At 51.3% G+C, this 115,343-nt stretch carries 96 protein-coding genes, 3 tRNA genes and 9 pseudogenes (2 of these 108 running past the window's edge); 50 read left to right on the plus strand and 58 right to left on the minus strand.

Annotated elements, in window-relative coordinates; all coding sequences use genetic code 11:
- Positions 1-239 carry the 5' end (the start) of a class I mannose-6-phosphate isomerase gene (locus IPJ88_09520; GenBank protein ID QQR91905.1) on the minus strand. The gene continues 835 nt to the left of window position 1, outside the view, so 239 of the gene's 1,074 nt are visible here — the first part of the coding sequence; it begins with the start codon at positions 237-239; the stop codon falls past the left edge of the window.
- A gap of 33 nt (positions 240-272) precedes the next feature.
- Here IPJ88_09520 and IPJ88_09525 point away from each other — a divergent pair, with 33 nt between their 5' ends.
- The 4 genes from IPJ88_09525 to IPJ88_09540 all read left to right on the plus strand — a co-directional run bounded on the left by IPJ88_09525 (position 273) and on the right by IPJ88_09540 (position 2,120).
- A complete protein-coding gene (locus IPJ88_09525; protein ID QQR91906.1) occupies positions 273-635 on the plus strand; it encodes a hypothetical protein in 363 nt (120 codons plus the stop codon).
- A gap of 269 nt (positions 636-904) precedes the next feature.
- The gene (locus tag IPJ88_09530) at positions 905-1,312 is read left to right on the plus strand and encodes a (deoxy)nucleoside triphosphate pyrophosphohydrolase (protein QQR91907.1); all 408 of its coding nucleotides are present in this window, start codon (positions 905-907) and stop codon (positions 1,310-1,312) included.
- Between the two features lie 38 nt (positions 1,313-1,350).
- Complete coding sequence (locus IPJ88_09535) at positions 1,351-1,668, plus strand: YbjQ family protein (GenBank protein ID QQR92012.1); 318 nt, start codon at positions 1,351-1,353, stop codon at positions 1,666-1,668.
- The gene (locus IPJ88_09540; protein ID QQR91908.1) at positions 1,665-2,120 is read left to right on the plus strand and encodes a heavy metal-binding domain-containing protein; all 456 of its coding nucleotides are present in this window, start codon (positions 1,665-1,667) and stop codon (positions 2,118-2,120) included. Before IPJ88_09535 ends, IPJ88_09540 begins: the two co-directional genes overlap by 4 nt.
- On the opposite strand, the gene IPJ88_09545 is transcribed toward IPJ88_09540, so the two are convergent.
- From IPJ88_09545 to IPJ88_09555, 3 genes and pseudogenes are all read right to left on the minus strand, one after another.
- Positions 2,101-3,024 carry a PilZ domain-containing protein gene (locus IPJ88_09545; GenBank protein ID QQR91909.1) on the minus strand — a complete coding sequence of 308 codons (924 nt, stop codon included), beginning with the start codon at positions 3,022-3,024 and terminating at the stop codon, positions 2,101-2,103. The genes IPJ88_09540 and IPJ88_09545 overlap by 20 nt on opposite strands.
- Positions 3,025-3,118: 94 nt before the next feature.
- Positions 3,119-3,555: pseudogene (locus IPJ88_09550) on the minus strand (GNAT family N-acetyltransferase).
- Between the two features lie 2 nt (positions 3,556-3,557).
- Positions 3,558-3,821 carry a DUF3467 domain-containing protein gene (locus IPJ88_09555; GenBank protein ID QQR91910.1) on the minus strand — a complete coding sequence of 88 codons (264 nt, stop codon included), beginning with the start codon at positions 3,819-3,821 and terminating at the stop codon, positions 3,558-3,560.
- A gap of 47 nt (positions 3,822-3,868) precedes the next feature.
- Here IPJ88_09555 and IPJ88_09560 point away from each other — a divergent pair, with 47 nt between their 5' ends.
- The 9 genes from IPJ88_09560 to IPJ88_09600 all read left to right on the plus strand — a co-directional run bounded on the left by IPJ88_09560 (position 3,869) and on the right by IPJ88_09600 (position 14,934).
- Complete coding sequence (locus IPJ88_09560; protein QQR91911.1) at positions 3,869-4,477, plus strand: hypothetical protein; 609 nt, start codon at positions 3,869-3,871, stop codon at positions 4,475-4,477.
- Between the two features lie 203 nt (positions 4,478-4,680).
- Positions 4,681-6,132 (plus strand): hypothetical protein, encoded by a 1,452-nt coding sequence (locus tag IPJ88_09565; protein QQR91912.1) that lies wholly within the window; start codon positions 4,681-4,683, stop codon positions 6,130-6,132.
- A gap of 3 nt (positions 6,133-6,135) precedes the next feature.
- Positions 6,136-7,455 (plus strand): hypothetical protein, encoded by a 1,320-nt coding sequence (locus IPJ88_09570; GenBank protein QQR91913.1) that lies wholly within the window; start codon positions 6,136-6,138, stop codon positions 7,453-7,455.
- 260 nt (positions 7,456-7,715) lie between these two features.
- Positions 7,716-8,348, plus strand: a complete 633-nt coding sequence (locus IPJ88_09575; GenBank protein ID QQR91914.1) for an SET domain-containing protein-lysine N-methyltransferase — start codon at positions 7,716-7,718, stop codon at positions 8,346-8,348.
- 322 nt (positions 8,349-8,670) lie between these two features.
- The gene (locus IPJ88_09580) at positions 8,671-10,311 is read left to right on the plus strand and encodes a beta-propeller domain-containing protein (protein QQR91915.1); all 1,641 of its coding nucleotides are present in this window, start codon (positions 8,671-8,673) and stop codon (positions 10,309-10,311) included.
- The gene (locus tag IPJ88_09585; protein QQR88520.1) at positions 10,308-10,898 is read left to right on the plus strand and encodes a beta-propeller domain-containing protein; all 591 of its coding nucleotides are present in this window, start codon (positions 10,308-10,310) and stop codon (positions 10,896-10,898) included. Before IPJ88_09580 ends, IPJ88_09585 begins: the two co-directional genes overlap by 4 nt.
- A 247-nt stretch (positions 10,899-11,145) precedes the next feature.
- Positions 11,146-12,120, plus strand: coding sequence for a hypothetical protein (locus IPJ88_09590; GenBank protein ID QQR88521.1), 975 nt, complete (start codon positions 11,146-11,148; stop codon positions 12,118-12,120).
- A 454-nt stretch (positions 12,121-12,574) separates the two neighbouring features.
- A complete protein-coding gene (locus IPJ88_09595; protein QQR88522.1) occupies positions 12,575-13,618 on the plus strand; it encodes a hypothetical protein in 1,044 nt (347 codons plus the stop codon).
- Positions 13,619-13,656: 38 nt separating this feature from the next.
- Positions 13,657-14,934: a cation:proton antiporter gene (locus tag IPJ88_09600; protein QQR92013.1), complete on the plus strand. Its 1,278-nt coding sequence runs from the start codon at positions 13,657-13,659 to the stop codon at positions 14,932-14,934.
- Here the strand turns inward: IPJ88_09600 and IPJ88_09605 are convergent.
- Positions 14,927-15,781, minus strand: a complete 855-nt coding sequence (locus IPJ88_09605) for an ABC transporter ATP-binding protein (protein ID QQR88523.1) — start codon at positions 15,779-15,781, stop codon at positions 14,927-14,929. The two genes, IPJ88_09600 and IPJ88_09605, sit on opposite strands and share 8 nt — an antisense overlap.
- Before the next feature lie 137 nt (positions 15,782-15,918).
- Between IPJ88_09605 and IPJ88_09610 the strand changes: the two genes are divergently transcribed.
- Positions 15,919-17,292: a thioredoxin family protein gene (locus tag IPJ88_09610; protein QQR88524.1), complete on the plus strand. Its 1,374-nt coding sequence runs from the start codon at positions 15,919-15,921 to the stop codon at positions 17,290-17,292.
- Between the two features lie 178 nt (positions 17,293-17,470).
- Here IPJ88_09610 and IPJ88_09615 read toward each other — a convergent pair.
- The 14 genes and pseudogenes from IPJ88_09615 to IPJ88_09680 all read right to left on the minus strand — a co-directional run bounded on the left by IPJ88_09615 (position 17,471) and on the right by IPJ88_09680 (position 27,025).
- Positions 17,471-17,547, minus strand: a tRNA-Arg gene (locus IPJ88_09615).
- 39 nt (positions 17,548-17,586) lie between these two features.
- Positions 17,587-18,096 (minus strand): adenine phosphoribosyltransferase, encoded by a 510-nt coding sequence (locus IPJ88_09620; GenBank protein QQR92014.1) that lies wholly within the window; start codon positions 18,094-18,096, stop codon positions 17,587-17,589.
- Between the two features lie 23 nt (positions 18,097-18,119).
- On the minus strand, positions 18,120-18,893 hold the full coding sequence (surE, locus tag IPJ88_09625; protein QQR88525.1) for a 5'/3'-nucleotidase SurE: 774 nt from the start codon (positions 18,891-18,893) through the stop codon (positions 18,120-18,122).
- Positions 18,894-18,916: 23 nt separating this feature from the next.
- A tRNA-Pro gene (locus tag IPJ88_09630) sits at positions 18,917-18,991 on the minus strand.
- Between the two features lie 92 nt (positions 18,992-19,083).
- Positions 19,084-19,557: a MerR family transcriptional regulator gene (locus tag IPJ88_09635; protein ID QQR88526.1), complete on the minus strand. Its 474-nt coding sequence runs from the start codon at positions 19,555-19,557 to the stop codon at positions 19,084-19,086.
- 47 nt (positions 19,558-19,604) lie between these two features.
- A complete protein-coding gene (locus IPJ88_09640; GenBank protein ID QQR92015.1) occupies positions 19,605-19,949 on the minus strand; it encodes an integration host factor subunit alpha in 345 nt (114 codons plus the stop codon).
- Positions 19,950-20,101: 152 nt separating this feature from the next.
- On the minus strand, positions 20,102-20,905 hold the full coding sequence (locus tag IPJ88_09645; GenBank protein QQR88527.1) for a hypothetical protein: 804 nt from the start codon (positions 20,903-20,905) through the stop codon (positions 20,102-20,104).
- Positions 20,899-22,509 carry a phenylalanine--tRNA ligase subunit beta gene (pheT, locus tag IPJ88_09650; GenBank protein QQR88528.1) on the minus strand — a complete coding sequence of 537 codons (1,611 nt, stop codon included), beginning with the start codon at positions 22,507-22,509 and terminating at the stop codon, positions 20,899-20,901. Before pheT ends, IPJ88_09645 begins: the two co-directional genes overlap by 7 nt.
- A gap of 3 nt (positions 22,510-22,512) precedes the next feature.
- Entirely contained in the window at positions 22,513-23,565 is a 1,053-nt protein-coding gene (gene pheS, locus IPJ88_09655; protein QQR88529.1) for a phenylalanine--tRNA ligase subunit alpha, read from the minus strand.
- Positions 23,562-23,926 (minus strand): annotated as a pseudogene (gene rplT / locus IPJ88_09660) (50S ribosomal protein L20). The gene pheS and the pseudogene rplT overlap by 4 nt, the downstream one beginning before the upstream one ends.
- A 9-nt stretch (positions 23,927-23,935) precedes the next feature.
- Positions 23,936-24,139 (minus strand): 50S ribosomal protein L35, encoded by a 204-nt coding sequence (gene rpmI / locus IPJ88_09665; protein ID QQR88530.1) that lies wholly within the window; start codon positions 24,137-24,139, stop codon positions 23,936-23,938.
- A gap of 141 nt (positions 24,140-24,280) precedes the next feature.
- Positions 24,281-24,894: pseudogene (locus IPJ88_09670) on the minus strand (translation initiation factor IF-3).
- A gap of 108 nt (positions 24,895-25,002) precedes the next feature.
- The gene (gene thrS, locus IPJ88_09675; GenBank protein ID QQR88531.1) at positions 25,003-26,934 is read right to left on the minus strand and encodes a threonine--tRNA ligase; all 1,932 of its coding nucleotides are present in this window, start codon (positions 26,932-26,934) and stop codon (positions 25,003-25,005) included.
- Positions 26,935-26,953: 19 nt separating this feature from the next.
- Positions 26,954-27,025 (minus strand) — tRNA-Val (locus IPJ88_09680).
- 403 nt (positions 27,026-27,428) lie between these two features.
- Here IPJ88_09680 and IPJ88_09685 point away from each other — a divergent pair.
- The 8 genes from IPJ88_09685 to IPJ88_09720 all read left to right on the plus strand — a co-directional run bounded on the left by IPJ88_09685 (position 27,429) and on the right by IPJ88_09720 (position 37,405).
- Positions 27,429-28,418, plus strand: coding sequence for a threonine dehydratase (locus tag IPJ88_09685; protein ID QQR88532.1), 990 nt, complete (start codon positions 27,429-27,431; stop codon positions 28,416-28,418).
- Between the two features lie 119 nt (positions 28,419-28,537).
- A complete protein-coding gene (locus IPJ88_09690; GenBank protein ID QQR88533.1) occupies positions 28,538-30,022 on the plus strand; it encodes a peptidoglycan DD-metalloendopeptidase family protein in 1,485 nt (494 codons plus the stop codon).
- 90 nt (positions 30,023-30,112) lie between these two features.
- On the plus strand, positions 30,113-32,125 hold the full coding sequence (locus IPJ88_09695; GenBank protein QQR88534.1) for a hypothetical protein: 2,013 nt from the start codon (positions 30,113-30,115) through the stop codon (positions 32,123-32,125).
- 62 nt (positions 32,126-32,187) lie between these two features.
- Entirely contained in the window at positions 32,188-32,466 is a 279-nt protein-coding gene (locus tag IPJ88_09700; GenBank protein QQR88535.1) for a hypothetical protein, read from the plus strand.
- Positions 32,467-32,617: 151 nt separating this feature from the next.
- Positions 32,618-34,312, plus strand: coding sequence for a DUF1592 domain-containing protein (locus IPJ88_09705; protein QQR88536.1), 1,695 nt, complete (start codon positions 32,618-32,620; stop codon positions 34,310-34,312).
- A 6-nt stretch (positions 34,313-34,318) separates the two neighbouring features.
- Positions 34,319-35,749 carry a DUF1552 domain-containing protein gene (locus IPJ88_09710; GenBank protein ID QQR88537.1) on the plus strand — a complete coding sequence of 477 codons (1,431 nt, stop codon included), beginning with the start codon at positions 34,319-34,321 and terminating at the stop codon, positions 35,747-35,749.
- An 89-nt stretch (positions 35,750-35,838) separates the two neighbouring features.
- Positions 35,839-36,225: a PilZ domain-containing protein gene (locus IPJ88_09715; protein ID QQR88538.1), complete on the plus strand. Its 387-nt coding sequence runs from the start codon at positions 35,839-35,841 to the stop codon at positions 36,223-36,225.
- Between the two features lie 10 nt (positions 36,226-36,235).
- Entirely contained in the window at positions 36,236-37,405 is a 1,170-nt protein-coding gene (locus tag IPJ88_09720; protein QQR88539.1) for a glycerate kinase, read from the plus strand.
- A 164-nt stretch (positions 37,406-37,569) separates the two neighbouring features.
- Here IPJ88_09720 and IPJ88_09725 read toward each other — a convergent pair whose 3' ends face one another.
- The 3 genes from IPJ88_09725 to IPJ88_09735 all read right to left on the minus strand — a co-directional run bounded on the left by IPJ88_09725 (position 37,570) and on the right by IPJ88_09735 (position 40,293).
- Positions 37,570-38,550: a hypothetical protein gene (locus IPJ88_09725; GenBank protein QQR88540.1), complete on the minus strand. Its 981-nt coding sequence runs from the start codon at positions 38,548-38,550 to the stop codon at positions 37,570-37,572.
- Between the two features lie 136 nt (positions 38,551-38,686).
- Positions 38,687-39,583, minus strand: coding sequence for a metallophosphoesterase (locus tag IPJ88_09730; protein QQR88541.1), 897 nt, complete (start codon positions 39,581-39,583; stop codon positions 38,687-38,689).
- On the minus strand, positions 39,580-40,293 hold the full coding sequence (locus IPJ88_09735; GenBank protein QQR88542.1) for a hypothetical protein: 714 nt from the start codon (positions 40,291-40,293) through the stop codon (positions 39,580-39,582). The genes IPJ88_09730 and IPJ88_09735 overlap by 4 nt, the downstream gene beginning before the upstream one ends.
- A gap of 135 nt (positions 40,294-40,428) precedes the next feature.
- On the opposite strand from IPJ88_09735, the gene IPJ88_09740 reads away from it, so the two are divergent.
- Complete coding sequence (locus IPJ88_09740) at positions 40,429-41,298, plus strand: mechanosensitive ion channel family protein (GenBank protein ID QQR88543.1); 870 nt, start codon at positions 40,429-40,431, stop codon at positions 41,296-41,298.
- Here the strand turns inward: IPJ88_09740 and IPJ88_09745 are convergent.
- Genes IPJ88_09745 through rplM form a run of 3 tightly spaced genes read right to left on the minus strand, consistent with a single transcriptional unit; the run spans position 41,285 to position 43,201 of the window.
- Complete coding sequence (locus tag IPJ88_09745; GenBank protein QQR88544.1) at positions 41,285-42,343, minus strand: N-acetyl-gamma-glutamyl-phosphate reductase; 1,059 nt, start codon at positions 42,341-42,343, stop codon at positions 41,285-41,287. The two genes, IPJ88_09740 and IPJ88_09745, sit on opposite strands and share 14 nt — an antisense overlap.
- Before the next feature lie 21 nt (positions 42,344-42,364).
- Positions 42,365-42,763 carry a 30S ribosomal protein S9 gene (rpsI, locus tag IPJ88_09750; protein ID QQR88545.1) on the minus strand — a complete coding sequence of 133 codons (399 nt, stop codon included), beginning with the start codon at positions 42,761-42,763 and terminating at the stop codon, positions 42,365-42,367.
- Positions 42,764-42,766: 3 nt separating this feature from the next.
- Positions 42,767-43,201, minus strand: coding sequence for a 50S ribosomal protein L13 (gene rplM, locus IPJ88_09755; GenBank protein ID QQR88546.1), 435 nt, complete (start codon positions 43,199-43,201; stop codon positions 42,767-42,769).
- Positions 43,202-43,439: 238 nt separating this feature from the next.
- Between rplM and IPJ88_09760 the strand changes: the two genes are divergently transcribed.
- Positions 43,440-43,979: a hypothetical protein gene (locus IPJ88_09760; GenBank protein QQR88547.1), complete on the plus strand. Its 540-nt coding sequence runs from the start codon at positions 43,440-43,442 to the stop codon at positions 43,977-43,979.
- A 299-nt stretch (positions 43,980-44,278) separates the two neighbouring features.
- On the plus strand, positions 44,279-46,771 hold the full coding sequence (locus IPJ88_09765) for a 1-acyl-sn-glycerol-3-phosphate acyltransferase (protein QQR88548.1): 2,493 nt from the start codon (positions 44,279-44,281) through the stop codon (positions 46,769-46,771).
- 474 nt (positions 46,772-47,245) lie between these two features.
- On the opposite strand, the gene IPJ88_09770 is transcribed toward IPJ88_09765, so the two are convergent.
- Together IPJ88_09770 and rplC are read right to left on the minus strand one after the other, a co-directional pair.
- Entirely contained in the window at positions 47,246-47,857 is a 612-nt protein-coding gene (locus tag IPJ88_09770; GenBank protein QQR88549.1) for an RlmE family RNA methyltransferase, read from the minus strand.
- Between the two features lie 6 nt (positions 47,858-47,863).
- A pseudogene (gene rplC, locus IPJ88_09775) lies at positions 47,864-48,531 on the minus strand (50S ribosomal protein L3).
- Between rplC and IPJ88_09780 the strand changes: the two are divergent.
- Positions 48,522-48,749, plus strand: coding sequence for a hypothetical protein (locus IPJ88_09780; protein ID QQR88550.1), 228 nt, complete (start codon positions 48,522-48,524; stop codon positions 48,747-48,749). The pseudogene rplC and the gene IPJ88_09780 overlap by 10 nt on opposite strands.
- A 257-nt stretch (positions 48,750-49,006) precedes the next feature.
- On the opposite strand, the gene IPJ88_09785 is transcribed toward IPJ88_09780, so the two are convergent.
- From IPJ88_09785 to IPJ88_09800, 4 genes are all read right to left on the minus strand, one after another.
- A complete protein-coding gene (locus IPJ88_09785; protein QQR88551.1) occupies positions 49,007-49,816 on the minus strand; it encodes a TatD family hydrolase in 810 nt (269 codons plus the stop codon).
- A 1-nt stretch (position 49,817) separates the two neighbouring features.
- Entirely contained in the window at positions 49,818-51,818 is a 2,001-nt protein-coding gene (metG, locus tag IPJ88_09790; protein ID QQR88552.1) for a methionine--tRNA ligase, read from the minus strand.
- A 12-nt stretch (positions 51,819-51,830) separates the two neighbouring features.
- Positions 51,831-52,895: a hypothetical protein gene (locus IPJ88_09795; protein QQR88553.1), complete on the minus strand. Its 1,065-nt coding sequence runs from the start codon at positions 52,893-52,895 to the stop codon at positions 51,831-51,833.
- A gap of 111 nt (positions 52,896-53,006) precedes the next feature.
- The gene (locus tag IPJ88_09800) at positions 53,007-53,486 is read right to left on the minus strand and encodes a TetR/AcrR family transcriptional regulator (GenBank protein ID QQR88554.1); all 480 of its coding nucleotides are present in this window, start codon (positions 53,484-53,486) and stop codon (positions 53,007-53,009) included.
- Between the two features lie 121 nt (positions 53,487-53,607).
- On the opposite strand from IPJ88_09800, the gene mazG reads away from it, so the two are divergent.
- Entirely contained in the window at positions 53,608-54,405 is a 798-nt protein-coding gene (mazG, locus tag IPJ88_09805) for a nucleoside triphosphate pyrophosphohydrolase (protein QQR88555.1), read from the plus strand.
- Positions 54,406-54,419: 14 nt separating this feature from the next.
- On the opposite strand, the gene IPJ88_09810 is transcribed toward mazG, so the two are convergent.
- Both IPJ88_09810 and IPJ88_09815 read right to left on the minus strand, forming a co-directional pair.
- The gene (locus IPJ88_09810) at positions 54,420-55,160 is read right to left on the minus strand and encodes a hypothetical protein (GenBank protein ID QQR92086.1); all 741 of its coding nucleotides are present in this window, start codon (positions 55,158-55,160) and stop codon (positions 54,420-54,422) included.
- Positions 55,161-55,175: 15 nt separating this feature from the next.
- Positions 55,176-56,354, minus strand: a complete 1,179-nt coding sequence (locus IPJ88_09815; protein ID QQR88556.1) for a hypothetical protein — start codon at positions 56,352-56,354, stop codon at positions 55,176-55,178.
- 342 nt (positions 56,355-56,696) lie between these two features.
- Between IPJ88_09815 and IPJ88_09820 the strand changes: the two genes are divergently transcribed.
- Positions 56,697-56,924: a hypothetical protein gene (locus tag IPJ88_09820; protein QQR88557.1), complete on the plus strand. Its 228-nt coding sequence runs from the start codon at positions 56,697-56,699 to the stop codon at positions 56,922-56,924.
- An 18-nt stretch (positions 56,925-56,942) separates the two neighbouring features.
- A complete protein-coding gene (locus IPJ88_09825) occupies positions 56,943-57,617 on the plus strand; it encodes a spermidine synthase (GenBank protein QQR88558.1) in 675 nt (224 codons plus the stop codon).
- On the opposite strand, the gene IPJ88_09830 is transcribed toward IPJ88_09825, so the two are convergent.
- From IPJ88_09830 to IPJ88_09845, 4 genes are read right to left on the minus strand one after another with little or no spacing between them, the layout of a single operon-like run.
- Positions 57,614-58,027 carry a hypothetical protein gene (locus IPJ88_09830; GenBank protein ID QQR88559.1) on the minus strand — a complete coding sequence of 138 codons (414 nt, stop codon included), beginning with the start codon at positions 58,025-58,027 and terminating at the stop codon, positions 57,614-57,616. The genes IPJ88_09825 and IPJ88_09830 overlap by 4 nt on opposite strands.
- 30 nt (positions 58,028-58,057) lie before the next feature.
- Positions 58,058-59,020 carry an EF-P lysine aminoacylase GenX gene (genX, locus tag IPJ88_09835; protein ID QQR88560.1) on the minus strand — a complete coding sequence of 321 codons (963 nt, stop codon included), beginning with the start codon at positions 59,018-59,020 and terminating at the stop codon, positions 58,058-58,060.
- Positions 59,007-59,570: an elongation factor P gene (gene efp / locus IPJ88_09840; GenBank protein QQR88561.1), complete on the minus strand. Its 564-nt coding sequence runs from the start codon at positions 59,568-59,570 to the stop codon at positions 59,007-59,009. The genes genX and efp overlap by 14 nt, the downstream gene beginning before the upstream one ends.
- A gap of 14 nt (positions 59,571-59,584) precedes the next feature.
- A complete protein-coding gene (locus IPJ88_09845; protein ID QQR88562.1) occupies positions 59,585-60,010 on the minus strand; it encodes a hypothetical protein in 426 nt (141 codons plus the stop codon).
- 74 nt (positions 60,011-60,084) lie between these two features.
- Between IPJ88_09845 and deoC the strand changes: the two are divergent.
- Positions 60,085-60,737: pseudogene (gene deoC, locus IPJ88_09850) on the plus strand (deoxyribose-phosphate aldolase).
- 138 nt (positions 60,738-60,875) lie between these two features.
- On the opposite strand, the gene IPJ88_09855 reads toward deoC, so the two are convergent.
- The 3 genes from IPJ88_09855 to trxA are packed head-to-tail and all read right to left on the minus strand — an operon-like array spanning position 60,876 to position 64,129.
- Positions 60,876-62,495: an MMPL family transporter gene (locus IPJ88_09855; GenBank protein QQR88563.1), complete on the minus strand. Its 1,620-nt coding sequence runs from the start codon at positions 62,493-62,495 to the stop codon at positions 60,876-60,878.
- Positions 62,464-63,441, minus strand: coding sequence for a hypothetical protein (locus IPJ88_09860; protein QQR88564.1), 978 nt, complete (start codon positions 63,439-63,441; stop codon positions 62,464-62,466). Before IPJ88_09860 ends, IPJ88_09855 begins: the two co-directional genes overlap by 32 nt.
- 46 nt (positions 63,442-63,487) lie before the next feature.
- A complete protein-coding gene (gene trxA, locus IPJ88_09865) occupies positions 63,488-64,129 on the minus strand; it encodes a thioredoxin (GenBank protein ID QQR88565.1) in 642 nt (213 codons plus the stop codon).
- 118 nt (positions 64,130-64,247) lie between these two features.
- Here trxA and IPJ88_09870 point away from each other — a divergent pair, with 118 nt between their 5' ends.
- From IPJ88_09870 to IPJ88_09910, 9 genes are all read left to right on the plus strand, one after another.
- On the plus strand, positions 64,248-65,033 hold the full coding sequence (locus tag IPJ88_09870; protein QQR88566.1) for a hypothetical protein: 786 nt from the start codon (positions 64,248-64,250) through the stop codon (positions 65,031-65,033).
- Between the two features lie 9 nt (positions 65,034-65,042).
- Complete coding sequence (locus tag IPJ88_09875) at positions 65,043-67,322, plus strand: protein kinase (GenBank protein QQR88567.1); 2,280 nt, start codon at positions 65,043-65,045, stop codon at positions 67,320-67,322.
- A 270-nt stretch (positions 67,323-67,592) separates the two neighbouring features.
- Entirely contained in the window at positions 67,593-68,387 is a 795-nt protein-coding gene (locus tag IPJ88_09880) for a hypothetical protein (protein QQR88568.1), read from the plus strand.
- Positions 68,388-68,495: 108 nt separating this feature from the next.
- Positions 68,496-69,272 (plus strand): TonB family protein, encoded by a 777-nt coding sequence (locus IPJ88_09885; protein ID QQR88569.1) that lies wholly within the window; start codon positions 68,496-68,498, stop codon positions 69,270-69,272.
- A 29-nt stretch (positions 69,273-69,301) separates the two neighbouring features.
- Positions 69,302-70,765, plus strand: a complete 1,464-nt coding sequence (locus IPJ88_09890) for a DUF4856 domain-containing protein (GenBank protein ID QQR88570.1) — start codon at positions 69,302-69,304, stop codon at positions 70,763-70,765.
- A gap of 74 nt (positions 70,766-70,839) precedes the next feature.
- Positions 70,840-72,000 (plus strand): imelysin family protein, encoded by a 1,161-nt coding sequence (locus tag IPJ88_09895; GenBank protein ID QQR88571.1) that lies wholly within the window; start codon positions 70,840-70,842, stop codon positions 71,998-72,000.
- Positions 72,001-72,061: 61 nt separating this feature from the next.
- Positions 72,062-73,432, plus strand: coding sequence for an HTTM domain-containing protein (locus IPJ88_09900; GenBank protein QQR92016.1), 1,371 nt, complete (start codon positions 72,062-72,064; stop codon positions 73,430-73,432).
- Positions 73,429-75,669, plus strand: coding sequence for a TonB-dependent receptor (locus IPJ88_09905; GenBank protein QQR88572.1), 2,241 nt, complete (start codon positions 73,429-73,431; stop codon positions 75,667-75,669). Before IPJ88_09900 ends, IPJ88_09905 begins: the two co-directional genes overlap by 4 nt.
- A 341-nt stretch (positions 75,670-76,010) precedes the next feature.
- Positions 76,011-76,457 (plus strand): hypothetical protein, encoded by a 447-nt coding sequence (locus IPJ88_09910; protein QQR92087.1) that lies wholly within the window; start codon positions 76,011-76,013, stop codon positions 76,455-76,457.
- Between the two features lie 1,410 nt (positions 76,458-77,867).
- Here IPJ88_09910 and IPJ88_09915 read toward each other — a convergent pair.
- From IPJ88_09915 to IPJ88_09930, 4 genes are all read right to left on the minus strand, one after another.
- Positions 77,868-79,544 (minus strand): DUF1552 domain-containing protein, encoded by a 1,677-nt coding sequence (locus IPJ88_09915; GenBank protein QQR88573.1) that lies wholly within the window; start codon positions 79,542-79,544, stop codon positions 77,868-77,870.
- A 1-nt stretch (position 79,545) separates the two neighbouring features.
- Positions 79,546-80,928 carry a DUF1592 domain-containing protein gene (locus tag IPJ88_09920; GenBank protein QQR88574.1) on the minus strand — a complete coding sequence of 461 codons (1,383 nt, stop codon included), beginning with the start codon at positions 80,926-80,928 and terminating at the stop codon, positions 79,546-79,548.
- Between the two features lie 16 nt (positions 80,929-80,944).
- On the minus strand, positions 80,945-81,250 hold the full coding sequence (locus IPJ88_09925; GenBank protein QQR88575.1) for a hypothetical protein: 306 nt from the start codon (positions 81,248-81,250) through the stop codon (positions 80,945-80,947).
- Positions 81,251-81,334: 84 nt separating this feature from the next.
- Complete coding sequence (locus IPJ88_09930; GenBank protein ID QQR88576.1) at positions 81,335-83,710, minus strand: hypothetical protein; 2,376 nt, start codon at positions 83,708-83,710, stop codon at positions 81,335-81,337.
- A 490-nt stretch (positions 83,711-84,200) separates the two neighbouring features.
- On the opposite strand from IPJ88_09930, the gene IPJ88_09935 reads away from it, so the two are divergent.
- Positions 84,201-84,977 carry a hypothetical protein gene (locus tag IPJ88_09935; protein QQR88577.1) on the plus strand — a complete coding sequence of 259 codons (777 nt, stop codon included), beginning with the start codon at positions 84,201-84,203 and terminating at the stop codon, positions 84,975-84,977.
- A gap of 10 nt (positions 84,978-84,987) precedes the next feature.
- On the opposite strand, the gene IPJ88_09940 is transcribed toward IPJ88_09935, so the two are convergent.
- Entirely contained in the window at positions 84,988-86,712 is a 1,725-nt protein-coding gene (locus tag IPJ88_09940) for an OPT/YSL family transporter (protein ID QQR88578.1), read from the minus strand.
- A gap of 198 nt (positions 86,713-86,910) precedes the next feature.
- On the opposite strand from IPJ88_09940, the gene IPJ88_09945 reads away from it, so the two are divergent.
- Positions 86,911-87,303 carry a methylglyoxal synthase gene (locus tag IPJ88_09945; GenBank protein QQR88579.1) on the plus strand — a complete coding sequence of 131 codons (393 nt, stop codon included), beginning with the start codon at positions 86,911-86,913 and terminating at the stop codon, positions 87,301-87,303.
- Between the two features lie 30 nt (positions 87,304-87,333).
- On the opposite strand, the gene IPJ88_09950 is transcribed toward IPJ88_09945, so the two are convergent.
- From IPJ88_09950 to ilvB, 9 genes and pseudogenes are all read right to left on the minus strand, one after another.
- Positions 87,334-87,981, minus strand: a complete 648-nt coding sequence (locus IPJ88_09950) for an HAD-IA family hydrolase (GenBank protein QQR88580.1) — start codon at positions 87,979-87,981, stop codon at positions 87,334-87,336.
- A gap of 123 nt (positions 87,982-88,104) precedes the next feature.
- A pseudogene (leuB, locus tag IPJ88_09955) lies at positions 88,105-89,175 on the minus strand (3-isopropylmalate dehydrogenase).
- Between the two features lie 33 nt (positions 89,176-89,208).
- Complete coding sequence (locus IPJ88_09960) at positions 89,209-90,777, minus strand: citramalate synthase (GenBank protein QQR88581.1); 1,569 nt, start codon at positions 90,775-90,777, stop codon at positions 89,209-89,211.
- Between the two features lie 4 nt (positions 90,778-90,781).
- Positions 90,782-91,361 (minus strand): annotated as a pseudogene (gene leuD, locus IPJ88_09965) (3-isopropylmalate dehydratase small subunit).
- A gap of 26 nt (positions 91,362-91,387) precedes the next feature.
- Complete coding sequence (gene leuC / locus IPJ88_09970) at positions 91,388-92,788, minus strand: 3-isopropylmalate dehydratase large subunit (protein ID QQR88582.1); 1,401 nt, start codon at positions 92,786-92,788, stop codon at positions 91,388-91,390.
- 65 nt (positions 92,789-92,853) lie between these two features.
- Positions 92,854-94,500 carry a 2-isopropylmalate synthase gene (locus IPJ88_09975; protein QQR88583.1) on the minus strand — a complete coding sequence of 549 codons (1,647 nt, stop codon included), beginning with the start codon at positions 94,498-94,500 and terminating at the stop codon, positions 92,854-92,856.
- Positions 94,501-94,502: 2 nt separating this feature from the next.
- Positions 94,503-95,514 (minus strand): annotated as a pseudogene (gene ilvC, locus IPJ88_09980) (ketol-acid reductoisomerase).
- Positions 95,515-95,540: 26 nt separating this feature from the next.
- Positions 95,541-96,074 carry an acetolactate synthase small subunit gene (gene ilvN / locus IPJ88_09985; protein QQR88584.1) on the minus strand — a complete coding sequence of 178 codons (534 nt, stop codon included), beginning with the start codon at positions 96,072-96,074 and terminating at the stop codon, positions 95,541-95,543.
- Positions 96,071-97,909: a biosynthetic-type acetolactate synthase large subunit gene (gene ilvB / locus IPJ88_09990; protein QQR88585.1), complete on the minus strand. Its 1,839-nt coding sequence runs from the start codon at positions 97,907-97,909 to the stop codon at positions 96,071-96,073. Before ilvB ends, ilvN begins: the two co-directional genes overlap by 4 nt.
- Positions 97,910-98,347: 438 nt before the next feature.
- Here ilvB and IPJ88_09995 point away from each other — a divergent pair, with 438 nt between their 5' ends.
- The 3 genes from IPJ88_09995 to IPJ88_10005 all read left to right on the plus strand — a co-directional run bounded on the left by IPJ88_09995 (position 98,348) and on the right by IPJ88_10005 (position 103,119).
- Positions 98,348-99,088, plus strand: coding sequence for a hypothetical protein (locus IPJ88_09995; GenBank protein QQR88586.1), 741 nt, complete (start codon positions 98,348-98,350; stop codon positions 99,086-99,088).
- A gap of 163 nt (positions 99,089-99,251) precedes the next feature.
- Positions 99,252-99,827 carry a glutathione S-transferase family protein gene (locus IPJ88_10000; protein ID QQR88587.1) on the plus strand — a complete coding sequence of 192 codons (576 nt, stop codon included), beginning with the start codon at positions 99,252-99,254 and terminating at the stop codon, positions 99,825-99,827.
- A 685-nt stretch (positions 99,828-100,512) separates the two neighbouring features.
- A complete protein-coding gene (locus tag IPJ88_10005) occupies positions 100,513-103,119 on the plus strand; it encodes a hypothetical protein (GenBank protein QQR88588.1) in 2,607 nt (868 codons plus the stop codon).
- 148 nt (positions 103,120-103,267) lie between these two features.
- Here the strand turns inward: IPJ88_10005 and meaB are convergent, their stop codons facing one another.
- Genes meaB through IPJ88_10020 form a run of 3 tightly spaced genes read right to left on the minus strand, consistent with a single transcriptional unit; the run spans position 103,268 to position 108,479 of the window.
- Positions 103,268-104,254 carry a methylmalonyl Co-A mutase-associated GTPase MeaB gene (meaB, locus tag IPJ88_10010; protein ID QQR88589.1) on the minus strand — a complete coding sequence of 329 codons (987 nt, stop codon included), beginning with the start codon at positions 104,252-104,254 and terminating at the stop codon, positions 103,268-103,270.
- The gene (gene scpA, locus IPJ88_10015; protein QQR88590.1) at positions 104,251-106,410 is read right to left on the minus strand and encodes a methylmalonyl-CoA mutase; all 2,160 of its coding nucleotides are present in this window, start codon (positions 106,408-106,410) and stop codon (positions 104,251-104,253) included. The genes meaB and scpA overlap by 4 nt, the downstream gene beginning before the upstream one ends.
- Positions 106,407-108,479, minus strand: coding sequence for a hypothetical protein (locus IPJ88_10020; GenBank protein ID QQR88591.1), 2,073 nt, complete (start codon positions 108,477-108,479; stop codon positions 106,407-106,409). The genes scpA and IPJ88_10020 overlap by 4 nt, the downstream gene beginning before the upstream one ends.
- Positions 108,480-108,919: 440 nt before the next feature.
- Here IPJ88_10020 and mce point away from each other — a divergent pair, with 440 nt between their 5' ends.
- The 6 genes and pseudogenes from mce (at position 108,920) to IPJ88_10050 (ending at position 114,556) form a co-directional block, all read left to right on the plus strand.
- The gene (gene mce / locus IPJ88_10025) at positions 108,920-109,345 is read left to right on the plus strand and encodes a methylmalonyl-CoA epimerase (protein QQR88592.1); all 426 of its coding nucleotides are present in this window, start codon (positions 108,920-108,922) and stop codon (positions 109,343-109,345) included.
- Between the two features lie 55 nt (positions 109,346-109,400).
- The gene (locus IPJ88_10030) at positions 109,401-110,882 is read left to right on the plus strand and encodes a succinate CoA transferase (GenBank protein ID QQR88593.1); all 1,482 of its coding nucleotides are present in this window, start codon (positions 109,401-109,403) and stop codon (positions 110,880-110,882) included.
- A gap of 69 nt (positions 110,883-110,951) precedes the next feature.
- The gene (locus tag IPJ88_10035) at positions 110,952-112,505 is read left to right on the plus strand and encodes an acyl-CoA carboxylase subunit beta (protein QQR88594.1); all 1,554 of its coding nucleotides are present in this window, start codon (positions 110,952-110,954) and stop codon (positions 112,503-112,505) included.
- A complete protein-coding gene (locus IPJ88_10040) occupies positions 112,502-112,987 on the plus strand; it encodes an OadG family protein (protein QQR88595.1) in 486 nt (161 codons plus the stop codon). The genes IPJ88_10035 and IPJ88_10040 overlap by 4 nt, the downstream gene beginning before the upstream one ends.
- A gap of 9 nt (positions 112,988-112,996) precedes the next feature.
- Positions 112,997-113,419: a biotin/lipoyl-binding protein gene (locus IPJ88_10045; GenBank protein ID QQR88596.1), complete on the plus strand. Its 423-nt coding sequence runs from the start codon at positions 112,997-112,999 to the stop codon at positions 113,417-113,419.
- A pseudogene (locus IPJ88_10050) lies at positions 113,361-114,556 on the plus strand (sodium ion-translocating decarboxylase subunit beta). The gene IPJ88_10045 and the pseudogene IPJ88_10050 overlap by 59 nt, the downstream one beginning before the upstream one ends.
- A 70-nt stretch (positions 114,557-114,626) precedes the next feature.
- Here IPJ88_10050 and IPJ88_10055 read toward each other — a convergent pair.
- A protein-coding gene (locus IPJ88_10055) for a hypothetical protein (GenBank protein QQR88597.1) crosses the window boundary here: on the minus strand, positions 114,627-115,343 show its 3' portion. The gene runs 216 nt beyond the window's last position; only the last 717 of its 933 coding nucleotides appear in the window; its start codon lies off the right edge, out of view — the gene reads right to left on this strand; the stop codon is at positions 114,627-114,629.

A 115,343-nucleotide genomic window follows, 5' to 3' on the forward strand; every position in this document is an offset into this window, starting at 1 on the left:
TATTCCTTGCCCAGATAAGCCTCGGGCTCCGAAGCCAAAATCTCTGCCAGGCTTTGATTGCTTTGCATGGCGTAGGACGGAAAGTCCGGCTCGACCGATAGCTCCCAACTTTCACCTATCTGAGCGCTCGAAAAGTCGAGACCAAGTTCGTTTTTGAATTGCTTTGCAATTCGAGTGCCCGCCCATGGTGTGCGCTTTAAGGGTGTAAAATTGTTGGCTTTTAGGAGAATAGTTTTCACGGTAGAACTGTTTTGCATTTGAAAAAAAAAGTGTTGAAAGTTGACAGAAGCGCTTCGATACAGCAAATCTACACAGCAATGCCAATGTACCATGAAAGCGATCGTCGCGTGCATCGAGTTTACGTGACACGAAACACCGAGTATCACATCCGTCGTGACACTTGCGTTGGGGTTCGCGATATTAGCACCGGTCGCTGGCTTGGGGCGCATATGGCGCTTAACCGTAAGCTGTGCGGCGGATTGCGTTTTGGAGAAAAAGGCGTCGAGCCGAACTCGGGGGAACCGGATGTGGGTGAGTCTCTGTACTTTCAAAGCTCTGGACAGGATCTGGTCACGAGCATCGTGACGGAAGTGCAGCGTCCCCCCAAAGAGGTCGTGGCTACCTATACTTTGTGAAGGTTTGCTGTAATTTTTCCTTTTACTAGAGCGTGTCCCGAACGTCCGGACCGAGGGAAAAATCCCAAACTTCGAGCAGCTCGGAGAAGTGTGGGCGAGGCATATTGAACGCCATGGTGAGGAGCGATGGCATAAAAATGCGATGAATCGTAGCATTTTTCCCTGCGGGAGCGACGATCCGGACACGGTCTTGTGCCGTATTGCAGTTCTCGGGGATTTTAGCGGTCAGGTAACTTACTTGCGAGGCGAGTGTGGTATAATATCTGCTGGTGCCGGAAAGCGAAAACAAAGTCATTCGGGTAGTAGCAGCAGTGATCGAACGAGAGGGTCGATACCTCATCACCCAACGCAGAGCGACTGCTGTCCTTCCTCTGCTATGGGAATTTCCAGGGGGACGACGCGAAGAAGGTGAAAACGACACCGAAGCGCTTCAGCGTGAGATTGCTGAACGTCTTGATGCAAAGGTAGAAGTGGGACAACTCATCTCTTATGTGAGCCATCCTTATGCCCACTACACCGTCGATCTTTTTTTGTACGAGTGTCGCTTGTTGAGCGAAGCTCTTACGCCCAAAGCTGTGCTGAGCTACCGGTGGGTGCATTCCAAAGAGTTTGATGACTACGAGTTTACCCCAGCGGATGAAGCCTCGATGAACAAGCTTCTTGGGGTCGGTGGGTGAGTGTCGAGCGCGCGCCGGCGCGACACGAGCACTCCATTGTGTTGCTCAGCAATATGGAAAGCATTCCCGGCAAAGAGATTCTAGAATGCCTTGGCTTGGTGTCTGGCAGTACGGTTCGAGCCAAGCACCTTGGTCGAGATATGGTAGCAAGTTTAAAAAACATGGTCGGTGGTGAGCTCAAAGGTTATACCGAACTTTTGCAAGAAGCTCGTGAGGAAGCACTTCGACGTATGCAGAAAGAGGCTGAGCTGCGCGGGGCGAACGCTGTGCTCAATGTGCGATTCTCAACGAGTAGTGTAGCCCAGGGCGCCGCTGAGCTTTTTGCGTACGGCACTGCCGTGCGAGTCTCAGCGTGATTCAAGCAGCTTTTGTCCTCGCCATTGTAGCAACCATTATGGTGAGCTCTCGATTGCTGGAGCGCTATCATTTTAGACAGATCCGGTTGAGGGAAGAAACGTTTAGCCACATTCCGATTTCAACTAACTGCCCCTCCGGTCATGAAGTGGATGATTCGGAAGTTGCTTTGGTTACGGGGAGTATAGTGATCGCAGCCGATCGAGTTTCTCAGTTTCAGTTTTTATTACGTGCTTTGTTCGGTGGGCACATTACGCGCTACGATGCTCTTTTTGAACGTGCTCGCCGTGAAGCGTTGCTGAGACTCAAAGAGCAAGCGCTAGAGCTTAACTTCGAGCGAATCGTAAACGTGCGTCTGCAAACTGCGTTGCTAGGAGATAGCCATCGTTCCGAACAACGAAAAGTGAGAGTGGAAGTCTTGGCCTACGGTACGGCTACTCGTCGTAAAAAATAGGCGGACGCTTCTGGATGAAGCGTAAAAGCAACTGACGGTGCTCTTGGCTCAGCGATTCAAAGGCACCACCAATGCCGGGCTCGGAGTCCGAGGAAAAATCCATTGGGTCACGTACAAAACGTACTACTCCAAAAAGATTCATCTCGAAGCCACCAGGCAAAGTAAGGAGCAGGTGCACTGGGGTGCCTTTCGCCAAAACATTGTAGGTAGCTACGAATACGCCGCCTTCCGAGATTTCGCCGCTAAAGCCGACGAAAAGGTTGGTTTCAGTGTTTGCGCCAATATTGGCTTCGAGTTCCTGGCGCTCTGCGCTGATTGGTACAGAGACTGCTCTGTTTTCAGTGGCAGGGGCCCCGGATACTGCGGGCTGTGCTGAAGGCGAAGCCGATGCTGGATGCGGGGTGTGCGATGGGCTTTGCGGTGCGTGTGAAACTGGCGGAACCGAAGCTGCTTTGTCGGGTTGGATAGAGGGAGTATTCGCTACTGGTTTTGGCATTTGTGATGCCGTTTGGAATTGCGTTTTTGCGTAAGCAAATTTTTCCGCATCCGGCTGAGCATCGTGTGCCGGTGGGAAGCGCGTTTGCGCTGTGGAAAGAGGATAGAGGGTGGACATCGCTTCGGCGATTGTTTTTGTCGCAAGCTCGATGCCTTGGTTTTCAGCGCGAACATCTTGCAGTAGGGCGAGTGTTTGACTCAAGATGGCAATAGCCCTTTTAACGCAGCTTTTACCATCGACTTCCGAACTTGCATGTTCGGCTTCAAACAAAGCGCCTACTGCCCCAGCGATATTGGACGCTACTTCCATAACATCGCCGGGTATGTTTGTGTCTGCTTGCAAAGCTTCAAGAGCGGCACCGAGAGACGTTCGGGCAGTACTTGATTTTTCGACTCCAGAATAACTCATAGTGTTTGTCGGCCTCCGGGCACTGTTTTCAATAGTAACGTGAGTTGCACTGCTTTTTCAACAGATCGGCTAGCGTTTTATGAGTCAGCCATCCTTAAAGTTCCTTGGTAAATATCTGCCTGCCACGGTTTGGTCCGGCGTAGTGCCGGTCTTCATGAACCTGGAAACCAAGTGCGGTGTGAAAGCGCGCAGAGTCGCCATTTCCAAGAGGCGCGATAGCCTTCACTCCTTTTGCTCCCGCTTTAACGCAGCCTTTGATGAAGGTGTCGTACAGAGATCGTCCTACACCTTTGAGACGGTATTCTGGTTTGATGCCAACAAAATGAACGTATGCGATTGGAGGATCAGCGGGCGCCAGAAAGCCAAGCAGAAAGCCAACGACCTCCCCGTTGTTTTCTGCGACAATCGCGTGCTTCCCGAGCTCGTAGAAAAAACTGGATGCGCACGGTCGCGTGACAGTCCGCCGAACCAACTGTCGAGAACAGAAACAATATAGTCGAAATCTTTCTTTTTAATGCTTCGCGTGATCATGGCTATTGCAAGTTCGGGGCTGGTTCGATTGCTCCGAAGCGCTCTTCGTGTCGTGCGAGAGTCTCGCCCAGAGCAGAGTGAAAACGTTTGGCATGCGAAGGTGACATAAGCAGTCTAGACAGTAACCATCCTGCGCCACCTTGTACAAATGCAAAGTCCAATACGAAGGAATCGTGAGCGCTGCCGACTTGAGCCAAGTTGGCAAAGCGGCCCTTGGCAACCTCATCATCGGCTTTGATTTGAATTCCAACTGTACTTTGGTTCATGACTCCTCCTTAGTCCGGTGGTATAGCAGTCAATAGAGATCAGGTCGATGCATCAGCCTTCAAACAACGTTATCGCTATTGGTTTTTGTCCATTTTGCAGGGAAAGTTTTGAGAATTTAGCACTTTGTCCCGAGCATGAATTGCCGCTGGTCGAATGGCATGAATTGCCGCCCGATCCTTTTTCACAGAACATTCTCGAGAGCGAGACTGAAGTTCTTTCCTTTGGGTTTTCCTATGGACGGGCTTGGCTTTGCGCTGGGGCTTTGTGCTTGTTAGTGGGTTTTTTCTTGGATGCTTTTTCTGTAACGCTCAGCCGTGTGGCGTCGCCTTCTGCTTTTGAACTGGCGAATACAAAAGCGTTTAATCTTTGGACTATTCCGCTTTGCTCTTTTGTTGTCTTTGCGATCTGTTACCGCCGCCGAACACTCGTACGAATGCAATCGGCGCGAGCCGCTTTGCTGTTGGTGGCGTTGATGCCAATGGTCTCGCTCATTTTTACTTTTCTTGGCGTGCGCCGTTGGTTAGGCTCGCAACGAGACTTCTCGTTGCTTGAACCGCGCGGTGGTCTGTTTCTTTTGGGTTTAGGAATTATTTCGATGGTGGTTGGCGCACTACGTTTCGGGGTTCCTAGGCGCTCCAGACACATTCATGAATAAAGTATGTGTGATGCTGTGTGTGGGAATGCCCCTTTGTTTTTATTTCACTGCGACGCGCCGCAAATTATGCGGTAAGGCGCAGCTAATGTTCCAGCCCTGTCAGGTAAAGATGAACTATTTCAATAGATTCCCGTTGGTATAGTTGTTGCTTCAATTAGACCTTGGTTCTCAACAGTGGTGTTGGGACCAATCGTGGGGGTTGGATGAAATCGTTTTGCGTCGTCGTGTACGCGTTTGCGTCTTGTGTTTTACTCGCTTGTACAGGAACCGTTGACGGTGTCGGAGCCGGGAGTAGTTCTGGCGCCGGAAACAACATAACCAGCAATGGCAATGGAAGCGGAACCAGTAGTCAACCAAGTCCTGACTCTTATCGTCCTGATCAATTGCCGCCACGTCCGGAGCCCGGTTCTTGCGCGATTGCGGATGGTGCATTTTGTGAGACTTTCGAGAACCCACAGGCTGGAGGCCGCGGCGGGGATATGAATGAGCAGCTATGGGCTGTATCACGTTGGGGGCATGATGTTGGTTCGTGGTTTACCCGTAGACTTGCAAGTACCGAAGGCGGTTATGATTTTCCGGCCACCTTTTGCGGACAGAGTTTTTCGGACGTCGCGGTCGGAGAGGACTTTGGCATATGTGATGGCGAAGACAGCGCCGGTGTTTTGTCACAGCAACTGAACGAAGTCCTTCACGATACCGGCGACTTTGGTATCAACTCGATGATGATTCGGCAGCCCTTTGATTTTGCGGACCGGACAGGTGTTATTTCGTTTGATGTGGATGCAAAGTTGAATCCTAACAACGATGGTCACGGTTGGTGGGTAGAAATGTGGATTACTGAAGATCCCGAACCTGTCCCGTACCATGGTGCGCCTTCTGTCTATTCCTTTCCCCGAAATGGCGTCGGTTTTGCTTTTGAGGGGACGAACTGCAACAAAAGCAACTGGGAAAACAGCCTGACGCGTGTCTTTGTCTCACGTGACGGTGATATCCTGCACGAATACGGTCAATACGACTTTGATTCGACCGAGTGCTTTCTAACGCACGATAGTGTGCTCAATCATATGGAGGTCCATATTAATCAAGACAGTGCAGAGGTGTGGGCTTCGGACTACGATGATCCTTCAAGCTTTAGGCGTATTGCTGTGGTGAACAACCTTGACTTGAATTTCACTCGAGGTTTTGTGGCTTTTCAACACAGTCACTATAACGCGGCAAAAGCACAAGGTACGCCAAGCCAAGTTTTCCGTTGGGACAATATTGGTTTCGACGGACCTTCACTGCCATTGGTGCGTGCGTATGATGTTGCAGATAACATCCAAGCCAGCGGAAACACCGTGAAATGGGGGCGTAGCCTGAGTTCAAGCCAAGCCGTCTCGGTGAGTCTGCAAAATGTAGATCTTGATTCTGTCACATCGGCACTCTTTGATTTTACTTGGATGAATCCGTCCACGGGCATGGACTATCGAATCAACGGGGGGAGTTGGCACCGCTATGATGACAGCAATCCATCGGGCGGCTATGAAATCCGTGCCTTTTCTGTACCCTTGGACCTGGCGGAGTTACAATCGGGGAGCAATACGATTGAAATTAAGTCGCTTAATGAAAACGGGGGACCGCAGATTGCCAACATGGATCTTACGCTGCGTTATTGAGTTATGAAACTTCGATATTATCTATCGTGTAGTTTGCTTCTAAGTGCTTGCACGCAAGCGGATGGTGGAAACGAGTTTGGGGAGTACGAAGCTGTTTTCCAATCGCTTAGCCCAGAGGAGCTTCCCGCGGCACCTGAAGATATCAGCAATGCGTATGCGGATGATTCTGCTGCTGCGGCACTTGGGCAAAAATTTTTTGATACACGGTTTTCTGGGCCTTTGTTGGAAAGCGACAACAATGGTCTATCCGGTACAGTCGGCAATGCAGGCGAAACTGGAAAACTTGCTTGCGCGAGTTGCCACGTTCCTGAGGATAGTTTTGTCGATACTCGAAGTACCCGATATCAAGTATCGCTCGGTGCCGGATGGACAACCCGCCGTGCTCCTTCTTTGCTTGATGTTGGACAGGCCAAGTTGCTCATGTGGGATGGGCGCCACGATGCGGCTTACAACCAGGTCTTTGCTCCGATAGAAAAAGCCATGGAGCTTAACAGTTCGCGTCTGTTTGTGGCTCAGCAGATCCAGCGTTATTATCTGGGCGAATATGAAAGCGTTTTTGGGCCTTTTCCAGACATCAGCGCTTTTGCGGCATTGGATGCAAGCGAAGCAGGCTGCACCGAGATGCCACATCAGACGGATAGCCCCGAGCTCGTTGACCGCAATGCAAGCTGCGAGAAGCCCTACGACGACAACGTGACCCGGGTGGCCGTCAATTTCGGTAAAGCGCTCAGCGCTTACCTGCGGCAGCTTAGCTGTGGTCAGAGCCGGTTTGATAACTGGGTGCATGGCGATAGCAGCGCACTGAATGATGGAGAAAAGCGGGGGGCGCTGCTTTTTGTTGGCAAAGCTGGTTGCGTTTCTTGCCATTCTGGTCCGTTTTTCAGCGATCAACGGTTTTACAATGTTGGTTTACCGAGCGCGACTGTGGCGAACTTTATGCAGGTGGGTAACGATCCTGGAGCGAGTGAAGGTCTCGCTGCGATGTTGGAGGATCCCCTAAACGTACGCGGCATTTTTAGCGATGGCGATGATGGCCGACTCGATGCTTACGAAAGCATCGACTTCGAGTCTCTGCTAGGGGCCTTCCGTACCCCGGGTCTGCGCTGCGTGGCTCAGCGTCCGACCTACAGCCATACGGGTCAGTTAAGAAGCCTGGAAGACGTTGTGGCCTTCTTTAGTAAGGGGGGTGCCAGTGGTGGGTTTTTGGGTACCGACGTTCTAAGTCCACTTGATTTGACAGATGCCGAAGAAACTGACCTTGTCGCCTTCTTAAAAACACTGGATGGACCCGGACCCGATCCAGCATTGCTCACCGCGCCATAGAGGTGGGCCTGTCCCGGAACGGCGAGGAAAGTGGCTCAGCGTTCAATGATCAGGGCTGACCGAGAGCGAGTTGGCTGGTAGAGCCAGCGTAGTTGTGTGGCCATCAATCCTTTGGAGGTTTGGCTGGCTCCTTGCCAAGTCGTCCTGACTCAAAAAAGCTGTTGCCGCTTCATTCTGTCACTTTTCCTCTGGGAGAGGTCGTCGGCTCATGGTAAGTCAGTACGATTGAACGCCCTAAGGGGCGTAGAAGGAGTACGTAGATGCTTCATCCAGATACTGAATTGTGTTTCATCAGCCCTGAGATAGGTTATGGGGTTGTTGCAACACGCGATATTCCGCGTGGGACAATCACGTGGGTACTTGATCCTTTAGACCAAATCTTAAGTCCACGCAGACTTGACCTTCTAGATAGAACACATGCGGAGATTCTAGAAACCTATACTTGGCGTGATGCCAAGGGACGACGCATCATGTGTTGGGATTTTGGCAGATATATGAACCATCATTGTGATGCCAACACTTTTGCCATTGGCGGGGTGGAGTTCGAGATTGCGGTTCAGGACATTCCTGCAGGGGTACAAATTAGTAGTGATTATGGTGCGCTTAATCTTGAAAGGCCTTTTGCCTGCCGATGCGGTTCGGAGCAATGCAGGGGAACGATTTACCCTGAGGACTTTGAGCGGCTTGCTTCACGATGGGATGCGAAGATTCAGGAGGCAGTCGTGGATATAGACCGGACCGTGCAACCTCTCTTTTCTCACCTATCTGAGGAAGATAAACGTTTTTGTCAAAGTGAGCATTTGCCCGGAAATACGCCATCGATTCTTGCTCATCGCTATAGGGCTAAAGTGCAAAGAGTTAACGGCAAAGTAAACAACGCATTGACGCCCTAAACTGCGGAGGGAATCGGTAGTGTTTGTCTTTCTATCTTTGAGCGGTGCTGCTTCTTGCAGCACCGCTTTTTTAATGTTTGTGAGCTTCGAATCTTTTCGGCGCCATTTTGAATTAGAGCGTTTGACTGAGTCGGCCTGAAACACGCGATAGCGGTACGCTTTTCTGCAATGTGTCAGTCTGTGCCAAGCATGTGACTGGTAGGAAGTAGCGATACACAGATGAGCTCGAATTTCAGCGAGAAGATAGGCACTGGTAAATGGCACAGTCTTTGCAATGCCTTCAAGCAACGAAGTCCTACGACAATTTTCAAAAGGTTGATCCATGAAAAAACGAGATGTCTTGCAAAGCCCAAACTCGCGACACGGAGTCCCGTGCTATTTAAACCAGTGCCTCTTTATGGTTTTGGCTTTTCTGCTTTTAGCGCTTTGTGCGTGTTCACATTCCTATGAGGACAACTATAGCTTTGCGAAGGGTAGTTTGCGTAGCATTGAAGATTGCGATGCACTTGGGGCTGCTGTTAAAGCTAGACTTTGGGAAAAGATCAAAGAAAGTATTAATGACAATGAAAAAGCGTTGCTTGATGCAATCGATTCAGGCTTTAAATATTATGGACTTTGCTATACAGGACCGAACTACGAGGATGGCTACGGTTCTGCTGACGCGGGTGTGGCGAGCACAGCCGCGCAAGACACCGCTCCTAGGCCCCTAAGCGCTGATGAATACAGTAGTACAAATAATCAAGTCGCCGGAGTTGATGAAGCTGATTTTATAAAAAACGATGGCACTTTTATTTACGTGCTTGCTGGAAATATCTTGCAAATCCTTCAAGGCTGGCCGGCCACAGACTTCAATGTTGTCTCGGAAACCACTATCGAGGCAATGCCCCAAAAGCTTTTTGTAACCGATACTAGGGCTGTGGTTTTAGCTTCACCCGAGCCGAGCTGCGATGGACAAAACATTGACTATAACAATTATGGCGCGCCTTCGGACTATAATCCCTATTATTCATCCTCTGGCTTTGAGCTTTTTGTTTACGACATTGAGAATCGCAAGGCACCTAAGCTCCTAGAGCGTATCGAGCATAGTGGAAACTTTGTGGATTCACGACGGATTGCGAATGATATTCATGTTGTGCTTAGCGATGCGTCGTCAATGCTTTCCGATATTGATTACTATCCCGCCAGTCTGGCTGAAGCATATTGCGATGATGCAGATCAGGTTTCTCGTGAAGATGTTCAAGTCGCTTTCGAGCGGCTGCGCCGAAGAATGCATGCGCGAGTTTACAGCCTCGTGCTTGATGAGCATATCCCCCATGGCACCGTTTATCGCTACGACGGGGGACAGCAAGATGAGGGGCAGCCTTTGAACGCAAGCTGTCAGGGCTTTTATGAAGCGCCCGTAGACAGCGGCAATGATTACCTTTCGGTGTTATCGCTTGCTCTTGATAAAGAAAATGCGGTGGCATCGACGACAATCGTGGGCGGGGAGGGCGAAGTTTACTCGTCAAGTGAGAGTCTGTACGTTGCAAGTGTTTACTATGAACAAAGTGACTCTGTGGCTCTGGCAGGGACGGTTCAAAGTCCTGGCTACTATCCTGGATTTTCTGGCAGCGAATCTACCCTTGTGCATAAACTAGCGTTGTCCTCCGGAGCAAAACCAGCGGAGTATCGAGGATCTGGAAATGTTCCAGGGCGTGTGCTCAACCAGTTTTCGATGGATGAGCACAATGGCTTTTTACGCATTGCAACAACTCAAGGCTATGTTGGCTCGGGGGGTGATAGCAGCAACGGTCTGTATGTTCTTGAGGAGGGTGCTGACGCTACGGGTAAAGTTGCTTTGAACGTGACAGGCTCAATTGATGGTTTAGCGAAAACGGAAGACATTCGTTCGGTGCGCTTTGACGGCGACCGTGGTTTTGTGGTCACTTTCAAAAAACCGATCCTTTGTATACCTTTGATTTGAGTAATCCACGTGCACCCAAGGTAACGGGCGAGCTAAAGATTCCGGGTTTCTCTACCTACATGCATTTTATGGATGAAACTCATCTGCTCACCATCGGTTTTGATGCAAGTGATCAAGGCGATTTTGCCTGGTTCACTGGCATCATGCTGCAGATCTTTGATGTGCAAGGGGATACTGCGACTCTGCTACACAAAGAAATCATTGGAAGCCGTGGGACGACCTCGGATGCAACGGATGATCATCTCGCCTTTAACTACTTCCCTTCAGATGCTTCGGGTAGGGCTGGTAAGTTAGCAATCCCCATGGGTATCTGTGAAGGTGGCAATCAAGATGGAGGCTATGGCTCCGAGCTTACCTTTAATGGCTTGCTGGTTTTTGATGTGAGCGTTGAGCAAGGTTTTTCTTTGACGGGTATGCTCGATCACCAGATGCCGCACAAGAGCAGAGTTCGCCGTACTATTGGGGCGGCAGCGATTGCTACAACTGGTGGCAATCACCGAACTCCGCGGTCAAGCGCAGCATTTTCATGCGGGGAAATGGCGATGAAATCGTCTATTCGGTTGCGCCGGATCGAATTCGGATGGTGAATACTCAAAACTTCGCCGAGCTCCTGGTCGACCACGCCCTGCCCGAAGAGCCTGCATGGTGTGAATAAGTATTCCGAGACGCTACTTTGTTTATTTGAACAAGGTAGCGTCTCGGGTCTTCACCGACAGCACTCACCCTACAGGTATAAGCCCATAGATGTCTAGGATGCCTCTAGATCGCTCGTGGCTCAGTAGCGTTTGTCCCGGTTTGTGTTAATCTAAAGCGATAGTGGGTAGGCCTACCAATATGCCAAATCTGGTTTGGAGCGTGCTGTTAACCGCAGTCATTTTTCTATTGTATGGTTTTGAATACGACACACTACCGGACGATAATCTGATAAAGAACCCGTGGTTTCATGGTGAAAACCCTAGTGATAGCGACTATTGCCAGGATACTCAGAAGTTTTGGGAAAAGAATACGGTATCTGGGGGCGGTAGTTGGGGTGGTAGCGAAAAGACACAAGATCCAACCGATATAAACTGCGTTGTCGGTGGTAAAACATGGACGGGCCACGCCATTCGTTGGGCCGATCAGGGTAGTGATACCTTTTATCCCAACCAAGACGCCAAGTTTTGGCAAGTGGTTGGACCGGTATCCGACAGTGAAAAACAACTTAATTTTCATTTTCTCATGGTCTTCCATCGCATGAGCCATTTCAGAGCGCAGATCTCTGGTTCCAGCAGCGGCTCCGGTCCATGGAACGTGGTTTGGACGCCTATTGATACGGCTTGGACTCAAACGTGTGGGGCCAATGGCTGCAACGACTGCGACGGCAATGGCAATCGCGATTGTCTGTGGGATGATGTTACCAATCGAGAGCTGGGTCCTTTCGCATTGAGTACGACCATTGCTACGGGCTACGCTTATTACAAGGTGGAGTTCCTCGGAAATTATCCCAATCCGGATAACTCTGCTACGGGCGATGTGGGAGGAAAAATTGCACGCGTTTACTTTAGCGTGGGTGATCCACCACCGGGATCTGTAGGGGGCGAAGGCCCTGGTGGCAATGGTGGCGTCGATGGCAATACCGATGGTGGAATAAGCGGGGGTTCGGATTCGGGTACGAGTAGCGAGGATGCCGGAACTGACGGAATCTTGCCAGCTCCGAGCACCGACGGCGGGTGTGCTTGTTATGTGGCGGATTCCAACGATCAGAGCACCATGCAACTTTTAGGGTGGTTTTTTATGGCGGTGCTTCTGAGGCGCTGCTCTCGTTCCTAGACAGCTTTTTATCTACGAACTCAGCTAACAAAGGCCATTGGCCGCTAGCGAAGTTTGAGTTAAAGTAGGTTTTTCAAGCGAGCTTTTTTGATCCGTTCTTTGGTTGCAAAACGATGTCATCGCGGTCCTAGCTTCCAAGTGACTATCTTGGCGATAGCAAGTGCTTGTCTTTCAAACAGTTTATGGGTGTCCAAAGTCTGGGCGCAACATGCTGCTGCTTCGGAGCAAAGCAAAGTTGAGCGTAGCGAGCTAGCTATAGCGGCGATTCTTTCCTTCGTGCTTTTGATTTCCCTTGCTTATCTTGGAGCCCATCCACGCGTTCAGAAATGGGAACGGCGCTTAGGTATCTCGCAAATGGTGACTTCGGGTTTTCCCTTTTTAGCCTTAGGTTTGCTCAGCCAGCTTCCTAGCTTAAGGGATTTTACTCAACCCCCTCTTAAAGCAACTCACCCCTTTGCTTCATCTAGGCTTAGGTTGGCTAGGCTTACTGACCGGTTTTCATTTTCAGCTTCGCTCTTTGGATGCCTTGCCACGTGGAACTTTTCGGATTGTGTCACTTAGTACCGCACTGCCTGCTGCGCTGGTCATGTTGTGCTCTTTTTGTTTTATGTACCTTGCGCAAGGGAATGCTTCGGTACTTATCGTGTGGCGGGATGCAGCAGCGCTTGGGGTGGCGGGAGCAATGGGTGCGCCCATGGCAAGGCACATATTGAAGGCCAATCGAATTCCTTCCAAGCAAATTAATTTTCTTCAAGATATCTATCGGCTCGATGACGTTGCTTGCATTGTTGGTTTAGCTTTTCTTGGTGCTTATTTTAGACCTCGTTTGGTTAAAGTTGCTTGGCAGCTTCCCGGAACGGCCTGGCTCCTCATCACCTTGGGACTCGGTATGACGGTAGGGGTGGTGATCTATGTCATGCTTCGTCGCAAACTTAGCCACGCTGAACTAACAACGGTGATCCTTGGCTGTGTGGCGTTTTCTTCCGGCATGGCAGCGTATCTTGCGCTTTCGCCTCTTGTGCTCAGTTTCATCGTGGGCGTTCTTTTAACGAATCTTCCGGGTGCATATAAAGCGCGGGTGGTTACAACGCTAAGTAGTTTGGAGCGACCTATTTATCTTTTGTTTTTGTTCGTCGTAGGAGCGCATTGGAACAGCGCCGAAGCGTATGGATGGTGGCTTTTACCGATTTTTGTGGTGGCACGCGTCGTTGCTCGTTTTTTGAGCACGCGCCTATCGCTTCGAACTGAACTTGGGCATCTCATTCGAGGAAACGAGTTGGGTTTCGTTGCAGCGCCGATGGGAGCTTTGGCTGTGGCTACCATTGTGAGCGTGCAGATTTTCTACCATAGCGAGCATATTACCTGGATGGTGACTGCCGTGGTCGGTGGTGCGGTAATCAGTGAGCTTTCTGCGCAAGGGCTTCTCAGGTACGGCATTCGCTTCGTGCGTCGTAAGCATGAAACATCGGCCAAGCTGAGCAAGGAGAGTTCAGCATGATACGACGCATCTTCGTGATTGGTACAATAGCAGCGTTCATGCAGGCTGCGCGCTCCTTTGTGCCTCAAGGAGCCGTTACTGTGGCGGGTGCCGATACCATTTTGGCGGCCGGGTTTGTGTTGCTGATTGCATTTTATTCAGGACGCCTTTTTGCCGGCTTGGGGTTGCCGAAACTCACTGGCTACATTGCTGCCGGCGTTGTTTTTGGACCCAGTGCCATCGAACTGCTGAGTGAGCAGATGTTGACGGATTTGCGGTTGGTTAATGGCGTGGCTGTATGTCTTATCGCGCTGAGTGCTGGGATTGAAACCGACTTGCGTGCTTTACGTTCTTTGCTCAAGGCCATTGCATGGATAAGCGCCTTGGCAGTGCTTGGCACCATTGCCTTGCTTACGCTGACTCTATTCCTGCTTAAGGATTATCTTTCATTTTTTCACGGCCTTGATGTCTTGCAAGCGGTGTCGGTAGCTGGCGTCTTGGCAGTAACCATTGCAGCTCAGTCGCCCGCCGTAGTGGTCGCGCTTCGTGAGGAGCTCCGAGCGGACGGCCCGTTGATCCGAACCATCCTTGGTGTCGTTGTGATTGCTGATTTATTGGTGATTGTTTGCTTTGCCTTGATGTCATCGGTGGCGCAAATGTCGCTAGGCGGCGGTCCGGGGGTGCAGGCCACGGTGCAAAAAATGCTGTGGGAAATCTTTGGATCGATTGGGGCTGGGCTGGTCGTTGCTTTGGCTTTTTTCACCTACTTGCGCAAAGTAAGACAAAACGAGGCGATGTTTTTGCTTGCGGTATGCATTGTAGTAGCCGAAATAGGGCAGCGTATTGAGCTTGATCCTTTGATTGTGGCACTGACTGCCGGGGTGACATTAAAGAACACGACCGGTCTTGGCGAGCGCTTGGTGAGTAGTATCGAAGTGACCACAACGCCGGTGTTTGTGTTGTTTTTCGCGGTGGCGGGTGCCACGATTCACCTCGATGTTTTAGCGTCGGTCGGTCCAATCGCGTTGCTTTTAGTCGTAGTGCGTGCAGCGGGATTTTTTGGCGGCAATGCTGTGGCCAGCCGTATCGCCAACGCTCCATCTGTGGTGGTCAAGTATGCCGCATTTGGTCTTTTGCCTCAGGCGGGGCTAGCGCTAGCGCTGGCTCTGCTTTTTTCTCAGACCTTTCCTAGTCTGGGGCAAAGCGCAGCGGGCCTTGTTTTAGGCGTTGTGGCAATCAATGAACTTATCGCGCCCGTATTGTTGCGGACCGTGCTGCTACGGTCCGGGGAAGGCAAGAACATCACCGAAACTGTTCCACAAAGTGCGGCTAGCTAAGATGTCCGGCTTCTTTCAGTGTGTTCATAAAGGCTTGTTCAAGAGTGTGTTTCAATGGCGCAAGATGGCGTACTTGAAAATCCTGTTCGGTGGCTACACGGATGAGCTCTGTTGCGGAAATGTTTTGCGGTACAGTGATCTGTAAAGTGTCGCCCTTGATAGTCGCTGTGTAAGATGCTTGCTCCATCGTTGTTTCGAGCTTTTTTAGATCTCCTTTGCCCCGCAACTCAAAGCAACGTTGTTTTTGAGAGAGTAGGGGCGCAAGTTCGCCGTTGTAAAGCACGGTGCCGGAAGAGAGCACAATGATTTGCTCACAGGTGCGTTCCACATCAGGAAGAATATGGGTGGATAAAATCACGCTAGCCCCGCTTCGTGCTGGAATATCCGCGATGAGATTGAGCATCTCTTCGCGACCACGTGGGTCGAGACCACTGGTGGGTTCATCAAGCAGTAAAAGTTTTGGATTGCCCACCAACGCTTGAGCAAGGCGAGCACGTTGCCTCATTCCTGTTGAAAAGCCACCAAGCTTGCGGTAGCGCGCTTCGCCAAGACCCACGTAGTGCAGCACTTGGTGAGCGCGTGCAACGGCTTCGGAATGAGGCAAGCCACAAAGCTCAGCCGCCAAGGTCGTGTATTGGTGGGCGCTTAGATCCGGGATGACGGTATCGCCCTCAGGCATGTAGCCAATTTGGGCTCGTAACGTGGTCGCATTGGCCTTAACGTCTAAGCCGAGCACGTTCATACTTCCGGCCGATGGATGCACGATCCCTAGAATCAGTTTAAGTAAAGTGCTTTTGCCTGCTCCATTGGGGCCAAGCAGTCCGATGGTTCCTTTGGGGCTTTGCACGGTGATATCCGCAAGGGCCTCTAAATCACCATAGCGTTTGGAAAGGTTTTTAGATCGAGCAGCAACATGACTTTCTTATAGATCGAAGCAGGATTTTGCGATAGTTGGGCGATAAAATCGCCTGAGGTACTCCGTGTTTGCTTCAGTTTTGTGCTAACTTCTTCAAACAATATGCGTATTTTATCGCGACGAGTTTTGTTTATAGCGGTGGTCCTGGGGATTCTTGCCGCGTTGGTGTTTTTCGCTGGGGATCGCAAAGTGGGCTACTTGACGGTTTTGAGCAGCCTTTCAAAGATGCGCTTGCGCGAGGTGACTATTCGGTAGCTATGTTGCTGCTATTTGCTGCGGGCCTTGCCACGAGTTTAACGCCTTGTGTTTACCCGATGATCACCATCACCGTAGGCGTGTTTGGTGCAAAGCAAGCAGAGTCGCGTTTGCAAGGTGCACTTCTGTCAACAAGTTTCGTGTTTGGCATAGTTGCACTTTTTACGCCCCTTGGTTTGGTGGCTGCCCTAAGTGGTGGTGTCTTTGGAGAGCTGTTGGCAAGCCAAGTGGTGCTCTATGCCTTAGCGGCAGTTTTTGCGCTTTTGGCTGCGTCGATGTTTGGCGCGTTTGACTTGGCACTTCCGCCGGCCTTACAAACCAAACTTGCTCAAGTGGGAGGCGTGGGCTATCGCGGCGCCTTTGCGCTTGGCTTGGTGAGCGCAGTGATCGCCGCGCCTTGTACCGGTCCTGTGCTTGGCTTTTTGCTGCCTTGGATAGGCAGCAGTGGCAATCTAGCCTTTGGAGCCTTTGGTCTGAGCGCTTATGCGCTTGGTTTGGGTATGCTCTTTTGGTTTGTCGGCACCTTTGCGGTGTCCTTGCCCAAATCCGGTGAATGGTTGGAGTGGGTAAAGAGCTTGTTTGGGATTGTCATGTTGGTAGCGGCTGTCTACTACGTGCGGGATCTGGTGCCGCTCATCTCCGGAATCGCGGTGCGTACCCAGTTTTTGCTTGGCACATCGGTGGGCTTGTTGATCCTTGGTCTTGCACTAGGCGCTGTGGATTTAAGTTTTCATACGCCGCTGGTTCGGATACGAATCCAGAAAGCTCTGGCGGTGTTTTGTGCGATGGCGGGACTTGTGGGCCTTTTGCTCTACGCGGAAGCCTTGCCCCCAGGCGCGAAAATTTCCTGGCAAGACGATTTAGTAGCCGCCCGTGAGCAAGCCAAACAACAAGGCAAACCTATGCTTGTTGATTTCGGAGCATCCTGGTGCGTGGCTTGCGGTGAACTCGATCGTCATACTTTTTCAGATCCGCGTATTGTGCGTGAACTCAAGCGGTTTGTTACCGTGCGTGTCGATCTAAGCCCCGGTAGCATCAACGATCAAAAACGGAGTTGGCTTGGCAGTTACAAACAAAATGGCCTACCACTCGTGGTGGTGCACGCAGTTAACGGCGCCGAAGTTGGCCGCATAACTAACTTCGTTCAACCCGAGGCGATGCTCGAAGCCCTGCAAAAAGTAGATTAACTCATACTTTCGTATCGCGTCATCTTGTGTGCAAAAGCTATGAAGGTCTTGTCCCACTGCGTTACTATGAAATAGCAGCGCGACATTGTGTTTGAGCATAGAATGCTTAGCAGCGGTTAGCCCCGAGGAAGGGTACCCCTGAGGGGCTTCCAGTTTAACGATCGATCGTAAACGAGGTTGGCGCTCCCGGGAAGATTCGAACTTCCGACCCACCGCTTAGGAAGCGGTTGCTCTATCCATCTGAGCTACGGGAGCCTTTGATTTTCATGCAGTGCTTGCTTATCAAAAACGCGCTTAATAAGTCAAAAGTGAAAATTGGGGGGTGCCTTGAAGGTTTTTTGCACCATTCAGGCTTTCGAGTTCAATGAGAAAAAAAGCCGCACAGACTGAAGCTTTTTGTTTTTCAATGAGCTCAATACTGGCTTTCGCTGTTCCGCCGGTAGCTAGCACATCGTCGATCAGCAGGACCGAGTCTTTGAGGCCGACGGCATCCTTGTGGATCTCGACGGCATCGCTTCCGTACTCAAGGTTGTATGCCACACGGTCGGTCTCGGCAGGTAGTTTGCCAGGCTTACGAATCGGAACAAAAGCTTTGTGAAGGCGAGCGGCGAGGGCGGCTCCGAAAATAAAGCCGCGTGACTCGATGCCAGCGACGACATCGACTTTGTAGTTTGCTGCGGCGACTTCGAACAGCGAGAGACTCAAGTTGAAGGCTTGAGGGTTGGCAAGAAGCGGCGTGATATCCCGAAACAAAATGCCTTCTTTGGGAAAGTTGGGCACTTCTCGGATGTGTTTTTGCAGCATTTCGGTTTGGACAAGTTGAATGCTCATGACGTCTCTTTGGCGAATGTGTTTTGGACAAGTGAAGAGGCAAAGTCAAAGTGTTTGTCTTGCGTAGCTTCGAGGCTCAATGGTGTTAGGGAGGCAAATCCAGCATCGACTGCGTCGGTATCGGTGCCTTCGGAGGGTTGGTGAAGTGCTCCTGGACCGCCCACCCAATAGTACTTGGTGCCGCGAGGATCTTTGCGTACGGTGACTTCGTCTTTATAAAGCCGCTCACCTAAACGGCTAAGGCGAAGACCTTTGGCTCGAGTGGCCGGAAAATTAACGTTGATGAGGACAGCATGTCCACCCGGCTTTGCCTGCTGCAGTGTCTGAGCAACAATGTCGCGAGCGGTCCGGCTGGCCTCTTCAAGATAAGCGAGATTCAAGGAGGAAAAAGCAAGGGAAGGTATGCCGCGCAATGCTCCTTCACGCGCTGCGGCGACGGTTCCGGAATAAAAAATATCAGTGCCAAGGTTTGCGCCGTGGTTAATGCCAGAGACCACAAGGTCGGGTCGTCTTGGCAGTAAGTCTTTGCTATGAAGTGCTACGTACACACAGTCAACAGGTGTGCCGTCGGTAGCAAAAACGCATTCGCTTACTTTGCGAACACGCAGCGGGTGTCGCAGCGTAATGGCATGACTTCGCCCGCTGTGCTCACGTTCCGGTGCGACCACATAGACCTGAGCAATGGGTTCAAGTGCCTGATGAAGTGCGCGCAGGCCATGTGCAGAAACGCCGTCATCGTTGGCCAATAAAATCAATGGGCGATCACTCATAACCTAACATCCGAAAAAATCAGTCGGGGCGACTGGATTCGAACCAGCGACCCCAAGACCCCCAGTCTTGTGCGCTAACCAGACTGCGCTACGCCCCGAACCCCAAAAGGGGCCTCACCATACACTTTGTAGATTCCCTGGCAAGAGCAAAGCGCAGCAAAAGATGGCAAAAGCGTTGGGCTTTCCGTTCTTAGCGGTGCTCGGAGCGGCTACGGGTGCCCGCGCGTACCAAAGCCCGGCGCAACTGTTGTTCGGTCGGAGCGCTAGGCGCGCGATCGGGGTGTTCCTGCACCTCATCGATGTGCCGTAAGAGCAGGCTAAGTTGTTCGCGAATCGCAAGCAGGTCGGCCCGCAGGTTGGTCTCTCGGACCGCTTCCTGCCTTTCCTGGACTTCAGGTTGGCCTTCTTTTTGGCGGACGATTTCCCGAAGGCGTTTGCGTGCACCCGGTACGGTAAAACCGTCTTCGTGTAGAAGCTTGCGAATCATGACAGCGAGCTCGACGTCGCGCCGCCGATACACGCGATGCGAGCCGCGTGTCTTCATAGGCTTTAGAACTGCGAACTCTTCTTCCCAGTAACGAAGCACGTGAGCCTTTACGCCCACGATGTTAGCTACTTCGCCTATCCGGAAAAAAAGTTTATCTGGTAGAGATGCAGCAGACAAAGTTCACCTTCAAAAAACTTCATCTGTTGTACACCAAGATTTCTTGTTTAGAAAGAGGAAGATGAATTTGAGTGATTGCCGTCGTTTCCAGGCTTGCGATTGTTGTTGTAGCGCTCTGGGTTTAAAATATTTTTCAGTACTTGACTTGGCTTAAAAGTTAGAACTCGCCTTGCGCTAATCGGTTGTGGTTCGCCCGTGCGGGGATTTCGACCGATACGTTCTTTTTTATCGCGTACAACGAAATTGCCGAAGCCAGAAAGTTTAATCTTTTCACCTTCAGCGAGTACATCTTTCATCGTATCGAAAATGGATTCGACGAGCTCAGCTGCTTCTTTTTTTGAAAAACCGCCAACCTCTTCGTAAACGCGATCGATGAGTTCAGCTTTTGTCATCGTGTGGTCTTTATTCACGTTTTGCCTCTCTTGTTACTCTACTATGCAAACACGGCTTGTCGACAAAAACAAGCTGAAGGCCTCTTCAATACAGGCGGTGACATGTGGGTAAGCTACCAGAATTACTGAAAAAAAGCAGGTTTTCGCGTTTCTTAGCGCAGGCTGCCGTCCAGGCGCTTGGCCAGGGCCTGGGTTACTTGGCCGTGGAGTTTGTCAATTGCCTTGTCGGTGAGCGTGTTTTCCGGGTCTCGGTAGTAGATGCGTAGGGCTAGACTTTTGTGCTGTTCAGGGAGCTGATTCCCACGGTACAGGTCAAAGAGTTCTACTTTTTCGATCAATTTCTGATTTTGTTCATCAAAATTCTGCATCACCGTCTCAAGGGTGATCTCTTCTTTAACGAGTAGAGCGATGTCTCGCGTGCTGTGCGGGAATTTCGGCAAGCTTTTTGCTTGTGGGAGCCTAAGTTTTTTCTCGACAAGAATAAGCGCGTCTAAAGCGATTGAAGCATAGACGATCTGCCCGCGCAGCTCGAAAGCTTCAGCGACATCGGGATGAAGTACTCCGACGTGCCCGATATCGAGTTCGGCGAGTTTGATGATCGCGCTTTTCTTTGGATGCAAAAAAGCTAGTTCGTTTTCAAGCTCTTCGTTTCGATAGACAATCGGATCGACGGCATACTGGCGCCGAAGGAGGTTGATAATCAACCCTTTGCCATCGAAGAAATCCATTTCTTCGTTTTCGGTGATCCATTCCTTTTTGGGGCCGCACAGCACGAAGTCGAAGCTATAGCGTTCCGAAGGTAATTCAGCGTTTGGCAGTGGAAAATACGAGCGTGCGAGTTCGAATAGGCAGAGACGATCTTCTTGGTAGCGTTGGGCATGCTGCAGGTTGTTTAGCAGACCAGGTAGCAGCGAGGTGCGCATCACCGATCGTTCTTCTGAAAGGGGGTTCAGCAACGGTAGAGCGTCAGTATTTTGTTTCGCTTTTTCAGATCGTTGGTTGAACAAAACGCGTAGTTGATAGTCTCACGAAGACCAAGGGAGGCAGCATTTTGCCGGAGGCTTCGTTTGAGGCGCTCGGCAGCATCGTGTTCGCTTGAGCTTGCTTGGATATAGGGGATCTCTGTTGGAATCTTATCGTAGCCCCATACGCGACCTATTTCTTCGATGAGATCGATTTCGCGAGTGATGTCTGGACGAAAGCTCGGTACAGTGACTTCCCAGTCCTGTGCTTTGTTTTTGAGTTGGCAGCCTAGATGCTCAAGAATCTGTTGCGCTGTCGGTTTTTCAACAGCAGTGCCGAGGACCTGCTCGATGCGTGCGTGTCTCAAATGGATTTTGAATGCTTCCTGAGGTCTGGGGTATACATCGCTTGCCTTTGGCTCGATGCGCGCTCCGGCAAGTTTGGCCATCAGGGCCGAAGCCTGGGCCACGACGTACCGTGCATCATTCGGATCGACGCCACGTTCAAAACGATGACTTGCTTCGGTGTGCATGCTGTGTCGGCGTGCTCCACGTCGTACAACAGTGGGCGAAAAATAGGCGCACTCTATCAAAAGTTTGCTACTTGAGCTCTGGACGCTGCTTTTCTCTCCGCCCATGATTCCGGCTAGAGCGATTGGCTCGCTGCCGTCAGCTATGATGAGATCTTCTTTGCTAAGCTTACGATCCATGCCATCGAGCGTTTCAATTGTTTCGCTCTGTTTTGCAAAGCGTACGCGAATCTGATTGCCTTTTAATCGATCAAGATCAAAGGCATGAATCGGATGTCCGGTGAGCAAAAGTATATAGTTGGTGACGTCGACGACGTTGTTGATGGCGCGCTCACCGAGGGTATGGAGCAAGTAGCGTAGCCAGAAAGGCGAGGGGGCTATCTTGGCGCCTGTAAGGAGGCTAGCTGCATAGCGAGGGCAAGCCTCGGGCGCTTCGATGGTGATGGGGGTGCTGGGTAGTCCAGAGCTAAAATCAAGTTTGGCTTCGATGTATGGGAGCTTGAAGGTTTTGCCGAATAGCGTGCAAAGCTCACGCGCTAAGCCCAGATGGCCCAAACAATCGGGGCGATTTGGCGTAAGGCCCAAATGCAAAATGCTGTCTTGCAGTTCAAGGGCTTTGTCGAGTTGTGTTCCTGCTTCGATGCTCTTTTGTTTATCGAGGACTAGAATGCCACTTTCGTCGCTTCCGATGTCTAGTTCGCTCTCGGCGCACAGCATGCCCTGCGAGAGTTCGCCGGCTACCCGACGCTCAGCTATCTCAAGGCCATTGGGAAGTTTGGCACCGAGCTCGGCCAATGCAACAAGACCGCCTCGCTCCGGTACGTTGGCTGCGCCGCACACCACCTGTCGTTCAGATCGGCCGTTCCATACTTGAACAAGCGTGAGTTTGTCGGAATTGGGGTGCGCTTTTTTTTCGCGCACTTCGCCAACAACGATATTGGCGTTGCTGAGATAAGGCGTTGTAATTTCTTCGACTTCGATTCCTGCGAAAGTAAGTCGATGGGCGAGGGTCTCTGGGCTTTCATCGATACCCGTAAGTTGTCGTAGCCATTGTGTTGAAGCGCGCATAGTCTAAAAGAAACGCAAAAAGCGTTCATCGTTTTCGTATAATAATCGGATGTTATCAATACCGTGCCGCAGCATGGCAATGCGGTCGATGCCCATACCGAAAGCAAAGCCTGTGTAAAGCTCTGGATCGTAGCCGACGTGTTCAAAAACGACGGGGTGCACCATGCCGCAGCCGAGTACTTCAAGCCAGCCGGTGTTTTTGCAGACGCGGCAGTTTACATTGCTTTTGCCATGGCAAAGCACACAGCCGATATCCATTTCAGCGCCAGGCTCGACAAAAGGATAGTAGCTCGGGCGAAAGCGTACGGGGATATCAGGGCCAAACATAGCATCGACAAAGCGCCGGAGCGTGCCCTTGAGGTGGGCGAAGGTGATGTTTTTATCCACCAATAGTCCCTCGATTTGAAAGAACATAGGTGAGTGGGTCGCGTCATCATCGCGACGATAGACCGCTCCAGGTGCAACCACAGCAAGCGGTGGTTTGTGTTTGAGCATTTCACGAACTTGGATGGTGGACGTATGGGTGCGCAAAAGCCCTCCGCCGGAGACAAAAAAGCTGTCCTGCATATCGGTTGCAGGGTGATCGGGCGGAAAACCCAGCATTTCGAAGTTGTATTTCTCAAGCTCGATTTCTGGGCCGTCGGCAACGTTGAAACCCATCGCCACGAAGACATCAACTAAGGCGTTTCGAGTTCGTGTGATTGGATGTTCGCTGCCGGGGCGTACATGTTTGCCCGGAAGACTTACGTCCAGTGCAGGACCTTGAAGATCGGCTTGCTTGCTTGCTTCAGCGATACTTTGAAGCTGCGCTGAAAAAGCAGCTTCGATTTGTTGCTTGAGCTGGTTGATTTTCTGACCGTACTCGCGTCGCTTTTCCGTAGGTAGTTTAGGGATGAGCTTAAGCAAGGATGTAAGCTCGCCCTTGCTACCAGCGTAGCGCGCGTTAATACGTCGCAGTTCTTGTTCGGTTTGAGCTGCTCGTAAATCGTTTTCAAAACTCGACGAAAGTGCCTGCAGGCTAGAATCGCACTGCGTTACAGCTTCGTTTGGGTTCATCCTTGAGCGCGGGAAGCAGATTGCCCAACTTTGGCCACAGCCTGGAATCCGGCTGGGTCGCGAACAGCGATGTCGGCAAGAACCTTGCGATCAAGGCGTACATCCGAACGCTTTAGACTGCCCATCAAACGACTGTAGCTAAGACCGAGGCCTCTTGCTGCTGCGTTGATGCGAGCAATCCATAGGCGACGAAAATCACGTTTTTGGCTTTGCGATGTGCAAAAGCATACACCCAAGCACGGTGCACGTTTTCAACTGCAATTGAAAATTGCCTCGAACGAGCGCCGTAAAATCCTTTGGCGTGTTTCAAAACTCGGTTTCTTCGTCGTCTGGCTTTAAATCCTCGGCGTGCGCGGGGCATCACTTCCTCCTAGTTGGCGTAAGGTAGCAGGCGCATAATGCGCTTTTCATCAGCCTTATCCACCATGTCGTTCTTGCGAAGTCGACGTAGCTGGTTTGAGGCCTTGCCATGGGTCATCATGTGGCTTTTGCCAGCTTTACCGCGGCGAATTCGTCCGGAACCGCTTATTTTGAAGCGTTTGGCAGCAGCACTGTTGGTTTTCATTTTAGGCATAGCTATCCTTGTTTGCGACTTTACTGGCCTTCAAACCTGCTCGATACGCAAGGCGCGTTTTTTAGGGCTGTTAGGCTAAGAAGTCAAGCTGTCGTGTGAGATTGTGCGTTCGAATTTCCTACTAAGCTCAAATTTGTCGAATCATTCTGCTTTTTCCGCGGTTTGGGAGGTTGAAGAAGAGATCCGATGGCTGACCACGGGGCCTGCTGCTTTCTTTGGCACGACTGTGCCCCGAGGCGCCAAGAGCAAGGTCATGGTGCGGCCTTCCATGCGTCCGGCTTGCTCGACGATACCGATGTCGGTGGTGGCTTCAGCAATAATGGTGAGCTGAGAGCGTGCCGTTTCTGGGTGGGTGATTTCACGGCCTCGGAAGCGGCAAGTGATTTTCACTTTGTTTCCTTCTTCCAAGAAGCGCCGAATGTGCCTGACTTTGACCTGCATGTCGTGATCGTCGGTCTTGGGTCTGAGCTTGATTTCCTTGATCGAGACCACGGTTTGTCTTTTCGAGCTTCTTTTTGTTTCTTAGCTTCCTCGTACTTGAACTTTCCAAAGTCCATGACTTTGCATACAGGAGGACTTGCTTTGGGGTTGACCTCGACAAGGTCTAGCTCGTTTTCTCTAGCTAAGCGTAAGGCTTTGTGCGTATCCATGACGCCAAGCATGCCGCCGTCGGGTCCGATGACTCGAATTTCGGGGACGCGAATTCGTTCGTTAGTGCGGGGTCCGTGAAATACACGACGTCTATTGTTATCCATAGGTTTTGAGATGATTCATTCTTTCTTCGAGCAGGGCATCTTGCTCTGCTGGGTTGTTGTTGTCTCGCCGTGGCGACACCTGAAATAGTTCCATGCTGGATGCATCGCTTAAGAAGCTCGGTACGATGGCGGGCAGTTTTCGACCGTCATCTTTTGGATAAATTCGGAGGTAGAGACAAAGCCCAAGTCTTTGTTCTCGTCGCGAGAGCGAAGCGCTACACCGTTTTCGCTGACTTCTTTTTCTCCAATAATGGCTAGGAAAGGAATTCGCATCAGACGTGCGTTTCGAATTTTTGCGCCGAGTTTGTCACTTGATCCATCAATTTGTGCTCTAATATTGGCAGATCTACACTGGCTAAGCAAGCCTTCTGCAAAGTCATTGAATTTTTCGCTGACAGTCAGAAATCGTACTTGTTCGGGGGCGAGCCAGGTAGGGAAAGCGCCACCAACGTGTTCGATCAGAACACCCATGAATCTTTCGATCGATCCGAGGAGTGCTCGATGAAGGACAATTGGGCGATGGTTCTGATTGTCTTCGCCCACGAAGGTTAAATCAAAACGTTCTGGCATATTAAAATCGACTTGGATGGTGCCAAGCTGCCAAGAACGACCAATGGCGTCATTGAGATGAAACTCTATTTTGGGTCCGTAGAACACGCCTTCGCCTTCGGCGATTTGATAGCTAAGGCCTTTGTTCTTTACGGCTGTTTCGAGTGCCTCTTCAGCGCTGTCCCATTGCGCATCGCTGCCGAGTCGTTCGATGGGCCGTGTTGCGATCATCACGTTTAAGTCGGAAAAACCAAAATCTTGATAGACCTCAAAGACTAAATCAATAAAACGAGAGATTTCGTCTTGTATGTCGTCGGGTTTGCAGAAGATATGAGCGTCGTCTTGGGCGAAGGTGCGCACGCGAGTCAGACCTTGGGTTACCCCGCTTCGTTCGTAGCGGTGAAGACGTCCAAAGTCGGCGAAGCGTAAGGGGAGCTCACGGTAACTGCGTTTGCTCATGCCGTACATCAAGGCGTGCCCCGGACAGTTCATGGGTTTGATGCAGAAACGATGCTCGTCGTCGTTTTTTGATTCTTCGGTTACCGCGAAATACATGTTCGGGGTGTAAGCAGGCAGATGTCCTGAGGTGTGAAAGAGTTTGGCATCAAAAATCTGCGGTGTGACTACTTCGTCGTATCCGTGGCGTGTGTAGGCGGCCCGGATGTATTCAACAAGGCGATTGTAGATGAGCGCTCCCTTTGGCAAAAAGAAAGGCGAGGCGGGAGCCCAGGGGTGGAAACCAAAGAGTTCAAGCTCTTTGCCGAGTTTGCGATGGTCGCGCTTTTTTGCTTCTTCAAGTTGGTTCAGATGGGCGCGTAAGGCTTTGGCAGAGGGAAAGGCCGTGCCATAAATGCGTTGCAGCATTTTGTTGCGCTCGTCGCCGCGCCAATAGGCCCCTGCAACGCCGGTAAGCTTAATGGCCTTTAGAAAAGACGTCCTCGGAACGTGAGGGCCTTTGCAGAGGTCGAACCAGCTGCCGTGTCGGTAGAGCGTAATCGGCTCTTCAAGTCCTTCGAGGATTTCAAGTTTGTAGATCTCGCCCATCTCTTTGAACAGCTTGGCTGCTTCGTTGCGGCTGACTTCTTCGCGAGAGAAAGGATGATCGGCTTCGATGATCTCGAGCATGGCTTTTTCAATGCGCTCAAGATCATCTTCGCTGAACTGCCCCTCTGGGCGATCGAAATCATAGTAAAAGCCATTGCCAATAGCAGGGCCTATGGTCACTTGGGTTCCAGGAAACAGTCGTTGAACTGCGTCTGCCATGACATGAGCCGTTGAATGTCGGATGACGTCCAGTGCCTTTGGAGAGTCGGCATTCAAGGCCTCGATAGAACTGTCAGGATCGACTGGTGTATGTAAATCGACAATATTCCCGTTTACCAAAGCAGCCACAACTTGTGGGGTGTGTTTGCCTTGTTTTTCAAGAATTTCTTTTATGGTCGAGAGGTTTTTGTTGGTGTTCGCGGAACTCATCGCGCTTTCGTTTAACATGTGCCTTAATTATATGCGGTAGGCACGGGCGGGATTGAACCGCCGACCCCTACCTTGTCAAGGTAGTGCTCTACCACTGAGCTACGTGCCTGGCTGTGTTGTGGCATTGGGACGCAGACCTAGCGCCACCCATCAAGGGTGTCAAGAAGGCGTTAGCAAAGCTTTAACTGTTTGGACCGCTGCGTGGCAGCGCTCCAAAGAGGGGATTCACGCGAATCCCCTCCCAAGGACGCTTCGCGCCTTGGCTCCCACCCCAGCGGGCTCGCTTTGCTCGCAGGGGTGGCTGGGTAGGTAATTTTGGAATTGCTTAAGTTTTTGGCTTTAACTGTTTGGACCGCTGCGTGGCAGCGCTCCAAAGAGGGGATTCACGCGAATCCCCTCCCGAACGCGCTTCGCGCCTTGGCTCCCTCCCCAGCGGGCTCGCTTTGCGAGCGGGAGGGGGGGTGGTGGAAAAGGTTGATTGGAAAACTAGTGTGGGGGCTTTTTAGGTGTTTGTGCTAAGATGGGGGGCTGTGACGGAGAAAGTTTCTTTTGTTGATGTGTTGAAGGCTTGGCCAGTGGTGCGTGGCTATTTGCCCAAAACGCCGCTTTATCGCTACGCGAATTTGAGTTCGCGTTGGGGCTTGGATGCCTATGTAAAGCATGAAAATCACATGCCTATCGGAGCGTTTAAGGTTCGGGGTGGGATTAATCTGTTTGCCAATTTGAGCGATGCGGAACGAGCACGAGGGGTCGTGACGGCAACGCGTGGCAATCACGGCTTGTCAATTGCTTACGCAGCTCGAGCTTTTGGATCGCGCGCCGTTATTTTTGTGCCCCGAGGAAATAATCCGGAAAAAAACGCTGGAATGGAGGCTTTGGGGGCAAAACTAGTCGAATATGGTCGCGATTTTGATGAAGCACGCGAAGAAGCAGAAGCTTACTCTAAAAATGAGCACATGCGTTATGTGCATCCTGCCAACGAAGCTCTGTTGATTGCTGGATCTGGCACGTATGCCGTCGAAATTATACAGGAACTTCCTGAGGTTGATGTTATCATCGTTCCGATGGGTGGTGGTAGCGGCGCAAGCGGAGTCGTTTTAAGCGTCCAAGCGCTAAAACCCTCGGTAAAAGTTATCGGTGTGCAAAGCGAACGCGCGCCGGCTCTGGCGAAGTCGATTGCCACGGGCACCCTTCAGGAAACTGAGCAAGCTGATACCTTTGCCGATGGGCTAGCCACGCGTGTGGCTTTTGAGCTCCCTCTTTCGATCTTGCAAGGTAAACTCGATCGCGTCGTGCTGCTTAGTGAAGAGGAAATGCGCCAAGGCGTAAAACTTGCCCTTGAAATGACTCACAATCCCGCCGAGGGTGCCGCTGCGGCGGTTTACGCTGCTGCAGATAAGTTGCGGCAGGAATTGCGGGGCAAGAAGGTGGTTTTGATCCACTCCGGGCACAACATCGATCGCAACACCTTACGTTGGGCACTAGGCCTCTACGACTGCTAAAATCACTTTTCCAACCGCGCTCCAAACAGTTAAACCCCGCTAAAAATCATCACCTGCTTGTAGATCTTGGTCAATTACGGTTTGCGCTTGGCTTTTAAGGCTGATATCCCTCCTCAGCAATGCAACACAACCCACCATCGAATGGCGAGGTGCCTGTCCATCGTCCGCTCCCAAGCGTGGATATTCCGTTGCTTCGCGAAGAGCGTCGTCATCGGGCACGTATGGTTTGGCTTGGTCCGCTTATCGCGCTTTTGGCTGGCTTGAGTATCGCTGGAGGATGGTTTTTCCGTCAGTGGGTGCTGGCTCGCCATGACGATAGTGATACTTCCGCCGCCGCGCTAAGCGCAAACGCTGATACCTCGGATGAAGAGCAAACGGACGACGAATCCGAGCTTGGCGAAGACGATGGGCAGAAGGCAAGCACGGATGAGAGTCTTTCTGCTGTAGGCGAGACCGAAGAGAAGCCCGCGCAAACAGCAAAGGCTGTTTTTGCTCCATTGAAGAATGATGAGCACTTGAACCGAAGCAGTACATCGTTTGGTAAGGCAAAAGGTTTTCAAGATGCGCTTATCAAAGCGGGTGTCAGTGAAGAAGAGTCTGAGCCGCTTATCGATAGCCTCAAAGGCATTCTCGATTTTAGGCGTTGTCAGCCTTCCGATCAGATCGTTCTTGAAAAAGATGAGCAGGGGATGTTGCGTGCCTTTGAATACCACGTCAGCTCAACACGGATTTTCCGCGCGGAGCGCACCGGTAAAGATAGTTTTACGGCCAAGCAAAAAGAAGTCAAAACGACTACCGTTCGAGTGGGGCGTGGTGGGCGCGTTAAAAACTCGCTGGGTGATGCCTTGGAAAAAGCGGGACTTGGACGTTCGCTTGTGGGCTCCTTTGTGCAGGTTTTTAACTCACGTTTCTCGTTTACAACGGATACCAGAGAGGGTGATTCGTTTCGGATTGTGGTCGACGAGATTCATTTGCGTGGGGAGTTTCTCCGATATGGCACGGTGCACGCTCTGGAATACCGTAGTCAGAAGCGTGGCACCTTAAAGTGCTATTGGTATGAAGCGCAGAAGGGTGCCCCCGAATTCTTCGATGAAACAGGTCGGGCTATTCAAGGGGGTTGGCTGCGTACGCCTTTGCGCTACGAGTACGTCTCCTCGCCTTTTGCGAACAAACGTTTTCATCCGATTCTTAAGCGCAACATGCCGCATCACGGGATTGACTATGTGGCAGCCTCCGGAGTGCCCGTGTGGGCTGCTGCCGATGGGCGGGTGAGCTTTGTTGGCGAAAAGGGACCCAATGGAAACTTGGTTGTAATCAATCACAACAACGGTTACCAAAGCTACTACGCGCATCTTTTGCGCTTTACCAAAGGTATTAAAAAAGGGCAGCGTATGAAGCGCTACGATGTGCTTGGCTATGTCGGATCAACGGGACGTTCAACTGCTCCGCATTTGCATTTTGGGTTGAAGCGTGGCGGACGATTTGTCGATCCTGTTGAGGTGCTCAATACGCCGGGAAATCCGCTGAAGGGCAGTGCAGCAAAGCAGTTTCAGCGGCATTCGCAAGCTCTTTTGCGAGAGTTAGAACGCATACCCATCCATTGATTTTTTGATGTCTCATTGAGTTTGCTCCGGGTTGTTTACAGGAGTAGCAAAAGCGCTCTTGTCGCGATAGGCTCCGGCCGCGTTGGCGTTATGAATGAAGCTACATTGAAACACTCCCCTAAAGATTGGGCTATCTTTTTTGTTGTTCCTATTGGATTAGGCGCTTTGATGCTCATCCTGGGGCTCGGGCATTTTGGAATTTGGGATCCATGGGAGCTCGAAATTGCAGAAAGCGTACGCTCGGCTTTTGAAGGGCAAGCGCAAAAGAGTCCTTGGTTGCTTCGTGAATTGCTTCTTTATTGGAGCTATGGATTTTTTGGTTTCCATGAATGGGTAGGGCGATTGCCCCTCTTTGTGTCTGGATTGCTTTTGCTTGTCACCCAGTGGGCGTTGCTTTTTTATTTTGTTTCAATGCGTGCCGCGTTTGTCTCGACGCTTATCGCGCTGAGTACGCCGCTGTTCTTGCTCAATAGCCGTCAGATGATGGGTAGTTCCGTTGCGGTGTTGGGACAGTCTTTGTTGTTCTTTGCCCTGATGCTTTTAGGGTTTACGAATTGGTACGCGAATAAAAAGCGAGCGCTAATAGTTGGACTCTTTTTGTTTTTTGCGCTCGGCGTAGCGGTATCAAGCCAAGGTGTGCTTTTGGGAGTAATACCGCCGGCATTGGCTGTTTTTGTGAGTCAACTTGTTGCGCCACACCGAGACAAAAACCGCTTTGTTTTTCTCGCATCTTTTGCGTCGGTACTTGCTCTCCTTGTGCTCAAGGTGGGTTGGTCCGTGCTGCAGGATCGGTCTTTTTTTAGTTGGTGGTTGGGTGGGGCTGCGCAGGGTTTGCAGCCTCCAGGTTTTGATAAGGTTGCAGAACTTATCTTTCACGCCTTTATGCCTTGGAGTGCACTGCTCCCGGCAAGCGTTCTGCTTTTCTTCAGTTCAAAGCACAGCGAGCAAGAAGGTGATGCTGTGGCGATGGGCGAAAACGCTTTACGGCTTTCACTCTTGCTTTGGTTTGTGTTTTCGTGTGCTGCTAATTTGTTGTTTAGTTCACGGTACGGGCACACGCTTCAGATTCCTATTGTGCCCTTATCATCGCTTACTGCGTTGTTTCTGCTTTGGAGCATGGATAGACGGCAGACTTCTCTTTTTGTGGTGGTTACGACTGCTTTGCTTTGTTTGCTCTTAATCCGAGATATCGCGCTTTATCCGGAAAGTCCGCTACTAGCGCTCGGACTTCCGAATATGCATGTTCCTGAAAGTTACAATCCCAGGAAATGGTGGGCGGCTCTTTTATTGTTGTTTGCCATGTTGAGTGTGTTTACTTGGGGCACTTCATTTTCGATAGTTAGGCCGGCCTGGGGCGCTCCGTATCGATTGATGCAAAAGCAGTGGCGTGCATCCCTTGGGAACAAACTTTGGCTTGGTGTATTTGCTTTAGCTTACCTAGCTGTATGTGCGCTTGGCTTACTTAGTTTTCTCATCCCAACGAGATTGCCTCTCGCGGTGCTCGCCATTAAGGCTTTGCGAGCTGCCTGTTTGCTTCCCTTGGTGATAGCGCTTGGAGTGGCTGGCTTTCAAGCTACCGCGTGGTTTTTCTCTAAACTTGGTCGCGCGCGTTTTATCGCGCCTCTGTTTGCCGGCTTGTTGCTCGGAGTATATCTAAGTCAGGTCTATACGCCGCAAGTCAGTGCGCATTTTTCTCCGCGTCAGGTGTATGCAACCTTTCTTAGTCTTTCCAAAGCGAAAGAAGCACTTGCGGTGTATCGGGTCGATGCGACGTCGGGGAAATACTATGCAGGACGGGAACCTGAAACGCTTAGTAAAGAAGCTGAGTTGCTAAATTATTTGCAAAGCAAGTCGCGCGTCTGGGTTGTTCTTCCCAGCGATGAATTTGCAAAAATCGATCGCTTGTTTCGTAAGCAACAGCACAAGCACCTTTTTCTAGCGCATGCTTCAAGTGCTAAAATTTACCTAGCGAGCAACAAGGCCATCTCCGGCGTCAAAAACGAAAACCCTCTGCTTTACTCCGTGCGAAAGACCGCACCCAAAGTGCAATTTCCGGTTGGAAAAACGTTCGGGGATCGGATTGAGCTTGTCGGCTACAATTAAAATTATCTCACGATGGGTACGTAGCAGCCGGTGAGGAATTTACCATAAGTTGGGTTTTTCGCGTGCTTGCCGCTGTGCCAGGCAACTATCAGCTCTTTGTCCACATCGACGGTCATGGCCAGCGTCTAAACGGCGATCATGAGCCTGTTGAAGGACTTTACCCTGTGCGTTTTTGGCAACAAGGTGACGTAATTATCGATAGCCAGACCTTAAGCACTCCGGTGAATTTCAGGCCTGGCTCCTACACCATGTTCCTTGGCTTCTATAGCGGACCGACCCGGCTTAAGGTTCCGGGTTCGGATGATGATCGCTTGGCTGCAGGTCAGCTGCCTGTGCGCTGAGCCAGCTTGGGGCGCTTGGACGTTGTGGAGCGGTTGGTGTGCTGTCGTTCCGAAGCAGCGCTTGAATTGCGCCATTTCTGTCATAGTTAGGATGAATAGCACGAATTGATTAGCTTTTTTCGTTGGCACGACCCTTGCTTTTATAACGAGCATGGGCAGACACCAGGGAAACTACAGTGATGGATCCGTCTCCGGATTGTTTAGCCGTCGCATTTTACGAGACGGCAAGTTAATCGCAGCGCTGACGCTTCTTCTAAGCGGTTGCGTAGGCGCCATATCAGGTTTGGGCGGAGCTTCCGGAAATGGTGGCGCCGGGGATCAAAGCGATCTTGCTTCGGAACTGGTGAACGGCCGGTTGAGACAGCGTATTTGGCGCCTGACGCCAAGCGAGTTCGCGGCGGAGATGAGCGTGCTTTTTGGAAGCCAAGTTCCAGACCTTGGCAATCTTCCAGAAGGCTCACCGGTCAATGGCTTTACCAACGGAGCAGCAGGACTCATGGTCGATGAGACAACGTCCTCGGCAACGTTTTACGCGACGGAAGACTATGCGGGATACGTTGCCGACAACGCGGCCACGCTCGTGCAATGCGAGGGAGCCACTGTCGGGAGTCGCGAATGTGCTCAGATATTTCTTTCCTCGCTTGCGAGCCGAGCTTATCGCAGACCGGTTGAATCTTCAGAACTTGATGCGCTTATGGCGCTTTATGATAACGGCGCGACGGATGATTTTGCCACCGGCATCAAAGTCTCGGTCCATGCCGTGCTCAACTCTCCTTTCTTCCTTTATCGGACAGAAATCGGTGATGCTGCGACTCAAAACGGTGATGAACGCAAACTGACCCAGTATGAAATTGCGTCAATGCTTTCTTTCATCATCACAGGGCATTCGCCTGATCAGGAACTGCTCAACGCAGCGCAAAACGGTGAGCTCTACGACGCTGCGGTACGCACGGAGCATGCGCGCCGTCTTTTTGAGAGTTCTTCGGAGGTGTGGGGTCGATTTGCGCTTCAATGGCTCGATCTCGGCCGGCTCGATTTGGCCACGAAGCAAGGGGAGCTTTATCCACAGTTTAGTGAACAACTCGTCGAGGAGATGAGACAAGAGACCCAGAGTTTTGTGCAAAACATATTTGTCGAGCAAAAAGGCAGCTTCGTGGATCTGTTCACGGCGAGCTACACCTGGACGACTCCTGCTTTGGCAGACATCTATGGCGCTACTCACCCTGGCTCCGGCTTAGCCAAGATTGATCTTGATCCAAGCACACGTTCTGGTGTGCTCACTCAGCTAAGCTGGCTGACAAACTTTGCAGGAACGGCAGACTCTTCGCTGGAACGTCGCGGTCTGTTTGTTTGGCGCAACTTGATTTGCAATGTGATCCCTCCTCCGCCAGCAGGTGCAGCGCAACAACAAGCTTCCCTTGTGGCTGCGGATGCGAGCAAAGAAGAGATCGTGCTTGCTCGGGCCGCGACCCCAACTTGCAACGGTTGCCATCAGGTGATGGATCCGATTGGCATGGGTCTTGAGAACTACGGCGCGCTTGGCGAGTATCGCGACCAGGTGGACGGCAACACCGTCAATCCGGTAGGCACCATTCCTGATTTTGGTTCCTTTACCGGTGCTGTGGAACTTTCTGCGACGATTGCCCAAGATCCGACAGCACAGGCCTGTTTTTCCCAACGATTCGCCCAGTATGTCCTTGGAAGCGACCTTGGATCTCCAAATGAGACCGATTGGTTAAATTCGGCCCACGAAAGCTTTTTAAGTCACACTACAACTATCGAAGAACTCTTGGTGGGCTTGGTAGCTCACGAGGGCTTCATTGAACGCAACACCGGTGGGAGCTAAAGAAAGATGAGCAAATTTTACAACAACCTGCTTAACCGCAGGCGCTTCATGACCGCTCTAGGGATAAGCGCTGTAGGCTTGCCAGTGGCAGGGGCCTTTTTGAAGAATCGTTTGCGCGCGCAGTCTGCGGGATCGCCGGTTCGGTTTTTGGCAGTGAAAACCTTTCATGGCAACCACCGCGACATTTGGATTCCGCGCAGTACTTCTGGGGCCGAACCGGGCAATGCGGATATGGCTCTATCGGATCTAACCTTTGATTATGATCTGTGTACATTGAAGCCTCTACAGGCTTGGCGCGATCACGTCACCGTTCTTGATGGGATTGATCATGCTATACTTGCCGAAATCGAACCTGGTTTTGCTGGCCATGAACGTGCCTCGGCAGCCCTCACTGGCTACGGTGTCTCGGACGGTCAGGCCAATGGTGGCGGTCCATCGGTGGATCAAATCCTAAAGACCCAACTTGGAAGCGCCGCCGGTAAGTCTTTGGTTCTTGGAGCCGACAGCTCGGGATTGACAGGATTTTCTTTCAACAATTCCGGCGTTCCGATCGAGCCCGAAGACAATCCGGTTAAGGCCTTTAACGATGCTTTTGCTGGTTTTGTCGGGCAGGGCGATCCTCAAGCAGAGCGGGACCGTGCTCTGCGCACTTCGATCCTTGATCACAATGTCGCGGAGATTAACCGCCTGCGCTCTGAGCTAACGGGAGCCGAGCGCGAGAAACTTGATGCTCATTTGGCAGGTCTAGAGAATCTTGAGCAGCAATTAAACCGCATCATCAGTTGCGATAGTCCAAGTGCCCCCGGTGCTCCTTCCGGATCGGACTGGCAGTACGTGGATAACGCTGTTAGCGGACAAGCACATGTGATCGCACAAGCCTTTGCCTGCGACGTCTCTCGCGTCGCCACCTTGCACATTCTCGGAGACTATCCAACGCCGCAATTGAACTTGCCAGAGATGCCCCCGGGCGCGATGAATACTTATGGTCAGTTTCACAACGGCGTGACCCATTTGATTTGGGACTCTCAGCCCAAGGTCGGCTCTGCTGTGCACGAGGTCTACTCAATCGGCCAGCAGTGGATGACCAAGAATTTCGTGGCGATTCTCGAAGCTTTGAACCAACCTGATCCGCTTGGCGAAGGAACCATCTTGGACAATACCATCATCTATTGGACGAACGAGTTGGGTGCCAATGGTGGACATGCTGACGATTACGACAATATCCCGGTTGTCATTGGTGGTGGCGGTGGTGGCGCCATCAAGCAGGGCCGCTACCTAAAACTACGCAGCCCGAACAGCAGCAACTATGTCCCTCATAACAAAGTTTTCACTTCGATATGCCATGCCATGGGCCTCGATACCATCAACTACGTTGGTGATCCTCGGGCTGCGGGCATCTCCAAGTACCAAGGCCCGCTTTCGGAACTTATGACTTAGGGCAGAGGGCGTCTCGGCGGGCATTTGCTCTACTTTTTTTCAAAAGTTGCCTTGCGGCCGTGCAAAGTGTAGGCCAGGGTATGATCACCATGTCAAAACGAGCGCCCTCGGATGCCATCGACCGACGTAAACACGAACGCTTCTTAGCTTCGATATCCGTTGATTACACGCATGGGGACACCTTTTTATTTTCCTACATTCACGACATCAGTGAGATGGGTATTTTTATTCGTTCCGATGACCCCTTGGAAATCGGCAGCGAGCTGACCTTGCGTTTTAATGATGAGCAGGGTGAGCCTTTGGAAATCGAAGGCGAAGTGGTGTGGATTAATCACGTGCGCGAAGCTGCTCACGATGGTACACCCGGCATGGGCGTGCAGTTTAAGAATCTAGGTGCGGCCGATCGTGAGCGCGTGTTTAACCTGGTTAAGACCATTGCCTACCTTCGAGAAGAGCACTACGAGCAAAACAACTAGCGCCAAGCGCGTGCTTTGCGTTTTTGACAAGTTCAAAGACAGCATGAGTCCCGAGCAAGTGGCTTCTGTGGCCCGACAAAGCATCGAGGCGACATGCCAAAATTGGCATGTTTTAAGCGTTTTTCTTGCCGATGGTGGCGAGAATTTCGCTAAAATCATGACAGATCTGTCTTCTGGAGCAATTCAAAAGCTCACTGTTCAGGGGCCTCGGGACAGCGAGGTTGAGGCAGCGTTTGGTGTGGCCGAAATTGCGAACCTTGCTTTACCGCTGCGTGAGCTTCTCGCGTTCAAGGCCAATGGCACTGTGGCGTTTTTGGAAATGGCGCAGAGTAGTGGTTTGCAGAGTTTGGCGATGGAGCAGCGCGATCCGTGGCTTACGAGCAGCGTTGGCACAGGACAGTCTCTTATCGAAGCAAGCAAACACGGTGTTTCATCAATGGTCATGGGACTCGGCGGAAGTGCCACCCAAGATTTGGCACTTGGCGCGCTGATGGCCTTGGGACTTGAGTGCTACGATGCCGACGGAAAGGTCGTATCCGATGCATCGCCTGCCCATTGGTCACGCATCGCGTGTCTCGATAAAAGCAAGCTGCTAGCTTTGCCGCCGTTGTGGCTAGCTTGTGATGTTAAAAACCCCTTACTAGGCCCACAGGGTACGGTTTATCAATACGCGCTGCAAAAGGGCTTGGCCAAGGAAGATTTGGCCGAACTAGAAAAACAAACGGCGCGGATGGCGCGGCTGCTTTTGGACTGCTTCAAAAAAGAGGAGTCGTGGATGGAGCGCGAGGGAATGGGCGCAGCCGGAGGCATGGCTTTTGGCCTGGGCGTTGCATACGATGCTCACATTGCCTCGGGCGCACAGCTTATCGAGCATGCTTTGGATTTAAAACGACGTATTCAAGACGTTGATTTGGTGATCACCGGCGAAGGTCGCTTTGATCGCACTTCCTTGTATGGCAAAGGGCCCGTTTCCGTTCTTGAACTTGCCTCTGAGCTTGGAAAACCGGCCTTGCTGATAGCCGGACGCGTCGAGCACGAGGCCAAAGAGCAGCTCAGGCAGCGTTATCCGGCCTTAGAAGTGCTCGAACTAAGTCCCGCCACGATGCCGCTTGAGCAAGCCCTTCGCGAAGCCCCAAGCTTGCTTGCCAAAGCGCTGGAGCAGTGGCTCAAGCAGAGCTAGTCGTCAGAAGCGAGCATAAGTTTGGCGTGCACCGAGAAGGCTTGAGTATTGGAACATCGTAGGTCACGGTTCAAGCGCCTTGCCGAATTCCAATTAGATATAGATCCGGCGTTTTATAGTTATTGGAGTCTTACCTAACCAACCCAACGCTTTTGCTTGCCGACTCAGTCGAGTTGCTGCACGCAATAGAGGCGTGCAGTGGTGTTGCACGGGGTAAGCGTTTGGTGCACAGCAGCATACTCTCTTGTAGTCGTTCGAACATTTCCAGCAACACCTTTGTGTAAATAACTGTCGCTTGGGGCTTGGCTGGAGGTCCATTTTTCACAATCGTCGAGCAACGCTGCTTCAGTAAAATTGACACCAGAAATCCAATAGGTTCCCGTCCATGCGATTTGAACTTGTCCATTGAAAATCTGATTACCATTTTGGTCACGATCTGGAGCGTTGGTTAATTCCAAACCATTGAGGCCTACTGTTGCAAGGTGCTCCCAGTTGTCTGCAACGCGGGCGCCATCGCCCGTCCGCACGTAGGGAAGGTAGGATCTAAAAAAGTCTTTACGATTGCCAACAAAGTCATCGCTTGTACTTAGAAGTGCGCGGAAATGGCCGCTGAGATTTGCGCCTGTGGCAGCGTTTTGACAATCGTTGTCTGCACCGGCAATGCCGCCCAAGTTGCCGTTGCTCGCAAAACTTGTGGCGAAGATGATTCGCGCCGGAAGGCAGGGTAGATCCGAGCGCAGGCAACTATTGGTGACGCTGCACCAGCCGCAGTTGTTTGTGGTGGCATTGCACGCTGTCTCGTCGGTGAAACTGGCGCAACTGCAGCTTGTGTTTGCGCTGTCGACACAGGTGTCCGTTTTTTCACAGTATTTGCAGCCCTCGACGCTTGCGCACTCGGTGAGGCTCACGCTTGAGCAACTTGAATTGCATAAACTCGCATTTGAGGCCTCCAAACACAAACCGGATCCTCCACACCAAAAGCAGCTATCGCTTTGCGCGTTGCACTCGCTTTCGGTGGCGACTCCGCTACAGTTATTGCTTGGTCCAACGTCCGCAGTGTTGCAAATACCAAGTTCGGTACACGGGTCGATGGTACCCGAATCCGTGTCCGGTTTAGCACTACCGCTGCAATGGATTGCGAACATGCTAAGCAAAAGGAAGATCTTACAACCGGGCCTGAACATTACCGTAAAACAATGCTAGCACGTTTCTATTAGCGAACGAAAAAGTAAATGGTGTCGTGTAGGGCGAAGTGCGTAAAATACGCACGGAGTTGTTGGTTTAGCTTGCGATGTGAGCGTTGCTTTCAAGGATGTAGTCCTCTCCGTTCCAGTGACCACCGTAGGCTTGGCATTGCTGATCCTTGATGTCGTAAAGCCAAATGCCTTCGCGGCCTTGGTGGGTGCTGCTGCCGCAACAAAATATTGGTATGCCGACCTGTTCGCGAGGCAGAAAATAGCGGTGGTGGATATGACCGTGCACCAGCATGCCTTGTATGAGCTTGGCTTTGAGGATAGCCATTAGTGCATCGGCATTGCCGAGGCCGTGCCGGGGGGTGTCTAGTTTACCGTTTTTTTTGTAAGGCGCGTAATGGGTAGCGACAACGATGAAGCGCTTTTGCATCTCGGGCTGATCGAGTAGGGTATCCAGAGCTTTAAGCTGATCTTCGGAAATAAAGCCGTCGGAGCGCCAAAAGGCACGATGGGCAATAGCGCTGTTTAGGACCACAACACTGCAGTTTGGATCGAGGTGACGCAGCAGAGGGTAGGACTGCCGTCCTGCGCCCGGTGCCGTATCGGAAACAAGAAACTCGCCAAAGGCTTGCTCGAAGCGCCGTTCTTTGATGGCTCGGAAGGTGTAGACGTCGTGGTTGCCGGGCATGGTGATGAAGCGCGGGGAGGCTTCAATAAGTACTTGCATAAGTTCACGTGCTTCACTCATCTCTTCGCTGCTACCCAGTGAGGTGTAATCCCCGGTGCACAGCACAGCATCGACTTGCTGCGCTTTGGCAAGCTTGGCCAGTGCAGCAAGTTGAGCCGGGATTTGGGTAAAGAGCTTGCTTCGGCGCAAAGCGAGATTGACGGCACCGGCCAGCCGCTTGCTTGCAAAGTCGTGATGTTCAAGCAGACGCAGAGGTGCGTGCACGTGCACGTCGCTAAGATGCAGTATTTTACTCACTGCTCAACGTGGATTGAGTTAACTAAAGCGCTGAATGCTGTTTCAGCCAGTGCAACGGTTTTACTTGGTCCGGTGAGCTTGAAAAACACAGGTCCTTGTGGCCCTTGTGCAATGGCAGCAAGCATGCGTTGTTTTGTTTTAGCGCCTTCTCCGCCGGCATGAGGAGCCATCATGGGGCCTGGATCATAGATGCCAGAAACATCGACGGTAGTAATCCCAAGTGCTCCCACCTTTGTTTTGGCGATCTTAGCGGCGGCTTGGCTGCTTGAGCCGTCTTCTTGACTGAACTGAGCTATCCATCGGTCGATGTTGCTTTGTACATCGCCGCCTTGGCCCGTCCCGAAGTAAAACACTGCAAGTGTTGCATCTGCTTTGCTCTGGCCCGAGACTTTGTATTGCGCAGCACGCATATTCGATGAAGGTGTTTCTTCTTCAAAAAGGCGTGGTGGATTCCAAACGAGGCTGCCCGCCATCGGTAGGCCGTTTTTGCTTTTGCTGGCTTGAGCACTTGCTTCGACGCCTTGCATATCGAGCCCGGCGTGGGGATCGTCCATGCCGTCGTGAGTATTTGGATGGCCAGGAGGAAGGGATGGCGACTCTTGGCTTGGCGCTGCTGCGCTTTGATGCTCGGCTGATGGAGGGATCTTCGGTCCTCTTGTGCAGGCGCATAAAGCGCACAGTGAAATCAGGCTGGGTATTAAGGCTCGCATGGCTTTCTCCTCGTCATCTTTGGCACCCTTGAAAACAAAGGTATTCCCGTGTGTAGGTAAAAAGCTGCTGAGTTTCAAGGGTGTTGGGCAAAATGACGATTGCCAAGGGCAAAAGCGGGGGGTAGAGGGTGGGACATGAAAACCATCGGCCTATTGGACCTGTTCTTTGCAGGGCGTGAGTCTCCCGAACTTTTGAGTGATGCCGTGGCGACCTTGGTATTTATGGCGACGGTGATGTTGCTACGAGCGTTGTTTTCGCGACTTGTACGCGGCGCGCAGAGTGTGTCCGAACAACCCAAGCTACGGTGGACCGTGCAGCTGCGCTGGCTTTCGTATTTGCTCATCGGTGGCGGGGTGTTGGTCATCTGGTCCACTGAGCTTCGAACCATGGCTGTGGGTGTCATGGCTTTTGCGGTGGCCATCGTAATTGCGACCAAAGAGTTGGTGCTATGCGTACTTGGCGCCATTTTACGAGCAAGTTCCAAGGCGTTTACAGTGGGCGACCGCATTGAAATTGACGGTATCCGAGGTGATGTCATTGATCACGGTCTGCTGGCAACGACTGTTCTTGAAATAGGACCGGGTCTTCAACGAACGGGGCGAGCGGTTACGATTCCAAACAGTCAGTTGCTAAGTAAATCCGTCGTCAATGAGACCTTTACGGATGCTTATGTACTTCACGTCATCCGTATTCCTTTGAATTTTTCTGCGGACTGGCGCGGGATTGAACGGGCTGTTCTCAACGTCGCCCAAGAGGTGTGCAAAGATTTTTTGCCAGAAGCCAGAAACTACATGGAAAAAAGCGCAAAACTACATGGGCTTGCTTCTCCGGTTGTTGAGCCTCGGGTCGCTGTGGAAATTGAAAATCCGGATGAGCTTTTACTTTTGCTTCGAGTGCCAACGCCGGCTCGGAAAAAAGGCCGTACTGAACAGCGCATCCTAAAGAAGCTATTACAGGATCACATTGGGCTTTTTGGACATAGCGATGCCCTCAAGGAAAGATAGCGCTACTATCCACTCCAGTATCGCGACTTAGACCAAAGCGTAAGTTCAAGCATTGAATGGCTTGGCCTGCTGCGCCTTTTACCAAGTTATCGATGGCAGCTTGTGCAATCACTCGGCCAGTGCGTTTGTCCACCGTGTAACTCAGGTGGCACTGGTTTGATCCGCGCACATGCAGCGTGTCTGGGTTTTGTCCGCCGTCAAGCACATGAACAAGCGCTGAGTCTTTGTAAAGAATTTTGGCCGCCTCTGTGCATTGCTCTGCGGTGAGCGTTGCATCGCTACTTTTAGCGTACACCGTAGCGAGAATGCCGCGCGTCATCGGAATAAGATGTGGACTGAAGGTGATGGTGACTTGCTCCTCAGCGAGTTTGCTAAGGCTCTGTTCGATTTCAGGCGTATGACGGTGAAGGCCGCCCATTTTATAAGCACGAACGCCCTCGCTGCACTCGGCAAAATGGCTTGCCGCGCTCGGTGTTTTGCCTGCGCCCGACACCCCGCTTTTGGCATCGACAATGATCGTATCAAGAGCAATCAGCTTGTTTTTGATCAGGGGAGCCGCCGCAAGCACGCTTGCTGTTGGGTAGCAACCTGGTACGGAGATGATATCGGCTTGATCGATGCCTTCTGGGAAAAGATCGACCATGCCGTACACTGCTTTTTTCAAAAGTTGGGGCGCAAGGTGCTTTGCGTACCACTTTTCGTAGACACTCTGCTCAGTCAATCGAAAGTCGGCAGACAAATCAATTGCGCAAACGCCTTGTTTGTTTAGCCTGCTGACGTGCTCCATGCTGGTCTGATGAGGCAGTGCCAATAAGGCTGCATCGACTTTGTCGCTAAGATCGTAAGCGTCGAGCGACTCCACAACAACATCGCGATAGCAAGCGAGTTGAGGATGAATCCGTCCGAGTGGTGTGCCAACTTGGCTTCGGCCAAGTGCATGACACAAGCGAAGCGAAGGATGAGACGCAATTAAACGCAGCAGCTCGGCGCCGGTGTAGCCCGAGATACCGAGCACCGCCAGCCGCAGCTGTGTTCCTTTGTCCATGGCAATCCTTTGAAGGTATTCTTAGCGCTTGGAGTACTGGAACTTCTTGCGAGCGCCGGGCTGACCAGGCTTTTTACGCTCTTTTTCGCGAGCATCGCGAGTGAGCAATCCTGCTTTTTTCAGTGGTGCACGGAAGGTGTCATCGACACTTAGAAGGGCGCGCGAGATGCCATGCCGTACAGCTTCAGCTTGAGCAGCAAGTCCACCACCGCTTACGTTGCAGGTGATGTCGTATTCGTTTTCTTTGCCGAGTACGCCAAAAGGTTGGTTGACGATCATGCCGGAGGTTGAGCGAGTGAAGTAACTTTCAAGCTCTGCACCATTGACGATGATTTTTCCGTTACCTTCTTTAAGAAAGACACGTGCGACAGCGTTTTTGCGCCGGCCGGTTCCATAGTGACGTCCGTGAATCGTTGTCATGGTTTAAGCATTTCCTTTCCAGTTTTCTGGCTTCTGAGCGGCATGAGGATGTTCTGCGCCCGCATAGACTTTAAGTTTACCGTGCATTTTTTCACCGATGTGATTTTTAGGAAGCATACCGCGCACAGCTTTTTCAATGACGAATGCAGGCTTGCGTGCACGCAGTTGCCGGTAAGGTTCGGCATGGAAGCCTCCGGGAATACCGGAGTGCTTGTAGTACATTTTGCCATCAAGTTTGTTGCCGGTAAGTTTTACTTTTTCCGCGTTGATGACAACAACGAAATCACCCGTATCGACGTGGGGCGTGAAAATGGCTTTGTGTTTGCCACGAAGGATGGTTGCGATTTGAGATGCCAAACGGCCAAGCGGTTGTTCGTTCGCGTCCATAACGAACCATTTGGGCTCTTGTTCTTCTTGTTTTGCGATGTAGCTTTTCACGGCTTCCTCTACGTCTAAGGGAATTCGCCACTTTAGACGGCTAAAGCATGATTTCCCTGGATAGGCGGCGGAGCATGGCCTCCATTGCCCATGCTGTCAAGCCACAGCTCGCTAAAAAAGGGGCTTTTGGCCTTGATATGAAGGGTGTGAATAGAGCGCTCTCGCCGGCGTCTAAAAAGCATAGTATGGTTGAAACAGTAATAAAATCAGCTGTTTTTAGCCCGGGAAGAGAAAAGGCATGACTAGTACCTCAAAATTTGCGCTGTTTTTCACGGTTTATGCGGCTTTAGCTGCTAGTTCAACCGCATTCGCACAAAACACTGGCAAGGTGGAGTGCACGATCCTAGAGAACGCTAGTGCAGCGTCTGGGACGATCGAGCTAAAGGGTTCAGATGGTGAGCTTATTTCAGGTTCCTGTGGTGGACCTGTGTCGGCTCCGGCTGGAAAGTACAGTGTTGAGCTTAGACTTGATGGCGCATTGGACCACCCTAAGAAAACGAGCACTGTGGAGGTTAAATCAGGCGAAACTTCACAATTAAAGGCAGATTTTTCGACGGGTATTCTCCAAATTCAGGCCCAAGAGGGGGAACGACGGGTCGCAGCGATGGCCACGGTGTACCGAGGCTCGAGCCGGGTTGGTAGCCTTGGAATGGGCGTTACAGCGCATTTAAGCACCGGAAGCTATGATGTGGTGGTTCGCTACCGGAGCAAAGAAAAGCGATTTTCGGGGGTGACCTTATCCGCTCAACAAAAACGGGTCCTCAACGCTGCTTTTTAGTTCTTTGCTGAGCTTTTCTTGAGCTAATCTCGGTGATTGTTTGCTGGCGGCTCCTCATATGGGTCTGGCCCACCTTGCCATTGTGCTTTTGGCTGAGAAATTCGGCTCCCAGACGGGCTTTCGTTCAACTCTATCGAAAAGCCCTTGAGGCAACGCTGTTACTTGAGATGGGTCTCTGGTAGTTTCCGCCCATTGTGAGCCCTGAGAAACCCCGGTTTTCATCGCTGCCACCACAGCAACCCTACGAGCCGCATCCATTTTTACGATGGGTGTATCGGCGGTTTTTTAGTCATATCCACGTGGATGAGCGTTGGAGCGGAAGTGTTAGTGATGCAGCGGCACGCGGCTTAGTCGTTTACGTGATGCGGTCAATTTCGTGGCTTGATTTTCTGTGTCTCGATTTTCTATTGAAGCGTTACGGGCTCCCACTTGTTCATTTTGCCAATGATTTAGGGCTTTGGATTCTTGAACCTTTCGGAAAAGGGGAGAGACGGTTGAGTCTTCGTCGCCAAGTGCCGGAAGAAAATGCTCTACGTAAGACCTTACAGGATAAGGCGAGTGCGCTTTTGTTCTTGAGACGTCCACCAAGTCTAGCTGCGAAAGCTCGGCGTGGTGAGACTCCAAACGAAGATCTCATCAAGGTGCTGGTGGCTGAGCAACGGGCGAGTGAGCAACCGATTCTTCTGGTCCCGCAAACCTTTGTTTGGACTAAGCTGCCGCCCAACCGTCAACGCGGTTTGCTCGACATGCTCTTCGGTCCAAGCGAGTGGCCTGGCCGGTTGCGTGTGCTAACTCAGTTTATTTTAAACTATCGCAACGTTTTGCTTCGTTCAGGAAAGCCCTTTGACTTATCCGCGTTTGTTGAAGCGCATCGTGATCTTAGTGACGAACGTATTGCTGAGAAGATACGCTATGCCCTGCTGCGTCGTTTAGAACGAGAGCGAACTTTGGTTCTTGGTCCTATCAAAAAGGGACCCGCGCGTTTACGTGACGAGATTTTGCGAAGTCCTCGCGTGCGCAAGCATATGCAATCGGCGATGCGTACGACAGGAAAAGCCTTGGCAGCAATTCAAAAAGAGGCCAGCCGAGATCTAAAGAAGCTTATTGCAGCGCCAAGTTCCACTGTTTTGGCGATGTTGCATCGCATGTGCGAATGGGTTTGGCACAAGATCTACGATGGGTTGGTCGTGGATAAAGAGGGGCTTGCGAAGGTAAGGGAAGCGGCGCGGCAGGGCACCTTGGTGTTTTTGCCAAGCCATAAAAGCCACATGGACTATATCGTGCTTGACGATGTCCTCTACGCTAACGCCATCCTTCCGCCTTTGGTTGCAGCGGGTGATAACCTGAGCTTTTGGCCTATCGGACCGATTTTACGTCGCGCTGGAGCATTTTTCATTCGTCGCTCGTTTCGCGGTAGCAAGCTTTATAGCGCGTTGGTGGATGCCTATATTCGTAAGATCATTGTTGAAGGTTTTAACTTGGAGTTCTTCATTGAAGGTGGTCGGTCACGCACAGGCAAGTTGCTTATGCCTAAGTTTGGCCTGCTCTCGATGGTCGTGGATGCAATTGTAACGCTTAGAAATAAAAAGGTGTTTTTTGTTCCGATATATATTGGCTACGAGCGCATTATTGAGGAAGAGAGCTACCAGCATGAAGTGAGTGGCGGGGAGAAGCGCAAAGAGAATTTTAGTGAGTTTTTGAAAAGCACGCGTGTACTGCGCTCGCGTTATGGGAGACTTTACGTCGAGTTTGGGCAGATTTTAGATTTTGATCAGGTTGCGCAACAGTACAAACTAAAGCGCAACCCGGAACTTCCGCAAAGTGTATCGCCACGGGATCTCAGCCCATCGATGCGTCGGGCGCTTGTCCAGCATCTTGCTCATCGAGTGGCTTACGAGATTAATAATGTTACTGTGCTTACTCCGGCTTCGCTTGTAGCGTTGGCTTTGTTGCTCCATGAAAAGCGAGGTATCCACTATTCTGAAGTGTTGCGGCTTTGCGACACGCTCCTTGTGTTACTACGCGAAAAAGGTGTGCGTTTATCCGAGCCCCTGGAAGATGAGCAGGGCAAACTTCGCGACGATGCTGTTGCTGGGGCGCTTTCGCTTTTTGTCGACAGCCGCTTGGTGACGCAGCATGGCGATAGCGAAGATCCAATTTTGAGTGTGCCTGAAGAGCGCCGGGTGGCCCTTGAATATTACAAGAATAATATTTTGCACTTTTTTGTGCCCCGAGCGCTCAACGCCGTTGCTCTGTTGGCTGGAGGCAAGACCGAGGTTGACGCTGCCAAGTTGAAAGATCGTGTGCTCAACCTTTCGAAGTTTTTTAAACATGAATTCATTTTTCGTGTGGGTGTTAGCTTCGAGACGGCTTTTGAAGAAGAGCTTCGCGGGATGATTGATCGCGGCGAGTTTCAGAGAAAAGGGGACATGCTAGTGATAGGCGAAGGCGAAGCAGCAGCCCGGTTGTCTTTATATGCTTCGATGATTCGGAGTTATTTAGAGAGCTATTTTCTTGCTGTACGGGCTTCGCAGTTTTTAATCAAAGGGCCGATGACCCATAAAGAGTGGTCAAAAAGAGCTCTGGCGATGGGGCAACGCATGTATTTGTCGGGAGAGATTCAACGTCGAGAATCGCTTTCAAGGCCAAACCTGGACAACGCACTTAAAGCGATGCGTGACCATCACCTCGTGGCTCTGGAGTCCTCGAACGAGATCAACCCAGGCAAGTTTCTTAAAAGCATGCAGGACGTTCAAAAATCCGAACAATACATCAAAAAATTCATTATCTAGGCGACTTATTGATACCGAGGGTAGGGTCAGGGCGAAGGGTTGTACTTAGGAGCCTTCAAGACTGCGTACTGCGGAAGGCTCGGAGCTTCTGTACTCCCCATGTATCAGCAGAGCGCCACGTGCAGACGCTCCTAAGTACAACCCTTCGCCCTGACCTAAACCAGCAAACGTCGCACAGTTTTCAAGACCCAATCGATCATGAAATGTCTTCACTGATGATACGGTCGTGATGTGTTCGAATATGAAGTGTGATTTTATGTCAGGGTCATTCTGAGCCGTAGCGTTAGCGGTCTTGTTGGCTTGGAATAGGGGTGCTCATCTGGAGTGTCTGCATGTGGCGCATTAGTGATCGTGTGGGATCAAGTGAGGTCTAAGGCATCCGCAGTGGTTGGTCTTGAAGGCTCCAGATGAGCACCCCTATTCCAAGCAATCGTTTTGCAGGACACGATCTTCTAATAGAAGTTATCTAGGGAATTAGGCTGTTGTTGTTTTTAAGCCTTGGCCGTAGAGGAAGACTTCTACGCTTTCTTTGCGGACGGCTTCGGGGCGGATCACCCGGGTTTTTTTAAAAGTTTTTTTCACCTGATCGTAACACGAGTCAAAATCGGGTCCTTGAAAGATTTTGGCAACAAAACGTCCTTCGGGATTTAACATGGTTTTGGCCAACTCGAGCGCGTGAAGCACTAGTTCTACGCTGCGAAAATGATCGAGTTGCTTAGTGCCTGTTGTCGATGGTGCCATGTCGCTCATCACAACGTCATAGCCTTCTGGGCAAGCCATCTCAGCGCTATCAATTTTGTAAATATCGCCTTGAATAAAATGAAGGTTTTTCAGTGGCGGCAAGCTTAGAGTGTTAAGATCAATCGCCAGGATTTTTCCTTGCTGGCCGAGTTTCCTTGAAGCGTACAGGCTCCATGAACCTGGTGCGGCGCCCAAGTCTAGAACATGTTTTGCAGACTTAAATAGAGCGGTGCGGCGGTCAATCTCTTCAAGCTTAAACACCGAGCGAGCCGGATAACCCAGCGCCTTGGCTTTTAGCGCAAAGTGGTCTTGCTCCCGGCCTCCGCTTTTGCGTTTTTTTGCCAACTCGGCTTAGTTTTTATTGTCAGCGCGACGTGGTTTGACCGTGCTACGGACGGTGACAACGCCTCCACGAGGGCCTGGTACTGCGCCTTTGACAAGGACGAGTTGCTCGTCATCAAGCACTTTTTCGATGCTGAGTCGAAGCATGGTGACGCGCTCGTTGCCGTATTGGCCGGCCATTTTCACGTTCGGGAAAGTACGGCCAGGCGTCATGTTGGCGCCAATTGAACCACCGTGTCGGCGGTATTCATGGGTACCATGAGTGTCTGTTGCAGCTCCGGAGAAATTCCAGCGCTTCATAACGCCGGTAAAGCCTCGGCCAATGCTGGTTCCCGAGACGTCGACGAACTGACCTGCTTCAAATATCTCCGAGGGCTTGAGTGTTTGGCCGACTTCGTATTTGGCGACGGTTTCCTCGGAGAGCCGAAACTCACGAATGATACGAGGAGCTTTGATCCCAGCCTTTTGAAAAAGCCCTCTTGGGCTTTGTTGATAAGCTTTTCGCGCTTGCTGCCGAAGCCTAAAATTAGGGCCGAATAGCCGTCACGCTCGGTGGTTCGCTTTCCCACGACAACGCAGGGTCCAATTTGGATGGCGGTGACGCGTCCAACGCTTCCGTCTTCGCGAAAAATCTGTGTATTTCCTAGCTTTTTTGCCGATAAGGCCCATGTTAGTATTCATGGTGGTGCTCCTGATGAAGCGCGGAGCATACGAGAGTTGCAGCAAAGGTCAAGCACGAGACCTCACTATTGTGGTGTTTCTGCTGCATTTGCGCCTCGGCAACGAAAAAACGGGTCTGACCCCTTTTGGCGAGGTGGCATGTGATTTGCATCGGAGACTATACAATAATGTGTACATCCAAACGGGCTACGGCCCTGTTTTTCCTTTTTGTTAGGCCTTTAGGGCTAGTTAGCGGCGCTCCAGCGTTGGACGGACCATGAGGCTTTTTCTACCCAAGGGGCCTATTTGGACCTCGTCGAATTACCCAGCAGCCTGATTGTTGGCCGTTGTGAGCGTGGGGTACTGGCCTTTTATGCAGGGGGACTTCGCGATGAAGCGATCGTATCGAGCTCCCAGGACTGTATTTCCAGGCAGAACGTCTAGCTTGGTGATGAACTACAGCCGCGCGAAACCAGTGGAATTGAGCGAATACTAAGCCGGAAGCGCATCGAAGCCATAGAGTTTTTCGGCGTTTCGTGTGCTTAGCTCGCGGATGCGCTCGAGGCTTTGACCGCGTAGTTCGGCAATTTTTTTTGCCGTGTGTACAAGCAAGCTGGGTTCGTTGCGTTTGCCGCGTTTGGGTATGGGGGCCAGAAACGGTGCATCGGTTTCAATCAAAAGCGCATCGTCGGGCTGCGCCGCGGCCGCCAGTTGTATTTCAATGGCTGTTTTGAAGGTGACGATGCCGCTGAAGGAGGACACAAAGCCCAAATCCAGCGCGCGCCGCGCAAAGACGGTATCTTCACTGAAGCAATGAATCACGCCACCAATCTCAGAGGCCTTTTCTTCTTTGAGAATGCGAATCGTGTCGTCGGCTGCGTTGCGTGTGTGCACGATGATCGGTTTTTTCAGTGTCTTACCAAGTGCAATGAACTGGCGAAACACCTCTTGCTGCACCTCGTGGGGCGAATGCGAGTAGTGATAGTCAAGACCGGTCTCGCCAATGGCGACTACCTGCTTTTTTGTGGCCAGCGCTTGTAGGCTATCGAGGGTACTTTGCTGAACGTTTTTGGCATCGTGGGGATGGATCCCCACCGAGGCGACGATGTGATTTGGATACCGTTCGCTAAGAGCTATAGCGGCTTGGGCCGAGCGCAGATCCTCACCAGCGCCAATCGTGCACATCTTTAGAACACCTGCATCAAAGCTGCGTTGAAGCACGTCATCGATATCGCTTTCAAAGGAATCGAAATCGAGATGGCAATGTGAATCGAAAAAATAGCCTTGGCTGGCACTGGGCAATTTAACTTACCTTACTTCCGATGACGAGATCTTTGTCGACACCGAGCACGGACAGCCCCTCGGCATCGCTTGCTGCAAGCACCATGCCTTGAGATTCCAGGCCCATCATTTTACGAGGTGGAAGGTTAGCAACAATCGTGAGTTTTTTTCCGATGAGTTGTTCTGGCTCGTAGTGTTTGCCGATTCCAGCGAGGATTTGCCGAGGTTTGCTTTCACCAATATCGATTTGCAGCTTAAGGAGCTTGTCGCTCTTGGGTATGCGTTCTGCTTCTTTGACCTCGCCAATTCGTAACTCGACCTTGAAGAAATCATCGATACTTATGTGCCCTTCGGTCATGGCTTTATCCTTTTTATCTTTCTTGCTGGACGTTTTGGTGCTTGGCTTTGCTGGCGCTTCGACGTCGAGCACGCCCAGACGTCTTAGGATTTGTTTTTCCTGGTCTTTGTCGATGCGCGCAAAAAGCGCTGTGCCGCCTTTGGTTTGTGTGCCGGCAAGCAGGGCACCCCAAGCGTTTGGCCACAAGTCGACGTCCTCCGTTGGCATGATGGGCGCCAGTCCGAGTTGGGCGCGTAGCTCGCTGCTTTTGTTTGGCATGATGGGCCAGATCATGACACTAAGCCAACGCAGAGCTTCCATGGTGGTGTAACAGACCTCAGCCAGACGTTGTTTGTCTCCCGTTTTAGCCAGGGTCCATGGTGCGGTCTGATCCACGTAACGGTTGGCTGATGCGACAAGTTCCCAAATGGTATCAAGCGCGCGATTGGGCGCGATTGCATCCAGATGACAAGCGGCTTGTTCGCTGCAGCGGTGAGCGGTTTGGATAAGCTCCTTGTCGATATCCTGAAGCGTGCTTGGATCCACATGCGGTACCTTGGCATTGAGATGGTTTGTGACAATACCACCGACGATGCGCTGCAATAGATTGCCAAGCCCGTTGGAGAGCTCGCCGTTGTAGCGCGCAAAGAGGCTTGCGTGACTGAAATCACCGTCTTGGCCGAAGCCAACATCGCGCATCAGGTAGTAACGAAGTACGTCCGATCCAAAAGCAGCTACCATGGGCTCTGGCGACAGAAAGTTACCGAGGCTTTTGGACATCTTCTCACCGTTTACGGTCAGCCATCCATGGGCCCAAACCTGGGTGGGGGGCTCAAGCCCTGCACTCATGAGAAAGGCTGGCCAGAAGACAGCATGAAAACGCAGTATGTCCTTGCCGACAATGTGTATGGTCTCGCTCTTGGGTGGCCAGAACTTATCAAAGAGCGGAGCTTGCTCTTCGCCTTCGGTAGGAGCACCTAGCGCGCTGATGTAGTTCGTGAGCGCGTCAAACCAAACATACATGACGTGCGCAGAGTTCGCTGGCACTGGTATGCCCCAACGGAAACTTGTTCTGGAAATAGACAGGTCACGCAAACCTTCTTTGACGAAGCTTTTTACTTCGTTGAAGCGGCCTTCGGGTTTTACAAAATTGGGGTGTGCCTCGTAAAAATCAAGAAGCTTTTGCGTGTATTCACTAAGTTTGAAAAAATAGCTTTCTTCTTTAATGCGTTCGACTGGTTTTTTGTGATCGGGGCATAAGCGGTCGGGGAGCAATTCTTTTTCCGTGTAGAAACGCTCGCATCCCACGCAGTACCAGTCTTCGTAGTTGTCTAGGTAAATGTCGCCGTTTGCATCGACGCGTTTCCAAAGCGCCTGGACACGTTTGCGGTGACGGGCTTCGGTCGTGCGAATAAAATCGTCGTAATGACAGTCGAGCATATCCCACGCTTCTTGGAAGGGTGGGGCCATCCGGTTGACGAACTCCTGTGGTTCAAGACCGTCTTCTTTGGCACGCCGTTCGATCTTGAGACCGTGCTCATCAAGGCCCGTCAAAAAGCGGGTGGGCCTGCCTCGTAAGCGCTGATATCGAGCGATGACGTCGGTGGCCACTGTCGAGTAAGTCGTCCCAAGGTGGGGCTTGTCGTTGACGTAATAAATGGGTGTGGTGATGTAAAAAGGCTTCACGGCGGGCAAGCTTTAGCACGTCTGCGCAAGTTCAAAAAGCATGGCTTCAAGGGTAAGTTGCGGGGTGGCGAGTTTTTCAAGGGCACGATGCGTTTTGCGAATAATCGAAAGCCGGATTAAAGCCTTGTCGCTATAAGGCTCGCGCTGCGCTAGCGCACGCTCGACTGGCAGGCTGGATGGAGGTTCAGCCACGGATGGCAGTTGAGCTGCTAGTCGCGCAGGGACATTCAGGCCTTGGACGGCCTGGTCACGGTACAGCCAGGCAAGGGTTTGAAGTTTGATAAGTTTTTTCTCGTCGGCCGCTAAACTTTCAGCAAGATCAAAGAGCTCTGCCGGATCTTTCTTCTCGAGAGCGCGATCGATGGCTAGGGTATCTTCGATTAAATGCTCAAGAGCTGGCTCTGCTGCCAAGCTAAGCGCTCGGTCTGCCTGACCATTGCATAGAGCGATGGCCAATTGGCGTCTGGGTTGCGGTGTGTTGTGTTCTTCTAAAATGCTTTCGATCACCTCATGGGGCAGGGGCCGAAAGCGCAAGCGCTGGCAGCGTGACCGTATGGTCGATAGCAGTGCTGCAGGGCGCTCGCTCAAGAGAATAAAATGAAGGTTGTTTTTGGGTTCTTCCAAGGTCTTGAGCAAAGCATTCGCTGCTTCGGCTTGGTGTGAAGGAAAAGCTTTTTCTACTTCGGTGAAGATGACAAAGGCTGCGCGTCCTTCAAAAGGGGCGAAACGCGTAAAAGGTAAAATCTCCTCACGGATCAACTCGACTTTGACATTGCCGCTGCCCTCGGCCCGGGGCTCTACAATCCGTAGATCCGGATGGTTTCCCTCGATGGCTCGCAGACATGCCTTGCACTGCCCGCAAGCATCCTTTGTTTTTTCCGTGCAAAAAAAGCTTTGCGCAAGAGCGATTGCGGCCATTTTTTTTGCCAACGCCACTGGGCCCTTCAAAGAGGTAGCTGTGTGCCAGATGGTCGTTTTGTAAAGCGTGCTCGAGAGTTCGTAGCGCGGCGTTTTGAGCCTTGATGGTGCGAAATGCGTGCATAAAACGAAGTTCTTAGGGTTCGGGCAGGGTCTCATCCAGTTCAAACATACTGGCCGCTACCATTTCAAGTGCTTCGATAACCTCTGTGTTGTCTAAAGCGTCGGGCTCGACGAAACTTTGCATGACCAAACCATCAAGTAATCCATTTAATAGGCGAGGCAGAAGGAAAGAGGGACTTTAGGTTTGAGTCCCAAGGCCTTGATGTGCGGCGCAAGATGTTCGGTGACCTGACTGGCTGCTAAACGATAGTAGCCTGCAAGTTTCGGTCGTAAGGATGGGTCGTGCAGACTTTGCGCGAGCAAATCGGCCACGACCGCCGCCTCATCGCTGCGTCCTGCGCGAACATGCCACAGTTCATGCAACGCAGCGCGCACTGATTCCAGGGCATCGCCACCTTGATCCCAAGCTTCTTGGGTACGCTTTTGAACAACGGTGCAAGCATGTTCCAGGACCTCGGAGATCAGGGCTTCTTTGGTCGGAAAGTGGTAGTGCACAGCGCCTTTGGACATGCCGGCTTCTTTGGCGATATCAAGCAAGCTGGTGTGCGCATAACCCTGCCGCGCGATAACGTGGGTTGCCGCTTCGACGATGTGGGTGATGCTTTGTTCGGATTTGCGTGAAGCCATCTCGAGAGCCAACCTGCCGAGTCCTGTATTTTTCGTCAAGGCAGAAACGGAGGCTTCATCACTTTTAGGGCGCATTTTGAGATGTGATTACAGGGAAACACCAATATGATAGGTGTTTGCCATGGAAAAAGATGGAAAAGGTCAGAACTTTCCGGAACTGGTATCGGTGATGCAACGGCTTCTTGCGCCTGATGGCTGTCCTTGGGATCGGGAGCAAAGCTTCAAAAGCTTGCGCGCTTATGTGATCGAAGAAGCTTATGAAGTGGTTGAGGCAATCGAGCATGAAAACTTTGAGGCTCTGTGTGAGGAGCTTGGTGATTTGCTGTTGCAAGTTGTGTTTCAAGCGGAGCTTGCCAGGGCCGCAGGATATTTTGGTCCCGATGATGTGATTCAAGGCATTTGCGATAAACTGCTACGTCGTCATCCGCATGTTTTTGGTGATGCTGAAGCCAAAGACGAAAAAGAAGCGCTCGAGCACTGGGAAGCTCTCAAAGCTCAAGAAAAGAAAAACCGCGGTCGGCTTGATGGCGTTCCTCAGAACTTACCAGCGCTGCTACGCGCCTATCGTGTGGGCGAGAAAGCCTCAAGTGTTGGCTACGACTGGAAAGATACGGGCGGCATCCGGGCTAAGATAACTGAAGAGTTAGCGGAGCTCGATCAGGCTATTGAAGATGATGATAGCAATGCTATCGAGCATGAACTTGGGGATGTTCTGTTTGCGCTTTGCAGTTTGGGACGTCATAGAAAAATTGATCCTGAAGTTGCGTTGCGCGGAACCTTGGATCGTTTTGCTAAACGCTTTGCGTGGGTTGAGCAAGAAGCTAAACGCAGCGGTAAAGCGATCGAGCGCTTAAGCGATTCGCAACGCGATGCGCTGTGGCAAAGTGCCAAGATGGCAAGCGATGAAGCAGGGAGCTAGTTCTTTATAAAGCGCTAGTTGCAGACGGGGGCTTGTGGGGGAGGTTGATCAGGCATGAGCAGACAACATGCCCAGTTGTTGCATTGCGGACCGTTAACGATACCGAGATCGGTAAAGCCGGGATCACAACTGGGCGCACAGGCATAATGTTGGGGAATATCTTCCGGGCAGACTGCGCCATAGCCAAAACCACCGTCGCCGGTATAGCCCTCGCAAATCAGGTATTCGTTAATACGGCATGCGCAGCTTGGATCATTTCGGCCATCGCAGTTTTGCTCTGCTTGAGCTTTGCAATCAACGGGTTCATCAATCGGTCCTGGGTCGGGATCCGGTAGTGGATCCGGATCAGGGTTGGTACCGGGATCTGTTGGATCGGTTCCAGGATCAATGGGCTCATAGCTTGGCCATCCCCAGTCAAATGCGGACGATGAACTGCCGTCGCTTTGACATTGCTCTGAAGCTTCAACACATTGTGGGGCGCCATTGATGCAAAATTTTTCAAACATGGGACAACCGTTTTCGTAGGTATCGCCCGAGCAATTGAGTTCTTGTCCAGGCAACCAATCTTGCACGTTGTCATCGGTATATCCGTTTCCGTCGTCATCGATACCATTGCAAATTTCAACATCGGAACTGCCTTGCCTTACGGTCTGTACGTCTGCAATCTCTAGGCAGCCGCTCAATGTGCTAAAGCCGATAAGAATTCCCACATGGAGAAGCCGGTGCTTGTTTAGGGCTCGTTTGTGTGGAGACATGGCCATCGTGGATGATTATGGGTTGCCAAATAAATCTTTTGGTACGCTCGTTGCACACTCGTAGGTGTTTTTGCCGTTGGTTGGGAAGATGCTGCAGATACCGGTTCCCTTTGCTTCATAGTTAAAACGAAGCGTCATCAATCCAGTTTCCAGCGAACTTAGAGTGTAAGTCCAAAAGTAACGCGAGCTAACAAAGCTTGAGTTGTCATTGTTGAAAGTTGCCGTTGGGGTTCCCGCGCCCTCTAAATCAAGTTCGATGCATCCAAGTGGATCATCATGTTCGACAACGACGGTCACTTCACCTTGAACTGCATCGATATCGGTGACGGTGAAGTTACTGCAATCACCGATGTCAGCAAGGGGACCTTGTGTGCCAAGATCTGACGTGCCGGTTGATGTAGCGGATTCTTTTTCGAGTTCTGGAGCAAGCCCTTGGAGTTCGAGAAGTCTATGCATAGCATCAACGATCTCGTCATCGGAAAAGTTAGGATGCGTGATATGGACCGCGGTAATAGAAGTGCTCATTAACTCACCTGCACGTTCTGGGGTTTTGAGCACCTGTAAAAAGACATCGATGTCGGTTGGTGTCCCGCTAAACGCATCGAGATGCACATGCTGGCCAATATAGGGTTGTTCCGTCATGGTTCCAATGACCTGTCCTGCGCGTACACTATCGCCGCTTTGAACCAAAAGCTCGTCTATGTGAACAATGTTGACGACGATGTCGAATCCCTTGGATAGGCTCGTTGGGTCTTCAAGCTCGATTCGATCGCAAGCGATGGTCGTATAGTTTTTTGAGAGCAAGCTTGATAATGGAGTCTGTGGCGAAACATCTTGAGGATCAGTTGCGTTAATCCAGTAGTCCGATGTCCCCGCGCTTAGAACTGTTCCTGTGCAAACTGAAACGACTTCAACACCCTGAACACGGCCAAGATCAATGGCGCGTTCGTGCGGGCTGCCAAGCTCGTGTCCAGTCTCTGCGACAACTCCAATCTCGGGCACCTTTTGCCAAAACCGTGTGGGAATGGCGGAATCAACGGGGTACTTAAGAAGTGCAATCGTTTCGTTGTCCCCAGTGTTATTTTCAGAAGATTGGTTCTGATAATCTTGATCGCCTTGCTCCCCAATGCCCACTGCTGCACAGGCATGTAGGATAAGGGTGGACATGGCTAAAGTGTAAGATAGTGCTTTCATGTTTTCTGTCCTCACACAGAAAACGAAGCAATTTTGATGCCAAGTGCTGTTTAGCTCTTTCGCATTGAAAAACGCATCATTTCAGTCCAATGCCTGTAAGGCATTGACTACTTTGCGGTACACAGAGTAGGGTAGATAGATCGCGTGTTGGCGACTATTCACCCCGGAAGTGATATCGCAGTGCTGCCCTAAAATACCGACTGGATGCAGCAGCCTTGATAGCAGTACTCGCCGGCGCCGCATGCTCCTGTTGCCGAGCAAGCTGTGCCGCCGTTGCAAGTTGGCTGACTGTTACACTCAGGAGGCAAATCGCTTTCGGTTTTGCCTAAGCAGAGCTCACACGTGCCGCAGTCGTTACCGCATGCGGTTGATTTTGTGCAAGTGGGACAGATGTCCGTGTCGCCATCACAAGGGTGGTTTTGTCAATCGTCGGAACTGGCGATTGGCAATGCAGGGCGAGGTGGCATCTTGGGCACTGGCGAACTCAACAATACGACAGGATGCGGCTTTTTTGAGCTCTCTTGTTTTCAATACCTTGTAGGATGGAGCCATGGCCTCGAAGTCACATGAACAGTGCATGGTGATCGTATGAAACCGCGTCGCGTGATCGATACGACCAGCACGCCGGATGGCGCCACCTTGCAGCTTGTCTGGGAACGTGGACACTACGTGATTCGCATCTCCGGTGTGACGCTCATGTCGAGTGAAATGCATGGCTCTGAAGAGGCCATGGCCGCTGCTGCTGCTGAGCTTCTTGGTGATAGAGCGAAGTCAGCCAAAGTTTTGGTTGGGGGGTTGGGCATGGGTTTTACCTTGCGCGCCGCGCTCGATGCGTTTGGAAAAGGTGCGCGCATCACAGTTGCAGAACTTATCCCGGCCGTGGTGGCCTACAATCGAGGTGTGCTAGGACCTTTGGCCGAAAGGCCACTCGCTGATAAACGCGTTACGCTTTATCACGGAGATGTTCGTGATGCATTACGTGTAGCGCCCTGGGATGCCATCTTGATGGATGTTGACAATGGACCGGACGCTTTTACCACCACTACCAATGAAAGCCTTTACGATTGGTTGGGGGTTAAAGCCATGGCCGAAGCTCTTGCTCCAGGAGGCGTGCTCGTGCTTTGGTCGGTCGAAGCGAACTCTTCTTTTGAAAAAAGCCTCAAACGAGCAGGCCTAAAAAGTGAGTCCCGCCGCGTCCGAGCGCGCTTGGGCGCCAAGGGTGCACGACATACTTTGTTCATTGCACAACGAATTTCGTTCTAGCGGCGTCTAGCTTCCTGATGGAGGCACACAGGCTTTTTGCCAGAGCTGGGCTCGCCGCCCACCCACTCGATGTTGGCGCTGCAGTTGGATTCATTATCAAGGCTGCGGTTTTCGTTGCACTCTGCTTTATCGACACAAATGCGAAAGCAGTAGTTCGATGAGCCTGAAATGCCATCGCTATGTTTAACGCACGCTGAAGCATCCGGGCAATCGTCATGGGAAAGGCAATCCCGAAGGCCGCAGTAGCCGCCTTTAAATTCTGTAAGGCAGATCTGTTCATCCAGGGTGCATTGGTCACTTGTCGTGCATTCCGCGCCCACGCCTAGCAAATCAGCCTCTGTGTCATCATCATCGCATGACAACGACAGAGTACAAACAAACAACATTCCAACAAGACAAAGGCGCGACATGAATCCCTCCGAGATTAAATCTCGGTCATACTACGCGCGTTCGGCTGAAAATGCCAAAACGTCTTGCAACGAGTCTGCATTGCAAAAAAGCATGATTAATCGGTCTAGGCCAAGGGCATTGCCTGCGCAGGGGGGGAGGCCATGCTCCAATGCTGCCAAGAATTTTTCATCAAGCGGGTAGGGAGCTTTGCCGAGTTGTTTTCTTTTTGCTTGCTCCTCAAGGCAACGTTGACGTTGAGCCTTTGCATCCGTGAGTTCACCATAGGCATTGCAAAGTTCGATACCGGCAATGTAGGCCTCGGCGCGCTCGGCGACTGCTGGGTTGCTTTCCTTTAGTTTTGCAAGTGAAGCCATCGATGCGGGGTAGTCGACCAAAAAGCAAGGACGCTCGTGTCCAAGTTGGGGTTCGACTTGCTCAATGAGCACCCGATAAAACTGCTCTTCATCTTCTGCTGCCAAGCGTAGGGCGTCGTGCCTTGCATACTTGGCAAAGGCTTCTTGGACGCTGATGCGTGGCCAAGGTGGACTAAGATCAAAGCGTTTGTCTTTCCACGTCAGCGTTGTGCTCCCTTGTAGACGTTGGTGGATGCTGGCGATGAGCCTTTCGGTTTCCTTCAAAACATCATCAAGCGTGCTCTGCGTTCGGTACCATTCCAACATGCAAAACTCAGGTTCGTGCAGGCTGCCAAGCTCTTCTGCACGAAAACAGTGTGCGACTTGGTAGATGCGATCAAAGCCTGCGCTTAGCAGCCGCTTCATTTGGTATTCTGGGCTGGTGCATAAGAAGCGTTTGTTTTTAGCGGCTTCTACTACAAAAGCATCCAGGTGCACCTCTGTTCCGGGGCTCGGAACCATGCTTGGGGTTTGCACTTCCAGATAGTCTTGCTCACTATACCAAGTGCGCAAGCCTGGAATTCGCGCACGAGTCTCAATGTGTTTTCGGCGTTTTCCGTTTTGCTCGGAAAACCATGTGCGGTCGTTACTTTTTAACACGCTCGACGTATTGGCCGTTGCGTGTATCGACTTTGATCGTCTCGCCCTCGGTAACAAATAGCGGCACGTTTACGGTAAGGCCGGTTTCCATAATGGCTGGTTTGGTTGCGCCTGTGGCGGTATCACCTTTGAAGCCCGGATCCGTTTGCGTGATTTGTAGTTCGGCGAAGTTAGGGAGGGTGACACCGATGGCTTTGCCGTCAAAAAGCAAAACATCCACCATCGTACCATCCAATAAGTATCCTTTGGCGTCGACCATTTGTTCTTCCATGATCTGGATTTGATCGTAGGTCCCAGTGTCCATGAACACATAGTTGTCGCCTTCCTTATAAAGGAACTGCATTTGGCGTTCTTCAAGGTCGGCTTTTTCAAGTTTCTCGCCCGACTTGTAAGTTTTTTCGATCACGTTTCCGTTGATCATGTTTTTCATTTTTGTACGCGTAAAGGCTTGGCCTTTACCGGGTTTAACGAATTGAAAATCGACCACCACGTAGGGAGTTCCGTCAATCTGGATTTTTAGGCCTTTTTTAACGTCGGAGGTTTCGTACATGCTTATCTTGCCTTCTAGTTAGAGATTGATGTTTTAAAAATGAGCGTCTCACCAGGCTTTGAGACCATGTCGGAGGGCTCTGCGGTTACCATGACTTGGAAATGATGCATAGGGGTTGCTGCCATGAGGAAGCCGTGACGCTTGGTTTCGTCGAATTCCAGGGCCCCAGCGCGCTGGATCTCGTTGCTGTTCTGGATGAACCACACCATAAAAGTATTGAGATCTTTGCCAAGCTGGTCAGGCTTGGGCAGGCTATATAGCTTCATGATGATAAGCTGATTTCCGCCCTCGAGGGATTCGCTTTGGACCGACCCACTGAGTTTCGGTGCTAATTTCGTACCTTTTGCTGATATTTGCCCACCCGAAGCACAGGCGCTGAGCACTAAAACAGCCGGTAGAAACAAGGCATAGGTAAGATGAGGTAGGCAAGAGACTTTCATGACGGTGTTTTCTAGGGCTCGGGCATGGCGTCGTCAAGCGGGCTGGCATATTATGAGCTGTGTCCATGTCTTCGATGCGTACTCTGGCCAGTATGATTGATCATACGCTTCTTGACCCAGAAGCAAGCGAAGCAGCTCATGAGAAACTTTGCCGTGAAGCATTGGACTTTGCTTTTGCATCTGTGTGCGTGAGACCTAAGTGGGTTTCTTTTTGCAAAAAAATGTTAAAAACTCCAACGTTTCGATAGCCTCTGTTGTTGCTTTTCCCGAGGGCAATCAACCTAGTTTTGAAAAAGCTAAAGAGGCCGAGACTGCTGTTGCGGACGGAGCCGTTGAGCTTGATATGGTGATCGACCATCAAGCCTTGCGTGATAGTGAGTACGCTGCGGTACATCGGGATATTGCAACCGTGGTGATGGCTTCAGGTCCCGCTCGAGTTAAAGCCATTATCGAAACGGATTTACTTGATCATGAACAAAAATGCGTTGCTGCTGCCATTGTTAAAGCAGCCGGTGCTCACTACGTAAAAACATCCACAGGTACACTGGGCAAAGGAGCAACGGTCAACGATGTAGCGCTGTTGCGGCGAGTTGTCGGCAGAGACCTAGGGGTGAAGGCTTCGGGCGGAATTCGCAACGTCGATCAGGCACGGGCATTAATTATGGCTGGTGCTAGTCGTCTAGGCACAAGCGCCGGGGTATTGATTTGTAAGAGCCGCACCCGCTGATTGCGAGGAGCTTTTTCTCGCTTTGGCTCAGGTCTAGCGCCGTAGGGAAGGGAAGGGGGGGGGGGGGGGGGGAGGAAGAGGGCGGGGAAAGAAAAAAGAGGAGAGGAGGAAAGGGGGGGGGCGCCTACCCCAGTTGATTTAAGGGCGCCGGGCCCCGGGCGTGATAATACCGGGTACGGTAAGTTCACGCTCCATGGCTCCTGTTTGGGGCAGGTTTTGGCCTTGCCTTTTATTCCAGTAGCGGCGCCAGAGGAGCATGATGGCAGGCATCGTGAGTACGGATGCAAAAAGACAGGTCACTTCGCTAATGGCCATAGCGGCGCCAAAGGAGTTAATGGCTTGGTTCGAGCTTGCATACAGCGACATGTACCCAATCACCGTCGTCAAAGAGCAAAGTACGACAGCGCCGCCGGTCTCTTCGACGGCATAGCGAATAGCAGCAACGCGTTCGGTCCCGCGCACAGCTTCAGCCGCGTAACGTCTCATCACATTCACGCCGTAATCGACACCGTTACCAAAGGTGATGGGAAAAGCGACAAAGTTAAGAAAGTTTAATTTAATGCCGGCCAAAGCCATGCTGGCGCCCATCCAAAGAATGCCTAAGAGAAGTGAGCCGAGGGTAAGCAGGCGTCGCAGCCAGCGATTGAAGGCAAAAAGTAATAGAAGTGCAGTTGCCAAGAGTGAAGCCGCAATCGCAAGTGGGCCATCTTGCCAAATGGATTCGAGCATGTCGGCAAAGATGGGGGGCCGCCCAGCAAGTGGCGGACGTTGGTTGTCGCTCGTGCGTACGGCTCGAATGTCATTTGACCAGCGCACTAAATACCGTCCGTCCCAGTTTGATGCACTATCGGACTGTTCGATAAATATCAGACGTCCGATGCTTCCATCTCGAAGTCTAAATGGCGCACGCAAGGCTTCGGGTAGGTCGCTAACGCGAAGCAGCGGATAGTGCTCGTGGGGCATGTAATCTTGGATGGTTTTTTGCTGTTTGTCGCTCGCAAATTCCTTGATGTCGAGCAGCGATTTACGGATATCCGCGAGCACAAGCTGTTTGTCTTGTTGGTGGTCCGGCAGAAAATCATAAATGCTTCGAACCTGACCGTAGTCGGCCTTGCCCTCATCGCGCCGCTTTTCAAGTTTTTGCTCAAGGACCTGGGCTTCACTTGGGCTGGGTGCCATCATGATAATTACAACCGTTCCTGAAGCCGTGCGGCTTAGAAACTCGTTGACCCGGTCGTTCAGAAGTTGCGATGTAGTGTTGTGCTCTTGGACAGAACGCAATTTGTTGATGTCGTATTCAAGGGGATCGTCGGATATGGCCTTGGCGACAATGAAAATACTTGCAAATCCGAACAGCGCGGAGACTGTTACAATGGTCTTGGGCCATTGATAGATTAGGTTGGCAAAGAAAATGCCGTAAGGCGCTCGATGTTGTTTTCGTGTTTTGGTGATCAAGGGCCTGTAATTTTCCCAAATGCGCACCAGGGCTGGCAGAAGTACCATGGATCCGATCCAACACAAGGCCATTCCCACGCTTCCAATGATGCCGAAATCGCGAAACCCTCTAAAATCGGTAATAGTAAGCGAGCCGTAGGCAAGTGCTGCGGCGAGTGATGCCGTGAGCGTAGCGCCCCACACGCCATAGTGTGTTTTGGCGATGGCAGCGTTGGTGCCTTTGCCTTTGCGTCGTTCTTCGAAATAGCGAGCAAGCCAAATAATGTTAGGGTTAACCCCATTGCCAATAACAATGCTGCCCAAAAAAAGCCGTGCTTGTGTTGAGGTAGTCGACCGCGTACTCCGCGCAGGCAAAGGTGAGTACAACTGGCGGGATAAGGCTAAGACCAAGCAAGGGGATGGCACGAAGACGTAAAAAGAAAATAAAAATAGCGAGTAGCACCAAAATAATTGTGGCGGTGGTCGCCACAACGAGCTCTTCGGTAATGGCTTCGTGCTCTTCAAGTGCTTCGGGTACATCGCCTGCCATGCTGATTTTTAAATCGTTGGCATAGCTTTTAGGGTGAAGACTTTGGGCGATGTCGGTCACGCGTTTTATCAGCGCTTTAGATGGCTCAGGGTCTCCTCCCTCGATGTTGGTACGGATAAAAATTACCAAAAGATTGCCGTCAGGATGAACGTAGTAGCCGCTTGGAAAATGCCCAAACTCGGAGCTGCGCGCCTCGGCTTTTTCCTTGGCAGAATTAACTAGGCTATCGATCTCGGGCGGTGGTTTGTTTTCGAGATCAATATACAGCGGATTGGCGTGAAGCTTTTCGTAGGAGACGCGATCTTGCAAATCATCACGAAACTCTTCCAAGTCTTCAAGAGACATGAATAGATGTTTGTGCTCTTCAACAAAGTCTTTGTAGCTGCCAATGTTCCAGTCGATGCGTAAGATCTTACCTGCCAGAGCTTGATTCAAAAGCGGCACGAGAGCTTTGGCAAAGCGTTGCATTGCTTCTACATTGGTCGATTCAAGAGCAACGGTGAGGGTGGATACGCCGCCTACTTGATCACCAATTTGATCGAGATCACGCACGCTGGCTTTTGTTTCAGGAAGAAGGGCACGCCAGTGACTGTTCAGGTCGAGCTTTAGCGCCACAGGGAGTGCTAATGCCGCCAAGGCGAAGGCCACAGCAACGATGAGCCATGGTTTGCGACATTGGCTTCGAAGTAGTGTTGCGTAAATGTACCTAAATAGCCCCACGAGCGCGGAAGCTAGCACGTATATCCCTAAAGGAGGAAGGTCAAAACTAGCCCCGTTCGACCTCTAGTTCATCGGTTTCCCAGTGCAGAAAACCACCGTTTAGGAAAGCCACTGGGACACCCATTTTTTGCAAGCGCTCGGCTAAATCGCGCGCTTCATCGGTGCCGCGTCCGTATAGGACACGTTGTTTCCCATCATTTGGCGCAAGTTCGTCTAGGTGTTTTTCGATATCGGCTTCGGGGAGATTGATGGCTGAGGGGATGCGAAAGCGTGCATACGAGCTTGGATCGCGGATATCGACTGGCAGCACCTTGTTTTGCCGAATCAGGACAGCGAGGTCCTTCGGGCTGAATTCAGGGGATCCGGCTGGGAGTACGGGCTTTATAAAAGTAAGCAAGGCTTGCTTATCAACAGCGCCGGTGAGCTGATCGACAGCGCGCCCTTCGTTGATCAGCACCAACATCGGGATGGATTGCACACGAAAACCTTGTGCAATCATGGGACTCGCATCCACATCGACACGCACAATCTTCAGTTTGCCTTCAAGTTCCAGAGCCAGCTCATTTAGAATTGGTTCAATGATTTTGCAGGGTTGGCACCAGTCGGCGTACAAATCGACTAAAACAGGGAGCTCGGCCTGTAGCACGGCGGCCTGGAAATTCTGCTCGGTAACGGTTTGTATGGGCATTTTCTTTGCTATTAACGGAGCTTCTGCTTTTTAGCAAGTCGGCTGAAGATCATTTCCAGGGTGAAATTGCTGTCGAAAATTGCGGCTTTTGCTAAGCTGCGAGCGAGGAAGGAAAAAGATGTCTCGCTTATACCTGTGCTTTGCTTTTTCGATCGCTTTGCTTTTCGCTGCTCTATCCGCTCCATCAACAGCCAAGGCTTACCCTCGGCGTTTTGTAGAACGTCCGTTGGTCCTGCCGACAGCGACCTTACGGCTTGATGCAACCTTTCCCTTGGTTTCAGTGGATGTGCCAAACGATGATCGCATCAATACCTTTTCAATGTTGCTTGGTTTAGGCGTAGGGGTCACTCCGAAGCTTGAACTTGGAGCAGTGCTGTTACCTCAACAGCTCGCCGGCGACTTTGAATACCGTAACCCAAGTTTTTACGGTTTGTACAAACTGCTCGATACACGCATCGTTGATATCGCCTTTCGTGGTGATTTGTATTTGCCTTTTGATAATGCTCGGGAATACGTCAACGGAGCAGTGATGCCTTTTTCTCCTTGGTTCGGTGATGCAGCCGTGGGGATTCCCATAAGACTTCACATTGCTGATGTGGCTCGTCTTGATACCGGAGCACATCTCGGTTTGGTCTTTACGGATCCTTGGGGCAGTCGTTTTACTTTTCCTCTTCAACTTAGCTTGCAAGCGACGGAAGATTTTTTCATTGGCCCTCAAACTGGCATACAGGTTGTAGACGGTGACCGTGTGGATATTCCCTTTGGTATCTTTGCGGGCACAACTTTCGGGCCTGCAAACCGTCCGATTCTTGATTTGCTAGGCAAGTTTTATCTGCCTGATGTTGACGTAGGCTTTGATGTGTTTGTGCTGAGTGTGGGTTTGAATATCTATCTCTATTTGTAGGACGGTAATTTGGCAAATATCTCATACGGCAAAACGCAAATGATGTGGGCTAAGGCTGCACAGTCCATGGTGGCTGGTGAAGGCCATAGTGAAACCGTGATGGATGTACTTCACGCTCGCGCCATGCGGCACTTCGGAGATGGTCTGCGTCAGTACTTAACCGTACGACTTGCTGATGCTGCCATGGCTGAACACATCTATAACGAAGTGCATCGCTCAGCCTCCGTTTGGCCCACAGAACGCTTGATACAGCCGCCCGGTGCCAAAGCCCAACTGTACGGACTTGCACGCCGTCTGGCCAACCAAGCGCTGGAAGCAGAACGTTCGATGACACGTTCACGAAATAGCTTGCCATGGCGTCCGCCGAGAGAAGATGTTCCATCAAGTTACGTTCGTGCATTGAGTTATTTTCGTTCAGGTCTCGATCCGGTAGACGCTGAACTGCTTGAACTCTATTTCGTTCGCGAGCTGTCCTTTGAAGAGATAGCTTTTGTGGTGGATCGACCGCTTTCGGAAATCGAGAGCGACATGGCGCGCTTGATTCCGCATGCCCAGGAAATCGTGGGTGAGGCGCCTCCAAGCAAGATGGGTGGACTTGCTGGAGCAATGATCGAGGCCTTTGCCATGGGCCCTCATCTCGGAGCAGCCGAGGTCACCACGCATGTGGAAGAAGAAGAGCGTCCTCCTCTTCCAACAGGCACGCTAGTTGGCGGCCGTTATCAAGTTGAAACACGAGCAGGGACCGGATCCTTTGGTGATGTGTACCGTTGCAACGATTCGGAAGTCGAAGGGCACGTCGTAGCGCTCAAGTTACTACACCATGCGGCGATTTCTGAGAAAGCCCGCGCGTCTGCTTTGCGTGAGTTGCGGCTGATTGCTTCTGTGTTTCATCCCTCGATTGTGCTTTTCAAAGACCATGGCTGGTTTGAAGACCGCCTTTGGTTTGTGATGCCCTGGTATCACGGCGAAACGCTCGAAGATCGCATCAACCGTGCGCCACTGAGTCGTGCCGAAGCGCGCCATATTTTTGAGCCTTTAGCGCGCGCTTTGGCTGCCATGCACGCAGCGGGGGTGCGTCACCAAGACATCAAGCCGGAAAATATTTTTCTTGCACACACTTCCAGTTTTGGCCTTGGCTTTGAAGACAACGTGCTTCCTGTGCTTTTGGATTTAGGTGTGGCGGCTACCGAAGCCGAAGTGTTTTTGGCCGGCACACCCATGTACTTTGCCCCCGAAGTTGCTGCGCCCTTTGCATCGGTTCCGAACTCCAAAGAGATTACCGGCAAAGCAGACATCTTTTCATTGGCGCTTGCCCTGCGAAACGCCCTCGAGCCGGACACCCAAGAAGAGGTCGAAGGTGGCGCTATCGAGGCTTTTGTGCGGCATCGCGTGCAGAATATCCCGGAGTTTCCTCGGGGCGATCAACTTAAATATCTGCTTCCTTCTTTCAAACGCTGGCTGGCGGTGGATCCGGATGAGCGACCGACGGCCGAAGAGTTTGCCGATGAACTTTCCATCTTGACGCGACCGGAAGAACGCCGTGAGCGCCGGTTACGCACACTTCGATGGCTTGTTCCAGCCGTGGTTGCCATAGCCGTAAGTTTTGCTGCGGTGGTCATGTTGTTTTCGAAGCAAGCAGAAATTCAGCGCTTGCAAGCCCAGCGTGCACGTACCGAAGCGGCTTCTTTAAAAGGCGATCTTAATGCGCTTGAAGAAGACATCACGGATTTAAGGCAGCAATACCAAAGCAGCAAATACACGCGCCAACAATTAGCGGACAAACTTGCCGACGCAGAGGGCGAAGTCCGAGCGCTGAGCGCTCGTTTTGATCGCGTTAGCGCGCAACGCCGCGCTCTTCAAAAATCTTTAGAGGAAGAAGAGAGCAAAGTTAAAGACTTAAGTTCGAAACTCGAAACCACGCAAATCTCTTTGCAACAAGAAACGACGCGTGCCAACCAATTGCGAACGGACCTGGGCAGCGCAAAAAGCCAAATCACTTCGCTCAGCGCTGATTTGCAAGGTGCACAACGCAACGTGAGTCGACTTGAAACCGACTTAGAAAAAAGCAAGGTTCAGCAAAACTCCTTGCGCGGCGACTTGCAAAGTGCACGCTCTGATTTGGCAGCTGAAAAAGCACGCGCAAGGCGAATTGAGAGCGATCTTGAAAAAGCCAATGCTGGGCAGCGCAATGCTGAGCGTGAAGTGGCTGATCTAAGGCGCACCGTCCAGAGGCTACAACGTGAGCTCGATGCATTGCGGCGGGCAGGCTCGCCAGCGCGAACCCCTTAGCCAATGCTTTCCAAGCATAGAGGGGTTGACCCCAGCTTTGGTGACATATGTCCCCAGTGTAGTGTGAGTTAGGGGCCAGTGGGCCCCTTGCTCGGTCCTGCCTTGTTGTAATCACTAAACAAATTTTTTCCAACGGATTGGCACGCGCATTGCTTAACTACAATGTGAAAACCATTCATCTTTTTTGCCATCGCATGGAGCTTTTGCAGTAAAAGGTGCGACACCAGAACGGACTGACTCCGAAGCGTGTCGGGGGAAAGCGAACAGCAAGTGATAAAAAGCCCAAGAAACTTTAGTTGGTTGAGTCTTTCGCTGCTGCTTATCGGATGTGCTCAAGGAGCCGAAATCAATCCGAGCCTGAGCCCCGATGCCTCGGACTCGCCACAAGATCTTGCCTTTCTTAATGACGGCGGCACCGGTTTGGCAGTTGATGTTTTGGACTGTGATCCTGGTTTTTCCTTTGCGCCAACGCCTCCTGAAACCAGTAAGATCAACAAGGTTACTTATGAGAGCAAGGTTCGGGGCTATACCTATGTGAGTTATGTATTCGAAGGGCTGGGCAGCGTCGTTGCAGAAAATTTAGTGGTGGAAACTCCAAAGGAAACTGGGGATCGTTGGCGCTGGACTTGGGATGTTACCTTTGCTGAGGGTGGACTGGGCACTATTTATTTTAAAGCGAGTGAAATTGATGAAGGGGATCGACCCAGCTGTCAGTTTCGCGTGACGGCGAATGGACCGGCTCCGGACGTTGTGCCTCCGTTTGACGATCCCATGTGCGCGGAATCTTGTCCGGTTGTGGGGACGAACCTTGCCGGACCGACCCAATTTCCTCCCGATGGATGGTCGGGCGACTGGATTACTTTGGATTCGGCGGGCAATTGCGAAGGCGGGCATTGTCGAATTTGGTGCCCCTATGATCCCGCCCCTGGTAACCATCACACCGAGGCGTGTTGGCTTAGCTGGGAGCAACGCTTTATGAACTACGAAGACGCTTGTCGTTCGTATTGCAACAACAACACCGAAGGTGTTTGGAGTGAAACTGGCCACTATTGTGGCCCTCAATGAAGAGCACGTCCCAGACCTGTTTATTCGCGTTTTGCCGATGCGCCTAAAAATAGGTGGGAAATATATCTTGACTCCCCGGCTAACTTGATCTAATTGAAAATGATTATCATGAACGTTTTTGATCAAGCTCTTTCGGACTCTTCCAATTTTTATGGGAAATTCAACATCAGGCCGTTTCGGCGCTTTGGCCTTTTTGGGATTGTGGCGGTATCGCTTCTGCTGCATGGCCTGGCCTTTGCTGCGCTTGGCTTGTGTTCCATTGCGGAAGCCTCCGAAACGTTGCCGGCTGAGATTAGTTTCAGCATTGTGGGCGGCGAACTCTCATTGGGCGGTGAAACAAGTGGTGCAGATTCGGTACCCGAGCCCAAGAAAGTTCGTGTTCAGTCTCACAGAGCACAACCAAGCGCCGTGGCTTCCGAGAGTTCCATAGCGGTTGTTGATGCAGTGGAACATGCCGACTCCGGTGCGGAACAGGAAGCTTTGAGTAACGAGGGTTCGGCTTCGATCCCAACGAGCGGGCAGGGAAGTTCAGGTGGCTCTGCTTTATCCGAGGGTCATGGGGGCGGGGGCGGCTCGGCCAACATTGCAGGGCTCACGCGTGGCTGGATCAGCGCAGTAGGGCAGTTGCTTTTTCAAAGCGCTGCGCGTCGTTATCCGAGTGCGGCGCGTTTGCAGCGTTTAGAAGGCACAGTAGCTTTGCTGGTGAGGATTGATGCCTTGGGCGCCATTACAAAGGTGAGCGTTAAAACATCATCGGGGCATAGCGTGCTCGATCATGCTGCGCTTGCTGCGGTCCGCTCGATTGGGCGAGTGCCGGCGCCACCCAGCGTCATTCATTGGCGTCCACGGGCATTTACTTTGCCCATTGTTTATCGATTGAATTAATCACTTCACAACATCGAGGAGACAGGCAGATGGTTGCGGGATTATATACACGGGCTTATATTGAAAATGACATTCAGCTTCAAAAACGAGCAAGGCTCGTCCGAGCTTTGGGTTTGGCTTTCCTGACCTGTTTTTTTCTGGTTTTTTCAGCGTGCGAAGATTCAAACGCAAGCGAGCCAGGCCCGACGGACTACACGTTTTTAGCGCGCGACAGTGAGCTTTCAAGCGTATCGTATTCCGGTCAAATCTTGCGGCACGTACTTATTGAAGAACTTAATGATTACATCGCCGGGCTTACGGCGCGGATTGATAGCAGTCAGTTGCAGCCTGCCGAAGGCGACATTGCTCAAGACCTTAACTTTTATTACCGCTTTGATAGCGAGGTTGGCGGGCAAGTGGATTTGACACTGCCAAGTGAACTGCCCCTTGTGCAACAAAGCTACGATGACGTGGCTTCAGGTAAAAACCTGCATGAAAAACTCGCTGGCGTGGATGCGACGGGCCAGCACAAGGATTGGTCGACTTCCTTTGCTGGCTTTGAGCACGAGGATGTAAGATCTCCTGAAAGTCTCGTTGATTTTCTTTTTGACCAACTCGATGCGCTTGCTGTAGCGCGCAGCCACGGCGATGTGGGCATGGCCCCGGATGGCAGCCCGCTTCAAGTGCTTCATGTGACCGAAGAGGGTTGGGACATCAAAGAGCTGATCGAAGAGTTTATGTTGGGCGCCGTGATTTTCTCGCAAGCCACGGACGATTACTTGGACAGTGATCTTGAGGATCATGGTCTCAATGCTTCACACGACATGCTCGAAGAAGGCGAAAACGCAACGGTGCTTGAGCATCATTGGGATGAAGCTTTTGGCTATTTTGGCGCAGCACGTGACTATCTCGAATACAGCGTCGATGAGATTGTTACTCCGGGCTATCGTGACAGCAACGGTGATGGCGAGGTGGATCTGCAAAGTGAGTATAACTTTGCCTTTAGTGTTAAAGCGGCTCAACGTGATCGCGACAGTATCGTTCCCACTGATTTTACCGGCGACATTTTCAGAGCCTTCCGTGATGGACGGACGCTGCTAGCGTCGGTCGATGGCGCGCTATCCGATGCTGAGCACGCATCCTTGCTTGGGTATCGGGATGTGATTGTGTCGACCTGGGAAAAGGTGATTGCGGCCACGCTGATCCATTGCATTAATGAAACGCTCGCAGATACGGTGGCCTTGGGTAGTGAAGCTTATGATTTTTATGATCATGCAGAGCACTTCTCGGAGATGAAAGGCTTTGCACTGGCGCTGCAGTTCTCGCCTTTCTCTCCTTTGAGTGACGCGCAGTTTAATGCCCTTCATGAAAAAATCGGTCTCTACCCTGTGCTTGCACAAGGCGATGCCGCAGGGTATCAGGCAGCGCTGCTCGAGGCCCGAGCGCTCTTAGCCGAAGTCTATGCCTTTGATGAGGGCAATCTTGGTAACGATCAGGGTAAAAGCGGGTGGTGACAAAAATGTCGTTAATTAAGTTCAAAAGTAGACACAATTGGCATGTTTTCGGGTATTTAGTTGCCATTTTTGGCATGTGCCTAAATCTAAGCTGTGGCGGCTCATCGAACAGCGAAGCCGATCCAGGAGCGGCTTTTGATCGCAACGCTATGCTTTTGCACCTTGGAAACGAAGTCATTGTTCCGGCGTTGCAAGCGTTGGATGACCGCGCGGCATCCTTACTCGATGCCACCGCTGCCTATCAAGCTGCTGTGCAAAATGGTGGTGATGTGCAAGCGGCGCATGCAGCGGCGCAAGCGGCTTGGAAGCAAAGCATGCTTGCTCTGCAAGAACTTGAACCGATGCAGGTGGGTCCGGCTGGCTCAAGTGCTGCGGGTGGCGCCAAAGGCGGCATGGACTTGCGTGATGAACTTTATTCTTGGCCTACAGTGAGCGGTTGCCGTGTCGATCAAGAACTGATTACGCAAGGGTTTCAAGTAGCTGACTTTTTCGAGCAAGAGCTGGTCAATGTCTACGGTCTTGATGCTCTGGAGTATTTGCTTTTTGTCGACAGCGCAGACCACAGCTGTGCTTCGCAAACGGGTATTGATGCCGACTGGGATGCGCTTAGTGAAGATGAACTACTGCTTCGTCGAGCAAGCTATGCAGCTACGGCAGCAGCTTACTTTAAGAAAACCACTTCAAAGCTTCTGACCTTGTGGCAAAGCGACGGTGGAAATTTTATTGCGGCGTTTACAGAACCTGGCATCGGGGACTCGCCTTACGATGATGAGCGTTGCGCTGTCGATGAAGTTTTTGCTGCGTTGTATCATTTAGAACTCGGACTCAAAGATCAAAAGCTGGGTGTGCCTGCTGGCATTCGCGTGGAGTGCAGCAAGGATGTGTGTCCTGAACTTGTGGAGTCGGTGTGGGCGAAACATTCCAAGGAAAACATCGGGGCTAACTTGAAGGGCTTTGAAGCGTTGTTTTTTGGTAAAGAGGGCTTGGGCTTCGACGACTTTTTGGTGGAGCTTGGCGCGCAAAGCCTCGCAACTGAGCTTCGCAATCAGTTCGATGCGATCTTAGCCGCCTATGCGCAAATCCAAGGCACTCTTAGTGAAGCTCTTGTCTTGGAACTCGATCAGGTTGTAGCGCTACATACAGCCGTCAAAAACTTCATGGACATTGTCAAAAGTCAGGTCGTAAGCGTGCTTGGTTTGCGTGTGCCACTGGAGGCGGACGGTGACAACGATTAAAGAACGCATCATCACAGCGCTTTTTAGAGAAAAAGACATCGCTTCGCTCGCGGCGTTTCGCATGCTCTTTGCTGCTGTGATGTTTAGCGGGCTTGTCCGCTTTTTGTTACAAGGTTGGGTGGATACGCTTTATGTGCAGCCTACCTTTTTCTTTCACTACGATGGCTTTTCCTGGGTGAGGGTATGGCCCGAGTGGGGCATCTACCTTCACTACGCTTTGCTGATGTTGCTTGCCTTGTTTATCGGCGTAGGTTTTATGTATCGCCTCAGTTGTGCGCTCTTTTTCCTGGCCTTTAGCTACCTGCAGCTCATGGATGTGAGCAACTACCTTAACCACTACTACTTGGTGGCGCTGCTTGCTTTGCTGCTTTGTTTTCTGCCTGCCCATCACTGCTGGTCGGTGGACGCCTGGCTGTTTCCAAAACTTCGCGAGGATCGCGTCGCAGCATGGACGATTTATCTGCTGCGTTTTCAAATCGCCTTGGTCTATCTCTATGCAGCGCTTGCGAAAGTGAACAGCGATTGGCTGCTTTATGCACAACCGTTGGGGCTTTGGATGGGAGCGCGCACGCATCTTCCGATCATCGGCCCTTTTCTTGGTGCACCTTGGGTGGCTTATCTGCTTAGTTGGGCTGGCTTTTTGTACGATGCGAGCATTGTCTTTTGGCTTTCGTGGCGGCGGAGTAGGCCCTTTGCCTATCTCGTGGTGCTCGCGTTTCATGCCATGACATATGTGTTTTTCAGCATTGGGATGGTTCCTTTCATCATGTCGAGTGTGACCTTGATTTTCTTTTCCCCAAGTTGGCCACGCATTTTGCTGCAGCGGATGCGGCGGTTTTTTCCGAAAGCATCGAAGCGAGTTGAGCCTCGGTCTTTTGCGATGGACAGCGGAGCCATTCGTGCCCCGGCCTGGACGCTACACCGACGCTTGGGCGCGATGGCGCTGCTTGCTTACCTTGTCTTTCAAACGGTTTTTCCTCTGAGGCACTTTGCCTATCCAGGCAACGTGCTGTGGAATGAAGAGGGCATGCGCTTTGCGTGGAAAGTCATGGTGCGTGAGAAAAACGGCAGCATTACTTATTTTGTTCAGCCTCGAGGCAGATTGAGCGCGCGCTCGAGCGGCGCGAGCACTGCTAAGAAACGCTATCAAGTCTCGCCACACGACTATCTGACCTTTAGGCAGGCTCAAGAAATGAGCTCGCAGCCGGATTTGATTGTCAAACTTGCCGAGCACATCGCAGATGATTTTCAGAGACGGGGTTTTGGAGCCGTTGATGTGTATGCCGAAGCGCTAGTTTCGCTTAACGGTCGAGCGCCCGCTTTACTGCTGGATCCATCGGTGGACCTTAGTAAAGGATCTGCTGCACTTAAGGGCAAAGACTGGATTTTGCCTGAACCCAACACTGCACCGATTAGGTTGGCATCACGATGAAATATTCTGTTTTTATATTTAGTTTGGCTTGTTTACTTTCCGCGGAAGCTTTCGCTCAGGAAGTTGCAAAAGAAAAAGGGGAGGGCGCAGGCGAGGAGCCCATCGATATGGAGTCGCTCCTGATGGTGGATCCGGTTGTGGTGCAAAGCACGCCGATCGATGTGTCACGAGTGGGTGGTTCAGCCAATGTGATCACGCAAAAAGAACTTGAGCGTTTCGAATACGATGACGTGCATCAGGTCCTCAAGCAGGTACCCGGTGTTTACGTGCGGCAAGAAGATGGTTTTGGTTTGCGCCCCAATATCGGCATGCGTGGGGTGAACTCCGATCGAAGCAGTAAAGTTAACCTAATGGAAGATGATGTATTGCTTGGGCCTGCACCGTATTCGGCGCAAGCAGCCTACTATTTTCCGTTGAGTATACGTATGGTGGGCATGGAAGTGTTCAAGGGTCCGGGCTCCATTCCTTATGGCCCGAACACAATTGGTGGCGCCATCAATTGGCTCACCCGGCCCATTCCGGAGCAAAGTGAAGGCGATTTGGATCTTTCGGTGGGCCAATACCGCAGCGGAAGGTTTCACGGCAACTATGGTATGCGCAGCAAGTACGCAGGCTTTCTCATTGATGGCGTGCATTTGCAAAGCGACGGTTTTAAAAATCTCGATGGTGGCGGCAACACCGGCTTTGATAAAAATGAGATGCTGGCCAAGTTTCAGATCAATACCGATCCGGATGAGCTTCGTTATCAGTCCTTGGAGTTACGACTTGGTTATTCCAATGAAACTTCCAACGAGACCTATCTTGGCCTATCCGACGCTGATTTTGCAGCGACTCCCTACAGGCGCTACGCTGCGAGCCAATTGGGACTCATGGACTGGTGGCGCACGCAAATCCAAGTTCGTCATTACCTGAGAATCAGCGATAGCATTGAAGTGAAAACCACCGCCTATCGGCATGATTTTTCACGCTCTTGGCGTAAACTTAATCGCTTCAGCGGAGGACCCGCGCTCTTTGATGTGCTCAATCAACCCTTCGGGCAAGCAGCGGTGTATGAATCAATTTTGCAAGGCCAGCAAGATTCTGAAGGACCGGATCAAAATCTTATGGTTGGTATCAACCAACGTGATTTTGTCTCGCAAGGCATCCAAAGCACGACGACCTGGTCATATGAAAAAGACTGGTTCTCCCAGCAACTCGAGCTTGGTTTTCGCTTTCACTACGATGAAATCAAGCGCAATCACACCGAAGATCCCTATCGGATGCTGGCTTCCACCTTGGTTCCTACCCAAGATCCGCGTCAGTTGATTTTGCAAAATCAAGTCAAAACAAATGCTTGGTCGTTTCACACTTTGGATCGCATACAACTGGGCGAATCGTTATTGCTCACGCCGGGTCTACGTGTGGAGATGATCGATTGGCAGTATCGCAACAGCACGGATGCGACTGCCGTAATAGAGCAAAACGATTTTTATACCGTGCTTATTCCTGGGATTGGAGCTGTTTATCAATTGATTCCAGAGCTGTCTGTGCTTGCAGGCGTTCATCGAGGCTTTTCTCCGGCGGCACCGGGTCCCGAAAAAAACGCAAAGCCGGAAACAAGCGTGAACTACGAAGCTGGGCTGCGCTTTTCGAAGGAGCAAAGCAAAGCAGAGCTTGTTGGTTTCTTCAATGACTATTCAAACATGACGGCCGTTTGTTCTTTTAATCGTGGCTGTAGCGATGAGTCCATTGGTAGCCAGACCAACGCGGGCTCGGTGTTTGTCTATGGCCTCGAGGCCAGCGCATCGCAGGACCTTCCTCTGTGGTGGGATTTTGCTTTGCATACACAAGCGGCCTACACCCTGACGCTTTCGGATTTTCAAAATGATTTTACTTCAAGCGATCCCTTGCTTGCGGATGTTTCCAAGGGTGATGCTTTGCCCTACATACCGGTGCATCAACTTAACTTTATCGTTGGGGTGAATCATCCGACTTGGGGCGTTGATTTGTCGGGTACCTACGTGGGTGAGATGCGAGATGTGGCAGGGCAGGGTCCGATTCCGACTGCCGAGCGCATCAATGATTACATCGTTTTTGATCTTGCCGGTCGCTACAAGCTCAGCGACAAGCATGAACTATACGCCCGTATTGATAATCTGTTTGACAATGAATACATGGTTTCACGCAGGCCTTATGGTTTACGGCCAGGTAAGCCCTTTTTATTCATGGTGGGCTACAAAGGGCACTTCGGTCCGTAGTGAGACAAAGTCCAAGACCGATTTGCCGCGAAGGGTGTAGCTTCACGATGGGGAGTTGCCTTTTCCTAGCTTGAGCACAAAGTCATACACGCTTCTACCTAGGCCGTCGAAACGTACATGCGTTTTTCAATTTTGGTCAGCTTGCCTGATTTTTCCAAAGTGTCTCCCGTGGCAAAACGTGGTATCATTTGAAGAGCATGACATCCGCACGACTCTTTCGATATTTTTCTTTTTTATGCCTGGTGTTGTTAGCGCATTGCGCTAAATCTTTAGTTGATTTGGAAAACAGGGAATGTCCGTGCGTTGAAGGTTACATTTGCAACGAAGCAACGAATCTTTGCGTGAGCTCTCTTTCTTCTGACGATGCGGGTCTTGGTGGGGATGTTTTTGAAGATGTTTTGTCCGAGGCATCCGTGGACGCATCGGCAGACACGCCGACGGATACCCCGACGGATACCCCGACGGATACCCCGACGGACACCCCGACGGATACGCCCAACTCGCTGCCTTGCGATTCGGGTTTTACAATAAGCCCAACAGTTTCAGCACCCTTTAGTTTTGATTTTTTTCATATTCAACCCCTGGCGAACTTTGCGGTGAATTTCGTGGCGATTTCCGGTTCAGCGACTTTGAGTGTCGGGCAGACTTCTTCCACACCGGTCGATGGAGGTTTTGTTTTTACGTTCGGCGTCACTGGTTCCGGCTCGGGCGTTATTGAAATGGAGGTGGTTGCCGATCCCTCGGCAGCTGTATACGGCACTTGCCGATTTAACCTCGTTTCAAACTAAACATAACCGAAAAACAAGTCTTCTTTCATTACTGGACCCACGAAATGGCTTTAGTTAGGGTTGGTTAAAAGGAGCAAGCGTTTTGGAGTCAATAGCGTAAACTCTATGGAACCGTATGCTTTAGTGGGGCGCGATTTCGTTTGATTGTATAGCCAAGCCCTCTAGGCTATGCTTCTTGAACGTATCATGTGGCCTATAGCAGCTTCGATGAAGCAAAGACTAGCCATTACGCTCAGTGTTGCCGCGGCTGCGCTGGTCTGGTTTTTACCTTTTGACTTGCAGCCGCTTGTCCATCGTTTTTCGGTGGTGTTTGTGCTCGTGTTGGGCCTATGGCTAAGCGAAGCCATTCCGATAGCAGCGACTGCTCTGCTTATTGCACCCTTTTTTGTGATTATGGGAATATGCAACGCGAAGCAAGCTTTTGCGCCTTATGCGAATCCGTTGCTTTTTCTGTTCGTCGGTGGCTTTTTTATCGCTCGGTCCATGGCCCTTCATGGTCTCGATCGGCGTATTGCCTTTGCCTTACTTCGCCAGCCAGCTGCCGGCAAATCGACGCGTCGTATTTTTATGACGCTCTTAGCTGTTGTCGTACTGCTTTCGATGTGGATTTCGAACACCGCAACTGCCGCTTTGCTGATTCCTATAACGATGGGGCTAGTGAATGCCATTGAAGAGCATGAGCAAAATGCTGCGCTCAAAGAGCGAGCAGTGCTTTCGGTGGCCTATGCTTGTTCGATTGGCGGACTTGGCACACCGGTTGGTAGCCCGCCAAATCTCATCACCATGGAGTTTTTAAAACAAGCTGGATTTGCCTTGGATTTTCTGGGATGGATCAAAGTTGCCTTGCCAACCGCGCTTGCTCTTCTTGCGGTGCTCTACTGGTACAGGCGTCCAAAACTGATTGTGTTGGGAGACTTTAAATTGCGCAAGGTCGAGCTTGGCCCTTGGAGCCGAGGCGAGAAGATCACGGCGCTTAGTTTGAGCTTGGCTATCATTGGTTGGATGTTGCCCTCGGCTTTTAAACTGGCAGGTTCAAGTATCGCGGCAGAGCTTGAGCACAATCTTCCTCCAGGGGTAGTCGCCATGTTGGCGACGATTCCTTTGTTTGCCGTATTCGATCCTAAGCACAAAGAGGTCGTCTTGCCGTGGAAAGAGGCAACCAAAATTGATTGGGGCATCATCATGCTTTTTGGCGGGGGACTTTCGCTTGGTAAGCAGATGATGGATACAGGATTTGCTGAAGTGCTTGGGCAGGGTTTGCTTCAGGCGACGGGCTTTACCAACCTTTGGCTTTTGGTGTGCTGCTTTGCTTTGTTTACAACTTTCTTCACTGAAGTCTGTTCCAACATGGCATCGGCTAGCATGCTTGTGCCTTTGGCGATCAGTGTGTGCAAGCAGCTTAATTTGCCCTTAGCGCCAGTGGTGCTGGCCGTTGGCATCAGTGCAAGTTGTGCGTTTATGTTGCCTATTGCGACAGGTCCTAACGCCATTGCTTACGGTACAGGTGTGCTCAACATGAAAACAATGATTCGTTCCGGTTTTGTTTTGAATCTCGTGTGTACAGCGGTAATCGTCCTGATGTTGCATCTTTTGTGTAAGCTCTATGGCTGGGCTTAATGGGACGAATACAAACGAGCTTGTGCGATCAGAGCACCAGCCAACCCAGATCGGACTGAAGAGTGTGTTGCCATATCCCTGGTCGCCTTGCTTGCCAATACCTTGCACATTTGAGCCCACTGATTTTGCTAAGGTGTACATGATGTCGGAGAGTTTCGCTTGGTTGTTTACATCGATAAACTGCCCAGTTTTGAGTGCTCCGCCGGCGCCGCCACCGACGATGGCGAAGTGGTTGCCAAGTTCGTGCGCTCCAGAATAGATGCTTTCAGAGGTGCAGAATACAGCCGTGTTGTCGAGAACCGTTCCAGCGCCTTCCGGAATCGCCGCAAGTTGCTTTAGGAAATAAGCATACTCTTCCATCACGTAGCGGGTCGTGTCACTGAGTTTTCCAGAGCCTGTATGGGTTAATCCGAGATGATGGGATTCGGTGACGCCTGAAACATCGCTCAGAACGGCGTTGGTCTGGGTGCCAATGAATTCAATGTTGAACACCCGTGTCAGATCACAGGCTATGGCAAGGGCGAGAAGATCGGCCATCGGACGATGGGCCTGACGTGGGCTTTGTCCTGTGCCGAACTCATCACCATCATTTATTTCAATGGGATTTTGAATCTCGGAACCCGAGACCGTGGGACGATCCGGACAACTGCAATCAGTGTTCGGATCGCGACGAAGCCTGCGTTCCAAAGCGTCAATCGCTTGCAAATGCTGCTCGATGCGTTGTTGGTCGTTGATGCTCACACGCTTTTGCAGGGCCTTGGCGTCTTGCAAAATCGCATCGACAACGAGCAGTTGCCGTTGTGCACGTTCATCCATGCTTGGTGTATTGCCCACGGGACTTGCTCCTGTGGTGCATCCGGCAAATAGCAAATCAAATAGGTTTCGTGGATCAGAATGCAAGGAGATAAAATTTCCATTGGCGGTGAAGGCGGATTTTCCAGCATGTCCGCCAAAGGAGCATTGCGCGCCCACAAAGTCTTCGCCGTAAGTTGAACGATAGCCACGCGCTCGGAAATCTTCTGCGATCACCTGATCAATGGAAGCTGCGTTGGCTACGCCCTGGCCAAGTCGATTTCCAGGGTTTCCTGTTCCTGATAGAGCTACAGTGTGATGGATGTTGTGACTCACACCAGGATCACCACTGTAGGTAGTTGATAGGCGCGATAGAATATTTACTTTGTCTTTAATAGCTGGATCAGCAAGAGGCTCGGTTTGATAACGTGGAGTCCAGTTGCTCCCTGTTGTGCTTGGGAAAAACTCATTGATGCTTGAGGTGTTGGGTTGATAGACGCCGCCTCCAAAGTACCAGACGCCAAAGCGCAGGATCGATGTGCCATCGCCATAGGCTGTGCCGTGCACGTTAAACATCGCTTCAAGGGGAGGAAGGGCTACTGCAATGGCTGCTCCGCCGCACAGACCTCGCAACAGGGTGCGCCTTGAGATATGTGTTTTGTTCTTGCGTGCTGCCATTCTATTCTCCTGCTCGCTGCCCGAGTAAAAAGGCTTGCGATACAAGCAGTTCCTCGAGCAAAGGACGGATTTGTCCGGTGGATAAAAACCCTTCCCATTGCGCAGGAAGAACTTCGCTTAGTTCCCAGTCGGTTTCGGTGTGACCCACTACACCGCGGAACAGGTGACGTGCGACGCACGCGGCCGCTTCGTCACGCTCGGAAAGCAAATCGGCAATCTGTTCTGGTCCGTCCACTGGCACCTCGGGGGCATCGCCGATAGCGGGGAAGGCGCCGGAAATGTCAATCAAGCCGTTGCTATCATTGGGCTCAAGTGCGCCAATGCCGTCAAATGCACCAAAGGCATACCCCACCGGATCAAATCTTGAATGGCAACCGACACAACTTGGCTCGGAGATGTGAAGTTCACGCAATTCGCGTTCACTTAGTCCTTGGTTTGCTGCATCTTCGCGAGCCGCAGCCAATTGGGGTGCGAGATTGGAGGGCGGTGGAGGAACCACGCCGCAAAGTATTTTTTCAAACACGAAGAAGCCTCGCAAAGTTGAAGAGGGATGGTCGGTATCGCCTAGGCGTGCAAGAACACCTGCACGACTTAGAATTCCTTTACGCTCCGGCTCTGCTACCTGCATTTCCATAAAGGTTGCCGTATCTGCTGGCCCCTCAAGTCCATACAAATTAGCCAGGCGACTATTGACGTAGACACGGTCGGTGTTGAACGCTGTCATAAAATTTTGATTGGCTGCACTGAAACGATCGAGTAACCACTGGAGCTCCGTTTTCATGTCGGCAAACAGAGCACTGCTTGCGGTCGGATAGACCTCGGTGTTTTTTACGATTTGATCGAGCTCACTGAGCATAAAGTATTCACTAAGTACGCGCATGATGCCTTGCTCGGCTTTGGGATCGTTTAGCAAGCGTTGAATGTGGGGGCGAAGGGTATCGGGGTTACTCAACTCGCCACGTTCGGCCGCGTCGAGAAGCTCGCTGTCGGGTGGTAAGTCCCATAGACCTAAACTCAAGCGAGAAGCGATTTCAAAATCGGTGAATCGGCGAAAGCCGGAAGGATCACTTTGCCCGTTTTCTTCGACATACATAAAATTCGGGCTCTGCAGAAAACCTGCCATCACGTAGGAGATGGCTTCGGCCGAGGAGCTTGTTGCGGCAAGGGTTTCGTAAAGAGTCTGATAGCGTGATGCTTCATCGGTGGACAGAGGTCTGCGCCATGCCATGCGCCCAAAGCGATTAATAAAGTGTTGCAAACATACGGTGTCAATCGCCCCAGGATCGCACCCTACAAGCACTGTTGCGCGTGCTTCATCAGCAAAGGCAAGCTCTACCGCATCAAAAGCCGTCGAACTCATGGTATCCATTTCAGATCCCGCCACTACGGCCTGGTAGGCATTAACAGCCGAAAAATCCGGAGCCGCCGATGGGTGTCGGCAACATACTCAGCAAATCGCTTTCCTCCGCTGAAAGCTGCAGCAGCACGGCTAACGCGCCGCGAATTTGATTGGGAGTGAGGAGGCGAAGATTCATTTCGCCGGGGCCTGGTCCGATCACGGTTCGTTCTTTGGATGAAGACGAACTCGAGTTATTGGTAGCGATGATCCCTGTGCAAGCAAAGAGTGCGACGCTTAACACAGCAATGCCTATTTCCCTTTTTCTCACCACGTAAAGAGGATTGCAAAGAGCGTACCAGAAACTCATGAGGAAATTATTCCAGTTTTCTGTGGATTGCTTCGGCCAATCAGAGCATGAGCCGTACCAGGAGCTTCGTAGGCGCCCATGGCTCTAGTATTCATCGGCTCCGATGTCATAAGCGCTGCCGCTTGGTCTACTTTCCCCCTCTATGTCGTCGATCAGCAGGGGTGTAAGATCCATCCCGTTGTCGATTGCCGTGGCGCCTGACTTCAGATGAAGGTCCTCCGAGCCAGGAGTAAGGTCGACAAAAGTTGAGGCAGAGCTAACCCCATGGAAGGTAGTCATTCCCGGCGCAGAATTGTCCGAGCTGATGTTATGATTTGAATTTCCCAGGGAAGCTTCAAAGGTACTATCGTACGAGTACGAGTTGTAAAAGAAAGCTTTGGCGCCCGAACCAACATCAAGAGCCGCCACGTTTTTGACGTAGATTGTCGATACTGAACCAGAACTCCACGCTTCACCGATGCAACCATAAACAGTGGGCTGATCGTCAGCTTGTACGCACTGATACAGAGTAGTGTTTTGAACTTCAAGCGAGCATCCGAGGCAGCTGTCGTGAAGAATTCCAGCGCGTGCGATGTTGTATACCAATGAGTTTTGAACGGTGACGGTAATACTGTTGGTGTTCTCAAGGCCGATGCCGTTTGCATCGGAGTTGCTTTGTGCGCCGTGTCCGTCATCGTGCACTATCAAATGATGGAGCAGGATTTGATCGCCGCCCGGACCGATGTTGATGGCGTCATAACTGCCTGCTGAGTTTGTGGACCACCCGGTTATTTCTAGCCAGGAAATACGCAGGTAAGGGTCTTTGGCCTGGATGGCGTGTCCAGGAGTTGCTGGTGAAAGTATTGAACCACTTCCCGCAAAACCGTTGTGTTTTGCAACTTCGGCTGAGGTGAGCTCCATATAATAGGAAGCACTGGTGGTGGAGCCGTCAATCCTAACATTTTCGGTGAATGGAGCGTCGTTGTACATGACGCCCACTTCAATGCGTGTTTCGCTAACAAGATTGCCTTGACGCGCACTTTCCCATGCGTTGATCGCAATAAAAGCACGCTCAAAACGATAACTTACCGCCGAGTGAGTGCTTGATGCGATCGATTGCAGCGTGACTTGTGTGGTGGATTGCCGGTCAAGGACGTAAATAGTCTCTTCGCCAGCGCCGCCCGGATCAAGGACCAGTCGATCCCCTCGTCCTACATTGAGGGGAAGGGATGCTCCCGCTGCAAAGCTAACAGCGTTGCTACCAGCTGTGACTGATGCAGTGCCAATGGCGTAGAGGGTTCCTGAATTTCTGCCGATAGAAAAATAGTTAATGTTTGAGCCGGAACAAATGTTTGCGTCGCATATCCCGCTGGTACAGTCTGAGCCCGTGTTGCAACTCTGGCCGTTAATACAACTGCTACACAAACTACCACCGCAATCGATATCTGTTTCGTCTTGGTTTAGCGTACCATCGGAACATGACGGTGCTTGGCAAACGTTGGCAGTGCAAACGGACGAGCTACAGTCCACGCCGGAGATGCAACTCTGACCAGTTGTACAAGCCCCACATAAACTACCGCCGCAGTCGATATCTGTTTCATCTTGGTTTTGTACACCATCGGAGCAGGAAGACGTCTGGCAGATGTTCGTGATGCAGACTCCACTGTTGCAATCACTGCCTATAGAACAACCGGCTCCGTCTGAACAACTGGCGCACGAGCTACCGCCGCAATCGATGTCTGTTTCGTCTTGATTTAGTGCGGTATCAGAGCAAGAGGGTGCTTGGCAAGTGTTGCCGGTGCAAACCTTTGAACTGCAGTCGCTGCTGGTCGAGCAGTTTTGTCCGTTGTTGCAGTTCGAACACGAGCTACCGCCGCAATCGATGTCTGTTTCGTCTTGATTTAGTGCGGCATCAGAGCAAGAGGGTGCTTGGCAAGTGTTGCCGGTGCAAACCTTTGAACTGCAGTCGCTGCTGGTCGAGCAGTTTTGTCCGCTGTTGCAGCTCGAACACAAGCTACCACCGCAATCGATGTCTGTTTCGTCTTGGTTTTGTACACCATCGGAGCAGGAAGGTGTCTGACAGACCTTAGCCACACACACATTCGAACTGCAATCGCCGTCGAGGAGGCATCCATTACCATTTGCGCAACGATTGCAGAGACTTCCTCCGCAATCGGTATCGCTTTCATCTTGACTTAGGATGCCATCTGAACAGGAAAGGTCAAGGCAGACGCCGAGTGCGCAGTTGTTGGTGCTGCAGTCACTGCTAACAAGGCAAGTGTTTCCTGAAGGACAGGGTTCGCATTGGATCCCGCCGCAATCAATATCGCTTTCGTCTTGATTTTGTATTCCGTCTGAGCACAGGTTCTGTGGCGTGCCAATCTCGCCGGTATCGCCTAGCTCGCTTGCAACAGGATCGTATCCGAAACGGCCACAACCGACGGCAGTCCATAATAGCAAATGGAGCAAGCAACGCATCATTCAATTATAGCATAAATTTATGTTTTCAAGCCATTTAATTCCGTTTTATAAGTAAAATTACTGTATACATGTATTGTGTTGAAGGAGTATGAACGCGGGCTATTGTTAAAATGGAAAAACAATAGAATAGGCTTTTTTTGCTCGAGAGGTCTGCGGCAGCAACGTGTGGCGACCTTTTCACGTGTTTATATTCGAGCCTTACGTTGCCTTAGTCTCTCGAGCTCAAATCTCAGTTTAGGGCACGACGGGGAATAGTGTTTAGGCTCTATCCTACCGATCAAGGAGTATTATTGTGCGTGGCTTTGAAAGGGATGTTGGTAGTCGCGAAGCGGAAGTGCGCCAGCAAGATTTCTCAGAGTATGCGTTATGTCGATGCTTGTAAGATGGACCGAAGGGTGAAGGAGGGAACGCCGATTGGATAGTCAGGTAGACGGATCGTTCTAAAAGCGTTGTTTTGACAATTGTGTAGGCCGGGTATAGATGAAAAGTCATGCGTTTATGGGTAATGGTTCTTGCTTTGATGGTTGCATGTGCTCATGAGAGTTCGAACCAGAGTCGGTCCTATCGGAATACGAACCCAAGCACGCGGCAAACGCAACAAGCAGTCCAAAACTCCGGGGATCCTAAAAGACCACCCCAGCGCTGGATTGACACTGAAGAGTTGCTTGCTGAGCATCCGCGTCATCCGCTTGTTCATGGTTTTCCCGCTCACACCAAAGAAGGTTTTGTGATTGCAGATGAGTTTTCTGAGGGGAGGGTGCTGCAAGAGCACGATCTCATTTTGCAAGTGCTTAGTAGCGAAGGTCAGGTCCGTGATGAATTTATCATCCTTAGTGAAGATGAGTATAAGGAACATCATAACGATCCAAGTTTTCGAACCCGAGTCGAACAGCGCGTAGCCGCTGCACTCGGTCGTATCAATGCACAACCCGATTCATTCCATTCCTTTTCGTTGCGAGCTGGAAAAAACAAGAAAATCGACGGAGAAGCTAGCGATCTGACCTTGCACTACGACCCAGATACTCTTTCTGTAAAGGTGAGCCAAGCTAATACGGGTCGTTCGATTCATCGAAAATTGAAGTTTGAAACGGCCCAGCCTTCTGGTGAGAATCTGTGCCAAGCGGTGGACCCGATGTTAGCGGGAGCTTGGGCTTCACGTTTGCGAGATTTTATCGTGCTTCGCATCCGTTTTTCAGGCAAGGTGGACACCTGCCGTCAGCCAGGAGACCGTTTTGAGGTGCTTCAGCTCAGCCATGGAACAGAGTAGCGCCGTGGCGCTATTGAAAACTTAGGACACCAAGCATTGCATCGACTATGCCAACGAGACTTTCTCCGGCAATGAGACCCGCTGCAATAACCAAAACAAAACGAGTGGACCATGTTTTTGCGTATTTGAAAGTAAGTGCAGCAAGCATAGCTCCCAAAAACATCGAAATGCTGTTCCAAGCGGGCAAAACAAAAGCCAACCCCATACTTGCCGCGCTTGGTATATAGTTTAGAGCAGCTGAACTCATGCGGTTCTCTGCTAAAGCTAAGAGCAATCCTACGAATGCAGCAACGCCCATTGCGGTTGTGCTATGAGGCGGAAGGTGCTGCCAGCCATGCATGAAAACTTCTGCTACGGCCTTCCACGTAGCAACTGCCGGTGCTGGCCACTGAGGCGTTAGTAGAAGCTTTTTTGGATCGGGCAGAAGCATTGTGTAAACGACGGATCCAACAACTGAACCCGCAACTACTCCTAAGAGTTGCCCAACGCCTTGGACTTCTGGTTTTGCTTTTAGAATATATCCTGCTTTTAGGTCATGCATCATGTCCGCGCATTGACTTGCTGCTCCGCCGGTCACGTTTGCAGCCATGAGGTTGTTGGTGGGATTTGAAGGGGAAATCACAGCAAAAGACATTTGGGTGATTTTGCCCATCGCGCCGATTGGCGTGATGCCGGTTTCGCCAGCGACACGCGCAGCGACGACAGCAAGCACAAGGGTTAGTACAACAGCACACAATGCTTCAAATATTCCAATATCGAAGAAAGTGATTTGCAGCGCGACAACAAAAAGACAGGCCAAAAGCGACAATGCAATGAAAGGTTTCTGATGGCTTATGTTTCTCTCAGAAGAAAGAGTTAATGATTTACGTTTTGTTTTTAGAAGTCCCGGAAGTTGCAAGGCGAACGACATCAATGAGGCAACTACCATTAGGGTGACCCCAGGCCATAAAAGCCATTCCAATCCCGTAGCAAACAAAGAAACTTCGGGTGTTGCTTGCGGTATCGACACCCAACCTTGAGCGATAACCCATGGAAGTAGAATGCCCCAAGCTACAATGGCGCCAAGCAAGAGCGAAACCCCAGCCCGTGGGCCAATAATGGCTCCAAAACCGAGCATCAACAAGGAAGGATCAAGGGCGAACCCTAGTTTGCTGAAGGATAGAGTAGACGATGCTTTCGTTGTTGCGGGTATGGAAACATGCAACGCGCCTGGTATGCCAAATTTAGCAAGGCCGTGACTAAAACTATCGAAGATTTTAAGCGATGCGGCGACTACCCCGGCTGTGAGCAGTGCTTGAATGCGACGGCTTGCCTCTTTGCCTTTTTCATAAATGTTTTGCAGGGTCTCAGCGGTGGCGATTCCTGAGGGGAAAGAAAGTTCCGCAACTAAATAAGGGCGGAGAAACAAGCCCACTACGACTCCCAACAAGCTTACGGACAAAACCCAGAGCATCAGTTGCCATAGAGCGAGGCTCTGATTGGTAATCAGTGTGAGTGCTGGGATGGGTGCGACAAGACCCGCTCCCGCAATCGATGCCGCGGCTGATGCAGTGGTTTGGTTGAGATTGTTTTCTAGAATGCCCCAGGAGGATGCTAACTTTACACGATGAAGGCCTTGCCACCATCCGTAGCTCAACAAAGCTGCGGTGATTGACATGTTGAAGGACCAGCCTATTTTAAGCCCAGCGTAGATATTGCAAGGGCACAGCAATGCACCTAGGAGCATACCTGTCACAATTGCGCGGAAACTGAGTTCTTTAGCGGATTTCAGGCTTTCGATCTGTGGATCAATAACAACTCAAACTAGGAATTTTTTTCACAAAATTCAAGATGTATTTCTGTTTGAGGTCTCGATCATATCTTACGTTTTCTTTTCCTTTAAAAGAAGCAATCAACGCTTGATACTTGCGATAAATTTTCATCAACTTGGCTTATGCAATTCCAAAAAACCTCCACATCCAAAACATTGGCGCTCATTGCGCATGACAACAAAAAAGCCGACATGGTTGCATTTGCCATGGAGCACGCAAACACTTTGAAGAAGTATCAGTTGGTTGGAACAGGAACCACCGGAAAGCTACTCCAAGAGAAATGTGATCTTGATGTCACTTTGTTTTTATCTGGCCCAGTTGGGGGCGATGCGCAGATAGCTGCGATGGTTGCTGAGGGTAAGATTAAAGCCGTGTTTTTCTTCATTGATCCGCTAGGAAAACATCCTCATGATCCAGACATTCAAGGCTTGATGCGCATCTGCAACGTTCACGACGTTCCTCTCGCCACAAATGCAGCAACTGCCAAGTACATTATCTCGAATCATGCCCTTTGATTGCTGAAGGGTTTATCCGACACTGGATGTCTAGAGGAATGCGCAAAGATCGGTGAGTGTTTCAAGTGGATGCGTTGGCGATTCTGCGAGCAATGTTGCTCGAGGATTCGGTCCCCAGAGTGCGGCGGCACTTGCTAGGCCACCGCGCTTCGCGCTTTGTAGATCGAATACGGCATCGCCTACATATACCGTTTGTTCTGGCGCTACGCCAAGACGTTTGCAGGCCAAATGCAGCGGTGCAGGGTGAGGCTTGTGCTTTGTGGTGTCTTCAGCAAAGACCATGGTATCCAGGTGTTGCGATAGGCCATGTTGTTTGATCGACATCATGGCTGAATCACAATGCTTGGATGTTACGATCCCGCAGTGCTTGACGCGTGAGCGAATCTGAGCGAGTGCATCGAGAGTGCCCCCGTAGAGCTGCATTTCAGGAATGAGTTTTTGATTGTGCGTGCGATAGTGTTGTGTCATCAAAAGGGCAGTGTCCGGATTCCCAGAAATCTCCAGCATTTGTTGCATGAGTGGACGTCCCAAACGTGCCGTGATTGCAGCTTCATCGAGTGCATGATCCGGTAAAAAAGTATCAAGCGTGTGGAGAAAGGATTCGATGATCTTCGGTATGGAATAAAGCAGTGTTCCGTCAAGATCGAAAAGCACCGCACGGTAACTCACTTCGCACATTGGGGTCACTCTCCTGGTGTTTTTAGGCTTTTAAAACAGGTCAATTTTTATACATTCCTGGGAGTTCTTCAGAAGAGAAAGTTCAGGATTGCAACCCTTTCGGCCGTAAAAAAAAGAGTTAAATTAGGAGGAAAGTGACCCCAAGATTTTATCGGCCATGGCTTGGGTGCTCAGTGGTGAGTTTTGGCTAAGGTCTGCTGTACGGGCGCCACTGGCGATGACATGGCTTACGGCCTGCTCGATGCTTATTGCTTATTTTTCCAAACCTAAGCTATGGCGCAAGAGCATCGCCGCGCTGAGAATGGTGCCAACGGGATTCGCAATGCCTTTGCCTGCAATATCGGGGGCTGAGCCGTGAATGGGTTCATAAAGTCCACGACTGCCTTCGCCAAGGGATGCGCTCGGTAGCATGCCTAGCGATCCGGTTAACACAGCAGCTTCATCTGAAAGAATGTCGCCAAACATGTTTTCGGTCACAAGTACATCAAAGTCTTTTGCTGAGGTGACAAGACGCATGGCAGCCGAGTCGACCAACTGATGCTCCAGTTCAATCTCGGGGTAATCTTTACCGACTTCAGTGGCCACACTACGCCATAAACGTGAGGACTCAAGTACATTGGCTTTATCGACTGAAGTGACTTTCTTCCGGCGGCCTTTGGCGATGTTAAAGGCAAGCTGTACGATGCGTTTGATTTCTTTAGTGGTGTAAACCATCGTATCCAAGGCGCGTTCACCGTCGGTGCGAGCTTCACGAAGGCGTGGCTCGCCGAAGTAAATGCCGCCTGTGAGTTCGCGTACCACCATCATATCAACGCCTTCCAAGCGCTCAGCTTTAAGCGGTGACGATGCGGCAAGTTCGGGGAAAATCTTCACAGGTCGGAGGTTAGCGAATAAATCAAGGCCTTTGCGAATGCCAAGCAAGCCTTGCTCGGGTCTTACCTTGGCTTTGGGATTGTCCCACTTGGGGCCACCCACAGCGCCGAGTAAAATCGCATCGGCTTTTTTCGCGCTGGCCAAAGTATCAGCGGGTAGAGCTTCTCCGGTTTCGTCGATAGCGATGCCGCCAATCAGTTTGCTTTCAAAGATGAATTCATGTCCAAACTTGGATGCAACCGCTTCAAGAATTTTTTTAGCTTCTCGAACGATTTCTGGGCCGATGCCATCCCCTGGAAGAAGAATAATAGTTGCTTTCATGAAGGTGCCTCTACTGCGGTGTCTTGTGTTTTGTTAGTGCCCTGAAGCGTTTAAAAGGCCGTACTCTATACCATCAACAAGAGCTCTTAGCGAGGCTTGGATAATATTTCCTGATGCGCCCACGGTGCTCCAAGTTTCATTGCTGTTGCTGCTGTCGATGAGCACTCTGACGCTGGACGAGGTACCATCGGTGCTATCAAGAATACGTACCTTGTAGTCGGATAAGCGAATATTTTCGATCTCAGGTAACCACGAGCCAAGCGCTTTACGCAAAGCAGCATCCAATGCTGCGACCGGTCCATCACCGTCTGCAATGGCATGTTCGATGTGATCTCCGATGGCTACTTTGACAGTCGCTTCAGCGTAAGTGTCGATGCCTTGGCGCTTGCCCACTTTGACTTCGTAGTCCATGACTTTGAACGGGGCTTTGTAGGCGGGTAGTCGACGTTGCAGAAGCAAGGCGACAGAAGCTTCGGCCGCTTCAAAAGAAAAGCCGGCTGCTTCGCATTCCTTGATGTGTTTTAGCACTTCAATTTCAATGCCAGGGTCCACATCAAGACCGTGCTCTTCGGCCCTGCTTAGTACGTTGCCGCGGCCTGAAAGCTCGCTTACGACGGTACGCATTTCATTGCCGACCACGGATGGATCAATGTGCTGATACGAATCGGCGCTGCGGCGCATGGCGGCCACATGCACTCCGCCTTTGTGAGCAAAGGCACTGCGACCGACATAAGGCAAATGGTCATTGAATGGTAGGTTGGCAAGTTGGGTGACAAAGCGAGAAACTTCGTGAAGCTCTTTTAATTTGCCTTCAGGTAGACATTTGAAAGCCATTTTTAGTTCAAGATCGCCGATCACGGAAATCAAGTTGGCGTTGCCGCACCGTTCTCCATAACCGTTGATAGTGCCTTGAACATGGCTTGCGCCGCCTCGGATTGCAGCAATACTGTTGGCCACAGCGCAATCGGTATCGTTGTGAGCGTGAATGCCTACCGGGTGCTTGAGTTCCTTGCGAACATGAGCGGTGATGGTTTCAATGTCCCAAGGTAAGCTTCCGCCGTTGGTATCGCAGAGCACTAAGACCTCAGCCCCGCCACGTTTGGCTGCCTTCAGCGTTTCAAGGGCATAGCTTGCATCGGTGCGATAGCCATCAAAAAAATGCTCCGCATCATAGACGACGCGCTTGCCTTGTGCTTTTAGGTAAGCTGCACTTTCTTCGATTAACTGTAGATTGATGTCAGGCGTGGTGCGCAATACCTCGGTGACGTGCAACACCCAGCTTTTTCCAAACAAAGTGCAAACCGGCGTCTGGGCCTGAATCAATGTATTGAGGCTGACGTCATCTTCAACAGTGCAAGTGACGCGCCGAGTTGAACCAAAAGCTGTGATGGCAGCATGCTTCCACTGGATGTCTTTGGCTCGCTCGAAGAACTCGGCATCTTTTGGATTTGAACCCGGCCAGCCGCCCTCGATGAAAGCAACCCCGAGTGCATCAAGACGCTGAGCAATGCGAATTTTATCCTGGCACGAATAGGAAATGCCTTCGCTCTGGGTGCCATCCCGTAGGGTGGTATCATAGATGTCGATGTGTTTGGCCACCATGGTGTTATGCTTGCTCGTATGCCGCAATCTTGTTTTCAAATCCGAGAATGTACTCAAGCTGATCGATACCTTGCAGCAAACAATATTTGCTGAAGTCATCGATAGGGAAGCTCTGCTTTGAGCCATCAGGCAGCGTGAGTGTTTGTGATGCGAGATCAATACTTACTGTGGTTCTTGGATCGCTTTTGATCGCTGCAAGCAAAGACTGCTGGGTTTTCGTGTCTACTTCAATGGGAAGAAGACCGTTTTTCAGTGCGTTGTTTTTAAAGATGTCCGCAAAGGAAATTGCAATCACGGCACGCAGGCCCCAGCCCACAAGGGCCCATGGAGCATGTTCCCGTGAGGAGCCCGACCCAAAGTTCTGGCCTGCGACTAGGACCTGAGCGCCCTGGCTTTGTGGAAAGTTGAGCGGAAATTCTGGATTGGGACTTCCGTCTTCAAGGTAGCGCCAGTCGCAAAAGAGTTGTTTTCCGAGCCCTTGTTTATCCGTTACTTTAAAAACGCGCCGGGATAATTTGGTCGGTGTCGATATTGTCGCTAGGAATGGCGACCATGTGTGAGGTTAGTGTGCTAAAGCTTGCCATGTGTTTTCCTTTAATAAGTTTGGAGTCTAAACGAGGGTTCGAGGATCGGTGACGCAGCCTTTGATGGCTGATGCTACGGCAGTCAGTGGAGAAGCGAGAAAGGTACGACCACCTTTGCCTTGCCGTCCTTCAAAGTTGCGGTTGCTGGTGCTCACTGCATACTGCCCCGGTTTGAGTTGATCGCCATTCATCGCGATGCACATGGAGCAGCCTGGGTTGCGCCATTCGGCTCCAGCTTCGGTAAAGATTTTATCAAGGCCTTCGGCTTCAGCTTGCTCTTTGATGCTTTGAGAGCCAGGCACTACTAGTGTTTGCACTTGCGCTGAGACCTTGCGTCCTTTGAGCATGCCTGCCGCAGCACGAAGATCGGATATGCGTGAATTGGTGCATGAACCAATAAACACCACATCGATTTTGTTTCCAGCAAGAGCTTTGCCTGCTTCGATGCCCATGTAGCTAAGCGCTTTTTTGAAGTTTGCTTGATCCGATGGATCCGAGAAACTCTCGACTGAAGGAATGGCTTCGTTTATGCCAACGCCCATGCCCGGGTTGGTTCCGTAAGTAATCATGGGCTCAAGTTTCGATGCATCAATAGTGATTGATTTATCAAAGACTGCTCCATCATCGCTTGGAAGTTTACGCCACTCAGCAACCGCCTTATCCCAGGCGGCACCTTTCGGAGCACGCTCGCGTCCAGCTAGGTACTCAAAAGTGGTGTCGTCTGGCGCGATTAGACCTGCACGAGCCCCAGCCTCAATGCTCATGTTGCATACGGTCATGCGCGCTTCCATGTCCAAGGCCCGTATTGCATCACCGCGGTACTCAAGCACATACCCTGTGCCGCCACCTGTGCCGATTTTTGCACAAAGAGCCAAGATAATATCTTTAGCGCCTACTCCAGGCGAAAGTTTCCCATCGACCCGCACTTCAAAGGTTTTGGCTTTGCGCTGTAGCAAGCACTGTGTTGCAAGCACATGCTCGACTTCGCTTGTGCCGATACCAAAAGCAAGTGAGCCGAAAGCACCATGCGTTGAGGTGTGACTATCGCCGCAGACGATGGTCATGCCTGGCTGGGTTAGACCCATCTCCGGTCCAATCACGTGCACGATACCGTTTTTAGGGTCATCAAGCCCCTCAAGTTCAATGCCAAACTCTTTGCAGTTATCGCGCAGCTTTTGCATCTGCGCTTGCGCTTGCGTATCAAGCACACGAAGCTTTTTTGGCACAGTGGGTGTGGAATGATCCATGGTCGCAAAGGTTCGATCGGGACGCCGCACCTTTAAGCCTCGCCCACGCAGACCGTCAAAAGCCTGTGGTGAAGTCACTTCGTGAATCAAATGCAGATCAATATAAAGGATGGCTGGTCTGCCAGCTTCTTCTGCGACAATGTGTTTATTCCAGATTTTTTCGAAAAGTGTTTTGGGCATGTTCCTGCTAAGTGTTAAGGGGTTGGGGGTTATGTGCAGCATGTGCTGCTACACAAGAAATGGTTTTACGAGGACGCCTTTGCGACCTTGACTGTTTTGTTTTTAATCCGATTGGGCTCAAGATGAGAAAGCAGACGGTTGAGCGCTGACAGGTATGCTTTAGCACTGGCCACCAAGATGTCCGGGTCGGCTCCATGGCCGTAGAAAATCTGCTGGCCACGACCATGTTGTGGGCTCTTTGCTTTTTTGGCTTGTGTGCTGCGAATGCGGACGCTTACCTCGCCAAGTGCGTCGATACCTTCGGTCACAGCGTGCACGGAGTACTCAAGCAAATCGCTTGGCGCTTTTACTACGTCATCAATGGCTTTGAACAATGCATCAATGGGACCACTGCCTACCGAGGCTTGGGTGTGTACTTGTCCGTCTGCGCCTTTAAGGCGAATGGTCGCTGTAGGCAGACCTTCAAGTGCAGAGCTCACTTGCAGCCGATCAATACTGAAGAATTCCTGGGCGGGTCTGAACTCGATGCTCGCAAGTGCGACCAAGTCCGCGTCAGTTACGCTCTTTTTCTTATCGGCTAGACGTTTAAATTCAGCAAAGACTTTGTCGAGCTGCTCACCTTCCAACGAATAACCAAGTTCTTGAAGGCGCACCGCAAAAGCATGTCTCCCAGAGTGCTTCCCCAATACAAGTTGGGTTTGCGTAGCTCCCACGGTCTCAGGTCGCATGATTTCGTAGGTCTCTTCATGCTTAAGCATACCGTCTTGATGGATGCCCGCTTCATGAGCAAACGCGTTCGCGCCAACGATTGCTTTGTTGGGTTGAACAACCATGCCTGTGGTCTTGCTGACCAAACGACTGGCACGTGTAAGCTGTGTGGTATCGATGCCTGTCTCAAGGCCAATCGCATTTTTGCGCGTATGAAGCGCCATCACGATTTCTTCGAGCGAGGTGTTTCCTGCGCGCTCGCCAATGCCGTTGACAGCGACTTCAACTTGTCGTGCTCCGGCATTGATGCCAGCTAGCGAGTTGGCTGTCGCAAGGCCCAAATCGTTGTGGCAATGCACGGAGACAGTGGTGTTTTCGATGCCTTTGACTTTGGTGAAGATATCCGCAATGCGCACACCGAACTCGCTCGGAAGGGTGTAGCCTACGGTGTCCGGAATATTGAGCGTGCTAGCTCCTGCGGCAATGGCAACTTCCAGCACTTCGTGCATGAACTCGGGCTCGGTTCGCCCGGCATCTTCCGGACTGAATTCCACATCCTTACATAAAGACGCTGCGTAGCGCACCATTTCATCGACGCGCTTAAGCACTTCTTCTTTGCTCATACGCAATTTGTGCTCACGGTGAATGGGCGAGGTCGCTATGAAGGTATGAATGCGCGGGTGCATGGCTGCTTTCACAGCTTCCCAAGCTTGATCGATATCCTTGCTTTGCGCGCGAGCTAAGCCGCAAATCGTAGGCGGAGCCTTTGATGGACGTCCTTCAATGCGTTGTGTTCCCACGGATTCTGCAATGGCCCGAACTGCTGCAAGATCATCGGGCGATGCTGCGGGAAACCCAGCTTCGATCACATCCACGCCGAGTCTTGAGATTGTGCGTGCAATCTCAAGCTTCTCTGTGGAAGTCATGCTGGCTCCGGGGGACTGTTCCCCATCCCGTAGCGTCGTATCAAAGATCTTTACATAGTTCGGGCTATCACTGCTCATGCTTAGTCTCCTGCTTTGATTTTCACTGGATCGACAAAAGGCATCATGTCGCGCAACTTGGCGCCGACTTTTTCGATTTGCATCTTGTTCGTCACGTTGTTTTTTCTTGTAGTTGGGCCGGCCCGCTTCGTTTTCAGCAATCCAGTCCTTGGCGAACTTGCCGGATTGGATGTCCCCCAAGATGGCTTTCATTGCGGCTTTGGTTTGATCGGTGATCACACGAGGGCCAGAGACATAGTCGCCTTGCTCAGCGGTATCGCTGATGGAGTAGCGCATGTAGTTCAAGCCTCCGCGGTACATTAAATCAACAATCAGCTTGAGCTCATGAAGGCATTCAAAATAGGCAATTTCAGGTTGGTAGCCCGCGTCAACCAAGGTCTGAAAGCCTGCTTTAACAAGTTCAGCCGTTCCGCCGCAAAGTACGGCCTGCTCACCAAACAAGTCCGTTTCGGTTTCTTCCGTAAAGGTCGTGGTGAGCACCCCTGCACGTCCACCACCAATGGCCGAAGCGTAGGAGAGCGCAAGTGCATCCGCTTTGCCACTCGCATCTTGATGCACGGCAAGCAAGCAAGGCACGCCGCCGCCTTCTTGATAGGTCTCACGCACGCGATGGCCAGGCCCCTTGGGCGCAATCATACTGACGTCCACGTTTTTCGGCGGCTCGATTTCATCGTAGCGAATGTTAAAACCGTGAGCAAACATGAGCGTCTTGCCTTCTTTAAGGCTCGGTTCGATGTGTTCTTTGTAAATCGCCTTTTGCGAGGTGTCGGGGGTTAGAATCATGATCACGTCTGCTTCTGCAGCAGCATCGCGAACGTTTTTCACCGTAAGACCGTCGGCCTGAGCTTTTGCTTTTGAGCGACTGCCATCGTGTAAACCAATGCGCACGTCCACGCCGCTTTCTTTTAGATTTAGGGCATGTGCGTGGCCTTGGGAGCCGTAACCGATCACGGCTACTTTTTTACCTTTGATAAGTGCCAAATCGGCGTCTTTGTCGTAACGAATCTCAACCATGTGTAACGTTTCCTTTCCAAAAATTTTTATGCTGCTCGAATTTTTCCAAGATTCAATTTGGGCACAGAAATCTCTGCACCCCGTTTCATTGAAATCGCGCCTGTTTGCACGATCTCAGCTACGCCAAAAGGCTGTAGCACCGTAACGAAGCCTTCGATTTTTTCGAGGGCGCCGGTAATCTCCACGATCAGAGCCTCCGGTGCAATATCCACCACGTGAGCCCTAAAAACATTGCAAATTTCAAGCGCTTGAGCCCGTTTTTCGGGCTTCATTACAAGCTTGATAAGGGCTAGGTGCCTAGTGACTGAGGGTGTTTCGGTGATGTCCTCGACGCTAAGCACGTTGACCATTTTGTATAGATTGGCAGAAAAGCGCTGCGCCATGTCGGAATCGGATTCGACGACAATCGTCATGCGTGAGACTCCGGGCTCGTGCGTGCGGCCAACATTCAGAGAGACAATGTTGTAAGCGCGGCGCCTGAAGAGCGATGCAACGCGGTTTAGTACGCCGGGTTTATCTTCGACATACACAACAAAGGTGCGAGATTCTTTTTGGGTCATTCTTCGTCCTCACCGGTTTCATAAATGGGATTGTGTTTTGCTTTTTCTTTTTTAGGGGGAGGGTTGCTTTCAGGTCGACGGATCATGTCGTGCAAATCGGCGCCAGAGGGCACCATCGGATAAACGCTGTCTTCTTGCTCCACCCGAAAATCAATCAGCACGGTGCCTTCTGTTTTACGCGCTTGCTCGATGGCATTTTGAACATCGGCACGCTTGGTGACGCGTAAGCCAGTAAGCCCATGTGCATCGGCAAGTTTGACAAAATCAGGGCTTAGCATCGGCGTTGCTGCATAACGGCCGCCGTAGAAAAACTCTTGCCACTGTCGCACCATGCCTAAAAAGCCGTTGTTGATGATCGCGATGTTGATCTTCACGCCTTCTTGTTTGCAAGTGCAAAGCTCAGAAGCCGTCATTTGAAAACCGCCGTCTCCTGCAATGACCCATATCTCATGGTCTGGCTGTGCGAAATAAGCCCCAATGGCCGCAGGCAAAGCAAAGCCCATGGTACCAAGTCCGCCGGAAGTAAGCAGTCTGCGTGCGTAGTCATGCTTGTAGTACTGCGCTTCCCACATCTGATGCTGTCCCACGTCCGTGACGACAATGGCTTTGCCTTCGGTGAAGCGCCACAAATCATTGATCACATGGGCTGCATAGAGTTTCCCTTCGTCGGGAAGCTGCTGGATGTCGCGTACAGCTGAATCGCCCTTGAGCTCATCGATGCGTGCATGCCAACCGCTAAGTGTTTGTTTTGTAGCGCGCGGAATCAGTTTTTTAAGTGTGGTGTACACATCGCCAACAAGCGGCACATCCACTTTGACGTTTTTGTTGATTTCAGCCTGATCAAGCTCAGCGTGAATCTTTTTCGCATTCGGTGCATAGTTTTTGATGTTGCCGGTAACGCGATCATCAAAACGCATGCCAAGAGCAATCAGCAAATCGGCTTCTTGAATGGCCTTGTTGACCCACGCTTCGCCGTGCATGCCCATCATGCCCAAGTTGCGCTTGTGGGTTGCAGGAAAGCCGCCCAAACCAAGCAAGGTGTTGGTGACTGGAATGTCGGTTTTATTGACGAACTCCAAGAGCAAATCGGTTGCGCCTGCCTGCACAACACCGTGTCCAGCTAGAATCACGGGGCGTTTGGCTTGGCCGATGAGTTTAAGGGCTTCTTCAAACACCTCGGGCAGAGGATCGTAGTTCGGCCGATAACCGGGCAGCACCACTTCTTCGTTACTCCATTCAAAGATAGCGTTGTTTTGTTGGGCATCTTTGGTGATGTCGACGACCACCGGGCCTGGGCGGCCATGGGTCGCCACATGAAAGGCTTCCTTAATAGTGGGAGCAATCTCCTCGGCACGCGTAACCAGGTAATTGTGTTTGGTCACTGGAAGCGTAACGCCGGTAATGTCGGTTTCTTGGAAGGCGTCGGTGCCAAGCAGGGTGGAAGGGACCTGACCGGTGATCGCGACCATGGGAATCGAGTCAAGCATGGCCGTTGCAAGTCCGGTCACAAGATTGGTTGCTCCAGGTCCTGAGGTGGCAATGCACACTCCGGTTCGACCCGATGCTCGGGTGTAACCATCGGCCATGTGTGAAGCACCCTGTTCATGACGAACCAGGACGTGTTTGATGTCGTACTTTAGCATCGCATCGTAGGCAGGCATGATGGCGCCGCCTGGATAACCGAACACCACCTCAACTCCCTGTTTCTTTAACGACTCCCAGATGATTTCCGCTCCGGTGAGTTCCTTGCCTTCGTTGTTTGGCTTTGCTTTGCTGCTCGGCGCACCAGCAGCACTCTTCGCCTCGGCTTTGTATTGTTTTACGCTGTGTGTCATGGTTATTTGTTCCGTTTTGCCTAAGAAAAAGCCCCTGCATCCGGGTGGATGAGGGGGCTGGGAAAGTGCCTACGCAGCACGAACTTAGCCAGCCCCCCCGCTAATGAGGAGAATGCCAAGGAGTACTACGACCAATTGCACAGAAAACACAGCACTATTCAGGCTTTTGCCGTGAATTTTGGTCTGTGTGCCTTCTGCTTTCATGATGTGGCTACTCTGATACGCAAAATCGATAAAGTCAAGCAACAAAGCTACACGATTGAGTCCGTATAAAGTCCCCCAAATTTGTGTGTTTCTAATGCAAACGCGGTGAACACGCGTTGAAGCCGGTATCGGCACCTGCATCCTTTGGATTTGAAAAACTACATGTATTCCCGCGAAAATTGGAAGATTTTCCCGCGCGCTTAAAGTTTGTGCTAAGATTAGAGTGTATAACTTATGAAAAGGTGTTTTCGCATTCGAGTTCGGGCTGCCGTTGGGCACGGTTTGGTTCTGTCTGCTGCGTTGGTCCTAAGCAGTTGCCAGTCCTCGCACGGCAATGAAGTAAGCGTGAGTCGAAATGACTGCGTCGTATGCCACTTGCCGGACTACCAAGCGACAACCACTCCTGCGCACGACGGTTTGTTCCCAACCACCTGCGGCGATTGCCACACACAGAGCGAATGGATCCCGGCGAAGGCTTTCAATCACGAATGGTTTCCATTGGAAAATGCCCACGCTGAAGTGGCATGTGCCACCTGTCACGTTAACGGTTATGAGCCGGGAGCGACACCCAACACTTGCGTGGGCTGTCATCTCGACGATTACAATTCAAGTACCTTTCCGGGCCATCAAGATTTTCCTACAACTTGTGAAAATTGCCATACGACCGTGGCTTGGAAACCGGCCAACGGTGGCAATCATCCGGAAAACGCTTTCCCTATTGAGCGCGGTGCGCACTCGGGAATTGTCTGTTTGGACTGTCATAACAACTCGCTGCCCGCGCCCTTCAATACGCCGATCATGGGAGCCAATGCCGATTGTGTGGGCTGCCACACTGGTGAGCACGCGTTATCAAGCATGAACGGTAAACACAGTGACGTGAGTCAATACACCAACTACCGTGACAACCCTCCTACAGGTTATGCCCAACATAACTTCTGCCTTATCTGCCATCCGAACGGTGGTGGCGGCGACTAAGCTCACAGGGCTGTATTGCTCTAAAACAGCATGTACGGCTGCTGCTATACCACCATCGCAGCAGAGAAATCGATAGTGTTTCCGCTGTCCGGATCGCCTGGTATCGTGCCAAAACGAAGCGTTCGGTCTATCGACCGTTGTTTTTAGCCCGGATTGAATCCCTATGTCACTTGAGCTTTACGGAACACCACGGTCTCACTTTACACGTATCGTGCGTATCGTGTGCCATGAACTTGATGTGGACTACCGCTGGATTGACGTAGGCAACGTTGCCGAAGCCGAGCCGTTTGGTGCGAATCCCTTGATGCAAGTGCCTGTGCTGGTGGATGAGGATCTCAGGGTATTCGATTCACATCATATCTGTTGCTATCTGGTCCAGCGGCAAAAAGCAGATCCCTTGGGCATTAATGCCTTGAGCTGGACCGATTACAACATGCTCACGGTAATTCGCGGCGTCATGCATGCCGAAGTTCGACTGGTTTTGGCAGAGCGCTGCGGGATGGAACTCGTAGGCGGGATGTTTGATAAAACTCGCGCCACGTTGCGACATGGTTTGTCCTGGATCAATGATGGCATCGAAGAGCACGGCGAGTTTGACTACCTTCGAGCTTGCGCCATCGCAATGTGGGATCATCTGCTGCTATACAATAACGCCGAAAAAACAGACGCTCCTCGCCTGAGGCGAATTCTCGAGCAATTCAACGACCGACCCAGCATCACACAAACCCGGCCTTCTTAATCCTTTTTGAATAAACGCGAAGGCGGCTTTTGAGTTAAGGTATTGAAATTATGCAATAAACTTCCGAAACGCTTCTTTCTGCACTGTCTTTTCATTTGTGGTGTAAATAAATTATTTTGCCTGCACGGTATTTTCTGTCATGTTTAATTCTGCCCATGAATCAAGCACGCGGATACCTGCTGTTGATGTTCTTTTTTGCTGTATCAGCATGCGGGCGGCTGGGATACGACTCCGTCAACACACAGAGCTTGCTGCTTGATTCGGACCAAGACGGTGTTCCAGATAGCGAAGAGCTTTTTGGCGATAGCGATAGCGATGGCTTAGCGAACTTCCTCGATGATGACGATGATGGCGACAGTTTGCCAACAGCGTTTGAAGTCAGTGAAGAAGCAAAAGCAGGGGGTGATGTCGATGGGGATGGCACGGTGGCTTATCTCGATACCGATTCCGATGGCGATGGGATTTTAGATTCCGAAGAGCTGGGCGATGATTTGGACGGCGATGGTCTGCCCAACTTTCTAGATACCGACAGCGACGGGATGGCATCCCTGATAGTGACGATGCCGACACTTTTTGTGCCGATGGTCGAAAAGATTTTAGTGAAAGCGATGTGGATTGCGGTGGTGCAGGCTGCTCGGGCTGCGCCGATGAAAAAAGCTGCAGCGTCAATACGGATTGTCAATCGATGGAATGTGGTTCAACAGGCACCTGCATTGCTACGTCGTGTAGCGATGGGCAAAAGAGTGGGGATGAAACAGATGTGGATTGTGGTGGCTCGAGCTGTAGTGCGTGCGCGAATGGCCTAAGCTGTAATGCCGGCAATGATTGTGCATCCGGCGTGTGCACGGGCAACATCTGTCAAGCTCCGAGTTGTTCCGATGGCGCACAAAATCAAGATGAAACGGGGATCGATTGCGGCGGCGGCAGCTGCAGCATCTGTGCTGCGGGACAGGGCTGCTTGCTTCCAAGCGATTGCAGTTCTGGAGTATGCACGGGCAACGTCTGCCAAGCAGCCACGTGTTCCGATAGCGTCAATAACCAAGACGAAACAGATGTGGATTGCGGCGGCAGCGTGTGCGGAGTGTGTAGCGATGGCGCAGGCTGTCTTGCGGGGACGGATTGCAGCTCTGGGGTGTGCACGAACAACATCTGCCAAGTGGCGACTTGTTCCGATAGCGTCAACAACCAAGACGAGACGGATGTGGACTGCGGAGGCAGCACTTGCGGAGTGTGTAGCGATGGCGCAGGCTGTCTTGCAGGAACGGATTGTAGCTCTGGGGTGTGCACTGGAAACATATGTCAATCGCCCACCTGTTCCGATAGCACATGGAACCAAGATGAGACCGATGTCGATTGTGGCGGAAGTAGCTGTGGACCCTGCTCGGATGGCAGCAGCTGCTCGATTGCAGCCGATTGTCAATCAGGAGTATGCACCGGCAACGTCTGCCAAGTGCCAACTTGTACGGACACGATTCAAAACTTTGATGAAAGCGATGTGGACTGCGGCGGAAGCATGTGTGCAGGCTGCACGGCAGGCCAAAGCTGTCTTATTGCAGCCGATTGTCAATCGTTGGTGTGCACAGGCAATGTCTGCCAGGCGGCCACGTGTTCGGATACGGTTTGGAACCAAGACGAAAGCGATGTGGATTGCGGCGGCAGCAGCTGCTCGGTGTGCACGGCAGGACAGGGCTGCTCGGCTGGCAGCGATTGCGATTCAGGGGTATGCAGCGGCAACATTTGCCAAGCGCCCACCTGTAGCGACAGTGTGCGAAACTTTGATGAAACAGACATCGATTGTGGCGGCACGGTGTGCGGCACTTGCACCACAGGTCAAAGCTGCAGTGCTGGCAGCGATTGTGACTCTTCGGTGTGCACGGGCAACGTGTGTCAAGCAGCGACTTGTTCGGATGGTTTTTGGAACCAAGATGAAACCACGACCGATTGTGGCGGAAGCATTTGCTCGCCCTGTCCACCGGGAGGGAGCTGCTTGGTAGGGAGCGATTGCGACTCTGGTGTGTGCACAGGCAACCTCTGCCAAGCGCCAACTTGCTCCGATAGCGTGCAAAACCAAGATGAGACGGGTGTGGATTGCGGGGGCGCTAGCTGCGGTGCGTGCCCAACTGGCGCGGCTACCATTGCCGCTGGGCCTTATCATGTGTGTGCTTTGTCGGCGAGCGGTACAGTGCGCTGCTGGGGTAACGGGGCATACGGGAATCTCGGATATGGCAATACAACCACTATAGGTGACAACGAAACGCCTGCCTCCGCAGGAGACGTCAACGTGGGCGGCACTGTTGTTCAACTAATAGCGGGTCAATCACACACTTGTGCTTTGCTAAGTACTGGAAACGTTCGTTGTTGGGGCAGTGGGACCTACGGCCAACTCGGTTATGGCAACACCACGTCGATTGGCGACAATGAAACGCCAGCCTCCGCTGGGGACGTGAATGTCGGCGGAACGGTGGTCCAAATTGAAGCGGGCACTTATTTTACTTGCGCCCTCCTTGATACGGGCAACGTGCGATGTTGGGGCCGTGCTACCAACGGTTGCTTAGGCTACGGCAACACCAATAATATCGGAGACGATGAGACGCCGGCCTCTGCTGGTGATGTTAACGTTGGTGGAACTGTGGTTCAACTCTCTGCCGGTCCTAACCACGTCTGTGCCCTGCTCGATACGGGTAATGTCCGGTGTTGGGGCTCTGGGGCCTTCGGTATGAGCGGCTACCACGCTACGATGACCATTGGTGACAACGAAACTCCTGCGTCGATGGGTGATGTCAATGTGGGTGGTACGGTCGTTCAAGTGAGCGCTGGTGGTGTGCACACTTGCGCCCTGCTTGATACTGGCAATGTGCGTTGTTGGGGGTTGGCCACTGAGGGACAAATCGGGTACGGCAATACTACCAACATCGGTGACAACGAATATCCTTTTACGGCTGGCGACGTCAATGTGGGCGCCACGGTGAGTTCTATTGCCATGGGCGACAACCATACCTGTGTCTTACTCGATACCGGTGATGTACGTTGCTGGGGTTTCAATAGCAAAGGACAGCTCGGTTACGCAAATACGACCATCATCGGCGACAACGAAGTGCCTTCTGTGGCCGGTAACGTAACGGTGGGCGGCAGTGTGAATCAACTCGACTTAGGTGGGGATCAAAGCTGCGCTCTTCTCAGTACCGGAGCCGTACGTTGTTGGGGCACCGGAAGCATCGGTTATCCTGGCTACTCCGGATTTATTGGCGACAATGAAACGCCCGCTTCAGCAGGCGACATCACGGTGTATTAATACTAGGGGAATTTCCTGGCTGTTTCTTCTCGCAAAATTTTTTTTGGGGACATGCTATTGCTTAGGATTTCTGAATAACAGAATGATTGCATATGCTTGTACACCTAGCCGCGGGACCGTGCTTTGCAGTGATCAAAATTGTGACTACCTAATGATTTTTGAACACGTCAAGGAGTTGTTTGGCGGCGGCAGCGGGGGTGATTTGGCCGTTGCGTACTTGCTTTTCGATGGTGGGGATGGCTTTGCTGACGTCGGGGTGGTTTCGAAAGAGCTCCAATAGACTTTCATCGAGGAGTTTCCACATCCAGCGAATGGCTTGCTCTTTGCGTTTTTCCGACAGCTGGCCTCGTTCTTCAAGTTGTTTGCGATGTTTTAAAATCTGCTGCCAGATTTCATCGAGGCCTTCGCCTTTTAGGCCGCTGCAAAGCTGTACCGGAGGTAGCCACTCATTGTCGTGCGTTTGGGTAATACGCAGAGCCCCTTTGTAATGGCTTGCTGCGAGTTTGGCTTTGTTGAGGTTTTCTCCGTCGGCTTTGTTCACGGCAATCATGTCGACCATTTCGAGTAAGCCGCGTTTGATGCCTTGCAGTTCATCGCCAGCGCCTGGCAGCATGAGCGCCAAAAAGAAATCAACCATCTCCGAGACGATGGTTTCGGATTGTCCAACGCCAACGGTTTCAATCAGCACGACATCAAAGCCTGCGGCTTCACATAGAAGAAGTGTTTCTTGGGTGCGCCTGGCTACACCGCCTAAGGCGCCTGGTGTGGGAGAGGGCCGAATGAATGCATCGTCATGGTTTGCAAGCTTGCGCATGCCAGTTTTATCGCCCATGATGCTTCCGCCGGTCACCGCACTGCGCGGAGCGATCGCTAGCACAGCCACGCGATGATCTTTTTCCATTAGATGCATCCTAAAAGCCTCGATGAAGGTGCTCTTGCCGACGCCGGGCACGCCGGTAATACCAACGCGATAGCCTTTTCCGGTATGGGCTAGCAGTTTAGCGAGCAGTTCTTGTGCAAGGTTGCGATGGTTTGGGTTCGTGCTTTCAACTAAAGTGATGCTGCGGCCAAGAGCGTTGCGGTCGTTATTGAGCACGCCCTTAGCGAGCTTGACCACGTCATACACTTGCTTCATGAAAGGGAGATATCCAGTTTGTTGCACAGCTGCTTAAGCAAGTCCTGGGCAGCATCGCTGATCACTGTTCCAGGGCCAAACACCATGGCAGCACCCATGTCTTTAACAGTCTTAAAATCATCGGGTGGAATTACGCCGCCAACCACAACCATGATGTCTTCGCGCCCTAAATCTTTGAGCGCTTTTTTGAGAGCTGGAAGCAAGGTCAAGTGTCCGGCTGCAAGTGAGCTTACGCCTACGAGATGTACATCGTTTTCGACAGCCTGCTTTGCTGTTTCTTCCGGCGTGTTGAACAGAGGACCTACGTCCACATCAAAGCCCAAATCCGCAAAGGCCGAAGCGATGACTTTTTGTCCTCGGTCATGGCCATCTTGTCCCATCTTGGCCACCAAAATACGTGGGCGACGTCCCTCATGTTTGCTGAACGCTTCAATGAGTTTTTGGATGGTTTTCATGGCAGCAGAATCACTTCCAAAGGTTTTAGCATAAACGCCGGTGACTGTGTGAATCTCAGCATGGTATCGTCCAAACACTTTTTCAAGTGCATCGCTGATTTCTCCGACAGTGGCTTTAGCTCGAGCTGCTTTGACAGCCAAGTCCAAAAGATTTGCTTTGTTTGACGCTGCTTCGGTCAAAGCCTGCAAGGCTCTATCGCATTCTTTTTGATCGCGTTGATCGCGCAGGGCCTTAAGTCGAGCGAGCTGCTTGCTGCGAACGCTTGAGTTGTCCACTTTGAGGACCTCAAGAGGCGCTTCATTTTGCAGTGGATATTTGTTGATGCCCACAATGGTTTGCTGTTTGGAATCAATGCGCGCTTGGATTCGAGCAGCAGACTCTTCGATGCGCCTCTTAGGGATGCCTGCTTCGATGGCTTTGGCCATGCCGCCAAACGATTCCACTTCTTGAATGTGCTCCCAGGTTTTTTGCACGAGGTCGTGGGTGAGTTTTTCAACGTAGTAACTTCCTCCCCCGGGATCGACGACGGCACAAGTGTCGGTCTCTTGCTGCAAAAAGAGCTGGGTGTTTCGTGCAATGCGTGCGCTAAAATCAGTGGGCAAAGCGATGGCTTCATCAAGCGAGTTGGTGTGAAGCGATTGGGTATGTCCGTGTGTTGCAGCCATGGCTTCAAGGCAAGTGCGGATGACGTTGTTGTACACATCTTGTGCAGTGAGCGACCAACCCGAGGTTTGGCTGTGCGTGCGCAAACACATCGATTTGCTGTTTTTTGGATTGAACTGTTTGACGAGTTTAGCCCACAGCAATCGTCCTGCGCGCATCTTGGCGACTTCCATGAAGTAGTTCATGCCGATGGCCCAGAAAAAAGACATTCTGGGTGCAAAGGCATCGACCCCAAGGCCTGCGGCAAGCCCTGCGCGGATGTATTCCACGCCATCGCAGAGCGTGTAAGCCAGCTCCAAATCAGCTGTCGCGCCGGCTTCCTGCATGTGGTAGCCGGAGATGCTTATGCTGTTGAAGCGGGGCATGTTTTGCGCGGTGAACTGAAAGATGTCGGAGATAATGCGCATCGATGGGGTGGGTGGATAAATATAGGTGTTGCGCACCATAAACTCTTTGAGGATGTCGTTTTGGATGGTGCCGGAAAGCTTTTCCATCGAGACGCCTTGTTCTTCAGCGGCAACGATGTACATCGCTAAAATCGGTAGTACCGCCCCGTTCATCGTCATCGAGACGCTCATTTCATCCAGCGGAATTCCGTCGAAAAGCACGTGCATATCGAGGATCGAATCAATGGCTACGCCCGCCATCCCGACGTCGGCGCTCACACGTGGATGGTCGGAGTCGTAGCCGCGGTGGGTTGCGAGATCAAAAGCAATGGAAAGGCCCTTTTGTCCGGCTTTAAGATTGCGGCGGTAAAAAGCATTGCTTTCTTCGGCCGTGGAAAAGCCGGCGTATTGCCTTACGGTCCAGGGACGTGAGACATACATCGTGGAATAGGGACCTCGCAAAAAGGGTGCGATACCGGGCATGGTTTGTAGATGGTTGACTTCATCACGGTCCGCTTTGGTGTACAGTGACTTGATATCAATGCCTTCGGGGCTTTTCCACACTGAAGCGTTCTGCGCTACGTGCGACGGTCTTGCTTGTGTGGAAGTGCTGGGATAGTTGATTGATTTGAAATTGGGAATCGTATTCATGCTTCAACTCCTAATACTGAGTGCAATTCACTTAGTGTTGTTAGCGTGCTGCAACCAAGAAAAATAAAGTTATCAATACCGGCTTGTTTGAATTGTTGCTCATGTTCACCAGGATAGCCTGCGAGAAGAACGTGTTTTGCGCCGGCTTCTTTGAGCGCTTTGCACACGGGCTGAGCGTACTCTTGATAGAGCTCATCCGAAGAGCAGATAATCACGACGTCGGTAGGCGTTTTTTTGTAGGTCCGCATGAGCTCGTCGACGCTTTGGAAACTTTGATCGGAAAGCGCTTGAATGCCGCCAGCTTCGAGGAAGTTTTGGCTGAACATGGTGCGTGGGATGTGTTTGGCCAAAGGGCCCATGTTGGCTAACAGAACCCTCGGCCTAGTGCCGTGCTTTTTGAGATAGCGATCGCTTGCATCACGTAGATGCTCAAAGTCTTCCGCAAAACGAATGGCTTTCAAATCCGCCACCGTTGCTACCGAACCATCCTTCTTTAACGCTTGCTCTTTTAGTTCGCGTGCAAGGGTGGCGGCAGGTAGGCCTTCTTCAAGGGCGGTGAGGCTGGCTTCAAAGGCGGAGGAGCAATCCGCCAGAGCTGCCTGAAACGAGGTTTTTGCATTTTTTGTTGCTTCAGGAACAGAGTTTTTGTGTGTTGTTGAGTTTGTTGAAGGGAGAGGTTGTTCGTTGAGGTTAGGAAACTCACTTACGCCAGTGATTGGAAACTTTCGTGTGGCAATGAGTGCGCTTCGTTTCTCGCGCGCCGCTTTAATTCGGTCGTGAATCCAACCGCTTTGCAGCGCCTTAGCAAAACCGCCTTGGGCTTCGATGCTTTGGAACATGGACCATGCAGCTTGAGCTAGTTGTTCGGTGCGACTTTCAACAAACCAACTTCCTCCGGCCGGATCTTGAACTGTTTTCAGATGCCCTTCCTGCTGAAGGATAAGTGCGGTGTTGCGTGCTAGTCGTCTTGCACTTTCATCGGACGGACGTAAAGCACTGTCGTAGGGTGATACGCTGACGCTGTCGACATCGCTCATCATCGCGACGGCAGTCGAGACGGTTGTTCGCAGCAAGTTGACCCACGGATCGCGTTGGCAAAGCATGCGCTCGGAGCTGTGAACATGCATGCGCAAGTTCACAAGATCTTGCTCAGCACCGCATTCCTTGAGGGCCAGCGCAAGCAATTTGCGAGATGCTCGGATTTTGGCGAGTTCAGAGAACATTTCGGTGCCAACACTTTGTTCGACCACCATCTGTTTTATCACTTGGGATACCGACAGCCCGTCGCGAGCATAGGCCCGCAGATAGTCAACAAAACTTGCGAGAAGAAAGGCAAGCTCTTGGACCTGACTTGCCCCAGCGTTGTGCAATGCAGAAGAGGAGACGCGCAGGCTTCGCGAGCGTGGCAATTGCTTGACAGTGTAACGAGCAAGGTCCTGTGCACGGTCAAGTGCGCTTTGGAGGGAGATGGGCAATTCCCCGTCGCGCACAAGGGCCTCAAAGGGATCGGCATTAAACTGAGCATTGAGTTTGTCGGCAGAGACACCCGCTTTGCGGCTTGCAACCACAAGCAGCGCGGCCATTTCAAAGAAATCAGCCCCGGCATCAAGTTGCAGCTCGGTCTGCTGGACGAGAGCACTTTTTGAGAGCTCAAGCATATCGGTTATCGAATTGACTGCGATGCCGTCTTTTGCGTCGGTAGTGTGTAGCGAGCTGGTGCGCATACGCACGGCGCTGAGTCCTTGCTTGATCTCACTGTCGATGCTCTGTCCAATCTTTTCCTTGCTTCCGAATCGGCAGATGCCGGTTATCTTTATAGATGGCTCTGCATTGTTTTGAAGAGCCAAGCCCCTTTCAAAAGGATGTTGTCCTGGCAGCTGGCTTGTATCGCCGAAAGAGGCTTCGTCGATAGCGGAGTAAAGTGGTCCGATTTTCTGATCATCCAAAGTGCTTTTGACCAGCTTGCGTTCAAAGGGTGCGCCTTTGAGATCTTTATCAACGAGAGTTTTCCATTGCTCGTATGAAACCGCGTTAAAATCGTAATCAAAAGGCGTGCTGCTTTTTTCCATTTGACCTTAGCCTCCTCGGTGGCAAAGTGCTTTTACCACTACAAAAACCGTCTTTCCTTTAGGTAGAGCCAAAAACCATGGGGCGTGGTGAGCGGGGATGGTGTGATGCATCCGGCGGACAGCGTCCCTCTTTTTGTGGCTAAACTCTTCGAGAGATATCAAAGCTTATCGCCTTGAGGACTGTTGCCGGGAAGTTAACACCTCCAGCTCAAAGACGCACGAAAAATCGATCCGAATCTCCGCTCTGGAAGTCGTTTTAAAAGAATAAAAAAAGCGTGCGCTTTATAGTTGCCTTTTGTAGAGTTCATCTCATACATAGCGACCTTGGGTTGAGGCACACGACGAGCGGCTCCCGCTCGAAGGCCAGCTAAAGCATGCGTGCAGAGTAAGAGTTGAGGCATGCATGACGCTAACAAGCAAGAAGCACAGGAGAGAGAGCTATGATCCAGGCAAAAGGAATCAATCACATTGGCATTGCTGTGCGTTCGATTGAAGATAAGCGAGCGTTTTATGAAGAGATTTTAGGTGGACGTTTTGACGGTGTTGAGGAAGTGCCCGATCAAAAAGTTCGAGTTGGCTTCTTTTTGTTTGGCGCGCCGGGGCATGAAGTTCGTATTGAATTGCTTGAGCCGACCTCCGATGATTCACCCGTTGCAAAATTTCTTGAAAAACGTGGCGAAGGGATGCATCATATCGCTTATTCAGTTGACGGTATTGATTCGCGTTTGAAAGCACTAGGGGAGAGCGACGTCAGACTGATTGACAGTACAGCTCGCGCTGGAGCACACCACACAAAGATTGCATTTCTTCATCCTAAAAGTTCCGGTGGCGTCCTTACGGAGATTTGCGAACCAGCAAAAGCATAGAGCACTCGGCAGCACAGAAAGCCGAGTTACAAAACATCACTTATAGGGTTAGTTCATGAACAGAGATCGATTTACACGTTTATCCGCCCAAGATGCGGCGGCAGTGGTTAAAGACGGAAATACCGTAGGCTTTTCTGGTTTTACGGCGGCGGGATCGCCCAAAGCGGTACCTCGAGCGATTGCAGATTTTGCTAAAGCCGAACATGCGGCCAACAAGAATTTCAAGATTCGAGTGATCGCTGGTGCATCGACGGGAGCAAGCCTTGATGAAGCATTGGCTCAAGCGGAGGCTATATCCTGGCGCACCCCGTTTCAAGCATCGCCAACACTGCGAAAGCAAATCAACAATCAACAAGTCGAATTCATCGACATGCATTTATCCCATGTGCCCCAAAGCATTGAATTTGGTTTCATTGGAAAAATCGATGTGGCGGTCATTGAAGCAACTGATATTACCGCTGATGGCCGTGTGTATTTAAGTGCATCGGGTGGCATTTCGCCAAGTTTGCTTCGTCACGCTGATAAAATCATTATTGAGCTAAATGAATATCACAGCAAACGGCTTTGCGAGATGCACGACGTCGCTATCTTGCCTACGCCCCCACATCGAGAAGCAATTCATATCTTTCATCCGATGGAACGAATCGGAACGCCATTTGCTTGGGTCGATCCCAAGAAAATCGTCGGCATTGTTGAGACCAATGAAGCCGACGGCATTTCTGAGTTCAGTGAATCCAACGAAGCTTGCCTAAAGATCGCTCAGCACGTTGTACGGTTCTTGGTCGATGAGACCAAAGCGGGGCGAGTCCCAGAAAGTCTATTGCCGTTGCAAGGTGGGGTTGGAAACATTTCGAATGCGGTTTTCGGAGGCATTGGCCAGTGCGATGACATTCAACCTTTCCATATGTACACTGAGGTTTTTCAAGACACGCTCCTCGATTTGATGGAATCAGGGCGCATGCTAGGTGCATCAACTTGCAGTCTTACGCTCAGTGACGACAAATTGCGCAAGATGTACGACAACATGGATTATTTTGCGCCGCGGCTTGTGATCCGACCGCAAGAGCTTTCCAATAACCCTGGTGTTATTCGCAGACTAGGCGTGATTTCCATCAATGCGGTTCTTGAAGTAGACATGTACGGCTGCGCTAATTCGACGCACGTATGTGGCACGCACATGATGAATGGCGTTGGTGGCTCAGGCGATTTCGTGCGCAATGCCTATCTCTCAATATTAGTGACGCCTAGCGTAGCCAAAGGCGGAAAAATTTCTGCTATCGTTCCGATGGTTAGCCATGTTGACCACAACGAGCATTCCTTGCAAATCGTAGTCACTGAGCAAGGCCTCGCGGACTTGCGCGGCTTAGGACCCATCGAGCGAGCGAAGTGTATTATCAACAACTGTGCTCATCCGGACTACCGCGATTATCTTTTTAGGTATATGGAGAATTCCCGCATGGGACATTTGCGGCACGATTTAGGCAAAGTGTTTGAACTTCACGAAAACCTTCTTCGCAACGGCCAAATGCTCCCCTAGAAAATTTTTCGTCGAGAACCTTCTTGACATTTTTCTGCCCGAACAGGGCACGCATACGAAAGAAAAGCCATGCCATTAAATCAACAAGATGCGGCCATCAAACTGCGCGAGCTGCGGGAAACCGCTCGCCTAGGTGGAGGGCAGCAGCGCATTGATGCGCAACACAAACGCGGTCGTTACACGGCCAGAGAACGAATCGACATGCTTCTTGACGAAGGAAGCTTTGAAGAAATGGATATGTTCGTCAAGCATCGTTGCCGAGACTTTGGCCTAGATAAGCAGGAGTACTACGGCGATGGCGTGATTTGTGGTTACGGGACCATTAACTCACGACAAGTCTTTATCTTTTCACAAGACTTTACCGTGCTCGGTGGTTCGCTTTCGGAGGCCTACGCAAAAAAGATTTGCAAGGTGATGGATGCGGCCATGAAAGTGGGAGCTCCGATTATTGGCTTGAACGATTCTGGAGGTGCTCGCATTCAAGAAGGCGTGCTTTCTTTGGCCGGTTACGCCGATATATTCTTGCGCAACACGCGGGCTTCCGGTGTCGTGCCGCAAATCTCGGCGATTCTTGGTCCCTGCGCAGGCGGTGCGGTGTATTCACCAGCGCTTACTGACTTTACGGTAATGAACAAAGGCTCGTACATGTTCATTACTGGACCCAAAGTAGTAAAAACCGTCACGCATGAAGATGTAACGCCAGAGGATCTCGGTGGCGCAGTTGTGCATGCCGCGAAGAGCGGCGTCAGCCATTTTTTGACGGAAACAGAAGAAGAAAGCCTGGAGCTGATTCGTGTGCTTCTAAGTTATTTGCCGCAAAACAATCTGGGCGAACCTCCTGTTCTCAATTGCACCGATCCGATTAGTCGTACTGAAGATGCGCTCAACGCTATCATCCCGGATAATCCCAATCGTGCTTACGACATGAAGGAGCTGGTGAGACTCGTTGTGGATGACAAAAACATGCTTGAAGTTCAAGCACGCTACGCGCCAAACATTATTACAGCTTTCGCGCGGCTCAATGGCCGTTCGGTGGGTGTTGTTGCAAACCAGCCAAAATATCTAGCTGGCGTATTGGACAACAATGCATCACGCAAGGCCGCACGTTTTGTGCGCTTGTGTGACTGCTTCAACATTCCTCTCATCACCTTTGTGGATGTTCCTGGTTTTTTGCCGGGCACCTCGCAAGAGCACAACGGCATCATTCTTCACGGGGCCAAACTGCTCTACGCCTACGCTGAGGCTACGGTGCCCAAGCTTACCGTCATTACCAAAAAAGCCTATGGCGGCGCTTACGATGTGATGGCTTCCAAGCATCTTAAAGCAGACATCAACTATGCATGGCCCACTGCTGAAATCGCTGTGATGGGTGCAGCAGGTGCTGTTGAGATTTTGCACGCGAAGGAACTAAAAGATGCTGCCGATCCTGCGGCTCGGGGTGCTGAACTTGTGCATGAGTACGAGGAGCGCTTTTTGAATCCTTATCAGGCTGCTGCACACGGCTACATCGATGACATTATCCAGCCCGATCGAACGCGGTTTCGTCTGATTCGTGCGCTTGAAATGCTCAATACCAAGCGCGAGACCTTGCCTCCCAAAAAGCATGGAAACGTGCCGCTATGAAAAGCCTCGTTAACCTAAAGCAAAACATTTTGTTTTTGCTTGGCTCTTGCCTTGCATCGCTTGTTGCGAACCAGGTTTTGGCGCAGCAAGAGGCTGCAGCAGCGGATGCCTCGCTTGGTTTTGGCATGACCATCGTTGTGGTCGGGCTAAGCATGGTGTTTGGGGGTCTGTTCTTTATTTTTCTTTTGATGGTTGTCTTGCAGAAAGTGATTGATGGACAAGCAACCAAAAACAAGCAGTCTTCAAAAGACAACAAGAAAGAAGAAGTCCTCGAGCTTCCCGACGATACGGAACATGCGATTGCGCTTGCGCTGTACATGGATCCACGCATTTTCGATGAGGAGCTAACATCGAAACTGTCGATCAAGAAGGTGACCAAACCTTACTCGCCTTGGTGGCATTCGGGAAAAACTATCAGCATTTACAATAATCAACATATCTTTGAGCGGCCTGTCGCTGACAGGCAAGCTGGGAAAAAGTGAGGTGCCATCGTGTCGCAGTTCGTCTTCCGAATTAACGGTAAACCCTATGAAGTAACCATTGATGGCTTTGAGCGCGGCCTTGCTAACGTGACGGTCAATGGCGAAACTTACGATGTCGAAATCAGCAAACAAAAAGCATCGTCCGTCAAAATCGAGCGCCCCAACGTGGTGCCGGGAACAGGGCCGCAACCCGCACGTGTTGCTCCTCAAGGAGGGGTAGGCAGCGTCAAAGCGCCGATTCCCGGTCAAATCTTGGCCATTCATGTCAAAGCTGGCGATACGGTGACTTCGGGCCAGGCTTTGTGTGTGCTTGAAGCCATGAAAATGGAAAATGAGATTCAAGCCACTCGCGGTGGCGTTATCGATCAAGTCCATGTGCAACAAGGGCAGTCGGTCGGCGAAGGCGACCCGCTCTTCACTATCAAGGAATAAAACAGTGTCTAACATCTGGTATGATCTGTTCCAAGGAACAGGCTTTAGTAACTTTCATTACACTCACGGCATTATGATCGTTGTGGGGCTGTTTTTTGTCTTTTTAGCAATTGCCAAAGATTGCGAACCGCTTTTACTCTTGCCCATTGGCTTTGGCATTATCGTTGGAAATATCCCCGTTCCTGAGGCACTCGGTATTTCTTTTCGTGCGGACAACAGTGTGTTCAGTATCTTCTACGACGGCATCAGGCGGGGTTGGTTTCCGCCGTTGATCTTTTTGGGCATCGGCGCCATGACCGATTTTTCGGCGCTCTTATCAAACCCCAAATTGCTCTTTTTAGGGGCCGCTGCGCAGGCGGGCATTTTCTTAACCTTGGTGGGCGCGCTCGCGATGGGCTTTACGCCGCAAGAAGCTGGCGCGATTGGTATCATTGGTGGTGCAGACGGTCCGACCTCGATTTTCCTCGCCTCCAAACTTGCGCCGCATTTGTTGGGAGCCATCGCGATAGCTGGCTATTCCTACATCGCGCTTGTGCCAGTGCTTCAGCCGCCGGTTATGAAGCTTTTGACCACCAAAAAAGAGCGATTGATTCGCATGAAAACGCCTCGCAAGGTTTCGAAAAAGAAAAGATCATTTTCCCAATTCTTGCATGTGTGGCAAGTGGCATGGTGGCGCCTGGCGCTATCGTCTTGCTCGGCATGTTGTTTTTGGGAAACTTGCTCAAAGAATCGCTTGTGACTGAACGTCTTGCGAACACGGCGCGAAATGCTCTGATAGACGTGGTCACTGTTCTTTTGTCTTTTTGCATTGTTATCAGTACCGAAGCAAAAGGTTTTTTTACCGCTGATTCCCTCATTTTCTTTGGTCTTGGTGCGGCTTCGTTCTTGGTGGCAACAGCAAGTGGTATTATGGTGGCGAAGTTTATGAATTTGTTCTTGCGCGGCGATGCTCGGCTCAATCCGCTCATCGGTGCTGCGGGTGTATCGGCGGTGCCAGACTCTGCACGTGTGGTGCACGTGGTGGGTCAGGAATCCGACAACACGAATTATCTGTTGTCCCATGCCATGGGCCCGAACGTTGCCGGCGTGATTGGCTCGGCCATTGCTGCCGGTGTTTTGCTCTCGCTACTTCGTTAAACGAGCATAGTGTTGGCATGACAAAACTGGCATGTTTTATGGATGAAAGTTGCCACCTTTTTCATCTTTTTCAAAAATTCATGCCATTCTTGCGGCGCACGAGCCAGGACAAAACCAGTAGCCACAGCACGATGGCCGGCAACTGAAAGACAAAAACTTGGCCTGTGGTGGTGCTGCAGGAACAACCGCTCTTTGGCGTTGAAGTGCTCGGGGTCGTGGCGGCATCTGAATCGGCCTCAGCGTCCTGTAAAACATCTGCATCGCTTGGGCTTCCTGCATCGACGATAGGATCCGGTGTCTCCGTTCCGCAATTAATCGTGGCGCTCGACCATACCCAATGATCGCTTGAGGTTGCGGTTCCGCTCACATCATACGAAGTCCCGTTCCATATATCATCGTTGCCAAAAGCAATCATTTTTATATCGGTGTTGCAGGCAGCGATGCCCAAAAAACGTCCATGGCTGTCTTGGTTGACGGTGGTCCAGTTTATTTGAGCAATGAGTTCGTCATTCGAGTTCCACACGCTAAGATACTTCGTCGTAGTAGGCACTCCGGTATAAAGTCCGGCGACAAGGCCAAAGCGATGCACGGGTGGATCGAACACGGCTACGCCACAATTGACGGCAACCATGCCTTGAGCGATGCCGTCATTGTCCAAGATGTACGACCCTGCTGGATCAACGCGCAGGCATTCGGTATAAGATGCGCCAATATCGGGCGTAACGCTCGTTGTATTAAAATGCAAAGTCATGCCGCTGCTTTGGTATTGATCTTCTGCGATGACTGA

This window comes from Myxococcales bacterium (assembly GCA_016699535.1).
Taxonomy (GTDB): Bacteria; Myxococcota_A; Polyangia; order Polyangiales.

Bases quoted from the DNA above. Each gene is read 5' to 3' on its own strand.
- IPJ88_09545 (QQR91909.1), bottom strand. From the start codon at position 3,024: ATGAGTTATTCTGGAGTCGAAAAATCAAGTACTGCCCGAACGTCTCTC.
- IPJ88_09555 (QQR91910.1), bottom strand. From the start codon at position 3,821: ATGAACCAAAGTACAGTTGGAATTCAAATCAAAGCCGATGATGAGGTT.
- IPJ88_09560 (QQR91911.1), top strand. From the start codon at position 3,869: ATGCATCAGCCTTCAAACAACGTTATCGCTATTGGTTTTTGTCCATTT.
- IPJ88_09565 (QQR91912.1), top strand. From the start codon at position 4,681: ATGAAATCGTTTTGCGTCGTCGTGTACGCGTTTGCGTCTTGTGTTTTA.
- IPJ88_09570 (QQR91913.1), top strand. From the start codon at position 6,136: ATGAAACTTCGATATTATCTATCGTGTAGTTTGCTTCTAAGTGCTTGC.
- IPJ88_09575 (QQR91914.1), top strand. From the start codon at position 7,716: ATGCTTCATCCAGATACTGAATTGTGTTTCATCAGCCCTGAGATAGGT.
- IPJ88_09580 (QQR91915.1), top strand. From the start codon at position 8,671: ATGAAAAAACGAGATGTCTTGCAAAGCCCAAACTCGCGACACGGAGTC.
- IPJ88_09590 (QQR88521.1), top strand. From the start codon at position 11,146: ATGCCAAATCTGGTTTGGAGCGTGCTGTTAACCGCAGTCATTTTTCTA.
- IPJ88_09600 (QQR92013.1), top strand. From the start codon at position 13,657: ATGCAGGCTGCGCGCTCCTTTGTGCCTCAAGGAGCCGTTACTGTGGCG.
- IPJ88_09620 (QQR92014.1), bottom strand. From the start codon at position 18,096: ATGCTGCAAAAACACATCCGAGAAGTGCCCAACTTTCCCAAAGAAGGC.
- surE (QQR88525.1), bottom strand. From the start codon at position 18,893: ATGAGTGATCGCCCATTGATTTTATTGGCCAACGATGACGGCGTTTCT.
- IPJ88_09640 (QQR92015.1), bottom strand. From the start codon at position 19,949: ATGACAAAAGCTGAACTCATCGATCGCGTTTACGAAGAGGTTGGCGGT.
- pheT (QQR88528.1), bottom strand. From the start codon at position 22,509: ATGCGCGCTTCAACACAATGGCTACGACAACTTACGGGTATCGATGAA.
- pheS (QQR88529.1), bottom strand. From the start codon at position 23,565: ATGAACCCAAACGAAGCTGTAACGCAGTGCGATTCTAGCCTGCAGGCA.
- rpmI (QQR88530.1), bottom strand. From the start codon at position 24,139: ATGCCTAAAATGAAAACCAACAGTGCTGCTGCCAAACGCTTCAAAATA.
- thrS (QQR88531.1), bottom strand. From the start codon at position 26,934: ATGTTAAACGAAAGCGCGATGAGTTCCGCGAACACCAACAAAAACCTC.
- IPJ88_09690 (QQR88533.1), top strand. From the start codon at position 28,538: ATGCAACACAACCCACCATCGAATGGCGAGGTGCCTGTCCATCGTCCG.
- IPJ88_09695 (QQR88534.1), top strand. From the start codon at position 30,113: ATGAATGAAGCTACATTGAAACACTCCCCTAAAGATTGGGCTATCTTT.
- IPJ88_09705 (QQR88536.1), top strand. From the start codon at position 32,618: ATGGGCAGACACCAGGGAAACTACAGTGATGGATCCGTCTCCGGATTG.
- IPJ88_09710 (QQR88537.1), top strand. From the start codon at position 34,319: ATGAGCAAATTTTACAACAACCTGCTTAACCGCAGGCGCTTCATGACC.
- IPJ88_09715 (QQR88538.1), top strand. From the start codon at position 35,839: ATGTCAAAACGAGCGCCCTCGGATGCCATCGACCGACGTAAACACGAA.
- IPJ88_09725 (QQR88540.1), bottom strand. From the start codon at position 38,550: ATGTTCGCAATCCATTGCAGCGGTAGTGCTAAACCGGACACGGATTCG.
- IPJ88_09735 (QQR88542.1), bottom strand. From the start codon at position 40,293: ATGCGAGCCTTAATACCCAGCCTGATTTCACTGTGCGCTTTATGCGCC.
- IPJ88_09740 (QQR88543.1), top strand. From the start codon at position 40,429: ATGAAAACCATCGGCCTATTGGACCTGTTCTTTGCAGGGCGTGAGTCT.
- IPJ88_09745 (QQR88544.1), bottom strand. From the start codon at position 42,343: ATGGACAAAGGAACACAGCTGCGGCTGGCGGTGCTCGGTATCTCGGGC.
- rpsI (QQR88545.1), bottom strand. From the start codon at position 42,763: ATGACAACGATTCACGGACGTCACTATGGAACCGGCCGGCGCAAAAAC.
- IPJ88_09760 (QQR88547.1), top strand. From the start codon at position 43,440: ATGACTAGTACCTCAAAATTTGCGCTGTTTTTCACGGTTTATGCGGCT.
- IPJ88_09780 (QQR88550.1), top strand. From the start codon at position 48,522: ATGTTAGTATTCATGGTGGTGCTCCTGATGAAGCGCGGAGCATACGAG.
- IPJ88_09795 (QQR88553.1), bottom strand. From the start codon at position 52,895: ATGAGACCCTGCCCGAACCCTAAGAACTTCGTTTTATGCACGCATTTC.
- IPJ88_09800 (QQR88554.1), bottom strand. From the start codon at position 53,486: ATGGCTTCACGCAAATCCGAACAAAGCATCACCCACATCGTCGAAGCG.
- mazG (QQR88555.1), top strand. From the start codon at position 53,608: ATGGAAAAAGATGGAAAAGGTCAGAACTTTCCGGAACTGGTATCGGTG.
- IPJ88_09810 (QQR92086.1), bottom strand. From the start codon at position 55,160: ATGTCTCCACACAAACGAGCCCTAAACAAGCACCGGCTTCTCCATGTG.
- IPJ88_09815 (QQR88556.1), bottom strand. From the start codon at position 56,354: ATGAAAGCACTATCTTACACTTTAGCCATGTCCACCCTTATCCTACAT.
- IPJ88_09825 (QQR88558.1), top strand. From the start codon at position 56,943: ATGAAACCGCGTCGCGTGATCGATACGACCAGCACGCCGGATGGCGCC.
- IPJ88_09830 (QQR88559.1), bottom strand. From the start codon at position 58,027: ATGTCGCGCCTTTGTCTTGTTGGAATGTTGTTTGTTTGTACTCTGTCG.
- efp (QQR88561.1), bottom strand. From the start codon at position 59,570: ATGTACGAAACCTCCGACGTTAAAAAAGGCCTAAAAATCCAGATTGAC.
- IPJ88_09845 (QQR88562.1), bottom strand. From the start codon at position 60,010: ATGAAAGTCTCTTGCCTACCTCATCTTACCTATGCCTTGTTTCTACCG.
- trxA (QQR88565.1), bottom strand. From the start codon at position 64,129: ATGCCCATACAAACCGTTACCGAGCAGAATTTCCAGGCCGCCGTGCTA.
- IPJ88_09870 (QQR88566.1), top strand. From the start codon at position 64,248: ATGTCTCGCTTATACCTGTGCTTTGCTTTTTCGATCGCTTTGCTTTTC.
- IPJ88_09885 (QQR88569.1), top strand. From the start codon at position 68,496: ATGAACGTTTTTGATCAAGCTCTTTCGGACTCTTCCAATTTTTATGGG.
- IPJ88_09890 (QQR88570.1), top strand. From the start codon at position 69,302: ATGGTTGCGGGATTATATACACGGGCTTATATTGAAAATGACATTCAG.
- IPJ88_09895 (QQR88571.1), top strand. From the start codon at position 70,840: ATGTGCCTAAATCTAAGCTGTGGCGGCTCATCGAACAGCGAAGCCGAT.
- IPJ88_09900 (QQR92016.1), top strand. From the start codon at position 72,062: ATGCTCTTTGCTGCTGTGATGTTTAGCGGGCTTGTCCGCTTTTTGTTA.
- IPJ88_09905 (QQR88572.1), top strand. From the start codon at position 73,429: ATGAAATATTCTGTTTTTATATTTAGTTTGGCTTGTTTACTTTCCGCG.
- IPJ88_09915 (QQR88573.1), bottom strand. From the start codon at position 79,544: ATGGCAGCACGCAAGAACAAAACACATATCTCAAGGCGCACCCTGTTG.
- IPJ88_09925 (QQR88575.1), bottom strand. From the start codon at position 81,250: ATGAGTTTCTGGTACGCTCTTTGCAATCCTCTTTACGTGGTGAGAAAA.
- IPJ88_09930 (QQR88576.1), bottom strand. From the start codon at position 83,710: ATGATGCGTTGCTTGCTCCATTTGCTATTATGGACTGCCGTCGGTTGT.
- IPJ88_09935 (QQR88577.1), top strand. From the start codon at position 84,201: ATGCGTTTATGGGTAATGGTTCTTGCTTTGATGGTTGCATGTGCTCAT.
- IPJ88_09945 (QQR88579.1), top strand. From the start codon at position 86,911: ATGCAATTCCAAAAAACCTCCACATCCAAAACATTGGCGCTCATTGCG.
- IPJ88_09950 (QQR88580.1), bottom strand. From the start codon at position 87,981: ATGTGCGAAGTGAGTTACCGTGCGGTGCTTTTCGATCTTGACGGAACA.
- IPJ88_09960 (QQR88581.1), bottom strand. From the start codon at position 90,777: ATGGTGGCCAAACACATCGACATCTATGATACCACCCTACGGGATGGC.
- leuC (QQR88582.1), bottom strand. From the start codon at position 92,788: ATGCCCAAAACACTTTTCGAAAAAATCTGGAATAAACACATTGTCGCA.
- IPJ88_09975 (QQR88583.1), bottom strand. From the start codon at position 94,500: ATGAGCAGTGATAGCCCGAACTATGTAAAGATCTTTGATACGACGCTA.
- ilvN (QQR88584.1), bottom strand. From the start codon at position 96,074: ATGACCCAAAAAGAATCTCGCACCTTTGTTGTGTATGTCGAAGATAAA.
- ilvB (QQR88585.1), bottom strand. From the start codon at position 97,909: ATGACACACAGCGTAAAACAATACAAAGCCGAGGCGAAGAGTGCTGCT.
- IPJ88_09995 (QQR88586.1), top strand. From the start codon at position 98,348: ATGAAAAGGTGTTTTCGCATTCGAGTTCGGGCTGCCGTTGGGCACGGT.
- IPJ88_10000 (QQR88587.1), top strand. From the start codon at position 99,252: ATGTCACTTGAGCTTTACGGAACACCACGGTCTCACTTTACACGTATC.
- IPJ88_10005 (QQR88588.1), top strand. From the start codon at position 100,513: ATGGAATGTGGTTCAACAGGCACCTGCATTGCTACGTCGTGTAGCGAT.
- meaB (QQR88589.1), bottom strand. From the start codon at position 104,254: ATGAAGCAAGTGTATGACGTGGTCAAGCTCGCTAAGGGCGTGCTCAAT.
- scpA (QQR88590.1), bottom strand. From the start codon at position 106,410: ATGAATACGATTCCCAATTTCAAATCAATCAACTATCCCAGCACTTCC.
- IPJ88_10020 (QQR88591.1), bottom strand. From the start codon at position 108,479: ATGGAAAAAAGCAGCACGCCTTTTGATTACGATTTTAACGCGGTTTCA.
- mce (QQR88592.1), top strand. From the start codon at position 108,920: ATGATCCAGGCAAAAGGAATCAATCACATTGGCATTGCTGTGCGTTCG.
- IPJ88_10030 (QQR88593.1), top strand. From the start codon at position 109,401: ATGAACAGAGATCGATTTACACGTTTATCCGCCCAAGATGCGGCGGCA.
- IPJ88_10035 (QQR88594.1), top strand. From the start codon at position 110,952: ATGCCATTAAATCAACAAGATGCGGCCATCAAACTGCGCGAGCTGCGG.
- IPJ88_10040 (QQR88595.1), top strand. From the start codon at position 112,502: ATGAAAAGCCTCGTTAACCTAAAGCAAAACATTTTGTTTTTGCTTGGC.